This window comes from Mycobacterium sp. NGS41 (assembly GCF_059812725.1).
The window spans coordinates 1-113,792 of sequence record NZ_JCALDF010000015.1; the positions used below are offsets into that span (position 1 = coordinate 1).

Annotated in this window: 106 protein-coding genes and 3 pseudogenes; 70 read left to right on the forward strand and 39 right to left on the reverse strand. The window is 66.3% G+C overall.

Annotation, left to right across the window (positions count from 1 at the left end):
- Nucleotides 1-137: 137 nt before the first annotated feature.
- Nucleotides 138-1,685, reverse strand: coding sequence for a leucyl aminopeptidase (locus AC5Y21_RS15115; RefSeq protein WP_499913269.1), 1,548 nt, complete (start codon nucleotides 1,683-1,685; stop codon nucleotides 138-140).
- A gap of 20 nt (nucleotides 1,686-1,705) precedes the next feature.
- Nucleotides 1,706-2,821 (reverse strand): adenylate/guanylate cyclase domain-containing protein, encoded by a 1,116-nt coding sequence (locus AC5Y21_RS15120; RefSeq protein ID WP_499913270.1) that lies wholly within the window; start codon nucleotides 2,819-2,821, stop codon nucleotides 1,706-1,708.
- 44 nt (nucleotides 2,822-2,865) lie between these two features.
- On the opposite strand from AC5Y21_RS15120, the gene gcvT reads away from it, so the two are divergent.
- Together gcvT and AC5Y21_RS15130 are read left to right on the forward strand one after the other, a co-directional pair.
- A complete protein-coding gene (gcvT, locus tag AC5Y21_RS15125) occupies nucleotides 2,866-3,969 on the forward strand; it encodes a glycine cleavage system aminomethyltransferase GcvT (protein WP_499913271.1) in 1,104 nt (367 codons plus the stop codon).
- Nucleotides 3,970-4,025: 56 nt separating this feature from the next.
- Nucleotides 4,026-5,132 (forward strand): branched-chain amino acid aminotransferase, encoded by a 1,107-nt coding sequence (locus AC5Y21_RS15130; RefSeq protein WP_499913272.1) that lies wholly within the window; start codon nucleotides 4,026-4,028, stop codon nucleotides 5,130-5,132.
- Nucleotides 5,133-5,141: 9 nt separating this feature from the next.
- Here the strand turns inward: AC5Y21_RS15130 and AC5Y21_RS15135 are convergent, their stop codons facing one another.
- On the reverse strand, nucleotides 5,142-6,671 hold the full coding sequence (locus AC5Y21_RS15135; protein ID WP_499913273.1) for a flavin-containing monooxygenase: 1,530 nt from the start codon (nucleotides 6,669-6,671) through the stop codon (nucleotides 5,142-5,144).
- 140 nt (nucleotides 6,672-6,811) lie between these two features.
- On the opposite strand from AC5Y21_RS15135, the gene AC5Y21_RS15140 reads away from it, so the two are divergent.
- Nucleotides 6,812-8,050 (forward strand): Rv1453 family transcriptional regulator, encoded by a 1,239-nt coding sequence (locus AC5Y21_RS15140; protein WP_499913274.1) that lies wholly within the window; start codon nucleotides 6,812-6,814, stop codon nucleotides 8,048-8,050.
- A 5-nt stretch (nucleotides 8,051-8,055) separates the two neighbouring features.
- Here the strand turns inward: AC5Y21_RS15140 and AC5Y21_RS15145 are convergent, their stop codons facing one another.
- From AC5Y21_RS15145 to AC5Y21_RS15160, 4 genes are read right to left on the reverse strand one after another with little or no spacing between them, the layout of a single operon-like run.
- Nucleotides 8,056-8,802, reverse strand: coding sequence for an adenosylcobinamide-GDP ribazoletransferase (locus AC5Y21_RS15145; RefSeq protein WP_499913275.1), 747 nt, complete (start codon nucleotides 8,800-8,802; stop codon nucleotides 8,056-8,058).
- Nucleotides 8,799-9,884 carry a nicotinate-nucleotide--dimethylbenzimidazole phosphoribosyltransferase gene (gene cobT / locus AC5Y21_RS15150; protein WP_499913408.1) on the reverse strand — a complete coding sequence of 362 codons (1,086 nt, stop codon included), beginning with the start codon at nucleotides 9,882-9,884 and terminating at the stop codon, nucleotides 8,799-8,801. The genes AC5Y21_RS15145 and cobT overlap by 4 nt, the downstream gene beginning before the upstream one ends.
- Nucleotides 9,881-10,429 carry a bifunctional adenosylcobinamide kinase/adenosylcobinamide-phosphate guanylyltransferase gene (locus tag AC5Y21_RS15155; RefSeq protein ID WP_499913276.1) on the reverse strand — a complete coding sequence of 183 codons (549 nt, stop codon included), beginning with the start codon at nucleotides 10,427-10,429 and terminating at the stop codon, nucleotides 9,881-9,883. Before AC5Y21_RS15155 ends, cobT begins: the two co-directional genes overlap by 4 nt.
- A 27-nt stretch (nucleotides 10,430-10,456) precedes the next feature.
- The gene (locus tag AC5Y21_RS15160; protein WP_499913277.1) at nucleotides 10,457-11,143 is read right to left on the reverse strand and encodes a DUF3043 domain-containing protein; all 687 of its coding nucleotides are present in this window, start codon (nucleotides 11,141-11,143) and stop codon (nucleotides 10,457-10,459) included.
- Between the two features lie 193 nt (nucleotides 11,144-11,336).
- Between AC5Y21_RS15160 and AC5Y21_RS15165 the strand changes: the two genes are divergently transcribed.
- Both AC5Y21_RS15165 and AC5Y21_RS15170 read left to right on the forward strand, forming a co-directional pair.
- Nucleotides 11,337-12,413: a glycerate kinase family protein gene (locus tag AC5Y21_RS15165; RefSeq protein ID WP_499913410.1), complete on the forward strand. Its 1,077-nt coding sequence runs from the start codon at nucleotides 11,337-11,339 to the stop codon at nucleotides 12,411-12,413.
- An 88-nt stretch (nucleotides 12,414-12,501) separates the two neighbouring features.
- Nucleotides 12,502-12,858, forward strand: coding sequence for an iron-sulfur cluster assembly accessory protein (locus AC5Y21_RS15170; protein WP_499913278.1), 357 nt, complete (start codon nucleotides 12,502-12,504; stop codon nucleotides 12,856-12,858).
- Nucleotides 12,859-12,877: 19 nt separating this feature from the next.
- On the opposite strand, the gene AC5Y21_RS15175 is transcribed toward AC5Y21_RS15170, so the two are convergent.
- Entirely contained in the window at nucleotides 12,878-13,555 is a 678-nt protein-coding gene (locus AC5Y21_RS15175; RefSeq protein ID WP_499913279.1) for an Rv0361 family membrane protein, read from the reverse strand.
- A gap of 203 nt (nucleotides 13,556-13,758) precedes the next feature.
- Here AC5Y21_RS15175 and AC5Y21_RS15180 point away from each other — a divergent pair, with 203 nt between their 5' ends.
- Nucleotides 13,759-14,733: a carbohydrate kinase family protein gene (locus AC5Y21_RS15180; RefSeq protein ID WP_499913280.1), complete on the forward strand. Its 975-nt coding sequence runs from the start codon at nucleotides 13,759-13,761 to the stop codon at nucleotides 14,731-14,733.
- Nucleotides 14,734-15,084: 351 nt separating this feature from the next.
- Here AC5Y21_RS15180 and asnB read toward each other — a convergent pair whose 3' ends face one another.
- A complete protein-coding gene (gene asnB / locus AC5Y21_RS15185; protein WP_499913281.1) occupies nucleotides 15,085-17,052 on the reverse strand; it encodes an asparagine synthase (glutamine-hydrolyzing) in 1,968 nt (655 codons plus the stop codon).
- Nucleotides 17,053-17,270: 218 nt separating this feature from the next.
- On the opposite strand from asnB, the pseudogene ctaC reads away from it, so the two are divergent.
- The 4 genes and pseudogenes from ctaC to AC5Y21_RS15205 all read left to right on the forward strand — a co-directional run bounded on the left by ctaC (nucleotide 17,271) and on the right by AC5Y21_RS15205 (nucleotide 20,504).
- Nucleotides 17,271-18,367: pseudogene (gene ctaC / locus AC5Y21_RS15190) on the forward strand (aa3-type cytochrome oxidase subunit II).
- Nucleotides 18,368-18,375: 8 nt separating this feature from the next.
- Entirely contained in the window at nucleotides 18,376-18,795 is a 420-nt protein-coding gene (locus AC5Y21_RS15195) for a cytochrome c oxidase subunit 4 (protein WP_499913282.1), read from the forward strand.
- Nucleotides 18,796-18,972: 177 nt separating this feature from the next.
- Nucleotides 18,973-19,878: an MmpS family transport accessory protein gene (locus AC5Y21_RS15200; protein WP_499913283.1), complete on the forward strand. Its 906-nt coding sequence runs from the start codon at nucleotides 18,973-18,975 to the stop codon at nucleotides 19,876-19,878.
- Nucleotides 19,878-20,504 (forward strand): DUF2561 family protein, encoded by a 627-nt coding sequence (locus AC5Y21_RS15205; RefSeq protein ID WP_499913412.1) that lies wholly within the window; start codon nucleotides 19,878-19,880, stop codon nucleotides 20,502-20,504. Before AC5Y21_RS15200 ends, AC5Y21_RS15205 begins: the two co-directional genes overlap by 1 nt.
- Before the next feature lie 299 nt (nucleotides 20,505-20,803).
- On the opposite strand, the gene qcrB is transcribed toward AC5Y21_RS15205, so the two are convergent.
- The 4 genes from qcrB to ctaE are packed head-to-tail and all read right to left on the reverse strand — an operon-like array spanning nucleotide 20,804 to nucleotide 25,194.
- Complete coding sequence (gene qcrB, locus AC5Y21_RS15210; RefSeq protein ID WP_499913284.1) at nucleotides 20,804-22,462, reverse strand: cytochrome bc1 complex cytochrome b subunit; 1,659 nt, start codon at nucleotides 22,460-22,462, stop codon at nucleotides 20,804-20,806.
- Nucleotides 22,459-23,667: a cytochrome bc1 complex Rieske iron-sulfur subunit gene (qcrA, locus tag AC5Y21_RS15215; RefSeq protein ID WP_499913285.1), complete on the reverse strand. Its 1,209-nt coding sequence runs from the start codon at nucleotides 23,665-23,667 to the stop codon at nucleotides 22,459-22,461. The genes qcrB and qcrA overlap by 4 nt, the downstream gene beginning before the upstream one ends.
- The gene (gene qcrC / locus AC5Y21_RS15220) at nucleotides 23,664-24,524 is read right to left on the reverse strand and encodes a cytochrome bc1 complex diheme cytochrome c subunit (protein ID WP_499913286.1); all 861 of its coding nucleotides are present in this window, start codon (nucleotides 24,522-24,524) and stop codon (nucleotides 23,664-23,666) included. Before qcrC ends, qcrA begins: the two co-directional genes overlap by 4 nt.
- A 58-nt stretch (nucleotides 24,525-24,582) precedes the next feature.
- Nucleotides 24,583-25,194 (reverse strand): aa3-type cytochrome oxidase subunit III, encoded by a 612-nt coding sequence (gene ctaE / locus AC5Y21_RS15225; RefSeq protein WP_499913287.1) that lies wholly within the window; start codon nucleotides 25,192-25,194, stop codon nucleotides 24,583-24,585.
- Nucleotides 25,195-25,368: 174 nt separating this feature from the next.
- Here ctaE and trpD point away from each other — a divergent pair, with 174 nt between their 5' ends.
- Nucleotides 25,369-26,457, forward strand: a complete 1,089-nt coding sequence (gene trpD, locus AC5Y21_RS15230) for an anthranilate phosphoribosyltransferase (protein ID WP_499913414.1) — start codon at nucleotides 25,369-25,371, stop codon at nucleotides 26,455-26,457.
- Here the strand turns inward: trpD and AC5Y21_RS15235 are convergent.
- Nucleotides 26,395-28,353: pseudogene (locus AC5Y21_RS15235) on the reverse strand (DEDD exonuclease domain-containing protein); the annotation flags it as partial. The gene trpD and the pseudogene AC5Y21_RS15235 overlap by 63 nt on opposite strands.
- On the opposite strand from AC5Y21_RS15235, the gene AC5Y21_RS15240 reads away from it, so the two are divergent.
- The 4 genes from AC5Y21_RS15240 to pimB all read left to right on the forward strand — a co-directional run bounded on the left by AC5Y21_RS15240 (nucleotide 28,338) and on the right by pimB (nucleotide 32,037).
- Nucleotides 28,338-28,589, forward strand: a complete 252-nt coding sequence (locus tag AC5Y21_RS15240; protein ID WP_499913288.1) for a hypothetical protein — start codon at nucleotides 28,338-28,340, stop codon at nucleotides 28,587-28,589. The pseudogene AC5Y21_RS15235 and the gene AC5Y21_RS15240 sit on opposite strands and share 16 nt — an antisense overlap.
- 236 nt (nucleotides 28,590-28,825) lie before the next feature.
- Nucleotides 28,826-29,956, forward strand: a complete 1,131-nt coding sequence (gene ripC, locus AC5Y21_RS15245; protein WP_499913289.1) for a peptidoglycan hydrolase RipC — start codon at nucleotides 28,826-28,828, stop codon at nucleotides 29,954-29,956.
- A gap of 40 nt (nucleotides 29,957-29,996) precedes the next feature.
- Nucleotides 29,997-30,797 carry a hypothetical protein gene (locus AC5Y21_RS15250; protein WP_499913416.1) on the forward strand — a complete coding sequence of 267 codons (801 nt, stop codon included), beginning with the start codon at nucleotides 29,997-29,999 and terminating at the stop codon, nucleotides 30,795-30,797.
- 97 nt (nucleotides 30,798-30,894) lie between these two features.
- Nucleotides 30,895-32,037 carry a GDP-mannose-dependent alpha-(1-6)-phosphatidylinositol monomannoside mannosyltransferase gene (gene pimB, locus AC5Y21_RS15255; RefSeq protein ID WP_499913290.1) on the forward strand — a complete coding sequence of 381 codons (1,143 nt, stop codon included), beginning with the start codon at nucleotides 30,895-30,897 and terminating at the stop codon, nucleotides 32,035-32,037.
- 68 nt (nucleotides 32,038-32,105) lie between these two features.
- Here pimB and AC5Y21_RS15260 read toward each other — a convergent pair whose 3' ends face one another.
- Complete coding sequence (locus tag AC5Y21_RS15260; RefSeq protein WP_499913291.1) at nucleotides 32,106-33,911, reverse strand: AMP-dependent synthetase/ligase; 1,806 nt, start codon at nucleotides 33,909-33,911, stop codon at nucleotides 32,106-32,108.
- A 129-nt stretch (nucleotides 33,912-34,040) separates the two neighbouring features.
- Between AC5Y21_RS15260 and AC5Y21_RS15265 the strand changes: the two genes are divergently transcribed.
- From AC5Y21_RS15265 to AC5Y21_RS15285, 5 genes are all read left to right on the forward strand, one after another.
- Nucleotides 34,041-34,430 (forward strand): polyketide cyclase / dehydrase and lipid transport, encoded by a 390-nt coding sequence (locus tag AC5Y21_RS15265; RefSeq protein ID WP_499913292.1) that lies wholly within the window; start codon nucleotides 34,041-34,043, stop codon nucleotides 34,428-34,430.
- A gap of 65 nt (nucleotides 34,431-34,495) precedes the next feature.
- A complete protein-coding gene (locus tag AC5Y21_RS15270; RefSeq protein WP_499913293.1) occupies nucleotides 34,496-34,930 on the forward strand; it encodes an SRPBCC family protein in 435 nt (144 codons plus the stop codon).
- The gene (locus AC5Y21_RS15275; protein ID WP_499913418.1) at nucleotides 34,927-36,195 is read left to right on the forward strand and encodes an ArsA family ATPase; all 1,269 of its coding nucleotides are present in this window, start codon (nucleotides 34,927-34,929) and stop codon (nucleotides 36,193-36,195) included. Before AC5Y21_RS15270 ends, AC5Y21_RS15275 begins: the two co-directional genes overlap by 4 nt.
- Nucleotides 36,192-36,581, forward strand: coding sequence for a hypothetical protein (locus AC5Y21_RS15280; RefSeq protein WP_499913294.1), 390 nt, complete (start codon nucleotides 36,192-36,194; stop codon nucleotides 36,579-36,581). The genes AC5Y21_RS15275 and AC5Y21_RS15280 overlap by 4 nt, the downstream gene beginning before the upstream one ends.
- A gap of 81 nt (nucleotides 36,582-36,662) precedes the next feature.
- The gene (locus AC5Y21_RS15285) at nucleotides 36,663-37,406 is read left to right on the forward strand and encodes a lysophospholipid acyltransferase family protein (protein ID WP_499913295.1); all 744 of its coding nucleotides are present in this window, start codon (nucleotides 36,663-36,665) and stop codon (nucleotides 37,404-37,406) included.
- A gap of 10 nt (nucleotides 37,407-37,416) precedes the next feature.
- Here the strand turns inward: AC5Y21_RS15285 and AC5Y21_RS15290 are convergent, their stop codons facing one another.
- Nucleotides 37,417-38,706, reverse strand: coding sequence for a glycosyltransferase 87 family protein (locus AC5Y21_RS15290; RefSeq protein ID WP_499913296.1), 1,290 nt, complete (start codon nucleotides 38,704-38,706; stop codon nucleotides 37,417-37,419).
- Nucleotides 38,707-38,798: 92 nt separating this feature from the next.
- Between AC5Y21_RS15290 and AC5Y21_RS15295 the strand changes: the two genes are divergently transcribed.
- The 3 genes from AC5Y21_RS15295 (at nucleotide 38,799) to AC5Y21_RS15305 (ending at nucleotide 41,637) form a co-directional block, all read left to right on the forward strand.
- Nucleotides 38,799-39,662 (forward strand): hypothetical protein, encoded by an 864-nt coding sequence (locus AC5Y21_RS15295; protein WP_499913297.1) that lies wholly within the window; start codon nucleotides 38,799-38,801, stop codon nucleotides 39,660-39,662.
- Nucleotides 39,663-39,671: 9 nt separating this feature from the next.
- Complete coding sequence (locus AC5Y21_RS15300) at nucleotides 39,672-40,181, forward strand: polyadenylate-specific 3'-exoribonuclease AS (protein WP_499913298.1); 510 nt, start codon at nucleotides 39,672-39,674, stop codon at nucleotides 40,179-40,181.
- 67 nt (nucleotides 40,182-40,248) lie between these two features.
- Nucleotides 40,249-41,637, forward strand: coding sequence for a class II 3-deoxy-7-phosphoheptulonate synthase (locus AC5Y21_RS15305; RefSeq protein ID WP_499913299.1), 1,389 nt, complete (start codon nucleotides 40,249-40,251; stop codon nucleotides 41,635-41,637).
- Nucleotides 41,638-41,657: 20 nt separating this feature from the next.
- On the opposite strand, the gene AC5Y21_RS15310 is transcribed toward AC5Y21_RS15305, so the two are convergent.
- Nucleotides 41,658-42,890: a protein kinase domain-containing protein gene (locus AC5Y21_RS15310; RefSeq protein WP_499913300.1), complete on the reverse strand. Its 1,233-nt coding sequence runs from the start codon at nucleotides 42,888-42,890 to the stop codon at nucleotides 41,658-41,660.
- A gap of 82 nt (nucleotides 42,891-42,972) precedes the next feature.
- Here AC5Y21_RS15310 and AC5Y21_RS15315 point away from each other — a divergent pair, with 82 nt between their 5' ends.
- Nucleotides 42,973-43,377 (forward strand): Rv2175c family DNA-binding protein, encoded by a 405-nt coding sequence (locus AC5Y21_RS15315; protein ID WP_499913301.1) that lies wholly within the window; start codon nucleotides 42,973-42,975, stop codon nucleotides 43,375-43,377.
- On the opposite strand, the gene AC5Y21_RS15320 is transcribed toward AC5Y21_RS15315, so the two are convergent.
- Both AC5Y21_RS15320 and idsA2 read right to left on the reverse strand, forming a co-directional pair.
- Nucleotides 43,374-44,933: an alpha-(1->6)-mannopyranosyltransferase A gene (locus AC5Y21_RS15320; RefSeq protein WP_499913302.1), complete on the reverse strand. Its 1,560-nt coding sequence runs from the start codon at nucleotides 44,931-44,933 to the stop codon at nucleotides 43,374-43,376. The genes AC5Y21_RS15315 and AC5Y21_RS15320 overlap by 4 nt on opposite strands.
- 4 nt (nucleotides 44,934-44,937) lie before the next feature.
- Complete coding sequence (idsA2, locus tag AC5Y21_RS15325; protein ID WP_499913420.1) at nucleotides 44,938-46,008, reverse strand: bifunctional (2E,6E)-farnesyl/geranyl diphosphate synthase; 1,071 nt, start codon at nucleotides 46,006-46,008, stop codon at nucleotides 44,938-44,940.
- Between the two features lie 179 nt (nucleotides 46,009-46,187).
- Between idsA2 and AC5Y21_RS15330 the strand changes: the two genes are divergently transcribed.
- Nucleotides 46,188-47,084, forward strand: coding sequence for a mycobacterial-type methylenetetrahydrofolate reductase (locus tag AC5Y21_RS15330; protein ID WP_499913303.1), 897 nt, complete (start codon nucleotides 46,188-46,190; stop codon nucleotides 47,082-47,084).
- Here the strand turns inward: AC5Y21_RS15330 and lppM are convergent.
- Both lppM and AC5Y21_RS15340 read right to left on the reverse strand, forming a co-directional pair.
- Complete coding sequence (lppM, locus tag AC5Y21_RS15335) at nucleotides 47,081-47,728, reverse strand: lipoprotein LppM (protein WP_499913422.1); 648 nt, start codon at nucleotides 47,726-47,728, stop codon at nucleotides 47,081-47,083. The two genes, AC5Y21_RS15330 and lppM, sit on opposite strands and share 4 nt — an antisense overlap.
- Before the next feature lie 111 nt (nucleotides 47,729-47,839).
- Nucleotides 47,840-48,481: a GNAT family N-acetyltransferase gene (locus tag AC5Y21_RS15340; protein WP_499913305.1), complete on the reverse strand. Its 642-nt coding sequence runs from the start codon at nucleotides 48,479-48,481 to the stop codon at nucleotides 47,840-47,842.
- A 282-nt stretch (nucleotides 48,482-48,763) separates the two neighbouring features.
- Here AC5Y21_RS15340 and AC5Y21_RS15345 point away from each other — a divergent pair, with 282 nt between their 5' ends.
- The 20 genes from AC5Y21_RS15345 (at nucleotide 48,764) to AC5Y21_RS15440 (ending at nucleotide 71,253) form a co-directional block, all read left to right on the forward strand.
- Nucleotides 48,764-49,168 carry an SCO2097 family morphological protein gene (locus AC5Y21_RS15345; RefSeq protein ID WP_499913306.1) on the forward strand — a complete coding sequence of 135 codons (405 nt, stop codon included), beginning with the start codon at nucleotides 48,764-48,766 and terminating at the stop codon, nucleotides 49,166-49,168.
- 461 nt (nucleotides 49,169-49,629) lie between these two features.
- Nucleotides 49,630-50,061, forward strand: a complete 432-nt coding sequence (gene mraZ / locus AC5Y21_RS15350; RefSeq protein WP_499913309.1) for a division/cell wall cluster transcriptional repressor MraZ — start codon at nucleotides 49,630-49,632, stop codon at nucleotides 50,059-50,061.
- Nucleotides 50,036-51,199 (forward strand): 16S rRNA (cytosine(1402)-N(4))-methyltransferase RsmH, encoded by a 1,164-nt coding sequence (gene rsmH / locus AC5Y21_RS15355; protein ID WP_499913311.1) that lies wholly within the window; start codon nucleotides 50,036-50,038, stop codon nucleotides 51,197-51,199. The genes mraZ and rsmH overlap by 26 nt, the downstream gene beginning before the upstream one ends.
- A complete protein-coding gene (gene ftsL / locus AC5Y21_RS15360) occupies nucleotides 51,196-52,263 on the forward strand; it encodes a cell division protein FtsL (RefSeq protein ID WP_499913313.1) in 1,068 nt (355 codons plus the stop codon). The genes rsmH and ftsL overlap by 4 nt, the downstream gene beginning before the upstream one ends.
- Entirely contained in the window at nucleotides 52,260-54,251 is a 1,992-nt protein-coding gene (locus AC5Y21_RS15365; RefSeq protein WP_499913315.1) for a peptidoglycan D,D-transpeptidase FtsI family protein, read from the forward strand. Before ftsL ends, AC5Y21_RS15365 begins: the two co-directional genes overlap by 4 nt.
- A gap of 400 nt (nucleotides 54,252-54,651) precedes the next feature.
- On the forward strand, nucleotides 54,652-56,196 hold the full coding sequence (locus tag AC5Y21_RS15370) for a UDP-N-acetylmuramoyl-L-alanyl-D-glutamate--2,6-diaminopimelate ligase (RefSeq protein ID WP_499913317.1): 1,545 nt from the start codon (nucleotides 54,652-54,654) through the stop codon (nucleotides 56,194-56,196).
- A complete protein-coding gene (locus AC5Y21_RS15375; protein WP_499913319.1) occupies nucleotides 56,193-57,722 on the forward strand; it encodes a UDP-N-acetylmuramoyl-tripeptide--D-alanyl-D-alanine ligase in 1,530 nt (509 codons plus the stop codon). Before AC5Y21_RS15370 ends, AC5Y21_RS15375 begins: the two co-directional genes overlap by 4 nt.
- Nucleotides 57,719-58,798 (forward strand): phospho-N-acetylmuramoyl-pentapeptide-transferase, encoded by a 1,080-nt coding sequence (gene mraY, locus AC5Y21_RS15380; protein ID WP_499913321.1) that lies wholly within the window; start codon nucleotides 57,719-57,721, stop codon nucleotides 58,796-58,798. The genes AC5Y21_RS15375 and mraY overlap by 4 nt, the downstream gene beginning before the upstream one ends.
- Before the next feature lies 1 nt (nucleotide 58,799).
- Nucleotides 58,800-60,275, forward strand: a complete 1,476-nt coding sequence (gene murD, locus AC5Y21_RS15385; RefSeq protein WP_499913323.1) for a UDP-N-acetylmuramoyl-L-alanine--D-glutamate ligase — start codon at nucleotides 58,800-58,802, stop codon at nucleotides 60,273-60,275.
- A gap of 6 nt (nucleotides 60,276-60,281) precedes the next feature.
- A complete protein-coding gene (gene ftsW, locus AC5Y21_RS15390) occupies nucleotides 60,282-61,877 on the forward strand; it encodes a putative lipid II flippase FtsW (protein ID WP_499913324.1) in 1,596 nt (531 codons plus the stop codon).
- Complete coding sequence (gene murG, locus AC5Y21_RS15395; protein WP_499913326.1) at nucleotides 61,874-63,112, forward strand: undecaprenyldiphospho-muramoylpentapeptide beta-N-acetylglucosaminyltransferase; 1,239 nt, start codon at nucleotides 61,874-61,876, stop codon at nucleotides 63,110-63,112. The genes ftsW and murG overlap by 4 nt, the downstream gene beginning before the upstream one ends.
- Nucleotides 63,109-64,587 carry a UDP-N-acetylmuramate--L-alanine ligase gene (gene murC, locus AC5Y21_RS15400; RefSeq protein ID WP_499913328.1) on the forward strand — a complete coding sequence of 493 codons (1,479 nt, stop codon included), beginning with the start codon at nucleotides 63,109-63,111 and terminating at the stop codon, nucleotides 64,585-64,587. Before murG ends, murC begins: the two co-directional genes overlap by 4 nt.
- Nucleotides 64,584-65,549, forward strand: a complete 966-nt coding sequence (locus AC5Y21_RS15405; protein WP_499913330.1) for a cell division protein FtsQ/DivIB — start codon at nucleotides 64,584-64,586, stop codon at nucleotides 65,547-65,549. Before murC ends, AC5Y21_RS15405 begins: the two co-directional genes overlap by 4 nt.
- A gap of 341 nt (nucleotides 65,550-65,890) precedes the next feature.
- Nucleotides 65,891-67,045, forward strand: a complete 1,155-nt coding sequence (ftsZ, locus tag AC5Y21_RS15410; protein ID WP_499913332.1) for a cell division protein FtsZ — start codon at nucleotides 65,891-65,893, stop codon at nucleotides 67,043-67,045.
- Nucleotides 67,046-67,100: 55 nt separating this feature from the next.
- Nucleotides 67,101-67,808, forward strand: coding sequence for a peptidoglycan editing factor PgeF (gene pgeF / locus AC5Y21_RS15415; RefSeq protein ID WP_499913334.1), 708 nt, complete (start codon nucleotides 67,101-67,103; stop codon nucleotides 67,806-67,808).
- Nucleotides 67,805-68,617, forward strand: a complete 813-nt coding sequence (locus tag AC5Y21_RS15420; RefSeq protein ID WP_499913336.1) for a YggS family pyridoxal phosphate-dependent enzyme — start codon at nucleotides 67,805-67,807, stop codon at nucleotides 68,615-68,617. Before pgeF ends, AC5Y21_RS15420 begins: the two co-directional genes overlap by 4 nt.
- A gap of 66 nt (nucleotides 68,618-68,683) precedes the next feature.
- Nucleotides 68,684-69,343 (forward strand): cell division protein SepF, encoded by a 660-nt coding sequence (locus AC5Y21_RS15425; RefSeq protein ID WP_499913338.1) that lies wholly within the window; start codon nucleotides 68,684-68,686, stop codon nucleotides 69,341-69,343.
- A 150-nt stretch (nucleotides 69,344-69,493) separates the two neighbouring features.
- Entirely contained in the window at nucleotides 69,494-69,778 is a 285-nt protein-coding gene (locus AC5Y21_RS15430) for a YggT family protein (protein WP_067228903.1), read from the forward strand.
- A 232-nt stretch (nucleotides 69,779-70,010) separates the two neighbouring features.
- Nucleotides 70,011-70,817 carry a DivIVA-like cell division protein Wag31 gene (wag31, locus tag AC5Y21_RS15435; protein WP_499913341.1) on the forward strand — a complete coding sequence of 269 codons (807 nt, stop codon included), beginning with the start codon at nucleotides 70,011-70,013 and terminating at the stop codon, nucleotides 70,815-70,817.
- Nucleotides 70,818-70,908: 91 nt separating this feature from the next.
- Nucleotides 70,909-71,253 (forward strand): hypothetical protein, encoded by a 345-nt coding sequence (locus AC5Y21_RS15440; protein ID WP_499913343.1) that lies wholly within the window; start codon nucleotides 70,909-70,911, stop codon nucleotides 71,251-71,253.
- A gap of 7 nt (nucleotides 71,254-71,260) precedes the next feature.
- Here AC5Y21_RS15440 and AC5Y21_RS15445 read toward each other — a convergent pair.
- The 5 genes and pseudogenes from AC5Y21_RS15445 to AC5Y21_RS15465 all read right to left on the reverse strand — a co-directional run.
- Nucleotides 71,261-71,959 (reverse strand): annotated as a pseudogene (locus AC5Y21_RS15445) (phosphoribosyltransferase); the annotation flags it as partial.
- A gap of 122 nt (nucleotides 71,960-72,081) precedes the next feature.
- Complete coding sequence (locus tag AC5Y21_RS15450) at nucleotides 72,082-72,516, reverse strand: type II toxin-antitoxin system VapC family toxin (RefSeq protein WP_499913345.1); 435 nt, start codon at nucleotides 72,514-72,516, stop codon at nucleotides 72,082-72,084.
- 3 nt (nucleotides 72,517-72,519) lie between these two features.
- Nucleotides 72,520-72,768: a type II toxin-antitoxin system Phd/YefM family antitoxin gene (locus tag AC5Y21_RS15455; RefSeq protein WP_499913424.1), complete on the reverse strand. Its 249-nt coding sequence runs from the start codon at nucleotides 72,766-72,768 to the stop codon at nucleotides 72,520-72,522.
- A 418-nt stretch (nucleotides 72,769-73,186) separates the two neighbouring features.
- Complete coding sequence (locus AC5Y21_RS15460) at nucleotides 73,187-73,945, reverse strand: prevent-host-death protein (protein ID WP_499913347.1); 759 nt, start codon at nucleotides 73,943-73,945, stop codon at nucleotides 73,187-73,189.
- Nucleotides 73,935-74,993, reverse strand: a complete 1,059-nt coding sequence (locus AC5Y21_RS15465) for a transcriptional regulator (protein WP_499913349.1) — start codon at nucleotides 74,991-74,993, stop codon at nucleotides 73,935-73,937. Before AC5Y21_RS15465 ends, AC5Y21_RS15460 begins: the two co-directional genes overlap by 11 nt.
- A 311-nt stretch (nucleotides 74,994-75,304) precedes the next feature.
- On the opposite strand from AC5Y21_RS15465, the gene AC5Y21_RS15470 reads away from it, so the two are divergent.
- Genes AC5Y21_RS15470 through AC5Y21_RS15480 form a run of 3 tightly spaced genes read left to right on the forward strand, consistent with a single transcriptional unit; the run spans nucleotide 75,305 to nucleotide 79,192 of the window.
- Nucleotides 75,305-76,420, forward strand: coding sequence for a CBASS cGAMP-activated phospholipase (locus AC5Y21_RS15470; protein ID WP_499913351.1), 1,116 nt, complete (start codon nucleotides 75,305-75,307; stop codon nucleotides 76,418-76,420).
- Nucleotides 76,407-77,420: an SMODS domain-containing nucleotidyltransferase gene (locus AC5Y21_RS15475; protein ID WP_499913353.1), complete on the forward strand. Its 1,014-nt coding sequence runs from the start codon at nucleotides 76,407-76,409 to the stop codon at nucleotides 77,418-77,420. The genes AC5Y21_RS15470 and AC5Y21_RS15475 overlap by 14 nt, the downstream gene beginning before the upstream one ends.
- Nucleotides 77,417-79,192 (forward strand): ThiF family adenylyltransferase, encoded by a 1,776-nt coding sequence (locus AC5Y21_RS15480; protein WP_499913355.1) that lies wholly within the window; start codon nucleotides 77,417-77,419, stop codon nucleotides 79,190-79,192. Before AC5Y21_RS15475 ends, AC5Y21_RS15480 begins: the two co-directional genes overlap by 4 nt.
- A 185-nt stretch (nucleotides 79,193-79,377) precedes the next feature.
- On the opposite strand, the gene AC5Y21_RS15485 is transcribed toward AC5Y21_RS15480, so the two are convergent.
- The 3 genes from AC5Y21_RS15485 to AC5Y21_RS15495 are packed head-to-tail and all read right to left on the reverse strand — an operon-like array spanning nucleotide 79,378 to nucleotide 82,579.
- Nucleotides 79,378-79,956: a carboxymuconolactone decarboxylase family protein gene (locus tag AC5Y21_RS15485; protein WP_499913357.1), complete on the reverse strand. Its 579-nt coding sequence runs from the start codon at nucleotides 79,954-79,956 to the stop codon at nucleotides 79,378-79,380.
- Nucleotides 79,957-79,988: 32 nt separating this feature from the next.
- Entirely contained in the window at nucleotides 79,989-81,089 is a 1,101-nt protein-coding gene (locus AC5Y21_RS15490; RefSeq protein WP_499913359.1) for a zinc-dependent alcohol dehydrogenase, read from the reverse strand.
- The gene (locus tag AC5Y21_RS15495; protein WP_499913426.1) at nucleotides 81,086-82,579 is read right to left on the reverse strand and encodes an acetyl-CoA acetyltransferase; all 1,494 of its coding nucleotides are present in this window, start codon (nucleotides 82,577-82,579) and stop codon (nucleotides 81,086-81,088) included. Before AC5Y21_RS15495 ends, AC5Y21_RS15490 begins: the two co-directional genes overlap by 4 nt.
- Before the next feature lie 214 nt (nucleotides 82,580-82,793).
- On the opposite strand from AC5Y21_RS15495, the gene AC5Y21_RS15500 reads away from it, so the two are divergent.
- The 4 genes from AC5Y21_RS15500 (at nucleotide 82,794) to AC5Y21_RS15515 (ending at nucleotide 85,392) form a co-directional block, all read left to right on the forward strand.
- On the forward strand, nucleotides 82,794-83,318 hold the full coding sequence (locus tag AC5Y21_RS15500; protein WP_499913360.1) for a TetR/AcrR family transcriptional regulator: 525 nt from the start codon (nucleotides 82,794-82,796) through the stop codon (nucleotides 83,316-83,318).
- 53 nt (nucleotides 83,319-83,371) lie between these two features.
- Nucleotides 83,372-83,809, forward strand: coding sequence for a PaaI family thioesterase (locus AC5Y21_RS15505; RefSeq protein ID WP_499913429.1), 438 nt, complete (start codon nucleotides 83,372-83,374; stop codon nucleotides 83,807-83,809).
- Nucleotides 83,809-84,720, forward strand: a complete 912-nt coding sequence (locus AC5Y21_RS15510; RefSeq protein ID WP_499913364.1) for an alpha/beta fold hydrolase — start codon at nucleotides 83,809-83,811, stop codon at nucleotides 84,718-84,720. Before AC5Y21_RS15505 ends, AC5Y21_RS15510 begins: the two co-directional genes overlap by 1 nt.
- A 90-nt stretch (nucleotides 84,721-84,810) precedes the next feature.
- A complete protein-coding gene (locus AC5Y21_RS15515) occupies nucleotides 84,811-85,392 on the forward strand; it encodes a TetR/AcrR family transcriptional regulator (RefSeq protein WP_499913431.1) in 582 nt (193 codons plus the stop codon).
- A gap of 81 nt (nucleotides 85,393-85,473) precedes the next feature.
- Here AC5Y21_RS15515 and AC5Y21_RS15520 read toward each other — a convergent pair whose 3' ends face one another.
- The 3 genes from AC5Y21_RS15520 to AC5Y21_RS15530 are packed head-to-tail and all read right to left on the reverse strand — an operon-like array spanning nucleotide 85,474 to nucleotide 88,409.
- Nucleotides 85,474-86,673 carry an NAD(P)/FAD-dependent oxidoreductase gene (locus AC5Y21_RS15520; protein ID WP_499913366.1) on the reverse strand — a complete coding sequence of 400 codons (1,200 nt, stop codon included), beginning with the start codon at nucleotides 86,671-86,673 and terminating at the stop codon, nucleotides 85,474-85,476.
- Entirely contained in the window at nucleotides 86,670-88,058 is a 1,389-nt protein-coding gene (locus AC5Y21_RS15525; RefSeq protein WP_499913433.1) for a cytochrome P450, read from the reverse strand. Before AC5Y21_RS15525 ends, AC5Y21_RS15520 begins: the two co-directional genes overlap by 4 nt.
- Nucleotides 88,059-88,088: 30 nt before the next feature.
- Nucleotides 88,089-88,409, reverse strand: coding sequence for a 2Fe-2S iron-sulfur cluster-binding protein (locus tag AC5Y21_RS15530; protein WP_085149393.1), 321 nt, complete (start codon nucleotides 88,407-88,409; stop codon nucleotides 88,089-88,091).
- 115 nt (nucleotides 88,410-88,524) lie between these two features.
- Here AC5Y21_RS15530 and AC5Y21_RS15535 point away from each other — a divergent pair, with 115 nt between their 5' ends.
- From AC5Y21_RS15535 to AC5Y21_RS15585, 11 genes are all read left to right on the forward strand, one after another.
- A complete protein-coding gene (locus tag AC5Y21_RS15535; RefSeq protein ID WP_499913368.1) occupies nucleotides 88,525-89,529 on the forward strand; it encodes a helix-turn-helix domain-containing protein in 1,005 nt (334 codons plus the stop codon).
- A gap of 283 nt (nucleotides 89,530-89,812) precedes the next feature.
- Nucleotides 89,813-90,979, forward strand: a complete 1,167-nt coding sequence (locus tag AC5Y21_RS15540; protein WP_499913370.1) for a thiolase family protein — start codon at nucleotides 89,813-89,815, stop codon at nucleotides 90,977-90,979.
- Nucleotides 90,976-91,413: a Zn-ribbon domain-containing OB-fold protein gene (locus AC5Y21_RS15545; RefSeq protein ID WP_499913372.1), complete on the forward strand. Its 438-nt coding sequence runs from the start codon at nucleotides 90,976-90,978 to the stop codon at nucleotides 91,411-91,413. The genes AC5Y21_RS15540 and AC5Y21_RS15545 overlap by 4 nt, the downstream gene beginning before the upstream one ends.
- The gene (locus tag AC5Y21_RS15550; protein WP_499913374.1) at nucleotides 91,410-92,453 is read left to right on the forward strand and encodes an LLM class flavin-dependent oxidoreductase; all 1,044 of its coding nucleotides are present in this window, start codon (nucleotides 91,410-91,412) and stop codon (nucleotides 92,451-92,453) included. The genes AC5Y21_RS15545 and AC5Y21_RS15550 overlap by 4 nt, the downstream gene beginning before the upstream one ends.
- Nucleotides 92,446-92,904 carry an FAS1-like dehydratase domain-containing protein gene (locus AC5Y21_RS15555; RefSeq protein WP_005086612.1) on the forward strand — a complete coding sequence of 153 codons (459 nt, stop codon included), beginning with the start codon at nucleotides 92,446-92,448 and terminating at the stop codon, nucleotides 92,902-92,904. Before AC5Y21_RS15550 ends, AC5Y21_RS15555 begins: the two co-directional genes overlap by 8 nt.
- A complete protein-coding gene (locus AC5Y21_RS15560; RefSeq protein ID WP_005086611.1) occupies nucleotides 92,901-93,326 on the forward strand; it encodes a dihydroxy-acid dehydratase in 426 nt (141 codons plus the stop codon). The genes AC5Y21_RS15555 and AC5Y21_RS15560 overlap by 4 nt, the downstream gene beginning before the upstream one ends.
- Before the next feature lie 32 nt (nucleotides 93,327-93,358).
- A complete protein-coding gene (locus AC5Y21_RS15565; RefSeq protein ID WP_179967660.1) occupies nucleotides 93,359-93,850 on the forward strand; it encodes an FAS1-like dehydratase domain-containing protein in 492 nt (163 codons plus the stop codon).
- Nucleotides 93,847-94,317: a hotdog family protein gene (locus tag AC5Y21_RS15570; protein WP_499913376.1), complete on the forward strand. Its 471-nt coding sequence runs from the start codon at nucleotides 93,847-93,849 to the stop codon at nucleotides 94,315-94,317. Before AC5Y21_RS15565 ends, AC5Y21_RS15570 begins: the two co-directional genes overlap by 4 nt.
- Before the next feature lie 43 nt (nucleotides 94,318-94,360).
- The gene (locus tag AC5Y21_RS15575) at nucleotides 94,361-95,128 is read left to right on the forward strand and encodes an enoyl-CoA hydratase/isomerase family protein (protein ID WP_499913378.1); all 768 of its coding nucleotides are present in this window, start codon (nucleotides 94,361-94,363) and stop codon (nucleotides 95,126-95,128) included.
- A 1-nt stretch (nucleotide 95,129) separates the two neighbouring features.
- Nucleotides 95,130-95,942, forward strand: a complete 813-nt coding sequence (locus AC5Y21_RS15580) for a TIGR03084 family metal-binding protein (protein ID WP_499913380.1) — start codon at nucleotides 95,130-95,132, stop codon at nucleotides 95,940-95,942.
- The gene (locus tag AC5Y21_RS15585; RefSeq protein ID WP_499913382.1) at nucleotides 95,939-97,663 is read left to right on the forward strand and encodes an acyclic terpene utilization AtuA family protein; all 1,725 of its coding nucleotides are present in this window, start codon (nucleotides 95,939-95,941) and stop codon (nucleotides 97,661-97,663) included. The genes AC5Y21_RS15580 and AC5Y21_RS15585 overlap by 4 nt, the downstream gene beginning before the upstream one ends.
- Here AC5Y21_RS15585 and AC5Y21_RS15590 read toward each other — a convergent pair.
- The 6 genes from AC5Y21_RS15590 to AC5Y21_RS15615 all read right to left on the reverse strand — a co-directional run bounded on the left by AC5Y21_RS15590 (nucleotide 97,660) and on the right by AC5Y21_RS15615 (nucleotide 105,907).
- Nucleotides 97,660-98,253, reverse strand: coding sequence for a TetR/AcrR family transcriptional regulator (locus AC5Y21_RS15590; RefSeq protein WP_005086604.1), 594 nt, complete (start codon nucleotides 98,251-98,253; stop codon nucleotides 97,660-97,662). The genes AC5Y21_RS15585 and AC5Y21_RS15590 overlap by 4 nt on opposite strands.
- 213 nt (nucleotides 98,254-98,466) lie before the next feature.
- On the reverse strand, nucleotides 98,467-100,020 hold the full coding sequence (locus AC5Y21_RS15595; RefSeq protein WP_499913384.1) for an acyl-CoA synthetase: 1,554 nt from the start codon (nucleotides 100,018-100,020) through the stop codon (nucleotides 98,467-98,469).
- Nucleotides 100,021-100,046: 26 nt separating this feature from the next.
- The gene (locus AC5Y21_RS15600; protein ID WP_499913386.1) at nucleotides 100,047-101,201 is read right to left on the reverse strand and encodes an acyl-CoA dehydrogenase family protein; all 1,155 of its coding nucleotides are present in this window, start codon (nucleotides 101,199-101,201) and stop codon (nucleotides 100,047-100,049) included.
- Nucleotides 101,202-101,255: 54 nt separating this feature from the next.
- Nucleotides 101,256-103,289 (reverse strand): acetyl/propionyl/methylcrotonyl-CoA carboxylase subunit alpha, encoded by a 2,034-nt coding sequence (locus AC5Y21_RS15605; protein ID WP_499913388.1) that lies wholly within the window; start codon nucleotides 103,287-103,289, stop codon nucleotides 101,256-101,258.
- Nucleotides 103,290-103,294: 5 nt separating this feature from the next.
- Nucleotides 103,295-104,896, reverse strand: coding sequence for an acyl-CoA carboxylase subunit beta (locus AC5Y21_RS15610; RefSeq protein WP_067330721.1), 1,602 nt, complete (start codon nucleotides 104,894-104,896; stop codon nucleotides 103,295-103,297).
- Nucleotides 104,897-105,199: 303 nt separating this feature from the next.
- Nucleotides 105,200-105,907 carry a TetR/AcrR family transcriptional regulator gene (locus AC5Y21_RS15615; protein WP_499913391.1) on the reverse strand — a complete coding sequence of 236 codons (708 nt, stop codon included), beginning with the start codon at nucleotides 105,905-105,907 and terminating at the stop codon, nucleotides 105,200-105,202.
- A gap of 67 nt (nucleotides 105,908-105,974) precedes the next feature.
- Between AC5Y21_RS15615 and AC5Y21_RS15620 the strand changes: the two genes are divergently transcribed.
- On the forward strand, nucleotides 105,975-106,844 hold the full coding sequence (locus AC5Y21_RS15620) for a metal-dependent hydrolase (protein ID WP_499913393.1): 870 nt from the start codon (nucleotides 105,975-105,977) through the stop codon (nucleotides 106,842-106,844).
- A 169-nt stretch (nucleotides 106,845-107,013) separates the two neighbouring features.
- On the opposite strand, the gene AC5Y21_RS15625 is transcribed toward AC5Y21_RS15620, so the two are convergent.
- Nucleotides 107,014-107,646 (reverse strand): TetR/AcrR family transcriptional regulator, encoded by a 633-nt coding sequence (locus tag AC5Y21_RS15625; RefSeq protein ID WP_499913435.1) that lies wholly within the window; start codon nucleotides 107,644-107,646, stop codon nucleotides 107,014-107,016.
- A 128-nt stretch (nucleotides 107,647-107,774) separates the two neighbouring features.
- Here AC5Y21_RS15625 and AC5Y21_RS15630 point away from each other — a divergent pair, with 128 nt between their 5' ends.
- The 6 genes from AC5Y21_RS15630 to AC5Y21_RS15655 form a co-directional block, all read left to right on the forward strand.
- Entirely contained in the window at nucleotides 107,775-108,629 is an 855-nt protein-coding gene (locus AC5Y21_RS15630) for an SDR family NAD(P)-dependent oxidoreductase (protein WP_499913395.1), read from the forward strand.
- Nucleotides 108,630-108,642: 13 nt separating this feature from the next.
- Nucleotides 108,643-109,566: a ferritin-like domain-containing protein gene (locus tag AC5Y21_RS15635; RefSeq protein WP_499913397.1), complete on the forward strand. Its 924-nt coding sequence runs from the start codon at nucleotides 108,643-108,645 to the stop codon at nucleotides 109,564-109,566.
- Nucleotides 109,563-111,056, forward strand: a complete 1,494-nt coding sequence (locus AC5Y21_RS15640) for a flavin-containing monooxygenase (RefSeq protein WP_499913399.1) — start codon at nucleotides 109,563-109,565, stop codon at nucleotides 111,054-111,056. Before AC5Y21_RS15635 ends, AC5Y21_RS15640 begins: the two co-directional genes overlap by 4 nt.
- A 44-nt stretch (nucleotides 111,057-111,100) precedes the next feature.
- Nucleotides 111,101-112,618: a flavin-containing monooxygenase gene (locus AC5Y21_RS15645; RefSeq protein ID WP_499913401.1), complete on the forward strand. Its 1,518-nt coding sequence runs from the start codon at nucleotides 111,101-111,103 to the stop codon at nucleotides 112,616-112,618.
- Nucleotides 112,619-112,623: 5 nt separating this feature from the next.
- Nucleotides 112,624-113,580, forward strand: coding sequence for an alpha/beta hydrolase (locus AC5Y21_RS15650; protein ID WP_499913404.1), 957 nt, complete (start codon nucleotides 112,624-112,626; stop codon nucleotides 113,578-113,580).
- On the forward strand, nucleotides 113,489-113,792 hold a 304-nt coding region (locus AC5Y21_RS15655), incomplete at its 3' end, for an NAD(P)-binding protein (protein ID WP_499913406.1). The genes AC5Y21_RS15650 and AC5Y21_RS15655, both read left to right, overlap by 92 nt.

Genomic DNA, 113,792 nt, shown 5'->3' on the forward strand with positions numbered 1-113,792 from the left:
GGCGCCGATTCCCACCCGGGGTTCACAACGAAAGCCGTAGGTTCACAACGAAAGCCGCAGGTTCACAACGAAAGCCGTAGGTTCACGCCAGAAGCCCTGATTTCACGCTCAACGCCCGGAGCCCGAGGCGCGAGGCTTCAGCCGTTGCGCACGATGTCGTCGAGCACCGCGAACATCGTCCGGGCCGGCACGCCGGTGGCCCCCTTAGGGGTGTAACCCCATGCGCTGCCGGTGTTGTATGCCGGCCCTGCCACGTCGATGTGTGCCCAGGCGACTCCGTCGGCGACGAATTCGCGCAGGTACACCCCGGCGACCAGCATCCCTGCGAAGCGCTGACCGCTGACGTTGGCCAGGTCGGCCACCGTGGACTTCAGGTCGTCTTTGAGTTCGTCGGGCAGCGGCATCGCCCACCCGTTTTCGCCGACCCGCTGCGAGATCGCGGCGACGCGGTCGCGGAACTCGTCGCTGCCCATCACCCCGGGAATCCGGGCGCCCAACGCGACGGTCTGCGCCCCGGTCAGCGTGGATGTCTCGATGAGGTAGTCAGGGCGGTCCTCGCAAGCCCGAACGATCGCGTCGGCCAGGATCAGCCGGCCCTCCGCGTCGGTGTTGAGCACCTCGACCGTGGTCCCGCCGTACTGTGTCAGCACGTCGCCGGGACGTTGCGCGGCGGCCGAGGGCATGTTCTCCGCCATCGGCACGGTCGCGATCACGTCGATCGGGAGCTCCAGTTGCGCGGCCAGTGCCACGGTCGCGATGACGGCGGCGGCCCCGCCCATATCCGAGGTCATGTGGTGCATCGACGCGGCCGGTTTGATCGAGATGCCGCCGGTGTCAAAGGTGATGCCCTTTCCGACCAGCGCCACTTTCTTCGCCTGCTTGGGGCTCTTGGCCAGCCGCGAACCGCGGTGGATCAGCCGCACCAGCCGCGGCGGCCGCGACGAGCCCTGCCCGACGCCGATGACCCCGCCATAGCCGGCTTTGCGCAGCGCCTTGTCGTCGAGCACCTCCACGTCAAGGCCGACGGCTTCACCTAAAGCCTTTGCCCGCTTTGCGAATTCGGCAGGAAACAGATGGCTGGGCGGTGTGTTCACCAAGTCGCGGGCGGTGGCGACCGCGGTCGCGACGGCCGCGCCGTGCTCGCTCTGTTTCTTGGCGTCCTTGGCGGTGGACAACACCGTGATGCTGCGCAGCCCGTTTTCTTTCGGCGCGGTCTTGGCGCTGCGGAACGAGCTGAACCGGTAGGCGCCCAGGATCAGCCCTTCGACGACGGCCGAGCAGACGTGTTCGCCGGGCAGCTCGCCCAGCGTGGTGAGCACCGTCTCGGCGTTGCCGAGTGACCGCGCGGCCACACCGGCGGCGCGGCGGATGGTGTCCGACGGCCACTCGTAGCGAGGCTTACCCAGGCCGACCGTCAGCACGCTGCCCACCGGCAGCGACGGCACCACCAGCCGGTGCACCTGCTCGTTGGCGCCGGTGGCGTCCAGCGCTCGCAGGCCGGCTTCGATCTCGGCCACCACATCGGCGGTCAGGAACGGCTCAGCCGAGGCGACGACCGCGCCCGGCCGGTCGTCTTCGCCGGTCGAGACGACCGGCACTAGCAAGACCGAAGAACCCACACCGCGCTTGGGCAGCGATGTGGCGACGGTAACGGTGGGTGATCGGTAGCCCGCTTCGGTGGTCACGTCGAATCACCCTAGCCACTTCAGCCGGGCTCGGCGTCGACAGCGTCCCCGCTGTGCAGCTCGAAGGCGGTCACTGGGGCGTCAAAACCCTTGAGGGTCAACGGGCCATGCGCTTTGGCGGGCCATTCGGGCAATTGATCGCGCAACTTCGACGAGGCGAGGATCTGACACGGCGCCGCTGCCGCCACCAGACGCGCAGCCAGGTTGACCGGGCTGCCGAAGTAGTCGCCATTGATGGCCAGCACCGTGCCGTAGGCAAGGCCGGCCCGGACTTGCAGACCCTCCTCGCGTCCCCGCGGATGGTCCACGAGATCGACCGCCGCCTGCGCAAGGCGCTCCGGCGACCCGCATACCCACATCACCTCGTCGCCGATGAACTTGACCACCCGGCCACCGTCGGCATGCACCACCTCTGAGACGGTGCCGGCGAATTCGTTGAGTAGGTACGACAATTCCGCGGGGGCAAGCGCCTGAGTGAGCGCAGTGAAGCCGGACAGATCCGCAAAACCGACGCCACACACCACGCTTGCCGTCGTGTCGCGAAGGACGCCCTCGAAGTGGGTGCGTGCGCTGATCAGGTGGTGACGGTGGACAACGTCAATCAATGCCCCGATTCGCGGGACGAACTCCGCGACGGCGCGGTAGGCCTGTGCCGTGGCGAGCTCGTCGTGGGTGTATGTCATCTGGATGTCCGGCGTCCCGGCGCGGATCACTGTCGACTCGGCCTCCGCGAGCCGGGACATCGTGGCACCGAGCACCCGCAGCATGCCGAACGCGCCGTCCTCGCCCACCACCGATTTGATCGCGACCCAGGTCGCCAGGGCGTCGACGTCGGCCTGGCTGAGCACCGGGATGTCGGGACCGGCAGCCGTCAAGCCGAGCAGAGTCCACACGTGCGCGACCTCCTCGGGCGTCACTCCGAGTTGTTCGGCCGCGGCCTCAAAGGTGTAGATCGGCCGTCCCGACCACGACAGGACATCCCCGGCGAGCCCGAACAGCCGTCCGCGCTGTTCGGCTTCGGCCATCTCTTCGACGGTGAAGCCGAGGTCGTCCAGGTACTTGATCAGGTCGGTACGTTCGCGCGGATTCGCGATTCCGGCCGCCTCGAGCGCGTCGAAGTCCAAGTGGTCGGACATCTGCCTAAGTCTGCCAGCATTGCCGCTCGATTAGGGTGGGCGCGGTGAGCGACCACCCGCAGCACGGACCGCTGGAAGAGCGTCATCGAGAGCTGGGCGCGAGTTTCGCCGAGTTCGGCGGCTGGCTGATGCCGGTGTCGTATGCCGGTACCGTCAGCGAGCACAATGCCACCCGCAACGCCGTCGGCCTGTTCGACGTCAGCCACCTCGGCAAGGCTTCGGTACGCGGGCCTGGTGCGGCGCGGTTCGTCAACTCCGCGCTCACCAACGACCTGGGCCGCATCGGGCCGGGCAAGGCTCAATACACACTGTGCTGCACCGAATCCGGCGGCGTCATCGACGACCTGATCGCCTACTACGTCGACGACGACGAGATCTTTCTGGTCCCCAACGCCGCCAACACCGCCGCCGTGGTCGACGCGCTGCAGGCCGCCGCTGAAGCCGGGTCTGAATTGACCATCACCAATCAGCACCGCGACTACGCGGTACTGGCTGTGCAGGGCCCACGATCAACCGACGTGCTGGACGCGCTGGGTTTGCCGACCGAGATGGACTACATGGGTTACGCCGACGCCTCCTACTCGGGAGTGCCGGTACGCGTCTGCCGCACCGGCTACACCGGCGAACACGGCTACGAGCTGCTGCCGCCATGGGAAACCGCGGGTGTGGTGTTCGACGCGCTGGTGGGCGCGGTATCCGACGCCGGCGGCGAGCCGGCCGGCCTGGGTGCCCGCGACACGCTGCGCACCGAGATGGGCTATCCGCTGCACGGGCACGAGCTTTCGCTGGACATCTCGCCACTGCAGGCCCGTTGCGGGTGGGCGGTCGGCTGGAAGAAGGACGCGTTCTTCGGCCGCGACGCGCTGCTGGCCGAGAAGGAGGCGGGGCCGCGGCGGCTGCTGCGGGGGCTGCGCATGGCCGGTCGCGGCGTGTTGCGGCAGGGGCTGACGGTGTTGGCCGGCGACGTGCCGGTCGGGGTCACCACGTCGGGGACGTTCTCGCCGACCCTGCAGGCCGGGATCGGGCTGGCGCTGATCGACACCGAAGCCGGCGTCGAGGACGGCCAGCAAATCATCGTCGACGTGCGCGGCCGTCCCGTCGAGTGCGAAGTGGTGCGCCCACCTTTCGTCGCCGTGAAGACCCGATAGCGGTCCGCAATTTGCACCGCAAAAACCCATTGGCACGCGGAGATACAATCAGCGCCATGACCAGCGGCTCCCTAGAGTTCACGGTTTTGCCCGCCGCAAATCCGGCGACCGACGCCGAACGTGAATCGATCCTGGCCGACCCTGGATTCGGCAAATACCACACCGACCACATGGTTTCGATCGACTACCTGGAGGGACCAGGCTGGCACAACGCGCAAATCGTCGGCTACGGCCCGATCCAGCTGGATCCGTCGGCGATCGTGCTGCACTACGCCCAGGAAGTGTTCGAGGGACTCAAGGCCTACCGCTGGGCGGACGGGTCGATCGTGTCGTTTCGTCCGGACGCCAACGCCGCCAGATTGCGGTCGTCGGCCCGCCGGCTGGCGATTCCCGAACTGCCCGACGAGGTCTTCATCGAAGCGCTGCGCCAGCTCGTCGCCGTCGACAACGCCTGGGTGCCCCCGGCCGGCGGCGAGGAGGCGTTGTATCTGCGGCCATTCGTCTTCGCCACCGAGCCGGGGCTGGGGGTACGGCCGTCCAAGCAGTACCGGTACCTGCTGATCGGCTCGCCGGCCGGGGCATATTTCAAGGGAGGCATCAACCCGGTCACCGTCTGGGTGTCGACGGAGTATGTGCGGGCCAGCCCAGGGGGCACCGGCGCGGCCAAGTTCGGCGGCAACTACGCCGCATCGCTGATCGCTCAGGCCGAAGCCACCGAACACGGATGCGACCAGGTGGTGTGGCTGGACGCCGTCGAGCGCCGTTTCGTCGAAGAGATGGGCGGGATGAACATCTTCTTCGTGTTCGGCAGCGGCGGGTCGGCGCGGCTGGTCACGCCCGAGCTGTCCGGCTCGCTACTGCCCGGCATTACCCGGGATTCGTTGCTGCAGTTGGCCACTGACGCCGGATTCGCCATCGAGGAACGCAAGATCGACATCGACGAGTGGCAGAAGAAGACCGCGGCCGGGGAGATCACCGAGGTGTTCGCCTGCGGTACCGCCGCGGTCATCACGCCGATCGGGCAGGTGAAGTACGGCGACAGCGAGTTCACCATCGCCGACGGCCAATCCGGCGAAGTGACGATGGCGCTGCGCGACACCCTGACCGGTATCCAGCGGGGCACCTTCGCCGACACCCACGGCTGGATGACGCGGCTGGGCTAGCACCCTCGGTTAGGCCGGCACCGTCTCGGCGCGGGCGGCCACAGTGGCGGTGGCGGTCGCTGTGGCGGCGGCCAGCCTCAGGTGAGGATCGACGACGGAGCCGTTGCGCAGCAGCTGTACGTCGGTGTGGTAGCCCATCGACGTCAGCCAGGGTTGCCCGGCGCCCTGACGCGGCAGGTCGTTCACGGCGCGCTGGACGTATCCGGCGGCGAAGTCCATCAACGGCCGCGTCTCCATGTTCGGATCGTCGAGCTCGGGGCGAGCGATGTCGTATCGGTTGGCATCCATGTGGGTCAGCAGCCGGCAGAAAAGCTCGCACAGCAGGCCGATCTTGAGCGTCCACGACGAGTTGGTGTAGCCGATGGCGTAGGCGAAGTTCGGTACGCCGCTGAGCATCATGCCCTTGTAGGCCACGGTGTCGGGCAGATTGATCGGTTGACCGTCGACGGTCAGCGACATGCCGCCGAAGGCCTGCATGTTCAATCCCGTGGCGGTCACGATGATGTCGGCGTCGAGCACGCGTCCGGATTCCAGCCGGATACCCGTCTTGGTGAACGTCGCAATCCGGTCGGTGACCACCGAGGCACTGCCATTGCTGATCGCCGCGAACAGGTCGGAGTCGGGCACCGCGCACAGCCGCTGGTCCCACGGGTTGTACGCCGGGCTGAAGTGCTCGTCTACCGGATATCCCTTCGGTAGTTGTCTGGCGTTGAACCGACGGATCAGCCGCCGTGCCATGCCCGGGTACTTCTGGCAGAAGTCGTATACGAACCGCTGTTTGGCAATGTTCTTGCGACGGGCCAGCGCGTAGCCACGCCTGTCGCCGAGCACCTTCTTGGCGGTATTGGCGAAGACGTCCTTGGACGGCACCGGCATGATGTAGCTCGGCGAGCGCTGCAGCATGGTGACGTGCCCGGCGCGCTCGGCCATCGCGGGCACCAGCGTGACGGCCGTGGCGCCGCTGCCGATGATGACAACCTTCTTGCCGGTGTAGTCGAGGTCCTCGGGCCAGTGCTGCGGGTGCACGATCTGACCGGCGAAGTCGTCGCGGCCCTCGAAGTGCGGGGTGTAGCCCTGGTCGTAGCGGTAGTAGCCGCCGGCGCAGAAGATCCAGTTGGCTGTGATTTGACTCAGTTCTGCACCGCCTCTGTCGGTCCGCTCGATGTCGATGACCCAGCGCGCGTCGGCGCTCGACCAGGCCGCGCCCAGGACCTTGTGGTGGAACCGGACCTTGTCGTCGATGCGATTCTCGGCGGCGGTTTCCCGCAGATAGGCCAGGATTTTGTCGGCGGTGGCGATGGCGTGGTCGTCGCGCCACGGCTTGAACTCGTAGCCGAAGGTGTGCAGGTCGGAGTCGGAGCGAATGCCGGGATAGCGGAACAGGTCCCAGGTGCCGCCGGTGGCACCACGCGCCTCCAGGATCGCGTAGCTGCGGCCCGGATGCTGCTGCTGCAGGTAGTAGGCAGCGCCGATGCCGGAGATCCCGGCGCCGATGATCACTACGTCAAGGTATTCGGCGTGGCTGGCTGGGTGGCCCATGAGTGTCTCCTGCGGTGGTGGGGGAAGCTTCAACGAGGTTGAATAGATCGTCTCGTTTCAGACCGCGCCAACCAAGGGCGAATCAACTCAATTCACTCGAAGTAGTAGTGCATATTGCACCACAGTCCTAACGTGGGGAGATGCCAGCGAACGCTCCCCACAAAGCTCCATCCGCGCCGGTCAGGGAGCTGATCCGGCGGTGCGCCCAAATCACCGTCAACGCGCGCCCGGAATGGCTCGAAGAACTCGACACGGCCGTGCTCGCGGCCACCCCGGCAATCGCCGCCGACCCTGAGCTCGCAGCGGCAGTGGGTCGCAGCAATCGCGCCAACTTGTACTTCTGGGCAACCGCCAACGTGCGCGATCCCGGGGCGCCCGTGCCGGCGAACACCGGGACCGAACCGATGGCCATCGCGCGCGAACTGGTCCGGCGCGGACTCGACGCGTTTTCGCTCGACGCGTACCGCGTCGGCGAAGGAGTGGCCTGGCGGCGGCTGATGGAGATCGCGTTCGAACTGACCTCCGACCCGATCGAACTGCACGAACTGCTCGACGTGTGCTCGCGCTCGATCAGCTCGTTCATCGATGCCACCCTGGCGGGCATCGCGGCGCAGATCGACGTGGAACGCGACGAGCTCACCCGCGGTACACATGCCGCACGGCGTCAAACCGTCGCGCTACTGCTCGACGGCGCCCCCATTCCGCTCCGCCGCGCCGAGACCCGGCTCGGTTATGCGTTGACCGGCACCCACACCGCGGCGGTCATTTGGAGCGACGACCCCGACGGGGACGCGAAGTGGCTCGACCGCGCCGTCGAGGCCGTCACGCGGGCGGCCGGCGCGGGTCGATCGCTGAGCGTGCAGGCCAGCACAGCGACGCGGTGGGTGTGGGCGCCCGGTACGGTGGCCAACACCCAGCGCCTCACCGACGCGGTATCGCAGTTGACCAGCCCTGCCCGCGATGTCCGCATCGCCGTCGGTTCGACTGCCGACGGTGTCGAGGGGTTCCGGCGCAGTCACTTTGACGCCCTCACCACCCAGCAGATGATGGCCCGACTGCATTCGTCGCAACAGCTCGCGTTCTTCGCAGACATCCAGCTGGTCTCGCTCGTCACCGCCGACGCCGACCGAGCCGCGGGGTTCGTCAAACACGTGCTCGGGGACTTCGAATTCGCCGGCCCTGAATTGCATTCCGCGGTAAGGACGTTCATTGCCGAGCAGTGCAACGCGTCGCGGGCCGCGGCCCGTCTCTACACCCACCGCAACACGTTGCTGCGCCGGTTGGCGCGAGCCGACGAACTCCTTCCCAGGCCATTGGCCGAACGCACGGTAGACGTCGCCGTGGCGCTCGACGTGCTGCGCTGGCGCGGTAGCCGCTGATCGGCTCAGTGCACGGTGAGGGCCGCCAACCCCAGCGCACTCACCGTCGTGGTGAGCTCGATTGCGGCGCCCAGCACGTCGCCGGTGATACCGCCGAACCGTCGCACGCAGTGCGCGACCAAACCTGCGCCGCAGCAGAGCGCCACCAGCACCGCAACCGGCCCCTGCCACGGTCGCGGGCCGACCAGCACCGCAACGGCCAGCAGCACCGCGAGCCAACCCACCACCGCCGGCGCGGACTGGGTGCCGGCGACCCGGCCACCCAGGGCGCTGCCGTCGGCCGCCGGCACCGACCGCCGGCACGCCAGCACCGCGGCCACCCGTCCGGCGAACACCGACAGAAAGATTTCAGGGATTCCCGTCGCGGCCAACCTGGAGAACGCCAATCCCTGCAGCACGATCACCAACACGACCGCCGCTACCCCGAACGGGCCGGTAGACCCGTCGCGCATCACGGCCAGCGCCGGCTGTGGCGGCCCGTAGCAGCCCAGCCCGTCGGCTGTATCGGCGACGCCGTCGATGTGCAGGCCCCGGGTGACGAGCAGCAGCACCGTCACCGCAAGCAAGCCGGAAAGCGGGCTGGAGCCAAACGCATGCACCCCGGCCCACGACACGCCAGCAGCCAGACCGCCCAGTGCGGCGCCGACCACCGGCAGCGCGGTCATGCCGCCGCGGCCCATCTGGCTGTCCGCGGCACGCGGCACCGGCAGCACCGTTGCGAAAGCGAAAGCCGCTGCCAGCGAACGCATCACGACGGATGCGCGTCCGAAGCAGCGTCTCCAGCAGGGGAAGAGACCCCCGCCTCCTGGAAGGTCGCCATCCCCGACAGCGCGGCCACCGCGCCGCGCAGCACCGGCAGCGCCACCGCGGCGCCGGTGCCCTCGCCCAGCCGCATGCGCAGGTCCACGATCGGGTCCAGCGCGATCGACGCAAGCGCCAGGCTGTGCCCCGGCTCGGTGGACCGGTGACCAGCCTGCCACCACAGCCGGGCGCCCGGCGCGAGCCGCTCGGCGACCAGCGCGGCGGCCGTCACCGCCATGCCGTCCAGCAGCAGGGGGGTACGCCGAACGGCGGCCTGGGCGCAGAAACCCGCCATCGCGGCCAGGTCCGCCCCGCCGCAGCAGCGCAGCAACCCGATCGGGTCGTGCAACAGCGGTCGCGCCCGGAACAGCGCATCGCGCACGGCCGCCGTTTTTCGTGCCCAGCCGGCGTCGTCGATCCCAGTCCCCAAGCCGACCACCGCGACCGGCTCGGAGTTCGTCAGCGCCGCCACCAGAACCGCCGCGGGAGTGGTGTTGCCGATCCCCATGTCGCCGGCGATCAGCAGGTCGGCTCCGCCGTCGACCTCCTCGTCGGCGATCCGCTGGCCGGCCTCGATCGCGCGGATGGTCTCGTCGTCGGTCAGTGCGTCCTCGACGGCGATATCGCCGCTGCTGCGCCGCACCTTGTGGGCGGCGATCTGTTCCGACACTGCCTCCCAGTCCGACGGGACGTCCACGGCCAGGTCCGCGACCCGCACCGTCGCGCCGGCGACACCCGCCAGGGCGTTGATCGCCGCCCCGCCGCCGTCGATGTTGGCGACCATCTGGGCGGTCACTTCCGGCGGATAGGCCGACACCCCGGACCGGGCGACACCGTGGTCGCCGGCGAACACCACTACCCGCGCCCGCTGGAAATCCCGCGGCGGGCACTGGCCCTGACACGACGCCACCCAGATCGCCAGTTCCTCCAGGCGGCCCAGCGCGCCCTTCGGCTTGGTCAGCCTGTCCTGGCGGGCGCGGGCGGCTGCGGCGGCGTCCGTATCCGGGGGCTCTACCGGCGGGAATTCCATCAGGCTCCCGGCGGCTTGATCGGCACAGCCTGCCCGGCCACCACCAACACCACGCGGTCGCACGACGCTGCCATGCGCTGGTTAAGACTGCCCAGTTCGTCGGCGAACCGGCGCCCGGAGGCGGTGGCCGGAACCACGGTCAAGCCGACTTCCGGGCTGACCACCATCAGCGTCGAACCGAACGTGCTGACCGCGGCAATCATGTCGTCGATCGTCTGATGGACCGGAACAGCCGCCGAGCTGTCCTCCCAGGCGTGGTGGCGGTCCAGCACGCTGGTCAGCCAGGCGCCGAGATCGTCGACCAGCGTCGGGATGCCCGGTGATTGCCGCAATTGTGTTGCGATGTCGTCGGTTTCGACCGTCGACCAATGCGCGGGCCGGCGGTCGCGGTGCTTGGCGACCCGCTGCGCCCACTCCGCGTCAGCCGGGCCACCCAGCCGCGAGGCGAGGTAACAGACCGGCTGGTCGGGTGCCAGTGATTCGGCGATGGCTTCTTCTGCCCACCGGGATTTGCCCGACCTGATCCCACCGAGCACCAGGGTGCGCACTGGGGTCAGACGGCTTTCGCCGCGCTTTTAACCGACATCGGCGCCGCGCTTGACTTGGGGCTTGGGTGCGCGCGTCCGGCGCAGCTGGGAAGCCCGGCTGGCGGCGTAAATACCCAGCTTCCAATGGCTTTCGGTGTTGGTCGGGAACTTCTCGTCGACCATCCTGTTGACTTTGCGGCCCAGGATGAACCCGTCGATACCCATCAGGGCCATCAGAACCAGCATCGCCGGGGACATGTAGAGCTGCAGCTGCGGGACCGCGAACATGATGAACAACAAGGCCAGGGCCGACGGCATGAACAGGCCCAGCACGTTGCGACGGGAATCGACGATGTCGCGTACGTAGCGGCGAATCGGGCCCTGGTCGCGCGGCAGCAGGTAGGCCTCTTCGCCGGCCATCATGCGCTCCCGGCGATCGCTGATCCGGGCCCGGCTGGCGGCCTTTTCCGCACGACGTTCCTCGCGGCTGAGCTTGGGGCCGGCCAGCGATTTGCGCCGCGCTCGCGCCTCGGCCGCTGTCATGGGCGCCGGTGCGACCGGGCCCTTTTTGGCGCCGCGCCTGGCGGCGTCGCGCTTGGGGGTGGGCCGGCCCTTGGGACCGGTGGTGCGCGACCCGCGCGCTGGAGCGACGACGGAACCGGCCGCAACGTCCTCGGACGGGAACGTTGCGTCCTGCCCCTCGTCTCGGTCCTTCTTGCGGCCCAGCAGCTTCACAGTCGCCAGGTTACTTCGCGGGTGGGCGAGCCCCAAATAGCCGTGGAGAGAGCCGGTATCGCGCATCGCCAGTGCGCCGTGTCGCTTGGCCCTAGTCTTACGGAGTAATGAACGGCTGCCCGTGAGCGACGACTCGATAGCGTCGGATCCTGCCGGTGCTGACCTTGCGCCGGGCCGCATCCAGCTGCCCGCAATGCGCGTCCTGGTGGCTCCCGACTGCTACGGCAACAGCCTGTCGGCGGTGCAGGCCGCCGCGGCCATCGCGACCGGGTGGAACCGGTCACGCCCGCGAGATCGGTTCATCGTCGCCCCGCAGTCCGACGGCGGACCGGGTTTCGTCGAGGTACTGGCCAGCCGGTTGGGGAAGGCGCGGCGACTGCGGGTATCAGGGCCGCAGGACAGGCCGGTGGACGCCAAATGGGTGTTCGACAAGGCTTCGTCGACCGCGTACCTGGAATGTGCGCAGGCCTGCGGTCTGACGCTGCTTGACGGGCCGCCGACGCCGAGGACCGCGCTGGCCACCCACAGCAGGGGAGTCGGGCAGCTCGTCGACGAGGCGCTGCGCGCCGGCGCGATCCGGATCGTGGTCGGGCTGGGCGGTAGCGCCTGCACCGACGGCGGACGGGGCATGATCGCCGAGCTCGGGGGTTTGGAGGCGGCCCGCGCGAAGCTGAGCAACGTCGAGCTGATCGCCGCGTCGGACGTCGAATACCCGCTGTTGGGGCCGTGGGGTGCGGCGCGGGTGTTCGCGCCGCAGAAGGGTGCCGACACCGCTGCCGTGGCGGCGCTCGAAGTCCGACTCGAGGGGTGGGCGCTGGAACTGGAAGACGTGGCCGGACGCGACGTGAGCGCCGAACCCGGCGCCGGTGCCGCCGGCGGCATCGGGGCCGGGCTGCTGGCGCTCGGTGGTCACGTCGCCTCCGGCGCGGCGATCATCGCCGAGCACACCAAACTGGGCGACGACCTGGTCGACGCGGACATGATCGTCACCGGTGAGGGCAGGTTCGACGAGCAGTCCCTGCACGGCAAGGTGGTCGGCTCGCTGGCCGACGCCGCCATTCCGCTCGGAATTCCGGTGATCGTGCTGGCCGGACAGGTGAGTGTGGGCAAATCCACATCGCGAGCGGCGGGCATCATGTCTGCCCTGTCGATCGCCGAATACGCCGGTTCAGTGGGATTGGCGCAGGCCGATGCGGCCAACCAGCTGATGGGATTGGCGTCCGAGGTAGCGGCGCGACTCGGGAATAGCGGTTCAGCAGGGTACCGTTGAGGAAGTGGGCCGCGCCCAGTGCGCAAGCTATGAACGCCGCGCGGACCCGCCCACACTGGGACCCACCCAAGAGCATGTAGGAGAAGCAATGACGGTGCAGAACGAGACCAGCGCCAAGACCCACGGCGTGCTTCTGACCGAGGCCGCCGCTGCCAAGGCGAAGTCCCTGCTGGATCAGGAAGGCCGAGACGACCTGGCGCTGCGTATCGCGGTTCAACCGGGCGGGTGCGCCGGGCTGCGCTACAACCTCTTCTTCGACGACCGGACGCTGGACGGCGATCTGACCGCGGAGTTCGGTGGGGTGACCTTGACGGTCGACCGGATGAGTGCGCCTTACGTGGAAGGCGCGTCCATCGACTTCGTGGACACCATCGAAAAGCAGGGCTTCACTATCGACAACCCCAACGCCGGCGGCTCCTGCGCCTGCGGGGACTCGTTCAACTGACCTGCCGGCCTAACCGGGGCTAGTAGGAGCCCGCACCGCGCGGTATGTAGGAACACACCGAGATCTGGCCGCGCTGGAAAAGCAACTGCGCAAGGCCTTGCGTCTCCGGGCGCGTCGGGCCGCCGATCGCCGGCGCTGCCCGCATGCTGAACAACACCTGGGCCTGATACTGCGACAGGTAGACGATCTTGTCGATCGAGGTGACCTCGATATGGGAGAACTGCTTGCGGAATGCGTCGCTGGTCGCCTTGGCCAGGGCCTGGTCGGACCGGCGGTCGCGCACGCCGTCGTAAATGCCGCACAGCGCGTTGCGGGAGATGGTCTCGATGTCGCGGTGCTCGAGTGCGTCCAGGTAGCCCTGGATCGCCGTTTTGACCGTTGCTTCGGAGAAGGTGGAGCCGGTGTTGGCGCCGTTGGTGCGGACGCCGTAGACGATCGCCGCCGTCATGACCGCCACCAGCGCCGCGATCACCAGCAACCCGATGATCAGCCGCTTGGGCCGACGGCTCGGATAGGCCACCGCGGGTGGCAGCTGCTCGGGATAGGCGAGCGGAGGTGGCGCAGCGCCGTTGGGCGGGTTGGTCGCGAATGTCGGCTCGGTCGCGATGAACTCGGTGCGCGCGGGGCCCGGGGAGTCGGGCTTGGGGTAGCGGGGTCCGTCAGCGCCGATTGGGTTCGGCGGGTGCGGACCTGCCATTGTGATTCTCCTACGGTGGGGGATGGGGCATGAGTGGTTGCCGCCCAAAGGATGGAGTTCCGGCAACCAGGTGAGCTCTGTAGGCAGGCTAGCGCACGACCCGCCGCCGGCCTTCGAGGCAGCCTCAGACGCAGCCGGGCGAACCGCGCGGTTGAGATCCGTAGGTAGGCTAGACGGCCTTACTAACGAAGGGTGGATTTTTCGTGACGATCGCGGTGACTGGTTCGATTGCGACCGACCATCTGATGCGGTTTCCCGGCCGTTTCTCCGAGCAGCTGCTGGCCGATCACCTGCAGAAGGTCTCACTCAGCTTCCTGGTCGATGACCTGGTGATTCATCGCGGTGGGGTGGGCGGCAACATCGCCTTCGCCATCGGCGTGCTGGGCGGGGACGTCGCGCTGGTCGGTGCGGCAGGCGACGACTTCGGCGACTACCGCAGCTGGCTGGAAGCGCACCACGTCAACTGCGACAACGTGCTGGTCTCCAAGACCGCGCACACAGCACGTTTCGTCTGCACCACCGACGTGGACATGGCCCAGATCGCGTCGTTCTATCCGGGCGCCATGTCGGAGGCCCGCGACATCTCCCTGGCCGACGTGGTGTCCTCCATCGGCAAGCCCGAGCTGGTCATTATCGGGGCCAACGACCCGGAGGCGATGGTGGTGCACACCGAAGAGTGCCGCAAGCTCGGATTGCCGTTCGCCGCCGACCCGTCCCAGCAGTTGGCGCGTCTGTCCGGCGAGGAGATCCGCAAGCTCATCGACGGCGCCACCTACCTGTTCACCAACGACTACGAATGGGACCTGCTGCTGTCCAAGACCGGGTGGTCGGAGGCCGACGTGATGGCTCAGGTCGACCTGCGGGTGACGACATTGGGCGCCAAGGGCGTGGACATCGTCGAGCGCGACGGCAGCAGCGTCCACGTCGGTGTGGTGCCCGAGACCAGCCAGACCGACCCCACCGGTGTAGGCGACGCGTTCCGCGCGGGGTTCCTGACTGGACGAAGCGCCGGTCTGAGCCTGGAGCGTTCGGCGCAGCTCGGCTCGCTGGTGGCGGTGCTGGTGCTGGAATCGACCGGAACGCAGGAGTGGGAGTGGGACCGTGAGGTCGCGACTCCTCGGCTGGCGGGCGCGTTCGGCGATGACGCTGCCGCCGAGATCGCCGCGGCGCTGGCTTAGCTTTGCGTCTGCTCGGGCAGTCGCGCGTGTGCGCGCGCGTCGACTCGGGCCGTCGCCCGCCTGCGCGCGCCGTCGCCCGCGTCGACTCGGCATCGAGCGTGAGCCCAGGGCGTTGGTTGTGAGCCCACGGCGTTGACTGTGAACTGAGGGCTTCCGCTGTGCGTCCAGGGCGCGAAAATCGCGCAGATTCAACCGCGAGTTCACGCGCGAAGCCCTGAGTTCACGCGCAACGCCCTGGGCTCACGCGCGACGCCCAGAGTTCACGCGCAACGCCCTGGACTCACCCGCAAAGCCCTGTACTCACGCGCAACGCCCTGAGTTCACGCGCAAACCCTGCGCTACACCCCGGACCTACAACTCGACCGGGTACTCCGGCTCGCTGATCTGCGGAACCACACTGTGCTCGACGAAAATCGCGTACCACAGCATGAAAATCAGCAGCGTCCACAGTCGGCGGCTGTGATCGGTGGTGCCGCATCGGTGTTCGTCGAGCATCCGGCGCACCGCGGCGATGTCGACCAGGTTGACCACATCACTGCCCTGCGACCCGTCCACCATCGCGTACGCCCACTCCAGCAGTTCGCCGGTGCGCAGCCAATGCCGAATCGGCACTGGGAACCCCAGCTTGGGCCGCTGCAGCACATGCGCCGGCACGATCGGCTCCAAGGCCCGTCGCAGCGCGTACTTGGTGGTGGTGCGGGTGATCTTGGCCGCTACCGGCAACCGCGACGCCACAGCGAACACCTCGGGATCCAAAAATGGCACCCGCAGTTCCAGGGAGTTGGCCATCGTCATCTTGTCGGCCTTGACCAGGATGTCGCCGCGCAGCCAGGTGAACAGGTCGATGTGCTGCATGCGGGCCACCGGATCCCAGCCGGCCGACGCGGCGTACACCGACGCTGTCACATCGGTGTGGGTCCAGTCCGCCCGGAATCCGGGCAGCACGTCGCGCAACTGCAGGTCCGAGAAGCTGCGGGCATTGCCGTAGTAGCGCTCCTCGAGCGTCTGTGATCCGCGGTGCAGCAGGCTCTTGCCGCGCATGCCCTCGGGCAGCGGCTTGGACACCCTGCCCATCGAGCGTCGCAGCGACGCCGGCAGATAGTCGAAAGGTTTCAACGACAGCGGCTCGCGGTAAATCGTGTAGCCGCCAAACAACTCGTCGGCGCCTTCGCCGGAAAGCACCACTTTGACGTGCTTACGCGCCTCGCGGGCCACGAAGAACAGCGGGACCAGCGCCGGGTCGGCGACGGGCTCGTCGAGGTACCAGACGATCTCGGGCAGGGCGGCGACGAACTCGTCGGGCTTCACCACCTTGGCGATGTGGCGGGCGCCGATCGCCTCCGCCGAAGCCACCGCGACGTCGATCTCGGAGAATCCCTCACGCTCGAAACCGGTGGTGAAGGTGATCAGCCGCGGGTTGTGCCGGATGGCCAGGGCCGCGATCGCCGTGGAGTCGATCCCGCCGGACAAAAATGCGCCGACGGTGACGTCAGCACGCATGTGCTTGGCGACGGAGTCTTCCAGCACCGCGGTGATCTCGTCGTAGCGCGCCTGCTCGGTGTCGCGGGTGATCGGCACCGCGGCGAATCGCGGCCTGAAGTACCGGGTGATTTCGGGGGCCAGCCCGGGCCGGATCCGCGCATAGCACCCTGACTCCAGCCGGCGCACCCCGCGATGCAGCGTTTCGGGCTCCGGCACGTACTGCAAAACGGTGTAGTGCTGCACGGCCCGCAGGTCGATGTCGGTGTCGAATCCCACCAACTCGGCCAGATCCAGCAGACACTTCTTCTCGCTGGCCACCGCCGTGCCCCCGCTGCCGGTCGCCATAAACAGCGGCTTGATGCCGAACGGGTCGCGGGCACAAAACAGTTCGCGGTTGACGGTGTCCCACAGCGCGAACGCGAACATGCCGCGTAGCCGCGTCAGGACATCGGTGCCCCAATAGTGATAGCCGGCGACGATGGCCTCACCGTCGCCGTCGGTGGCGAAAACTGCGCCGTGGCGGGTGCGCAGCTCGTCGCGCAGCTCGAGGTAGTTGTAGATCTCGCCGTTGAACACCAGGACGTAGCGGTCGGGCTTCTCCGGCGGCCCCCAGCGCAGCGGCTGGTGGGAGTGTGCGATGTCGATGAATGAGAGCCTGTTGAAGCCGAATACGACGGCCCCGTCAGCGTCGGGGTCGAACAACCCGCCGGGCTCGTCGGGCCCGCGGTGACGCATCAGGCGCAACGCGTGGACGATGGCCCCGTCGGCACCGTCGGCGGGGACCGGCCCGGCAGCCTCGGCGGCCGGAGCCGCCAGGAAGGCCAGCAGTCCACACACGGCGCCCCAGTATGCCGCATTCGGGGTGCTAGTCGCCCTTCGAGTGCCCTTCGGCTGGCCTGCACTCGAGGCATCAGCGCGTCGTTGGGGCACACATCGTCGCCCTCCGAGACGGCGTGGTCTACGCTGCGTAGTATTCGCATCCGAGTTAGCCGACGGTTCCCGCCGCAGCCGGGCCAGCTCCCGTCGACCCAGCTTGTGATACAGGAGGCGCCAACGTGACACGTCGCGAGCTAGGCCGTTCGCAATGCTTGTCGCAGGGTAGGTTTCAGCGCCTTTCGGGCGGCGCGGCAGGCGCGAGAGTCCGCCGGCTGGCGCTTGTCGCCACACTGGGTGTGCTGGCTATCACCCTGAGCGGGTGCAGCTGGGAGGACGCGCTGGCGATGGGTTGGCCGAGGGGCATCACCCCGGAGGCCCACCTGAACCGCGAGCTGTGGATCGGCGCGGTGATCGCCTCCCTGGTCGTCGGCGTCATCGTGTGGGGCCTGATCTTCTGGGCGGCCGCCTTCCACCGTAAGAAGGCCGACAGCCCCGACTTTCCGCGCCAGTTCGGCTACAACATGCCGTTGGAGCTGACGCTCACCGTGTTGCCGTTCATCGTCATTTCGGTGTTGTTCCTCTACACCGTGATCGTGCAGGAGAAAATCCTGCATCTGGCCAAGGACCCCGAAGTCGTCATCGACGTCACGTCCTTCCAGTGGAACTGGAAGTTCGGTTATCAGCGGGTGCATTTCAAGGACGGCCAGGACTACAACGGCGCCGACGAGGCCAAGAAGAAGGCTATGACGTCCAAGCCGGACGGCAAGGACGAGCACGGCGAGGAGCGCGTCGGGCCGGTGCGCGGGCTCAACACCGAGGACCGGACCTACCTGAACTTCGACGAGGTCGAAACGCTGGGAACCAGCACCGAGATTCCGGTGCTGGTGCTGCCCTCCGACACGCGCATCGAGTTCCAGCTGAATTCGACGGACGTCGTCCACGCGTTCTGGGTGCCGGAATTCCTGTTCAAGCGCGACGTGATGCCCAACCCCGAGGCGAACAACTCCATCAACCGCTTCCAGGTCGAGCGGATCACCAAGACCGGGCCATTCGTCGGTCACTGCGCCGAGATGTGCGGCACGTACCACTCGATGATGAACTTCGAGGTCCGCGTGGTGACGCCGGACAAGTTCAAGACCTACCTGCAGCAACGGATCAAGAACAAGGCCATGACCAACGCCGAGGCCCTGCAGGCGATCGGCGAACCACCACTCGCGCAGACCACCCACCCGTTCGAAACTCGCCGCGGCGAACTGACCCGGAGCCAGTAGGTTAGGACACGCAATGCATATCGAAGCGAGGCTGTTCGAGTTCATCGCCGCGTTCTTCGTCATCTCGGCGGTGTTGTACGGGGTGCTGACTTCGATGTTCGCCACCGGCGGCGTGGAGTGGGCGGGCACCACCGCACTGGCGCTCACCGGCGGCATGGCGTTGATCGTGGCCACCTTCTTCCGATTCGTCGCGCGCCGCCTGGACACCAGGCCTGAGGACTACGAGGGTGCTGAGATCAGCGACGGCGCAGGGGACTTGGGGTTCTTCGCGCCACACAGCTGGTGGCCGATTCTCATCGCGCTGTCCGGCTCGGTGGCGGCGACCGGCATCGCGCTGTGGCTGCCCTGGCTCATTGTCGCCGGCGTGGTGTTCATCCTCGCCTCGGCGGCCGGGCTGGTGTTCGAGTACTACGTCGGGCCGGAGAAGCACTGATCGGCGTCCCGAAGGTCACAATCAGGACATCAGTTGATCAGTGGCCAGTTTGCCCAGACTTAATTGCCCTGGCCGGTTCGGTAGGGTTTGCCGAAGGACAATGAGAATCTCCCGAGCACGTGCGCACCGATGCCGCCGCGAAGCCCCGGGTGATGCAGTTGGACAGGGCAGACGAACATGAGCGGGCCGAATCCTCCCGGGCGGGATCTTGACGAACCCGATGCCGTCGGCAAACACAGCGCCGAAGTGGACTCCGGCAGCAGCGAGCCCGAAGGCGAGCTGGAGCCCATAGACGAGGCCGACGACGATGCGGCCGATCACACCGGTCAGACCGACATTCACTCGCGGGCCTACTCGGCCCCGGAGTCCGAGCAATTCATCAGTGGCCCGTACGTACCGGCTGACCTCAAGCTCTACGACTACGACGACTACGACGGCTCGTCCGACCTGATCGACGAACGCGCCGCGCCGCGCTGGCCGTGGGTGGTCGGCGTCGCGGCTATTCTGGCCGCGATCGCACTCGTGGTCTCGGTGTCGCTGCTGGTCACGCGGACCGACACCAGCCAAGTCGCCACCCCAGGTACATCGTCGACGTCCGTGGTGCCCCCTCAGGACGAAATAACCACCTCCAAACCGCCGTCGCCGTCGTCGACGCCGCCTTCTACCGAAATCTCGACGTCAACGGAGACCCAGACAGTGACGGTGACGCCGTCGCCATCGGCGGCCCCGCCGCCAACGAGCGCCGCACCGCCGCCGGCGAGCACACCAGCGGCGGTGGTCCCACCGGTCCCCCCGACCACCACGCCGACCGGTCCGCGGCAAGTCACGTACTCGGTGACCGGCACCAAGGCGCCGGGCGACATCATCACGGTGACCTATGTGGACGCGTCGGGTCGGCGGCGGACCCAGCACAACGTGTACATCCCGTGGTCGATGACGGTGACGCCGATCTCGCAATCCGATGTCGGCTCGCTCGAGGCGTCCAGTCTTTTCCGGGTCAGCAAGCTCAACTGCACGATCACCACGAGCGAGGGAACGGTGTTGTCAGCCAACGCCAACGACGCATGGCAGACGAGCTGCTGATGGTCAGTAGGTACTCCGCATACCGGCAAGGGTCGGACAGCATTCCGCCGGACGTAGTCGATCGCATTCTGATCGGGGCGTGCGCAGCGGTCTGGCTGCTCTTGGTGGGCGTGAGCGTCGCCGCCATCGTCGCGCTGACCGATCTGGGTCGCGGCTTTCACAAAGCGGCGAGGGCCACCCACACCCCATGGATCCTGTACGTCGTCATCGTCGTCTCCGCGCTGATCATCGCGGGTGCGATCCCGATATTGTTGCGGGCGCGCCGGATGGCCCACGACGAGCCGGTCGCCGGGCCGACAGCCGCGTCGGCACGCACGACGGTGGTCAGGCAGCCGGCCAGTTCCGGGTACCCGACCGCACGCAGCGCGGCAGATCGGGGGCGCCACGTCGTCGACGGATGGTCAGGCGCGGCCGTGGACCGCATCTGGATGCGTGGCGCGGTCGCGCTGACGGGCACGATGGGAGTAGCGCTGATAGCGGTGGGGGTGGCCACCTACCTGATGGCCGTCGGTCACAACGGCGCGTCCTGGGTCGGCTACACGTTGGCCGGCCTGATCACCGCGGGAATGCCGGCGCTCGAGTGGATACACGTTCGCCAGCTGCGTCGCGTCGTCACCGTGCACTAGCCGCGCAGTCCGTCGACACCCACCGTGAGGCGGGCCGCATTCATGGTTTCGAGCATTGGGTGTGAAGCCTGGGCCTTGCGCGTGAATCGTTGGCTTTGGGTGTGCAACGTGGGCGGAAAAATCGCCCGACTGGCACCAGGATTTCACAGCGGACGCCCTGGCTTCACGCTCAACGCCGACGATTCACGCTCAACGCCGACGATTCACGCTGGAAACCAACGATTCACGCTCAACGCCAACGATTCACGCTCAACGCCGTCAGCACCGACTGGACGCGCAAGTACGCGTGAAAACCAGGTCTAGTGCTCGCCGTGCTCGCCGTTGGGCGAGCCGTTGATGCTCTCCTGGTGATCGCGCAGTGCGGTGAGCGCACGATGCTCGGCGGCGTGTGCCGCCTCGCGCAGCGCTGCGTCCTCGGACGCCGGGTCGGCGAACATGAAGCTGCCGCTGCCGGGCGACCCGCCCGACCCCAGCTTGTTCATGCGCTTGGGAACCGGAGCGCCCTGGTATTCCAGCGGCAGCGGGTGACCGTGGCCGTCGACCGGGCCGAGCGGCTGGTGCAGCTCGATGTAGGCCCCGTGCGGCAGCCGCTTGATGATGCCCGTCTCCACCCCGTGCTCGAGCACCGAGCGGTCGCTGCGCTGCAGCCCGATGCACCACCGATAAGTGATGAAGTAAACGAACGGCGGCAGGATCACCATGCCGATGCGCCCGATCCACGTCGTCGCGTTCAGCGAGATGTGGAACTTCAGCGCGATGATGTCGTTCATCGCGGCCAGCGTGAGCACCATGTAGAAGCTGATCGCCATGGCGCCCACGGAGGTGCGGACCGGGGCATCGCGGGGGCGCTGCAGCAGATTGTGGTGCGCATAGTCACCGGTGAACCGCTTCTCCAGGAACGGATAGACGATCAGCAGGATGAAAATCAGCCCCATGAGCAACGCGACCCAGACCGGGGCGGGAATGGTGTGGTGCCAGAAGTAGAACTCCCACGGCGGCCAGATACGGGCCAGGCCCTCGGTCCACATCATGTAGAAGTCGGGCTGCGAACCGGCCGACACCTGAGATGGCTTGTAGGGGCCCAGGTTCCAGATGGGGTTGATCTGCAGCAGGCCGCCCATCAGGCCCAGCACGCCCACGATCGTGGCGAAGAAGGCACCGGATTTGACCGCGAACACCGGCATCACCCGCACGCCGATCACGTTGTGCTCGGTGCGTCCCGGCCCTGGGAACTGGGTGTGCTTCTGGAACCACACCAACGCTAGGTGCATCCCGATCAGCGCCAGAATGATCGCCGGCAACAGCAGAATGTGCAGCGCATACAGCCGCGGGATCAAGATGTTGCCGGGGAAGTCGCCGCCGAACAGGAACCAGTGCAGCCAGGTGCCGATCACCGGCATGCCCAGCGTGATCGACGACAACGCGGCCCGCAGGCCGATACCTGAGAGCAGGTCGTCGGGCAGTGAATAGCCGAAGTAGCCCTCGAACATCGACAGGATCAGCAGCAGCGAGCCGATGACCCAGTTGATCTCGCGGGGTCTGCGGAATGCGCCGGTGAAGAAGATGCGTGCCAGGTGCACCATGATCGCCGCGGAGAACATCAAGGCGGCCCAGTGGTGAATCTGGCGTACGAACAGCCCGCCGCGGATTTCGAAGGAAATGTTGAGCGCCGACTCGTAGGCGCGCGACATCTCCACACCGCGCAGCGGTTGGTACACGCCGTTGTAGGTGACATCGACCATGGAGGGGTCGAAGAACAGCGTCAGGTACACGCCGGTGATCAGCAGCACGATGAAGCTGTACAGCGCGATCTCGCCCAGCAGGAACGACCAGTGGGTCGGGAAGACCTTGTTGAGCTGTCTGCGGACGGCCGCCGAGGGGTGGTAGCGCGTGTCGATGTCCTCGCCTTGGCGGGCCAGAACATCACCGATCTTCGGAGGACTGAGTTTTGGACTCATGTTGTTGTGCGCTCCCAAAATGCGGGTCCGACGGGCTCGGCAAAGTCACCGTTGGCGACCAGATACCCCTCGGTGTCGATGGTGATGGGCAGTTGCGCCAGTGCGCGGGCCGCGGGGCCGAATATCGGCCTGGCGTAGTGCAGTGCGTCGAACTGCGACTGGTGACACGGGCACAAGATCCGGTAGGACTGCTGCTCGTACAGCGACGACGGGCAACCCAGGTGCGAGCAGACCTTGGTGAAGGCGAAGAACTCGCCGAAGTTGAAGCTCTCCTGACCCTGGCGCTTGACCACCCTGGGCATGTCGCTGGGCCGGATCCGGATGAGCATCACAGGATTTCGGATACCCAACTTGATCCCGATCAGCTTTTCGTGGGATTCCGCGGTGGTGCCGTCGCCGTCAGATTTCCGCCACGGGAACACCGTCTCCATGCCGCCGGCGTCGATGTCCTCCGGGCGCATCGGGATGAACGGGGCCGAATCGTGGGAGCCGGTAGCCCGTGCCAGGTAGATGGTCTCGCCCTTGTAGCGCGGGGTCCAACCCGACGTCCACAGCACCGCTTTCTTGCCCTCGGCGGTGTCGACGACCGGCTTCCACGGGTTTTTGATCATGCCGCCGGCAAACGCCACCAGGGTGCCGAGGCCGAATGCGCCCAAGCCCATGCCCAGCGACAGTCCGACCAGCTTGCGCCGTCTGATCGTGGAGCCTTCGAGGGCGTTGGTCAGGTTCGCTACCACCGTCTTGCGATCGATCTCGCGGGACGCGCCGTCATGCCGTTCCTGGATCGAAATCTCTTCCGGGATAAACCGTTTCTGGTACAGGACGGCGCCGATGCCGATTGCCAGAATGGACAGCCCGAAAGTCAATCCGTACAGCGGAGTGGCCAGCGTGTAGAGGATGCTGCCGTGCTCCTCCTTCGGCTTGTACTCCCACGGCCAGAACAAGAAGACCACCAGCAGCGCCAGCCCGGCCGCACCGCCCAGCAAAAGCCATAGCGCCACGCCGCGCTCGGCGCGCTTCTCGGCCTTGGTGCCCTCGACGGGCCAGCGAGGGTCCTTGTAGACGGTCTCGACACCGTCGAGCTTGCCGCCCAGCGCCAGCAGTTCCTCGTTCGACATCGTGGCCAGCGCGGCTTCGTCGGGTTCCTGCGTCGAGCCGGCGTCCTTGTCGGTGTCCGAACCTTTCACCTCATCAACGTCGCTCACGAGCGCGCCCCAATCCACAACGTCAACCCAATGGCGGCGACCATGCCGATGATCCACATCGCCATGCCCTCCGGGGCCGGTCCGAAGCCACCGAGGCCGTAGCCACCCGGCTGACGCTCCTCGACGACCGTCCTGACGTAACCGATGATGTCCTTCTTGGCGTCCATCGACAGCTGGCGGTCGGAGAACTTGGGCATGTTTTGCGGGCCGGTCAGCATCGCGGTCAGGATCTGCTGTTCGTTGGCCGGTCCCAGGTCGGGTGCGTACTTGCCCGACGACAGCGCCCCGCCCTTTCCGGTGAAGTTGTGGCAGGACGCGCAGTTGAGCCGGAACAGGTCGCCGCCGCGGCCCAGGTCTTCGCCGCGCAGCGAACGCATCGCGAGGCTGCCGTCGGGGTTGCGCACTACCGAGGGCCCGCCGCCCTTGGACTGCACGTAGGCGCCGATCGCCTCGGTCTGCTCCTCGTCGAAGATCGGGTCCTTGCGCGCCGCCTGGGCCTCGCCGCGCATGGCGGGCATCCGGCCGGTGGACACCTGGAAGTAGACCGCGGCATCGCCGACGCCGATCAGGCTCGGCCCGTGGTCGGGCACGCCCTGCAGGTTGGCGCCGTGGCAAGACACGCAGGAGGTGTCGAACAGCTGTCGGCCTTTACGGATCGCGGCCTCGTTGTTCTCATCGGCGACGGCCACTTGCGGAGTGGGGGTAAGGACCGCCGCCAATCCCCCAGAAAAGGTCAGCGCTATCAGCAGCAGCAGGCCGCCGGACAGTCGGCGCTGCAGACGCCGACGAGAGCGGTCACTACGCCGCTGGTTTTGCGGTTTACGGCCACCGGCTCGGGTGAACCCCAGTTTCTTCAACCGAGAACTCCTGTTCATTCCTGTTCGGGCCTGTTCGGGGCTGTACCGGGTGGTCGGCTTACCGGATGAAATAGATCACGGTGAACAGCGCGATCCATACGATGTCGACGAAATGCCAGTAGTAAGAGACGACGATGCTGGCGGTCGCCTGCGCCGGCGTGAACTTGGTCATCGCGGTGCGGGCGAGCAGGAAGATGAACGCGATCAGGCCGCCAGTGACGTGCAGGCCGTGAAAGCCGGTGGCCAGATAGAACACGCTGCCGTAGGCGCTGCTGGGGATCGTGGTGCCGTGCGTCACGAGATGGAAGTACTCGTAGCCCTGGCCGAGGACGAAGAACAAGCCCATCAGGAAGGTGATCACATACCAGCGGCGCAGCCCGAAGACGTCGCCGCGCTCGGCCGCGAACACGCCCATCTGGCAGGTGAACGACGACGCGATCAGAACCAGGGTCACCGGGACGGCCTGGTAGAGATTCAGCTCGGTCGGTGGCGGCGGCCATTTTCCGCCGGCCTGAGCACGGGCCGTGAAGTACATCGCGAACAGCCCAGCAAAGAACATCAACTCGCTGGAAAGCCAGACTATGGTGCCAACACTGACCATGTTGGGCCGATTCAGCGAATGAATGCGCGACGTGATCGCAGTACCCGAGGTCCCCACAGCGCTGGTCACATCCGCAAGTATGACGCTTTGTAGTTGTTGAGCACTACCCGGGGCGGCAAATCAATGGGACGCGTCGCGCCGTCGCTGTGCCGGGTCGACGCTCGGCGGCGGTTGGGTGGCGGTTGCCCCTCGTGGGACCATCGGCGCGTGGCTGAGTCATCCGGGGCGTCATTCGAGCCCCCGTTGCCAGGGGAGTCCGCCGCGGTTGCGGCCGGGCCGGCGCCGTCATGGCCGCAGGTCCTGAGCCAATTGACCGCCGGGCAGAACCTGCACCGCGGCCTGGCGGCCTGGGCCATGGACCAGATCATGACGGGCAACGCCAGGCCGGCCCAGATCGCCGCCTTCGCCGTCGCGATGAAGATGAAGCGTCCCACCGCGGCCGAGGTCGGTGAACTGGCTGATGTGATGCTCAGCCATGCGCGGCCGATGCCCTCCGGCGCGACCCGCCGGGATATCGGAGACGCCGTCGACATAGTCGGCACCGGTGGCGACGGCGTCAACACGGTCAACCTATCCACGATGGCGGCGATCGTTGTTGCCGCCGCGGGTGTGCCGGTGGTCAAACACGGCAATCGGGCGGCGACCTCGCTGTCCGGCGGCGCCGACACGCTGGAGGCGCTCGGGGTTCGCATCGACCTGGGACCCGAGCAGGTCGCGCGCTCCCTCGACGAAGTCGGGATCGGGTTCTGTTTCGCGCCGGTGTTCCATCCGTCCTACCGGCACGCGGCCACGGTTCGTCGTGAGATCGGCGTGCCCACGGTATTCAATCTGCTTGGGCCGCTTACCAATCCGGCTTCGCCGCGGGCCGGGCTGATCGGCTGCGCGTTCGGCGACCTCGCCGAGGTGATGGCCGGGGTGTTCGCCGCGCGCCGATCCAGCGTGCTGGTTGTGCACGGCGACGACGGCCTCGACGAGCTGACCACGACCACCACGAGCACGATCTGGCGCGTGCAGGCGGGCACGGTGGACAATCTGACCTTCGATCCCGCCGGCTTCGGGTTTGCGCGCGCCGAACTCGGCGAGCTGTTGGGTGGCGACGCGCAGACCAATGCGGCCGAAGCGCGAGCGGTGCTGGGCGGCGCCAAGGGCGCGGTCCGGGATGCGGTGGTGCTCAATGCCGCCGGGGCGATCGTGGCTCACGCCGGGCTATCCAGCCGCGCTGAATGGCTGCCGGCGTGGGAGGACGGACTGCAGCGGGCCGGCGCCGCCATCGACACCGGTGCGGCCGAACAGCTGCTCGCGCGATGGGTGCGGTTCAGTCAGCAGGTCTGAATCGGGGCCTGCCTGCTCGGCCGCCAGCCGTGCGGAGCGCGCCGCCGCCGCCCACTGGGCCCAGGCGCCCGCCGCCCGCAGGGGAGTAGTCCATCCGGCGTCGTCCACGCCGGCCACCCGGACGACGCGTACCCCTGGGGCCGCCAGCCAGCGTGCGATCAGCGCGGTCTCCTCGACCAGAGCGCCGCCGAGCGGGGCCGGCGACGGAATGACCGTCTGCGCACCGGCCAGGATCGCCTCGACGACGGGCATCGGCGGTACCCCGCGGCCGGCGGCACCGGCCGCCGCGAGCTGGCCGTGGCGGATCACGCAGAGGTGGTAGCCGCCCTGACCGTCCGGCGCGGCGGCGATCAGCTCGGGCAGCGCGGCCAACGCGCGCAAACGCTGTCCGCGCCACAGGGTTTCGACAGCGCTGGCGGTGAGATCGCGGAGTCGGGCGGCGCTTTCGTAGCGGTGCAGCTCGGCCAGCCGGGTGACTTCTTGGACGGCGGCGGCGAGCGCGGTGTTGTCCTGGCCGTCGATCAATCCCGCCGCCCGTGCCACCGCGGCCGCATATTGGGTGGCGGTCACCCCGCGGGCGGCGGGACAGGGCGACACCTCGACCTCGGGACAGGCCGGCCCGTGCAGCGAAGAACGTCCCAGGCGCGTGGTGCAGGTCCGGACCCCGGTGAACCGCGCCAGCAGGGCCGCCGTCTGCGCGGCCCCGGCGCGGGACCGAAACGGTCCGACCGCGCGATCGTGCCGGGGGGCGCGGACCACCGAGAGGCGCGGGAACGCCTCGTCGGTGAGCACCACCCACCACCACCGCTGCGGGAACCTTGACCGGCGGTTGTACGGCGGGGAGTGTGCGGCCAGCAGCCGAAGTTCCCGCACGCCGGCCTCCAGCGCGTGCGCGCACTCGACGTGGTCGATGCTGCCGGCCAGCGCAACCATCTCCTTCATCCGGCCGCGCGGGTCGGCGCCGCTGAAGTACTGGCTTACCCGGCGTCGCAGGTCGACGGCAGTGCCGACGTAGAGCACCTCACCCGACGGTCCGCGGAACAGGTAGACCCCGGGCCGGTGCGGCAGGCCGTCGGCGAGGACCCGCTTGCGGCGCTGCGTTGGTGTCACGTCGGGCAGATACGAACGCAGATCGGCGTAGGTGTGCACGCCCTGGTTGCCCACTCGTTCGATGAGGGCGTGCAACACGTCGACGGTGGCTCGGGCGTCGTCCAGGGCACGGTGGGTGGGCTGGGCGGCGGCGGCGAACAGCCGCGCCAGGGCGGCCAGCCGCACGCTGGGGGCTTCCTCGCGGCTGAGCACCCGGCGGGCCAGCCGAACCGTGCACAACACCTGTGGCCGGGGCCAGGTGATATCGCAGCGCTGCGCGGCGGCCCGCAGGAACCCGATGTCGAACCCGGCATTGTGGGCGACAAGCACCGAACCGCCGGCGAACTCCAGGAACATCGGCAGCACCGCGTCGATGGTCGGGGCGTCATACACCATCGCCGAGGTGATGCCGGTGAGCTGCACGATCTGGGGCGGGATGCTGCGCTGCGGGTCCACCAGGGTGGCGAATTCGCCGAGCACGACGCCGCCGCGGACCTTCACCGCGCCGATTTCGGTGATGGCGTCGGGCGGCGCTGCCGGTGTTGCCGGGTTGCTCGTCGCGCGTCCGCCGGTGGTCTCCAGGTCCACCACGACGAAAGTGGTCTCGCGCAACGGCATTTCGTCGGCGCGGACGGCCGGGCACAGGCCGGGGAAGCTCAGCTGGGCCGCACCGGTCACTCCCACAGCCGTGACGTTAGGCACCCCCACCGACACCTTGGCGGAAAACATGTCGGTGGCCGCGGTTAGCGTGCGAGAGAACTCGACGGAGGCCGACCGAGAGGACCCGACCAATGGCCCAAACTGCATCTGACAGCGACGGCGGCGCGGCGCCCGGACCGGGTGCGCCGATGGTGATCGACTGCGACGACTGCGCGGCGCGCGGTGCGGGGTGCCGCGACTGCGTCGTCAGCGTGATACTCGGGGTCCCGGAAACTTTGTTGTGCGACGAGCGTGCCGCTTTGGAAGTACTCGCCGATGCCGGATTGGCCCCAAGGCTGCGTCTGGTGCCGATCCGGGGCAATCGCGGTTCCGGCGTCGCCTAATTGCCCTGTGCGCCATAACTCCTGGACAGCGCTGGTTTGCAGGAGGCCACTCATAAAGTAATGACAGAATTCTTTCTAATTTCTTAACGATCTGCTTTGGACAAACGCCGATATCGTTTCGTAACCTGTTTGAGACCTAAAACCAGCTCGATGACCACGCGTCGACGGTCGTTTAAGGAAGCAACACTTTGAGGCTCAACTGTAAGCATCCGCGTGCGCGTGTCATCGTGCGTTCTATGGTCGGTACGCTTGCTGGCTTCACTGTCCTCTCCGGTGCCTTTGGCACCACTGCGTTCGCCGACCCCGCCGGCGATGCGGTGGCGAAACTCAACGAGTTATCCCGCCAGGCAGAGCAGACAACCGAAGCCATGCACACCGCCCAGATCGACCTGAGCAAGAAACTGGCCGTGCAGCAGGCGGCGGACAAGAAGCACCTGGACGACCAGGCTGCCGCGCAGGCCGCCAAGGACCGGCTGGCCAGCTACCAGGGCGCCGTCAACAAGATTGCCGCCGCCACCTACATGGGCGGCCGGACCGACGGCATGCACGCCATCCTGACGGCGAAGTCTCCGCAGCAGCTGATCGACGGATTGTCGGTGCAGCGGGTGCTGTCGGCCGAAATGGCCACCCAGATGCGCAATTACCGCGCCGCCGGCGAGCAGGCGGCCAAGGCCGAGCAGGCATCCGCCCAGTCGGCCGCCGACGCCAAGCGCGCCGCCGAACAGGCCGCGGCGGTACGGGCCAGCCTGCAGTCCAAGCAGAGTCAGCTGCAGGTACAGATCGCCGTGGTCAAGTCGCAATATCTCGCCCTGTCGCCCGGACAGCGCACCGCCCTTGCCGACCCGGGCCCGGTTCCCGCGGCGGCTCCCAGAGGCCCCGCGCCCGCTCCCGATGCGTTACCGCCAGGTGCGGCACCGGGTGCCTTACCGCCGGGTGCGCCACCGGCCGAAGGGCAATCCCCAGCCGAAGCACCAGCGCCGGGCGGCCTTCCCGATGGAGCGCCCGGGCTGGTTCCCAGCGGGGACCGCGCCACCGTCGTGCAGGCCGCGTTGAGCCAGGTCGGATCGTCGTACGTGTGGGGCGGCGCCGCGCCGGGCGGGTTTGACTGCTCGGGATTGGTGATGTGGGCCTACCAGCAGGCCGGCATTTCGCTGCCGCACTCCAGCCAGGCGCTGGCCCACGGCGGCCAACCGGTGGCACTGTCGGATCTGCAGCCCGGCGACGTCCTGACGTTCTACTCGGATGCCTCACATGCCGGCATCTATGTCGGCGACGGGATGATGATCCACTCCTCTACCTACGGTGTGCCGGTGCGGGTGGTGCCGATGAACTCCTCCGGCCCGATCTACGACGCGCGCCGCTACTAGAAATCTCGCCGCACGGCGGCTTCGGCGGTGGCCGTCGCTACTGCTGGCGGGTGTATTGGTCGGGGAGCTGATCGCGGCCCTGGCCGTAGCGGTTCATCCAGCACAGCGGACGGATGCCGCGCACGGTCCGCTGGTGGTCGGCGATCGCATCGTGCGGCTGATCGATCTCGGCGGGCCGGATGGCGAACGCCTGCTGTCCCGGATCGCGTCGAACGTCGGCGCTGCCGTCGATCAGGTGGAAGCCTTCTGGGGGCCCGACTGGTCCCGCGATATCTCGGTGGTGGCCGCAGGCTCAGACGAACAGTTTCGCGCTGCCGCCGGCGGAGGTTCACCGTCGCAGTGGGCTGATATCGCTGCGGTGACAGTCGCTGACCGCGTCGATTCCGCTCACCGGGTGGCGGTCAACCAGCGGACGGTGTTCGCGCCCGGCGCGGTTCGGATGAGTGAAAGCGCACTGCGAATAGTATTGGCGCACGAGCTTTTTCACTATGCGGCCCGGGTGGACACCGCCGTGGACGCACCGCGTTGGCTGACCGAAGGGGTCGCCGACTTCGTGGCCCGGCCGCATACGCCGACGCCCGTCGACGCCGTGTCGATGGCGCAGGCGCTGCCCTCGGACGCCGACCTGGACGCGCCGGGGCCGCAGCGCTCGCTGGCCTATGACCGCGCGTGGTGGTTCGCGCGGTTCGTCGCCGACAGCTACGGCCCGGCGAAGTTGCGTGCGCTCTACCTGGCATCCTGCGGCGTGGGGCACGCCGATCTGTCCACCGCCGTTCGCGACATCTTCGGCATCGATGAGGCGGGGCTGCTCACGGGCTGGCGTCAGTGGCTGGCCCGGTAGCGGCGAGCTTCAACAGCGCCCAGCAAAAGCCCCCCATTTCGTGCGGAAATGAGGGGCTTTTGCGTCTGCTCGTGCAGGGGAAGCTAGCCTCACCCGGGTGAGTCGGGTCCTGCTGGTAACCAACGACTTTCCACCCCGGCGCGGCGGCATCCAGTCGTACCTAGGGGACTTCGTCAGTCGGCTCGTCGCCACCAGGTCGCATGCCGTGACCGTGTATGCACCGCAGTGGAAAGGCGCCGAGGCGTTCGACGACACGGCGAGCGAGACCGGCTATCGGGTCGTCCGCCATCCCGGCACGCTGATGCTGCCCGGCCCGACGGTCGACGCTCGGATGCGCCGGCTGATCGCCGACGAAGCAATCGACACCGTCTGGTTCGGCGCGGCCGCGCCGTTGGCCTTGCTGGCCCAGCGTGCCCGCCACGCGGGCGCGACCCGGGTGCTGGCCAGCACCCACGGCCACGAAGTTGGTTGGTCCATGCTGCCCGTCGCCCGGTCGGTGCTGCGCCGCATCGGTGACGAGACGGACGTCGTGACGTTCGTCAGCCGCTACACGCGGTCCCGATTCGCGCCGGCTTTCGGGCCCGCGGCGTCATTGGAATACCTGCCGCCCGGAGTGGACACCGACCGGTTTCGGCCCGATCCGGCCGCCCGCGCCGAGCTGCGCGATCGCTACGGTCTGGGGGAGCGGCCCACAGTGGTGTGCCTGTCGCGGTTGGTGCCACGCAAAGGCCAGGACGTACTGATCAAGGCGCTGCCGTCGATCCGCCGGCGCGTCGACGGGGCCGCACTGGTGATCGTCGGCGGCGGTCCGTATCTGGACACGCTGCGCAAGCTGGCTCGGGAATGTGGAGCGGCCGACCACGTGACGTTCACCGGCGGTGTGGCGGCCCCCGAGCTACCCGCCCACCACGCGCTGGCCGACGTGTTCGCGATGCCGTGCCGTACCCGCGGTGCGGGCATGGACGTCGAGGGGTTGGGCATCGTCTTCCTGGAGGCCTCGGCCACCGGTGTGCCGGTGATCGCCGGCCAGTCGGGTGGGGCCCCGGAAGCGGTGCAACACAACAAGACCGGGCTGGTGGTCGATGGCCGCTCGGTGGAAAAGGTCGCCGACGCCGTCGCCGGATTACTCGCCGACCGCGACCGGGCCACCGCCATGGGCGCCGCCGGGCGGGAATGGGTGACGTCCCAGTGGCGCTGGGACACGCTGGCCGCCCGGCTGGCCGACCTGCTGCGCGGCTAGGTGTGGCGAGCAGACGCAAAAGCCCCTAAATCAGGCCTGATTCAGGGGCTTTTGCGTCTTCTCGGCGCTTAGTCCTTGGTGTAGATCGCCTCGATGTCGGAGGCGAACTTCTCGGCCACCACGTTGCGCTTGACCTTCATCGTCGGCGTCAGCTCACCGGTGTCCTCGGTGAAGTCGACCGGCAGAATCCGGAACTTGCGGATCGACTCGGCGTGCGACACCTGCTGGTTGGCCTGCTTGACGGCCGCATCCACCTCGGCCACCAGGTCGGGATCGGTGGCCAGATCGCCCACCGACGCGCCGGCGGACTTGCTGTTGCGCTGCTTCCAGCCCTCGAACGCCTCGGGATCGATGGTGATCAGCGCGCCGATGAACGGCTTGTTGTCCCCGACCACCATCGCCTGGCTGATCAGCGGGTGGCCCCGAAGCTGATCCTCCAGCACGGCAGGGGCGACATTCTTACCCCCGGCCGTCACGATCAGCTCCTTCTTTCGGCCGGTGATGGTCAGGAAGCCGTCCTCGTCGACGGCGCCCAGATCGCCGGTCCGGAACCAGCCGTCGGTGAATGCCTCCTCGGTGGCCTGCTCATTGCGCCAGTAGCCGCTGAAGACCACGCCGCCGCGCACCAACAGCTCCTTGTCGTCGTCGGCGATGCGCAAGCTGTTGCCGGGTACCAGCTTCCCCACGGTCCCGATCTTCAGCGCGCTGATCTGGTTGACGGTGATCGCCGCACTGGTCTCGGTCAGGCCGTAACCCTCGTAGATGGTCACGCCCACGCCGCGGAAGAAGTGGCCCAGCCGCGCACCCAGCGGCGCGCCGCCCGAGACCGCGGCGTGGCAGTCGCCGCCCAGCGCCTCACGCAGTTTGTGGTAGACCAGCCGGTCGAACAACGCATGCTTGGCGCGCAGCACCAACCCCGGCCGGCCTCCGTCATGCGCGCGGCTCCAGTCGACCGCGGCCTGCGCGGCTCTCTTGAAAATCGGGCCCTTGCCCTCGTTGGAGGCCTTCTGCTCGGCCGTGTTGTACACCTTCTCGAAAACCCGCGGCACCGACACCACCACCGTGGGTTTGAAGATCGCGAACTGCGGCAGCAGATTCTTGATGTCGCTGGTGAATCCGGCGGTCACCTTGCTGGCGAACGCGGAGAGGGTGAGCGCCCGAGCCAGCACATGGGCCAGCGGCAGGAAGATCAGCAGTCGCTCACCCTCACGCAGCAGCGTCGGCAGGCACTCCTGGGTGCCGCGGATCTCGTAGAGCAGGTTGGCATGGGTGAGCTGGCAGCCTTTGGGGCGCCCGGTGGTGCCCGACGTATAGATCAGCGTCGCCGCGTCCTCGGAACGCAGCCCCTCCAGCCGAGCGGTCAGCTCGGCCTTGTCGACCGACGCGCCCTCCTCGGCGAGCTGGTCGAGCGCCTTCGGGCCCGAGCCGTTGATGTGCAGCACCCGGCGCAGCTCAGGCAGCTCGCCGCTGAGCTCGGCGATCGTCGCGGCGTGCGCATCGGTTTCGGCGAAGGCCACGACGGCTTCTGAGTTCTGCAGCACCCAGCGCACCTGCTCCGCCGACGAAGTCTCATAGATCGGCACGGTGACCCCACCCACGGCAAGGATCGCGAGGTCGAGGATCGCCCATTCGTAGCAGGTGGCCGAAAAGATGCTCACCCGGTCGCCGGCCTGTACCCCGAGCGCAATCAAACCCAGTGCCGCGGAACGAATTTGGTCGGCCGCCTCGGCGCACGTGACGTCGGTCCACTCGCCGTCGACCAGGCGCTGGTAGATGACGAACTTCGGATCGTCGCGCTCGTGCTCAAAGACCATGGCCGCGACGTTGTCGTGCTCGTCGACCGAAAAGCGGGCAGGGGCACTTAACTCAGGCACTGGAATGACCTCGCTTGACCTCGTGTGATGTTGCCGGTTGCCGGCTTGCTGCCGCCAGCCTAATCCGAGTATTCGCAGAGTACGGAGGCAGCGGCCGCATCGGACGAATTGGTGTGCAAAGCTGAAACGATGAGCAGCATCCAGGTCGCGGACGAAACATTTGTCGCCGCCGACGGCGCGCAGGTCGGTGCCGCGATCGCCGATCGGTCGAGCTGGCGGCGGTGGTGGCCCGACCTGCGGCTACAGGTTGTCGAGGACCGTGCCGAAAAAGGGATTCGCTGGCTGGTGACCGGCGCCTTGACCGGCACCATGGAGGTCTGGCTGGAACCGTCGCTGGACGGAGTGGTGCTGCACTATTTCCTGCACGCCGAACCGTCCGGCGCGGCGGCCTGGCAGCTGGCCAAGATGAATTTGGCCAAGATGACACACCGTCGCCGAGTGGCCGGGAAAAAAATGGCGTTCGAGGTGAAGACAACCCTCGAACGCTCGCGTCCGGTGGGGGTTTCTCCGGTAGTTTAGCCGGGTCGGCGTGTGGCACACGCGACGCTCGGGATCGACCCGCGTGCAGGAGAGAGGGAAGCCAGGTGGCGGAGAAGACGACGCAGAAGATCTTCATCGATGCCGATCCGGCCACCGTGTTGGAAGTGATCGCCGACATCGATACCTATCCGGACTGGATCTCGGAGTACAAAGAAGCCGAAGTGCAACAACGCGGCGAGGACGGCTACCCGAAAGTCGTGAAGTTCGTGATGGACGCCGGCATCATCAAAGACACCATGGTCATGTCCTACACCTGGCCGGCGGACCGCAAATCGCTGAGCTGGACTCTGGTGTCCAGCTCGCTGCTGAAGTCCCTTGAGGGCTCGTATCGCTTGGCGCCCAAAGACTCTGGCACCGAGGTCACCTATGAACTCGCGGTAGACCTGGCGATCCCGATGATCGGGATGCTCAAGCGCAAGGCCGAACGCCGGCTGACCGACACCGCGTTGAAGGATCTGAAGAAACGAGTCGAGGGCTGACTAAGGCCGCCGCGTCCCAGGCGCGGATCAGTCTCTTCGTTGGCAAGGGCGGGGTAGGAAAGTCCACCCTGGCGTCGGCCACCGCCGTCCGTGACGCGAGCGGTGGGCGCCGGGTGCTGCTGGTGTCCACCGACCAGGCCCACTCGCTGGGCGACGTGCTGGGTGTCGCGGTGCCGCCCACCGGCTCGGGTGAACCCGTTCGGGTACTTGCCGATTTCGAAACCGGCCACGCCGACGCGGGCGGCTTTCTCGACGCGCTGGCGCTGGACACCCTGGCCCTGCTCGAGACTCATTGGCGCGATGTGGTCGACACCCTGGACCGCCCATTCCCCGAGTCCGAGTTGAGCAGCATTGCCCCGGAAGAGCTTTCGGCGCTGCCGGGTGTCCAGGAGGTGCTCGGCCTGCACGCGGTGGGTGAACTCGCGGCGGCCGGGCGATGGGATCGCATCGTGGTCGACTGCGCGTCGACCGCGGACGCGTTGCGGATGCTGACCCTGCCGGCCACCTTCGCGCTGTACGTGGAGCGTGCCTGGCCGCGCCATCGCAGGCTCAGCGTCGGCGCCGACGACGCCCGATCGGCCGCGATCGTGCAGCTGCTGGAGCGCACCAGCGCCAGCGTCGAGCGGCTGAGCGCTTTGCTTACCGACGGGGACATGGTCACCGCACATCTGGTGCTGACCCCCGAGCGGGTGGTCGCGGCCGAGGCGACCCGCACGCTGGGCTCGCTGGCGCTGATGGGCGTTCGGGTCGAGGAACTGATCGTGAATCAGGTTCTGGTGCGCGACGAGTCCTACGAGTACCGCAACCTGCCCGACCACCCGGCGTTCTACTGGTACGCCGAACGCATCTCCGAACAACGGTCGGTGCTCGCCGAACTCGACGCCACCATCGGTGACGTGGCGCTGGTGCTGACTCCACACCTGGCCGGTGAGCCGATCGGCCCCAAGGCGCTGGGTGAGCTGCTCGACAGTGCCCGTCGGCGTGGCGGAGCTGCGCCGCCGGGCCCATTGCGTCCTATTGTGGACTTGGAATCCGGGTCGGGGCTTTCGTCCGTGTACCGCATGCGGGTCGCGTTGCCCCAACTGGATTCTGGCGCGCTGACACTGGGCCGGGTCGACGACGACCTGATCATCAGTTCGGGCGGGCTGCGGCGCAGGGTTCGTTTGGCGTCCGTACTTCGGCGATGTACGGTGCTGGACGCGCATCTGCGGGGCAGTGAGCTCACAATTCGTTTTCAACCAGATCCGGAGGTGTGGCCGAAGTGAGTGGGGCACATCCCGACATCGGTCCCGAGCTGCGCAGGCTTGCCCAAGCGCTGCTGAACGGGATCGACCCCGCGCTGCGTTCGGCAGCCGCGCTGGCATCGGGCGTGGGCGCGGCCGGCGACAAGGAGCCAGGCAAGTGCCAGCAGGTGTGGTGCCCGGTGTGCGCCCTTGCGGCGATGGTCAACGGCGAACAGCATCCGTTGCTGACGGTCATCGCCGACCACAGCGTCGCGCTGCTGGACGTGATCCGATCAATAGTCGACGACATCGACAAGAACCCACCGCCAGACGACCCGTCCGGGGGTGTCGTCACCAACGGAAGCGGCCCGGAGGAGCCCGCCGTTAAGACTCGTTACCAGCCGATCCCCGTCACCGTCGAGGAGTGATCGGCCCCGGCGCCGAGGTGGTCGGAGTCGTCACACATGGGTACAGTTGGACACCATCGGGTGCGGGCAGAGAGGGAGGCCATGTGGTACTGGCTATTCAAGTACATCTTCATGGGCCCGTTGCTCTCTCTGCTCGGTCGGCCGAAAGTTGAAGGCCTGGAACATGTTCCGAATTCCGGGCCGGCGATACTGGCCAGTAACCACCTAGCCGTCGCGGACAGTTTCTTTCTTCCCCTGGTCGTTCGTCGCCGTATCACCTTTTTGGCGAAGGCCGAATACTTCACCGGCACCGGCCTGAAAGGCTGGTTCACCCGCTGGTTCTACACCGTCGCCGGCCAGGTGCCGATCGACCGCAGCGACGCCGACACCGCACAGGCCGCTCTGGACACCGCCAAGCGGTTGCTGGAGCAGGGCAAGTTGCTCGGCATGTACCCCGAGGGCACCCGTTCGCCGGACGGCCGGCTGTACAAGGGCAAGACCGGGCTGGCGCGGCTGGCCCTGGAAACCGGCGTTCCGGTGATTCCGGTGGCGATGATCGGCACCGACGTCGTCAACCCGCCCGGCAGCAAGATGTGGCGGTTCGGGCGGGTCACTGTCCGCTTCGGCAAGCCGATGGACTTCTCCCGCTTCGAGGGCCTGGCCGGCAACCGCTTCATCGAGCGGGCCGTGACCGACGAAGTGATCTACGAACTGATGGGACTCTCCGGTCAGGAGTACGTCGACATCTACGCCGCGACCGTCAAGGACGTCGGCAACGGCAAGGCGTCCAACGGCGACGAGCCGAACAGCGAAGCGGCGCGGATTCCGGAGACAGCCGCGGGTTAGCGGCACAAGGTCAGCCGACAGCCGGCACGGGTGTCAGCTCGGGAGTCGTCTCGTCCTGCCGAGCTACGCGGGCGCTGACCGTCAGCCCGGCAGCGACGATGAGCGCCAACGCCCACCACACATAGGACATCCCCATCAGCTGACGCCACCAGTTCGCGGCCGCCTCATGGTGTTTGGGCAGCAAATCGATTGGCGTCCACCTCATCAGCGCCACGCCGACAACGCTGAGCAGGCCCAGTGCGAGGTTGCGGCGCCGCCACGCCGATATCCCCGTCACCAGCACGGCCGGCAGCGCCCACACCCAGTGGTGCGACCACGACACCGGCGAAACCACCAACCCGAACAAGGCGACGCAGATCAGCGCCAGGGCCGGCTCGCCGGCCCGTAACACCCGCTGCATGGCCCATACCGTCAGGCCGAGCACCAGGACGCACGCGCCCGCCCACAGCAGGAAGCGTTCCTGCTCGCCGAGCCCGAGCCGGGCGAGCGCACCCGCGATGTTCTGGTCGGTGTTCAACGCCGCGTCGCCGATCCGGGCCGTGTTGTGCACCGCGTGCGTCCAGTACTCCCACGAGTCACGCCAGGCCAGCGCGAAGCCGACCACCGTCGCCGCGGTGAAAGACGCCAGCGTGGTCAGTGCCGCCCGACTGTCGCGACGCAGCAAAAAATACAGCAGGAACACCGCCGGGGTGAGTTTCAGCGCTATTCCAAAGCCCAGCAGCAGTCCGCGGGGCCACGGCGTGTGGCGGGGCAGGCAGTCGGCGATCACCAGGGTCATCAGCACGACGTTGATCTGACCGAACGCAAAGTTCGAGCTGATCGGCTCGAGCCAGAGCGTCGCCGGCGCCGCAATCATCACCGCCAGCCACAACCGACGCACCCAGGCGGGCCCGGGCAGCACGTTTGAGCTGGTCCAGACATCGAGACGGGTCAACACCATCGTCGTCGAGACGATCAGCAGCACCAAGGTCACCAGCGTGATCGCGACGCTGGCGGCCGGCATGTGCAACCACGCGAATGGGCAGAAGACGATGGCCGCCAGCGGGGGATAGGTGAACGGGAGCTTCACGATGGGTGTGGGGAACAGCACATCGCCCTTGTACAGCGGATGGCCGTCCAACCAGGCTCGACCGCCCATCTGGTAGACGTCGATATCGATGCGGTACGGCGTGTGCCCGAACAATGTCCAGGCCACATATCCCAGCGCCGCCGCGGCCAGCAGCCAGAGCAGGCAAAATAACCAGACTCGCCCGCGGCCGCTACCAGAAGAGCCCGCGTCGGGCGCCTGCCAGTTACTCATGTCGCAGCCAAGCCTAATGGTTATCGTGCGCAGTCTGGACCGAGCAGCGCGGCTCCCACCCCGTCGCGACATCTGGGCGTAGGTTTTTTGGGGTGTTCCGTTGGTTGCAGCATGACATCGTCGACCGTGGCCGGCTTCCGCTGCTGTGCTGCCTGATCGCGTTCATCCTGACCTTCTTCGTCACGCGAACTTTCGTGCGGTTCATCCGCAGTCGGGCCAACACCGGAGTGCCGCCGCGATGGTGGCAGCCGCGGAACATTCACATCGGGTCCATACACATCCACCACGTGGCGTTCGGGGTGGTGTTGGTGATGATTTCCGGGCTGACGCTGGTGTCGTTGTCCGTCGACGGGCAGGAACCCGAGTTCACCGCGGCAGCGATCCTGTTCGGAATAGGCGCCGCATTGGTGCTCGACGAGTACGCGTTGATCCTGCATTTGTCCGACGTGTACTGGGAGGAAGACGGGCGGAGCTCGGTGGACGCCGTATTCGCCGCGGTCGCGGTGGCCGGGCTGTTGATCCTGGGCCTGCATCCGCTGATGTTCTTGCTGCCGATCTGGAATGACATTCATTCAATGTGGCTGCACGCCGCGCTGCTCGGCGGGCTGGCGCTGACGCTGCCGCTGGCCCTGGTGGTGCTGTCCAAGGGGAAGGTGTGGACCGGCCTACTGGGCATGTTCCTGGTGGTGCTGCTGGTCATCGGTGCGATCCGGCTGTCGCGTCCGCACGCCCCGTGGGCCCGGTGGCGGTACACGGGTCAGCCGGACAAGATGCGGCGCGCCCTGGACCGGGAACGGAAATGGCGTCGGCCCGTGGTGCGCGCGAAGCTGTGGGTCCAGTGCCTGATCGCCGGAACGCCCGGCTTGCCCGACGAGCGCATAGTGGACGCCCAGCTGGATCACGACGTGCGCCCCGCGCCAGCGCCCGAGCCCGTTGGCGTCGGCTCGCCAGACTAGGTTGCGGGCGTGCGGTACTTCTACGACACCGAGTTCATCGAGGACGGCCGCATTATCGACCTGATCTCCATCGGCGTAGTCGCCGAGGATGGCCGCGAGTACTACGCCGTATCCACCGAATTCGATCCCGAGCGTGCCGGCAACTGGGTGCGCGCGCACGTGCTGCCCAAGCTGCCACCTCCGGCGTCGCAGTCGTGGCGCTCGCGCCGGCAGATCCGCGAGGAGCTGGAAGAGTTCCTGGGCGTCGACGGCCCGGAGCCGATCGAGCTCTGGGCCTGGGTCGGTGCCTACGACCACGTCGCGCTGTGTCAGCTGTGGGGGACGATGCCCGAGCTACCGCGGGCAATCCCTCGCTTCACCCGTGAACTGCGGCAGCTGTGGGAGGACAGGGGATGCCCCCGGATGCCGCCGCGACCGCGCGACGTCCATGACGCGCTGGTGGACGCTCGGGATCAGCTGCGCCGATTCCGCATCATCACCTCGTTGGACCAAGCGGAGCCGACGGGCGATCGCCGGTGACGTCGATGCGACGTTCGCCCTGATCAACCCGCAGTCCCGTTTATCGGGTGCCGGTTACCATAGACCGATGAACTGGACAGTCGACATACCGATCGACCAGCTGCCGCCGCTGCCGCCGCTGCCGGCCGACCTGCGTGCCCGGCTGGACGCCGCGCTGGCCAAGCCGGCCGCGCAACAACCGTCATGGGACCTCGACCAGGCCATGGCGATGCGCACTGTGCTGGAAAGTGTGCCGCCGGTGACCGTGCCGTCCGAAATCGTCCGGCTGCAGCAACAGCTGGCGCTGGTCGCCCAGGGCGAGGCATTCCTGCTGCAGGGCGGCGACTGCGCCGAGACGTTCACCGATAACACCGAGCCGCATATTCGGGGCAATATCCGCACCCTGTTGCAGATGGCTGTGGTGCTGACCTACGGCTCCAGCCTGCCGGTGGTCAAAGTGGCCCGGATTGCGGGCCAGTACGCCAAGCCACGGTCGGCGGACGTCGACGCGCTGGGCCTGAAGTCCTACCGGGGCGACATGATCAACGGCTTTGCCCCGGACGCCAAGGCCCGCCAGCACGATCCGTCCCGGTTGGTACGCGCCTACGCCAACGCCAGCGCCGCGATGAACCTGGTGCGTGCGCTGACGTCGTCGGGCTTTTCCTCGCTGCACCTGGTCCACGACTGGAACCGGGAATTCGTGCGGACCTCACCGGCCGGTGCGCGGTATGAGGCGCTGGCCACCGAGATCGACCGAGGGCTGCGTTTCATGAGCGCCTGCGGGGTGGCCGACCGCAATCTGCAAACCGCCGAAATCTACGCCAGCCATGAGGCTTTGGTGCTCGACTACGAGCGTTCCATGTTGCGGTTGTCGGATGTCGAGGACGGGGAGCCGCAGCTGTATGACCTGTCGGCGCATACCGTGTGGATCGGCGAGCGGACCCGTCAGCTCGACGGCGCGCACGTCGCATTCGCCGAGGTGATCGCCAACCCGATCGGCGTCAAGATCGGCCCGACCATGACCCCGGAGCTCGCCGTCGAGTACGTCGAGCGGCTCGATCCGCAGAACAAGCCGGGTCGTCTGACCTTGGTGAGCAGGCTGGGCAACAACAAGGTGCGCGACGTGCTGCCGCCGATCATCGAGAAGGTCCAGGCCACCGGCCACCAAGTGATCTGGCAGTGCGACCCCATGCACGGCAACACCCACGAGGCGTCCAACGGCTACAAGACGCGGCATTTCGACCGCATCGTCGACGAAGTGCAGGGGTTCTTCGAGGTGCACCGCGCGCTGGGTACTCATCCGGGCGGCATCCACGTCGAGATCACCGGCGAGAACGTCACCGAATGTCTCGGTGGCGCGCAGGACATTTCGGACACCGACCTGGTTGGCCGCTATGAGACGGCGTGTGACCCGCGGCTGAACACCCAGCAGTCGCTCGAGTTGGCATTCCTGGTCGCGGAGATGCTGCGCGACTAAGGCCTGGCGTCTGCTCGCCGTTATAGAAGGCCGCTCAGGTTGCTTCCGATTGTCCAGGCCGCCGTCGCAACCAGCCCGGTGATCGCCACGACGACCGCCACCCAGATCAGCACCATGCGCCGGGCATGCTCTCGCATCCCGATGAAATCGCTCAGCGCGATACCGGCGAATTGGCCGGAGAGCGGTTCGAATTCGTCGTCGTCGGGTCGTGGCTCGGGCTCGGCGGGCTCGGACCACTCTCCGGGTCCGCGGGTCAAGTGGCGAGTGGCATGCAGCGGCGCCTGGCCGGGCGGCGCGGGGGGCGGCTGGGTGCTGTCCTGACGCGCGGTCATTCGGCTGTGGTGCAGCGCCGCCGACCGGTGCTGAGCTGAGTTGCGCGGTGCCGGCACCCGGAATACCGGCAGCGCCAATGCCGCCGCGATTTCCTGCACTTCGGCCGCCATGTCGATCGCGTCGGCGTACCGGTCGGCGGGGTCGCGGGCGGTCGCACGCGCCACCAGCTCGTCGAACTCCGGCGGAACCCCGTCGATCACCGCGCTGGCGGCCGGCACATCGTTGTCCAGTCGCTGATAGGCGATCGACAACGCGGTGTCACCGGTGAACGGCGTGCGCCCGGTCAGCAATTCATAGGTGAGGATCCCGACGGAGTAGACGTCGCTGCGCAGACCGGCGCTGCCGTCGCGAACCTGCTCGGGGGATAGGTAGGCCGCGGTACCCAGGATGACGCTGGCGGAGGTGATGCCCGCGGCTGCGACGGCGCGGACCAGCCCGAAATCGGCGATCTTGATCTCGCCGTCGTCGGAGATCAGCACGTTTTCCGGCTTGACGTCGCGATGCACCAGGCCGGCCTGGTGCGCGGCGGCCAGCCCGCCCAGCACCGAGCGAAGCACCGATGCCACCGCGTGCGGCGGCATCGGACCGCGTTCATTCAGCAGCTCCCGCAGGGTCCCGCCCTCGACGAGCTCCATCACCAGAAACGGGTGCCGGCCGTCCAGGCCTTGGTCGTAGACCGCGACCACCCCGGGATGCTTCAGTCGAGCTACCGTGCGGGCCTCGAGCTGGAAGCGGGTGAGGAATTGCTCGTCGCCCGCGTACCGGAAGTCCATCACCTTCAGTGCGACGGGCCGATCGAGGCGAACGTCGACGCCGCGGTACACCGTCGACATGCCGCCGCTGGCGATCTTGGCTTGCACGAGGTAGCGACCGTCCAGATAGGTGTCTTCCAACGGGTCCACCGTGCCAGCTTGAGCCACGGGGTCATCGTAGGTGCTTGCGTCGACAACCTACTGTCGAAAAGCCGCGTCCTGGCCGCGTACCGGGTCTTACACTGGCGAAGTGGGCAGTATTCCCGCCGGCGACGATGTGTTGGACCCCGACGAGCCAACCTACGACCTGCCCGGAGTCGCTCAGCTGCTCGGCGTGCCGGTCAGCAAGGTGCAACAACAACTACGGGAAGGCCATCTGGTCGCGGTGCGGCGCTGCGGTGGTGTGGTAGTGCCGCAAGTGTTCTTCACCAACTCCGGTCACGTGGTGAAGAGCCTGCCTGGGCTGTTGACCATCCTGCACGACGGCGGTTACCGCGACACCGAGATCGTGCGCTGGCTGTTTACCCCCGACCCGTCGTTGACCGTCACCCGCGACGGCAGCCGAGACGCCATCAGCAACGCCCGTCCGGTCGACGCGCTGCATGCGCACCAGGCTCGGGAAGTCGTGCGTCGCGCTCAGGCCATGGCCTATTAGGGCGAACTGCTCGCAGGTTCGGCTTCTTCTGCGGATTTTGCCGTACGCCGGTCCGCGGTCCGATGCAGCGCGTACCAGGCAGCCAGCGCGCAGGCAGTGGCCAGCGAGAAGTGCAGCCAGGAATACATTCCGTGCGATCCGTCCGGTTTGAAGATCACCATCACCCACGATGAGACCCCGGCGATCGCGGCGACCGCCCGCTGCGACTGGGCCACCGGGGCGGCTATCGCCAGCGGCCAGGAGTAGTACCACGGCAGGGCGGCCGGGACGAACAGCACCACGATCAGCATCGACCACGCGATGCCGGTTAGCGCGGCCCGGTCGTCGCGCCGGAATCGCCACCACAACAGCGGCAGCGACACCCCGATGATGGCGATGCCGACGAGCCGGGTGATTCGCAGCGTGGTGTAGAAGTCGACCGCGAAGAATCCGCTGAAGAGAGCGTGGATGACGTTCGCGACCGCGGTCGGCACCGTCAGCCAGTTGATGATCTTCACCGAGCCGGCCAGCGCGGTCAGCCACCCCAGGCCGACCCCGGCCACGGCGGACAACACCGCGAACACCACGGCGAAGATCAGCAGCGAAACCGCGGCGGCCGCCAAAAACGCCTGGACCGGCCGGTATCCGCGGCTTTTACCCAGGTGACGGGCCCATACCCAGACCAGGAAAGGCAGCGCAATGCCGGCAGTCGCCTTGACGGCGATGGCGACCGTGATCAGCACGATGCCCGCGACGTTGCGGCCGGCGAACGTCATCGCGATACCGGCCGTCATCAACCCGACCATCAGCATCTCGTTGTGCACCCCGCCCATCAAATGGATGAGCACCAGCGGGTTGAGAACGCAGATCCACATGGCGGTCGGCCCGTCGGCGCCGATATGGTGGGCCAGCCGGGGAGTGGCCCAGATCAGCAGCGCCAGCCCCGGCAGCATGCACAGGCGCAGCAGCATGGTTCCGGCCACCACGTTGTTGCCGACGATGATCGTGACGAACTTGGCAACCAGAATGAACGCCGGACCGTAGGGCGCGGTGGTGATCGTCCAGATGGGACTTACGTCGTCCAGCAACGGATTCGGGTTGCCGACCGGACCAACCGCATAGGGATCCAGGCCGTCGCGCAGCAGCGCGCCCTGGGCCAGATACGAGTAGGTGTCGCGGCTGAAGACGGGGACCGAAAGCAGCAGCGGCGCCAACCAGAAGGCGGTGCTGGCCCGCATCACGAACTCGCTGGCCGCGCCGGCGAGGACCAGCCGCCCCAGCCGCACCCAGGCGATCAGCATCAGCCCTACGCCGGCCCACAACAGGATCGACGACATCACCAACCCGTGGCCGAAGCGCAGCCAGGACATGTGAATCGACTCCAGCAGCGGGTCGTGCTGGCGGGTGCTGCCCGCTCCCAGCCCGCCTACGGTGATCAGCGCCGAGCCCAGAAAGCCCAGCTTCGCCGGCCCGGCCTCCGGCGTGCCGGCAAACCTGCATAAACGCGAAAAGTATTGGGCAAGAAAATGTTTGGATGCCGAAGAATCGGCCGCCGAGGTGTCCGTGTCCGTGGCCATCGGTTCAGGCGGACCGGTTGGTGGCCAGGTTGGCCAGTTGAGAAAGCCCCACCTTGGCCGCCTCGTTGACAGGTGCGGCAGTCAGTGTGGTCAGCGCGCGTTCGGTCAGCATGGAAATGCGGCGCTCCGCGGCGTCCAGCGCCCCTACCGTCTTGATGACCTCCCGCAATTCCCGCACCTGCGTGTCGGTCAGCTCGGTGCCGATCGAGGCGCGTAACAGCTTGGCCGCCAAAGGATCTGACTGATCCGCCAACTCCAGTGCCTCGGCCACCAATACGGTGCGCTTGCCCGACCTCAGGTCGTCACCGGACGGTTTGCCCGTCACCGCGGGGTCGCCGAAGACGCCGAGGACGTCGTCGCGCAGTTGGAACGCCACACCCAGGTCTGCGCCGAACTGGCCGAACGCGTCCGCGACGTCGGGTCTGTCGGCGGCGGCTGCCACGCCCAGCTGCAGGGGTCGCGTCACCGTGTAGCAGGCGGTCTTGAAAGTGGCGACGGTCATCGCCGACGCGATCGACTCGGCGGGTGAGGCCGGTATCGAAGCCTCGGCGACGATGTCGAGGTACTGACCGCCCAGCACCTCGGTGCGGATATCGGCCCAGACCCGCTGAACGCGCTGTCGGGCGTCGGGGGACAGGGCACGCGCGCGGACGCCCAAAACCAAATCGTCGGCCCATGCATGCGCCAAATCACCGACCAGGATGGCCGCCGACGTCCCGAACTGCTCCGGCGAGCCGCGCCAGTCGCGGTCGCGGTGCAGGGCCGCGAACTGCATGTGGGTCGTCGGCCGGCCGCGACGGGTAGCCGAACAGTCGATCACGTCGTCGTGTACCAGCGCCGACGCGTGCAGCAGCTCCAACGCGGAAAACAGCAGCAGCACACCGGGATCGGGGTCGTGGGCGGCCACGGCACGCCAGCCCCAGTAGGCGAAGACCGGCCGCAGCCGCTTGCCGCCGCTCAGCACGAAATCCTCGAGCCCGCTGACCAGAACTCCGTAGTCGCTACCCAGGTAGGCGGTTTCGGTGCGACGCTCGCGCAAATACTGCCGCAGTTGGTCGGTGACGGCGCCGGCCAACTCGACGGTTGCCGCTGCTTCTGCAGCATTAAGGCTCAGCGCGGCGCCCCTTTCTGCTCGGCTCTGCTCGTCCTGCCCCTGGCCCGACAAGTGTATTCGCCGCGGGGCCGCACCCTATGCTGTCGGTTGGACTTGGGCCGGATGGCCACAACCCGACACCGCCGAGAAAGAGGAGCCGTGTGACGCTCAACACCATCGCGCTCGAGCTGGTGCCACCGAACGTCGACGGCGGTCGCGAGCGGGCGACCGAAGATGCGCGCAAAGTGGTGCAGTTCTCGGCCGATTCGGGGCTCGACGGCCGGATTCGGCACGTGATGATCCCGGGGATGATCGCGGAGGAGGACGACCGGCCGGTACCGATGCGGCCCAAGCTGGATGTGCTGGACTTCTGGTCGATCATCAGGCCGCAGCTGTCCGGGGTCAGCGGCCTGTGCACGCAGGTCACCGCGTTCATGGACGAGGAGTCGCTGCGCGGACGGCTCACCGATCTGTCCGCGGCCGGGATGGAGGGCGTGGTCTTCGTCGGCGTGCCGCGCACGATGAACGACGGTGAGGGCTCCGGCGTCGCCCCGACCGACGCCCTGTCGATCTATCGCGACCTGGTGGCCAACCGCGGCGTGATCGTGATTCCGACCCGGGAGGGCGAACAGGGCCGACTCAATTTCAAGTGCGACCAGGGCGCGACGTACGGCATGACCCAGCTGTTGTATTCCGACGCGATCGTCGGTTTCCTGGACGACTTCGCCAAGAACACCGATCATCGTCCCGAGATCCTGCTGTCGTTCGGCTTCGTGCCCAAGGTCGAGGACCGCATCGGCCTGATCAACTGGCTGATCCAGGACCCCGGAAATGCGGCGGTGGCCGACGAGCAGGCTTTCGTCAAAAAGCTGGCCACTGTCGAAGCGGCGGAGAAGCGCCGGCTGATGGTCGACCTGTACAAGCGCGTCATCGACGGTGTCGCCGAACTCGGCTTCCCGCTCAGCATCCATCTGGAGGCCACGTACGGCGTTTCCGCGCCGGCTTTCCAGACTTTCGCGGAAATGCTCGAGTACTGGTCGCCCGCTCCGCGAATCTAACTGCTGGGGGTCTGGTCGCGCGGAGCGGTGAACCGCTCGGAACGGTCCCGGCTGACCCAAGCCAGCAGGGCCACCACACCTGCCACCGCGAACGACGCGACGCCCAGCCATACCCCGGCCCCGGTGAAGGACCGCGTGTTGGGGTCGGTGTAACGGGCTTGGGCGCTCATCGTGCTCACCACGCCCGGCTTGAGCTTCCACTGCACGACTTCGGGCTCGATGCGTTCACCGTTGGTGGAGGTCACCACGCCGGGGAACGCGACGGTCAGCTGGACTTCAGCCTCGGCATCGGTTACCGATGTCAGGTCGGCCCGGCCTTCCAGCAGCACCAGGTTGCCGTTTCGCCGCAGCGAGAGATTCACCCCGGCGGCGTCGCGATTCATGTGGGCGAGCTGCGGCACCTCGGCGAAGGTCAGATCGGAGAACACCGCCTGTGATCCCACGTAGCCGTCGCTGTCGTAGTTCGAGACCGCCACCTTCTGGCTGAACGGCAGATTGGTGTCGAGCTGGGGACCGGTGTCTTTGGGGTTTTTCGGCTTGGCCGCGGCGATGATCTCCCCGGACACCAGGTCATCCGGAGAGATCGTGATCGAGGCCCGGACCCGCAGGCATCCGGTGGCCAGCGGCACCAGCATCAGCAGCATCGCGATGGCCAGCAGCCGGCGGCGCCGAGCCCAGGATGCTTGGGATCCTCGGGCAAGGAGCGGGAAGGAGCCGGGGCGCACCAGGTCATCGTGCCAGACCCGACGTCGGCACTAAAGCGGCAGAGCGCGACCCAGGATCGCGAAGGCGCGCGGGTCGCCCGCGAAGTGGTACCGGCGGATGATGTCCGTGAAGCCCAACCGCCGGTACAACCGCCAGGCACGGTTCGCCTCACCGTTCGTCTCCGGCGTCGAAAGCAGCACGTTGCGTTCGCCGCGGTTGGCCAGCAGCCGCCGCGCCAGTGCCTCGCCCAGGCCGTGACCCTGGGCGCGCGGATGAATGTGCAGTTCGGTCAACTCGAAATAACTGGTCATCAGCCGGGTGATCTCCTGGGCGGGCAGGCCGCCGCGCTCCAAGCCCAGGACGACCTGCTGCTGCCACCACTGACCGGGTGCCCCCGGATAGCCGTATGCCACGCCGAGCAACGGCGCGCCGCCCAATTCCGCGGCCGACGGCACTTTGCCACGGTGTGCGTCCGTTTCGACGACAGGGTTCGCAGTGTTCTCTAGGGGGTCCGGGACTTCTAGGGCGGCCACTGCCTTCCAGCCGGGTCGCCGCATGTGCTCCAGCCACATAGCCGCGCGCTGATTCTCGGTGCCGCGCGGGTATCGCATCGCGTCGACATACACACCCAGTGCGTCATTGAGACGACGCTCCATATCGTGCGGCGACAGATCGATGAGGAATATCGCCAACTCGCGCTGTCCTCCTCATGCGGCGATGTGGTGCGGTGCCTGCCTACCAGTATCAAGGCGACCAACGCGGCCATTATCGGACGGGACGTCCAGCGATCGAAGAGCGGCTGCGACGAGAGGCCCCTCCCCGCCCGCGTCTGTGCTGCGGTGCAACCAGATAGAATCGCCTGCGAACCAGTGGTACGGCACAGATTGACCTCGTATCATCTGTGTTAGTTGCCCTCGTAACGGGCATCCGCGTGCTATCGATATACGTGTCAGCCTGTCGGCAAGGAGGGACGAATGCCACTCTCCGATCATGAGCAACGGATGCTCGATCAGATCGAGAGCGCTCTCTATGCCGAGGACCCCAAATTCGCGTCGAGTGTCCGTGGCAGTGGGTTCCGCGCACCGAGCGCGCGACGACGGCTGCAGGGGTCGGCGCTGTTCGTCGTCGGTCTGGCGATGCTGGTTTCGGGCGTCGCGTTCAAGGCCACGATGATCGGCACCTTTCCGATTCTGAGTGTCTTCGGCTTCATCGTGATGTTCGGCGGCGTGGTGTTTGCCATCACCGCTCCGCGGTTGTCCGGACGGGCGGATCGTCCCGGATCGGCACCTGGGGCCTCGCGCCAGCGTCGCAACAAGGGCGGCGGGGGCTCGTTCACGAGTCGTATGGAGGATCGCTTCCGCCGTCGCTTCGACGACTAGTCACGAAGAGTCACACATAGCGGGGAAGCCGATGGCTTCCCCGTTTTGCATCCGGCGTCGCGTTGTGTCGCGTCGATTCTGCGCTGAGGGCGCCGTTCGGCGCGCGGGGGGCGCGCTACGCGCAGGCTCGGCGCCGCCAGCGCAGGTTCGGCTGTCGTCGGCTGCCTCCACATTGCCGTAATCCGTATCGAGCCCCACTTGTGTCCGACTTGTGCCCCAAACATCCCCCACTCGGCCCCACTTCAGCCACACTGGCGCGTTTACGCCGTTGAAATGCACTTTCGCGGCGCCGGTGACAACCGCGCGGCGGCCGGCAATTGCCATGCCCCGGCCGCGAGTGGTGGATGGCGAAGAAAACGCCACGACGACACAGCGCTAATGGGGAAGAGTGGGGGATTGTGGGGTATGGTGGCTGAAGTATTCGGGAGGCCGGGAATCGGGTCCGGGCTGGAGGTGAGCTGGTGTTTCTCGGCACCTACACGCCCAAACTCGACGACAAGGGGCGGCTGACGCTGCCCGCCAAGTTCCGCGACGCACTGGCAGGGGGGTTGATGGTCACCAAGAGCCAAGATCACAGCCTGGCGGTGTACCCGCGGGCGGAGTTCGAGGAATTGGCGCGCCGGGCTAGCAAGGCACCGCGAAGCAACCCCGGTGCCAGGGCGTTCCTGCGCAATCTGGCGGCCGGCACCGACGAGCAGCATCCCGACGCGCAGGGCCGGGTCACGTTGTCAGCCGACCACCGCCGCTACGCCAACCTCTCGAAGGACTGTGTGGTGATCGGAGCGGTCGACTACCTCGAGATCTGGGACGCGCAGGCGTGGCACGACTACCAACAGACCCACGAAGAGAACTTCTCCGCGGCCAGCGATGAAGCACTCGGCGACATCATCTGAGGCGCATGCCCGTGCATCGTGGCCTCTGCCCGAACCGACCCTGGCGTACTTCCCCAACGCCAGGTTCACACGTTCGGACAGAGACCCGGGTGCAGGGGTCGCCTCAGCAGCCCGGACCCCGGCAGTCCGTCCGACCCGGGGAGGTGTTGCGTTGGCTGACGCAGATTTCGGTCACGTGCCCGTGCTGGCCGATCGTTGCCTCGAACTGCTCAGACCCGCACTGACCCGCCACCACCCAGACGGGTCGAACGCGGTACTCGCCGACGCGACCCTCGGAGCGGGCGGTCACGCCGAGCGGTTGCTGTCCGAGTTTGCGGGCCTGCGGCTGATCGGGCTCGACCGCGACCCCAGCGCGCTGGGCATCGCCGCCGACCGGCTAGACCGCTTCGCCGATCGCCTCACGCTGGCACACACCCGGTATGACGGTCTGGCGGCTGTGCTGGCCGAATCCGGTTATGCCGCTACGGAATCCGTCGACGGGGTGCTGTTCGATCTCGGCGTCTCGTCGATGCAGCTCGACCAGATCGAGCGGGGCTTCGCCTACGCCCAGGACGCGCCGCTGGACATGCGGATGGATCCCGAGTCCCCGCTGACGGCGGCCGACATCGTCAACACCTACGACGAGGCCGCACTGGCCGACATCCTGCATCGATACGGCGAGGAACGATTCGCCCGCCGCATCGCCGCGCACATCGTCCGCCAGCGGTCCCGCGCACCGTTCGCCTCTACCGCCGAGTTGGTCGCCCTGCTCTACCAGGCGATTCCGGCTCCCGCCCGACGCACCGGCGGACACCCGGCCAAGCGCACCTTCCAGGCGCTGCGCATCGCAGTCAACGACGAGCTGGACACGTTGCGAACCGCCCTTCCCGCCGCGCTGGACGCGCTGGCCGTCGGCGGTCGCATCGTGGTGCTGGCCTACCAATCGCTGGAAGACCGCATCGTCAAGCGCGTGTTCGCCGACGCGGTCGCCTCGCGTACACCGGCGGGTCTGCCGGTCGAACTCCCCGGCCATGAACCACGATTCCGGTCGTTGACCCGCGGTGCCGAACGGGCCGACGCCGCTGAGATCGAACGCAACCCCCGCAGCGCCCCGGTGCGGCTGCGATCCCTGCAACGAGTTGGGAAGGGCAATTCATGAAGGCGAAACGTGAGGCCCGGGCAGCTGGGAAACGCGCCAGCAGCGATCGCCGGCGCGCGCGCGACGGCGCCGTCCGCACCAGCGGACGGCCTGCCGCGGACTCGACCGCCGCACGTCGCACCCGTACACGGGCGAGCAAGGCCTCCGCGCCCGCTCGCGAGGCCCGGTCGTCGAGATCCGGACCGCAAACCAACCCGATCGCCCGGCCCGTCGAGCGGCCGGCCCGGGCCAAGAACACCAACCAGGCCAAGGCGCGGGCCAAGGCGCGGAAGGCCAAGGCGCCCAAGGTCGTCCGGCCCAAGTTGAGTGAGCGGCTGGCTACCCGGCTGGCCGACATGGATCTGCGGCCACGCACGCTGGCCAGCAAAGTCCCGTTTGTGGTGCTGGTCATCGGCTCGCTGGGGCTGGGACTGGCCCTGACCCTATGGCTGTCCACCGACTCCGCCGAGCGCTCTTATCAATTGAGCCACGCCCGCGAGAAGACCCGGATGCTGCAGCAGCAGAAGGAGGCGCTGGAACGCGACGTGCGTGAGGCCGAGGCCGCACCTGCGCTGGCCGAGGCGGCCCGCAAGCAGGGCATGATCCCGACGCGGGATACCGCCCATCTGGTCCAGGCCCCGGACGGCAGCTGGGTGGTCGTGGGAACACCTAAGCCGGCCGACGGCGTCCCGCCGCCGCCGCTGAACACCAAACTTCCCGAAGAGGGCCCTCCGCCACCACCGCAACCGTCGGCGGTTCCCGCGGAAGTCCCGGTCCTGGTGTTACCGGCGCCCGGTGACGCGCTACCGCCGAGGTCGGGACCGGAGGCGCTGCTGCGCGCTCCCGACGGCGCGTCGACCATTGGCGGTCAGCACCTGTCTCCGCCGGCCGGCCCGCGGCCGCCGGGGGCCCTGCCGGGTCAGCTGCCCGGCTTGCCCGGCGGCGCGGTCCCCGGGGCGTTGCCCGCGCCGGGCCCGGCCCCAGCCCAGTTCCCAGCCCCAGCCCCAGCCCCGGCACTCGCGCCGACGCCGCCCAACGGTGAACCGTTCGGTCCGGTGCCAGCGGCGCCAGGGGCGCCACGGTGAGGCGCGGCGACTCGAGGCGGACGGGCCCGTCGCAGCCGGCGCGGGGCCGCCGCAGCAAGCCGGTAGCCGGGAAGCCGGAGAAAGCGCGAAAGGCCAAGGAAGCGAAGAAAACACGTGGAGCGGCGGAGGCAATCGGTCGCTCGGCGCGTGAGCGGCGCACCCGCCAGGTGGTGGAAGCGGGGACGCGCGGCGCGTCGTTCGTCTTCCGGCACCGGGCCGGCAACGTCGTCATCCTGGCATTGCTGCTGGTGGCGGCGACCCAGCTGTTCCTGCTGCAGGTCTCCAACGCCGCGGGCCTGCGCGCGCAGGCGGCCGGCCAGCTCAAGGTCACCGATGTCAGGAAAGCGGTCCGCGGCAGCATCGTCGACCGCAACAAGGACCAGCTCGCGTTCACCATCGAATCGCGTGCGCTAACCTTCCAGCCCAAGCGAATTCGCCACCAGCTGGAGGAGGCCAGGAAGAAGAACCCCGCCGCCCCCGACCCGCAGCAGCGGCTGGCCGACATCGCCAAGGAGGTTGCGAGCCGGCTCAACAACAAGCCGGACGTTGCGACCCTATTGAAGAAGCTGCAAACCGACGAGAACTTCGTCTATCTGGCCCGCGCGGTCGACCCCGCCGTCGCCAGCGCGATTTCCGACAAATTCCCCGAGGTGGGTTCCGAGCGGCAGGATTTGCGCCAGTACCCCGGTGGCTCGCTGGCGGCCAACATCGTCGGCGGCATCGACTGGGACGGCCACGGGCTGCTCGGGCTGGAAGAGTCTTTGGACTCCGTGCTGGCCGGAACAGACGGATCGGTCACCTATGACCGCGGCTCCGACGGCGTGGTGATCCCGGGCAGCTACCGTAACCAGCACCGCGCGGTCAACGGTTCGACCGTCCAGTTGACCCTCGACGACGACATCCAGTTCTACGTGCAGCAGCAGGTGCAGCAGGCAAAGAACCTGTCCGGGGCGCACACCGTCTCGGCCGTCGTGCTCGACGCCAAGACCGGTGAAGTGCTGGCCATGGCCAACGACAACACCTTCGACCCGTCCCAAGACATCGGCCGTCAGGCCGAGAGGCAACTGGGCAACCTGCCCGTGACGTCGCCATTCGAACCGGGCTCGGTCAACAAGGTCATCGCCGCGTCCTCGGTCATCGAGTACGGACTGTCCAACCCCGACGAGGTGTTGCAGGTGCCCGGCTCGATCCAAATGGGCGGCGTCACCGTGCACGACGCCTGGGAGCACGGTGTCATGCCGTACACCACCACCGGCATATTCGGGAAGTCATCCAACGTCGGCACGCTGATGCTGTCGCAGCGCATCGGCCCGGAGCGCTATTACGACATGGTCCGCAAGTTCGGACTGGGTCAGCGCACCGGCGTCGGGCTGCCCGGTGAGAGCGCCGGGCTGGTGCCGCCGATCGACCAGTGGTCGGGCAGCACATTCTCGAACCTGCCTATCGGCCAAGGCCTTTCGATGACCTTGCTGCAGATGACCGGCATGTACCAGGCGATCGCCAACGACGGGGTGCGGATACCGCCGCGGATTATCAAGGCCACGATCGCGCCCGACGGCACCCGGACCGAAGAACCGCGTCCGGACGGTGTTCAGGTGGTGTCCGCGCAGACCGCGCAGACCGTGCGGCAGATGCTGCGCGCTGTCGTGCAGCACGACCCGATGGGCTACCAGCAGGGCACCGGTCCGGCGGCTGCGGTGCCGGGTTACCAGATGGCCGGCAAGACCGGCACCGCACAGCAGATCAACCCCGGCTGCGGGTGCTACTTCGACGACGTTTACTGGATCACCTTCGCCGGAATGGCCACCGCCGACAATCCCCGCTACGTCATCGGGCTGATGATGGACAACCCGCAGCGCAACGCGGACGGTTCACCGGGCCACTCGGCCGCCGCGCTGTACCACAACATCGCGGGCTGGCTGATGCAGCGCGGAAATGTCCCGCTGTCACCCGATCCCGGGCCGCCGCTGGTTTTGCAGGCCACGTAGCGATTCGCGTCGTGGTTGCGGTCGGATCCTGCGAAAATGCGCGGTGTGCCTTATGGGCTGCTGTGCCTTGTCGGCCGCTAGGGACGCGGGTTGTAGGCAGGCCGTTCAGGGAGCCTTCGGCGTGAGTCCAGGGTTTTGAGCGTGAAATCAGGGCTTTGGGCGTGAGTCCAGGGCGGAATCCAGGCTCGTTCAACGCCGTAGGTTCACTTTCAACGCCATGGCATCACACTCAACGCCTTGGACGCACAGCCGACGCCCCACGGCAAATTCGACACCGAATCGAACGCCCTGCCGCATGCTGAAGCGCGGGAATGCCTCGTGACCGCCGCGTCTAGGTAGGGTGTCAGGGCTGATTATGGCCGATCATCGTTAAGGCAGCGTCGGACGGAGGTGATGAGAGGTGCCCACTGGGCGCACGTCGGGCGTGCCGCTGCCCGTACTCGCGGCCCAGGTCGGCGCGGTACTGGCCGACGGCCCAGATCGACGCGCCGTCGTCCCGGACCTGACGGTCACCGGTGTGACACTTCGTGCCCAGGACGCGCGACCGGGTGACCTGTTTGCCGCCCTGCCCGGCGCCTCCACGCACGGCGCGCGGTATGCCCCCGAAGCGATCGAACGCGGCGCGGTTGCCGTGCTCACCGACGCCGCCGGGGTCGCCGAGCTGGCCGCCCAAGCCCAGGCGCGGGCCGAAACCGAAACCGTCCCGGTCCTGGTCCATCCCGCGCCGCGCAGCGTGCTCGGCGACCTGGCCGCCACTGTGTATGGTCGCCCCTCCGACCGGGTGACGGTCATCGGGATCACCGGAACGTCGGGCAAGACCACCACGACTTACCTGGTCGAGGCCGGCCTGCGGGCCGGCGGGCGAATGGCCGGACTGATCGGCACCATCGGCATCCGCATCGACGGCGCCGACATCCCCAGCGCGCTGACCACTCCCGAGGCGCCGGCGCTGCAGGCGATGCTCGCGCAGATGGCCGAGCGCGGGGTGGACACCGTGGTGATGGAGGTGTCCAGTCACGCCCTGACGCTGGGCCGGGTGGACGGCACCCAATTCGCGGTCGGCGCATTCACCAATCTGTCGCGCGACCACCTCGACTTTCATCCCACTATGGCCGACTATTTCGAGGCCAAGGCATCGCTGTTCGACCCGGCCTCGCCGCTGCGGGCTCGCACCGCGGTGGTGTGCGTCGACGACGACGCCGGGCGCGCGATGGCCGCCCGGGCCGACGCCGCGATCACCGTCAGCACCACCGACCAACCCGCGCACTGGCGCGCCATAGATGTGGCTCCGATGGGCGCCGGGAAACAGGAATTCACCGCCGTGGACCCCGCCGGGGTGCAGCACCGGATCGGCATCCGGTTACCGGGCCGCTATAACGTCGCGAATTGCCTTGTCGCACTGGCTATTCTGGACGCCGTTGGGGTGTCACCGGCGCAGGCGTCGCCAGGTCTGCGGGAAGCACGGGTCCCCGGCAGATTGGAAGAGGTCGACTGCGGCCAGGATTTTCTCGCGCTGGTCGACTACGCCCACAAGCCAGGCGCGTTGCGCGCCGTGCTGACCACGCTGCTGCAGCCGGGCCGCCGGCTGGCGGTGGTGTTCGGCGCCGGCGGCGAACGCGACCCCGGCAAGCGGGCTCCGATGGGCGAGGTCGCCGCCGAGCTCGCCGATTTGGTCGTCGTCACCGACGACAACCCGCGGGGCGAGGATCCGGCCGCAATCCGCCGTCATATCCTGGCTGGGGCCGCCAAGGGCGGCGCTAAAGCGCAGGTGGTCGAGATCGCCGACCGACGAGCGGCGATCAGGCATGCGGTCGCCTGGGCGGGCCGCGGCGACGTGGTGGTGGTCGCCGGAAAAGGCCACGAAACCGGGCAGCGCGGGGCCGGGGAGGTGCGGCCGTTCGATGACCGGGTGGAGCTGGCTGGGGCTTTGGAGGCCCGCCGGTGATCGACCTGACCGTTGCCCAGATCGCCGAGATCGTCGGCGGCACACTGGCCGACATCGCACCGGATGCCGCCGCGGCGACCCGTGTGACCGGAACCGTCGAGTTCGACTCGCGTGCCGTCGGCCCTGGCGGGCTTTTCCTGGCGCTGCCCGGGGCGCGTTCCGACGGGCACGACCATGCGGCCTCGGCCGTGGCCGCCGGCGCCGTCGCGGTGCTCGCCGCGCGCCCGGTCGGCGTGCCCGCCATCGTGGTAAGCCCAGCCGCGCCGCAGCCGGGTGCCGCCGTGGGCGGGCTGGCCGGGGTGCTGGAACACGACGCCGACGGATCGGGTGCGGCGGTGCTGGCCGCGCTGGCGAAGCTGGCGAAAGCGGTGGCCGCCGAGCTGGTGACCGGCGGGCTGACGATCGTCGGGATCACCGGCTCGTCGGGAAAGACTTCGACCAAAGACCTGGTGGCGGCCGTGCTCGAGCCGCTGGGTCAGGTGGTGGCCCCGCCCGGGTCGTTCAACAACGAGCTGGGTCATCCGTGGACGGTGCTGCGCGCGACCCGCGACACCGACTATTTGGTCCTCGAAATGTCAGCCCGCCACCCCGGCAATATCGCCGCGCTGGCCGAGATCGCCCCGCCGTCGATTGGCGTGGTTCTCAACGTCGGCACCGCGCATCTGGGCGAGTTCGGCTCGCGGGATGCCATTGCCCGAACCAAAGCCGAACTGCCGCAAGCTGTCCCGGCATCCGGTGTCGTCATCCTGAACGTGGACGACCCCGCGGTGGCGGCGATGGCCGGGGTGACCGCGGCCCGGGTGGTCAGGGTCAGCCGCGACGGCATCGCCGGTGACGTCTGGGCCGGCCCCGTCACGCTGGACGACCTGGCCCGCCCGCGTTTCACGATGCACACCGAAACCGCGGCCGCCGAGGTGCAACTGGGGGTCTACGGCGACCATCAGGTCAGCAACGCGATGTGCGCGGCTGCCGTCGCGCTGGAATGCGGCGCCGGCTTGGGCCAAGCAGCGGCCGCGCTGGCCGCGGCCGGGCCGGTGTCGCGGCACCGGATGCAGGTCAGCACCCGCGCCGACGGCGTCACCGTGATCGACGACGCCTACAACGCCAACCCCGATTCGATGCGGGCCGGGCTGCAGGCGCTGGCCTGGATCGCCCACGGCCGCGGGGCCGGCCCGGCCGAAAAGCGCAGGAGCTGGGCGGTGCTCGGCGAGATGGCTGAGCTCGGTGACGACGCCATTTCCGAGCATGATCGCGTCGGGCGGCTCGCGGTGCGATTAGATGTGTCTCGACTCGTTGTCGTGGGAACTGGGAGGTCGATGAGCGCCATGCACCACGGAGCGGTCATGGAGGGTTCGTGGGGCTCTGAGGCCGATAGAGGCGTCGTGACCGTCGCCGACGCGGACGCCGCCCTGGCGCTGCTGCGCGCCGAACTGCAACCCGGGGATGTGGTGCTGGTCAAGGCGTCGAACGCGGCCGGGCTGGGCGCGCTGGCCGACTCGCTGGTGAGCGAGGCCGCGCGGCCATGAGACAGATCCTCATCGCCGTCGCCGTCGCGCTGACCGCCTCGATCCTGTTGACTCCGGCGCTGATTCGGCTGTTCACCAAGCAGGGCTTCGGCCACCAGATCCGCGAGGACGGCCCGCCAACCCACCACAGCAAACGCGGCACGCCGTCGATGGGCGGGGTGGCGATTCTGGTTGGCATCTGGGCGGGCTACCTGGGCACCCACCTGGCCGGGCTGGCGTTCCACGGCGAAGGGATCTCCGCGTCGGGTCTGCTGGTGCTGGGTCTGGCCACCGTATTGGGCGGCGTCGGCTTCATCGACGACCTGATCAAAATCCGCCGGTCGCGCAACCTCGGGCTGAACAAAACCGCCAAGACGGTCGGGCAGATCACCGCCGCGGTGCTGTTCGGGGTACTGGTGTTGCAGTTCCGCAACGGCAGCGGCCTGACTCCGGCCAGCGCAAACCTGTCGTACGTGCGCGAAGTCGCCACTGTAACGCTGGCTCCGGCACTGTTCGTGTTGTTCTGCGTGATCATGGTCAGCGCCTGGTCGAACGCGGTCAACTTCACCGACGGGCTGGACGGGTTGGCCGCCGGCTGCATGGCGATGGTCACCGGCGCCTACGTGCTGATCACGTTCTGGCAGTACCGCAATGCCTGCGCGACCGCGCCGGGGCTGGGTTGCTACAACGTGCGCGATCCGCTGGATCTGGCGCTCATCGCGGCCGCGACCGCCGGTGCCTGCATCGGCTTTCTGTGGTGGAATGCCGCGCCGGCCAAGATCTTCATGGGCGACACCGGGTCGTTGGCGCTGGGCGGCATCATCGCCGGCTTGTCGGTGACCAGCCGCACCGAGCTGCTCGCGGTGGTGCTGGGTTCGCTGTTCGTCGCCGAGATCGTGTCCGTGGTGCTGCAGATCCTGGCTTTCCGCACCACCGGCCGCCGGGTGTTCCGGATGGCGCCGTTCCACCACCATTTCGAGTTGGTCGGCTGGGCCGAGACGACGGTGATCATCCGCTTCTGGCTGCTTACCGCGATCACCTGCGGTCTGGGTGTGGCGCTGTTCTACGGCGAGTGGCTAGCCACGATCGGAGCCTGACGTGGTTTCCCCCGGCGGGTCTGACGTCCTGACCCCCGGCGCGTCCGTGCTGGTGGCCGGTGCCCGGGTGACCGGGCGGGCGGTGGTGGCCGCACTGACCCGGTTCGGCGCGGTGCCGACAGTGTTCGACGACGACCCGGACATGCTGCGCTCCTACGCCAAGACCGGAGTCGCGACCCTGGACCCGTCGGCGGCGGCACAGCAGGTGTCCGAATATGCGCTGGTCGTCACCAGTCCCGGGTTCCAGCCGACGACGCCCGTGTTGGCCGCCGCGGCCGCGGCAAACATACCCATCTGGGGTGACGTGGAATTGGCCTGGCGGCTCGACGCCGCCGGCTGCTACGGGCCGCCGCGTCGCTGGCTGGTCGTGACCGGCACCAACGGCAAGACCACGACGACGTCGATGCTGCACGCCATGTTGACGGCCGCCGGCCTGCGCAGCGTGCTGTGCGGCAACATCGGCGCTCCCGTCCTGGATGTGCTCGAAGAGCCCGCCGAATTGCTGGCCGTGGAGTTGTCCAGCTTCCAGCTCTACTGGGCGCCCTCGCTGCGGCCAGAGGCCGGGGTAGTGCTCAACATCGCCGAAGATCACCTAGACTGGCATCACACGATGGACGCCTACACCGCGGCCAAGGCCCGGGTGCTGACCGGCCGGGTCGCGGTGGCGGGGCTGGACGACAGCCGCGCGGCCGCATTGCTGGACACCGCGCCGGCGCCCGTGCGGGTCGGCTTCCGGCTGGACGAGCCGGCTGCCGGCGAGCTCGGGGTGCGCGACGGTCAGCTGGTGGACCGCGCCTTCGCCGACGACCTGGCGCTGCTGCCGGCCGCCTCGATACCTGTCCCGGGCCCGGTCGGAGTGCTCGACACGCTTGCCGCGGCGGCGCTAGCCCGCAGCGTCGGCGCGCCACCCGAAGCGATCCGGGCCGCGATCTCGTCGTTCCAGGTGGGGCGCCACCGCTCGGAGTTGGTGGCCGTCGCCGACGGCATCCAGTACGTCGACGACTCCAAGGCCACCAACCCGCATGCCGCGCTGGCTTCGGTGCTGGCCTACCCGCGGGTGGTATGGGTGGCCGGTGGCCTGCTGAAAGGGGCGTCGGTGGAGGCCGAGGTGGCTCGGATGGCGCCGCGGCTGGTCGGGGCGATCCTTATCGGCCAAGATCGCGCGGTGGTTGCTGAGGCGTTATCACGACACGCGCCGGATGTTCCCGTCGTCCACGTTGTTACAGGCGAGGATGTTGAGATGCATGCGACTGCTGTGGCTTCTGGTGCTTCTGTTCTTGATGTGACAAAAGTTTACGATTCTGGCGGAACTGTCGGCTCGCATGTGATGGCCGGGGTGGTGGCCGCCGCCCGTGACCTGGCCCAACCCGGCGACACGGTGCTCTTGGCGCCGGCCGGCGCGTCGTTCGACCAGTTCACCAGCTACGCCGAACGTGGCGACGCATTTGCGGCCGCCGTGCGCGCGGCGGCCCGGTAGGCGGGCGTGGGTATCGCGCTGACCCGGTTGCTGCGCCGGGGCAAGAAAGACGCCAACATTCCGGACACCCCGACGGACGAGCCAGGGGAGACCGGCGAAACGGCCGGCACCCCAGCGGCCAAAGAAGCCGAGAAACCCGAAAAAATCGGCCCGCGTAGCCGGTTCGGCGCCTGGTTGGGCCGGCCGATGACGTCGTTCCATCTGATCATCGCGGTCGCTTCGCTGCTGACCACCCTCGGTCTGATCATGGTGCTCTCCGCGTCCGGCGTACGGTCCTACGGCGACGACGGGTCGGCGTGGGTGATCTTCGGCAAGCAGGTCCTGTGGACCATCATCGGGCTCATCGGGTGCTACGTCGCCCTGCGCATGTCGGTGCGGTTCCTCCGGCGGGTCGCCTTCTCCGGTTACGTCATCACCGTCATTTTGCTGGTGCTGGTACTGGTCCCGGGAATCGGCAACCTGGCCAACGGCTCCCGCAAATGGTTCGTGGTCGCGGGCCTTTCCATGCAGCCGTCCGAGTTGGCCAAGATCGCGTTCGCGATCTGGGGGGCGCATCTGCTGGCCGCGCGGCGAATGGAACGCGCGTCGCTGCGCGAGATGCTGATTCCCCTGGTGCCGGCGGCGGTGATAGCGCTGGCGCTGATCGTCGCCCAGCCCGACCTGGGGCAGACGGTGTCGCTTGGCATCATCCTGCTGGGGCTGTTGTGGTACGGCGGCCTGCCGCTGCGCGTGTTCGGCAGCTCGCTGGTCGCCGTCGTCATCGCCGGGGCCATCCTGGCGATGTCCGCCGGCTACCGCTCTGACCGGGTGCGGTCCTGGCTGGACCCCGAGATGGATCCGATGGACACCGGGTACCAGGCCCGTCAGGCGAAGTTCGCGCTGGCCCACGGCGGCATCTTCGGCGACGGCCTCGGTCAGGGCACCGCCAAGTGGAACTACCTGCCCAACGCCCACAACGACTTCATCTTCGCCATCATCGGCGAGGAACTCGGCCTGGTCGGCGCGCTCGGGCTGCTGGGGCTGTTCGGGTTGTTCGCCTACACGGGCATGCGGATCGCGCGACGATCGGCCGATCCGTTCCTGCGGCTGCTGACCGCCACCACCACGTTATGGGTGCTGGGCCAGGCGTTTATCAACATCGGCTACGTGATCGGGGTGCTGCCGGTCACCGGCCTGCAGCTACCACTCATTTCTGCTGGCGGAACATCCACGGCTACAACGCTTTTCATGATCGGCATCATGGCCAACGCGGCTCGCCACGAGCCGGAGGCGGTGGCCGCGCTGCGGGCCGGGCGCGACGACAAGATGAACCGGCTGCTGCGGCTGCCGCTGCCCGAGCCGTATACACCGAGTCGCCTCGAGGCGTTCCGCGACCGTAAGGGAAACCGCTCGCAACCGGCCCCGAAAACGGGCAAGGCGACGCCGCCCGGCAAGGCGCCGCGACAGCCCGCCCGGTCGCCGCGGCAGGCACTACCCCGCAGCGCTGATCGGCCGGTCCATCGATCAGGGCATCATGGATCTGGCCAGCGCCGTGTTAGTCAGGCGTCCGGCCAGCGTCATACACGGCGCGTTCGCGCACTGGAAGGTCAGCGTTACGGGTGAACGACACGGTCAGGGAGCCGGCCAACGGGCTGGGGACACCCAACCACGCGGGCCTTTCCGATGGCTCTTCGGGCTCTGCGGGCACTTTGAAGACACCTTTGTCGGTGGTGCTGGCCGGCGGCGGTACCGCCGGCCACGTGGAACCGGCGATGGCCGTCGCCGACGCCCTGAGCGCGCTGGACCCGCAGGTCCGCATCACCGCGCTCGGCACCGCGCGTGGGCTGGAGACCAGGCTGGTACCCGAACGCGGCTACCACCTGGAACTGATCACCCCGGTGCCGTTGCCGCGCAAACCCACCGGTGACCTGGCCCGGCTGCCGTCGCGGGTGTGGCGTGCGGTCCGGGAGACCCGGTCGGTGCTCGACGTCGTCGACGCCGACGTCGTCGTCGGCTTCGGCGGGTATGTGGCCCTGCCCGCGTACCTGGCTGCCCGGGGGATCCCCAGGGTGAGCCGCCGGGTGCCGGTGCTCATCCACGAGGCCAACGCCAGGGCCGGGATCGCCAACCGGGTCGGCGCCCGCACCGCCGATCGGATCCTTTCCGCGGTGCCCGGTTCCGGGCTGCGCCGAGCCGAGGTCGTCGGTGTGCCCGTCCGTGCGGCCATCACCGCGCTGGACCGTGCGGCGTTGCGCGCCGAGGCACGTACACACTTCGGCTTCGCCGAGGACGCGCGGGTGCTGCTGGTGTTCGGGGGATCGCAGGGCGCGGTCTCACTGAATCGGGCGGTGTCGGCCGCCGCGGCCGATCTGGCCGCCGCGGGGGTGGCCGTGCTGCACGCCCACGGACCCAAGAACACGCTGGAGCTCCGCACTCCGCAACCGGGTGATGCGCCCTACGTGGCAGTGACCTACCTGGACCGGATGGACCTGGCCTACGCCGCCGCCGACCTGGTGATCTGCCGATCCGGGGCGATGACGGTCGCCGAAGTCTCGGCCGTCGGCCTGCCGGCCATCTACGTCCCGCTGCCGATCGGCAACGGCGAACAGCGGCTCAACGCGCTGCCGGTGGTCAACGCCGGCGGCGGAATGGTGGTCGCCGACGCCGACCTGACGCCCGGCCTGGTGGCCCGGGAGGCCGCCGCGTTGCTCACCGACCCGCCCCGGCTGGCGGCCATGACGGCGGCCGCCGCGCAGGTGGGACATCGCGACGCCGCGCGCCAAGTGGCGCAGGCGGCCCTGGACATCGCCCGTCAAGGCCGGCGGCACGCGGTGCGCCTGACTCGGAGGCCGCAGTGAACGCGGGGCAGTTGCCACCCGAGCTGCAGCGGGTGCACATGGTGGGCATCGGCGGCGCGGGCATGTCGGGCATCGCCCGAATCCTGCTGGACCGCGGCGGCCTGGTGTCCGGGTCAGATGCCAAGGAGTCGCGCGGTGTGCACGCGCTGCGGGCGCGGGGCGCGCTCATCCGGATCGGGCACGACGCGTCGTCGCTGGACATGCTGCCCGGCAGCCCCACCGCCGTCGTCACCACCCACGCCGCCATACCAAAGACCAACCCCGAGCTCGTCGAAGCCCGGCGCCGCGGCATTCCGGTGCTGCTGCGGCCCGCGGTGCTGGCCAAGCTGATGGACGGTCGCACGACGCTGATGGTCACCGGCACGCACGGCAAGACGACGACGACGTCGATGCTCATCGTCGCCCTGCAGCACTGCGGGCGTGACCCGTCCTTCGCGGTCGGCGGTGAGCTGGGGGAGGCCGGTACCAACGCTCACCACGGCAGCGGCAGCTGCTTCGTCGCCGAGGCCGACGAAAGCGACGGTTCGCTACTGGAGTACACGCCGCACGTCGCGGTGGTGACCAATATCGAGTCCGACCACCTCGACTTCTACGGCAGCACCGACGCCTATGTCGGAGTATTCGACGCCTTCGTGGAACGGCTCGCCCCAGGCGGAGCGCTCGTGGTCTGCACCGACGACCCGGGGGCCGCCGCGCTGGCCCAACGCTCGGCCGAACTGGGCGTACGGGTCCTGCGCTACGGCTCGTCACCCTCTCCAGGGCGGGAGCCCTTGAGCTGCACCCTGTTGTCGTGGGAGCAACAAGGCACCGAGGCCGTCGCGCATATCCAACTGGCCGGCGAGCCGGTCCGCGCGATGCGGCTGTCGGTGCCCGGCCGCCACATGGCCCTCAATGCGCTGGGCGCGCTGCTGGCCGCGCTCGAAGTCGGAGCGGCGGCCGACGAGGTGCTCGACGGGCTGGCCGGGTTCGAGGGCGTGCGACGCCGATTCGAACTGGTCGGCAGCTCGGGAGACGGCAAGGCCTCGGTGCGGGTGTTCGACGACTACGCCCATCACCCGACGGAGATCAGCGCGACGCTCGCCGCCGTCCGCACCGTGCTCGAGCAGAGCGGCGGGGGCCGTTCAATCGTGGTCTTTCAGCCTCACTTATATTCGCGGACAAAGGCTTTCGCGGCGGAGTTCGGTCGGGCGCTGGGCGCCGCCGACCAGGTGTTCGTTCTGGACGTCTTCGGCGCACGCGAACAACCGCTCGCCGGCGTCAGCGGAGCCAGCGTCGCCGAGCACGTCAGCGCGCCGGTGCGCTACCTGCCGGACTTCTCGGCGGTCGCCGAAGAGGTGGCCGCAGCCGCCGGCCCGGCCGACGTCATCGTCACGATGGGCGCCGGCGACGTGACCATGCTGGGGCCGGAAATCGTGACCGCACTGCGGGTGCGGGCCAATCGCAGCGCGCCCGGCCGGCCCGGGGTGTTGCGATGAGCGAGCCCACCGACCATATCGACCCGGTCGGCGGCGACACCACCGACGATTCCGAGCCGCAGGACGACGCCGAACCGCAGGACGCCGAGCCGCGGGACGAGGACCCTGCCGACCAAACACCGGCGGACCAAGAGGCGGAAGACGAAATCGAGGGGCCCCGACGGCGGGCCCGACGGGAACGAGCCGAGCGTCGCGCCGCGCAGGCTCGCGCCACCGCCATCGAGCAAGCCCGCCGCGAGGCCAAGCGGCGGGCGCGGGTGCATCTGGTCAATGAGCCGAAACCTGTTGCGCGAGGCGTGGTTCGGGGCCTCAAGATGTTGCTGTGGACGGTGCTGCTGGTCGTCGTCGGAGTCGGGCTGGCCCTAATCCTCTACTTCACGCCGGCGATGTCGGCGCGCTCCATCATCGTCACCGGGACCGGGGCGGTAACCCGCGAGGAGGTTCTCGACGCGGCACAGGTGCGTACCGGGACGCCGCTACTGCAGGTCAACACCAGCCAGGTCGCCGACCGGGTGGCCGCGATCCGGCGGGTGGCCAGCGCTCGAGTGCAGCGTCAATACCCCTCCGCGCTGCGGATCACCATCGTCGAACGGGTCGCGGTGGCGGTGAAGGATTTCGCCGACGGTCCCCACCTGTTCGACCGCGACGGTGTCGACTTTGCGACCGCTGCGCCGCCCGGCGCGCTGCCCTACCTAGAGGTCGACAACCCCGGGCCGAACGATCCGGCGACCAAGGCGGCGCTACAGGTGTTGACCACGCTGCGTCCCGAGGTGGCGGGTCAGGTGGGCAAGATCGCGGCGCCGTCACTGTCGTCGATCACTCTCACGTTGTCCGACGGGCGGGTGGTGATCTGGGGGAGCACCGACCGTGCCGAAGAGAAGGCCGAGAAGCTTGCGGCCCTGCTGACGCAACCGGGGCGCACCTACGATGTTTCCAGCCCCGACCTGCCGACCGTCAAGTAATGGCCCTCGGCGCCGTTTCGGACTGTCACCTTCATCGAGACTTCACCCACTGCGACCCATCCGGGCGTGTCGTGTGCGTAATGAAAGTGTCGCGCGGCAGGCGGATGCCACTGACGCCCGAAAAATTTGCGTGTCGCCCGTCGGCGCGCCTTCGGGGTTAGCGCGCGTCGTGCCAATACCGTTCTGGTTGCGCGGAACTACTTGACATAACTCTAACTCTATGGTTGAGGTTGAGGGTTTGCCAAGCGGACACACCGCAAACAATTGCAGAGAACACCCAACGGGAGAAGCCCCGGGCAGAGACCGGGAGAGACACGCCCCACCAGGGAGGAAGACACATGATGACCCCCCCGCATAACTATTTGGCCGTCATCAAGGTCGTGGGCATCGGTGGAGGCGGCGTCAACGCCGTCAACCGGATGATCGAACAGGGCCTCAAGGGCGTGGAATTCATCGCGATCAACACCGACGCGCAGGCACTATTGATGAGCGACGCCGACGTCAAGCTCGACGTCGGGCGCGACTCCACCCGTGGACTGGGTGCCGGCGCTGACCCCGAGGTGGGGCGCAAGGCTGCCGAAGACGCCAAAGACGAGATCGAAGAGCTGCTGCGCGGCGCCGACATGGTGTTCGTCACCGCCGGCGAAGGGGGCGGAACCGGCACCGGCGGAGCACCCGTCGTCGCCAGCATCGCCCGCAAACTGGGCGCGCTGACCGTCGGCGTCGTCACCCGGCCGTTCTCCTTCGAGGGCAAGCGGCGCAGCAACCAGGCCGAAAACGGCATCAACTCTCTGCGAGAGAGTTGCGACACCCTCATCGTGATCCCCAACGACCGGCTGTTGCAGATGGGCGACGCCGCGGTCTCCCTGATGGACGCCTTCCGCAGCGCCGACGAGGTGCTGCTCAACGGTGTGCAGGGCATCACGGACCTGATCACCACGCCCGGGCTGATCAACGTCGACTTCGCCGACGTCAAGGGCATCATGTCCGGCGCCGGCACCGCGTTGATGGGCATCGGCTCGGCCCGGGGCGAAGGACGCTCACTCAAAGCGGCCGAGATCGCCATCAACTCGCCCCTGCTGGAGGCGTCAATGGAGGGCGCGCAGGGCGTGCTGATGTCGATCGCCGGCGGCAGCGACCTGGGTCTGTTCGAAATCAACGAAGCGGCCTCGCTGGTCCAGGACGCCGCCCACCAGGACGCCAACATCATTTTCGGTACCGTCATCGACGACTCGCTGGGCGACGAGGTGCGCGTCACGGTGATCGCAGCGGGCTTCGACGCCGGCCCTGGCCGCAAGCCCGTCGTAGGCGCCGCTGCGGGAAGCGGCTCCGGTGGCGGGGCGCACCGGATCGAGACCGCGAAGGCCGGCAAGCTCACCTCGACATTGTTCGAGCCGGTCGACGCCGTGAGCGTGCCCGTGCACACCAATGGCGCGACGTTGAGTATCGGCGGCGATGACGACGACGTCGACGTGCCTCCGTTCATGCGTCGCTGAGGCCCCTCGGACCTGCTGGAGCCCTTGATGTGCGCCGAATCCGGATACTGGGCACGTGAGCGTTCGCATCCGGCGGGTGACGACCACCCGAGCGGGCGGCGTGTCGAAGCCGCCCTTCGACACCTTCAACCTCGGTGATCACGTCGGCGACGACCCGGCGGCCGTTGCGGCCAACCGGGCCCGGCTGGCCGCCGCGATCGGTTTGGCCGCCCACCGGGTGGTGTGGATGAACCAGGTCCACGGTGATCGGGTCGAGGTGGTCGACGGACCACGGGACGGCGCCGTCGACAACGCCGACGCGTTGGTGACCAACACGGCCCGACTGGCGCTCGCGGTGGTGACCGCCGACTGTGTGCCGGTGTTGATGGCCGACGCGCGTGCCGGTGTGGCCGCAGCCGTTCATGCCGGCCGCGTCGGCGCCCAGCGAGGCGTCGTGGTGCGCGCGGTCGAGGCGATGCTGGGCCTGGGCGCGCAGGTCGACGACATTTCGGTGCTGCTCGGACCGGCGGTCAGCGGCCCCAACTACGAAGTGCCCGCGGCGATGGCCGCGGAGGTCGAGGCGGCGTTGCCGGGCAGCCGCACCACGACCGCGGCCGGAACTCCCGGACTTGACCTGCGGGCCGGAATCGCTTGCCAACTAGGCCATTTGGGTGTGCAGGCGATCGACATCGATCCGCGCTGCACGCTGGCCGACCCGACCTTGTTCAGCCATCGCCGCGGCGCGCCAACGGGGCGGCTGGCATCGCTCGTCTGGATGGAATGACCGTTATGGCGGTGGAGATGTCGGCCCGGGGAACGGATGGAAATGAGGGTGACCGCGAATCGGAATTGACGCATGCGCTGGCGGGAGTGCGATCCAGACTGGCGGCGGCCGCGCAAGCGGCAGGGCGCAATGTCAGCGAAATTGAACTTCTACCTATTACCAAATTCTTTCCAGCAAGCGATGTGGCGATTTTGTCCAGATTGGGCTGTCGCGCCGTCGGCGAATCGCGGGAGCAGGAAGCCAAGGCGAAGGTGGCCGAACTTGCCCGGCTCGCGAAGTACCCCGGGCTGTCGCCGCGCGCCGACGCGCGGGATATGCACTGGCACATGGTCGGCCGGATACAGCGGAATAAGGCGCGGTCGCTGGCCGGCTGGGCGCACACCGCGCACTCGGTCGACAGCCGGCAGGTGGTTGCCACGCTGGACCGGGCGGTCGCCGCGGCGATGTCCGACAGCCGCCGCGAGCACCCGCTGCGGGTCTACGTTCAGGCCAGCCTCGACGGCGACGTCTCCCGCGGCGGCGTCGACATCACCGCACCTGGTGCGCTCGACGAGGTCTGCGCGCAGGTGCAGGACTCACGCTGCCTGGAATTAATCGGGCTGATGGGCATTCCGCCGCTGGACTGGGACCCCGAACGGGCCTTTGACCGGCTCCAATCGGAGCACCACCGGGTGCTCGAGTCACACCCGAATGCGGTGGGATTGTCCGCCGGCATGTCCAACGATCTGGAAATCGCCGTCAAACATGGTTCGACATGTGTGCGTGTCGGTACCGCGCTATTGGGTCCGAGGCGGTTACGGTCACCGTAATTAGTCACTGTAGTCACACCTTCATCACAGACACCAATACTCCCAGGGGCTAGAAGGGGTCACGCAATGAGCACACTGCATAAGGTCAAGGCCTACTTCGGTATGGCGCCGATGGACGACTACGACGACGAGTATTACGACGACCGCGCCCCCTCCCGCGGCTATTCCCGGCCGCGATTCGACGACGACTACGGACGCTATGAAGGGCGCGAATACGAGGACCTTCGCCGCGACCCGCGCGCCGACATGCGCGGCGAGCCAGCTGACTATCCACCGCCGAGCAGCTACCGAGGCGGCTACGGGGAGGACGCCCCGTTTCGGCCACGCGAATTCGACCGCACAGACATGAGCCGGCCCCGCTTCGGGTCCTGGCTGCGCAACTCCACTCGCGGCGCGCTGGCCATGGACCCGCGCCGCATGGCGATGATGTTCGAGGAAGGTCACCCACTGTCGAAGATCACCACGCTGCGGCCCAAGGACTACAGCGAGGCGCGCACCATCGGTGAGCGGTTCCGTGACGGCACCCCGGTCATCATGGACCTGGTCTCCATGGACAATGCCGACGCCAAACGATTGGTCGACTTCGCGGCGGGCCTGGCCTTCGCGTTGCGTGGCTCATTCGACAAGGTGGCGACCAAGGTGTTCTTGCTCTCACCTGCCGACGTCGACGTTTCCCCCGAGGAGCGGCGCCGGATTGCCGAAACCGGTTTCTACGCTTACCAATAGACGCAGATCCCCGGCCCGTGCCAGGAGGGCACCCCGGCCAGGCGCTCCTCCTGCCCGACGGTTGAGATGTGTGTCGGTCCCCTGAGTCGGTACGCTGAAATTCGTCGCGAGCGCGGCTATTGACATCTCATCGTTAAGGTCGGGTCATCGGTGCTGTTCGTTAAGATCCTTGGGTTTGCGCTGTTCTTTTTCTGGGTGCTGCTCATCTTCCGGATTGTCATCGAGTTCATCCGCTCATTCAGCCGCGACTGGCGCCCGACCGGTATCACTGTGGTGATCTTGGAGATCATCATGTCGATCACCGATCCGCCGGTGAAACTGCTGCGCAGGCTGATCCCGCAACTGACCATCGGCGCGGTCCGCTTTGACCTGTCCATCATGGTGCTGCTGCTCGTCGTCTTCATCGGCTGGCAAGTCGCGCTGGGCCGAACATGAGCTTTCGAGGCGCTGTCGGGGGCGTCGTTTCGGGCACGGTTCGGCGACAGTTCGGGGCGCTCGATTTCAAATCTAAGAACACGGAATTTAGAGTTTGAAATTCGTCCTTATTTATTGGTCCAATCAGCAACCGGCGGGTCTGGTGTGACAGGATGGGCGGCAGTTGCACGACGGCTGCCACTGCGTTCTACACTTTCCAGAGCGTTTGGCAGGAACTCGAGGGGAACGAACAATGCCGCTTACACCAGCTGACGTCCACAATGTGGCGTTTAGCAAGCCGCCAATCGGCAAGCGCGGTTACAACGAAGACGAGGTCGACGCCTTCCTCGACTTGGTGGAGAACGAGCTGACGCGGCTTATCGAAGAAAATTCAGATCTACGTCAGCGAATCGCAGAACTGGACCAAGAGCTCGCCGGGGGGGCGGGCGCTGGCGCAGCTTCTCTTTCCGCGCAGCCGACCCAGGCGATACCCATCCCCGAGCCCGAGCCCGAGCCGACCCCGGCGCCGGTGGCCGCTCCGGTCGCGGCGCAGGCCAGCAGCAACGAGGAACAGGCCATGAAGGCCGCTCGGGTGCTGAGTCTGGCGCAAGACACCGCCGACCGGCTCACCAGCACCGCCAAGGCCGAGTCCGACAAGATGCTGGCCGATGCCCGTGCCAATGCCGACCAGATTCTCAGCGAAGCGCGCCACACCGCGGAAACCACGGTCGCCGAGGCCCGGCAGCGCGCCGAGGCGATGCTCGCCGACGCCCAGACCCGCTCCGAGAGTCAGTTGCGTCAAGCCCAGGAGAAAGCCGACGCACTGCAAGCCGACGCAGAACGCAAGCACTCCGAGATCATGGGGACCATCAACCAGCAGCGCACGGTGCTGGAAGGCCGTCTCGAGCAGCTGCGCACGTTCGAACGCGAGTACCGCACCCGACTCAAGACCTACCTGGAATCGCAGCTCGAGGAACTCGGTCAGCGCGGATCGGCGGCACCGGTCGACTCCACCGCGGACGGCGGCGGATTCGACCAGTTCAGCCGGGGGAACAACTAAGCCACTAGGGCCCACACGTGCCGGACTGCGGTCGGCACCTCAGAGCTGTCCTGAACGCGGGCAGTCCCGCTCGTCGGCCGGAGGGTAATCGATGTTGATCATTGCGCTGGTGCTGGCCCTGATTGGGCTCGTCGCTCTGGTTTTCGCGGTCGTCACCAGCAACGAGCTGGTGGCCTGGGTATGCATTATTGCCAGCGTTATCGGCGTGGTGCTGTTGATCATCGACGCAGTGCGGGAACGCCGGGCGCGCGCCGCGGGTGAGGGCGACGAAGACGAAGCTGATCAGGCCGGCGAGGACGAGGACGCCTACGTCGACTATCCGGAGGAACTCACCAACGAAGCCGACGAGGAAGCTGCTCGCGGCAAATCGGATGAGGAAGCCGACGCCGATGCGACCCAGCAATCGGCGATCAGCCGCGACGAGAAGTCAACGTAGGAGTTCTCTAGCGCCCGTCGGTCGGGGTGGCCAGAAAGTCGCGTACCTCGTCGTCGGTGACCTGATGAAAGTCACGGTAGACCTGCCCGACCGCCTCGAACGCCGGCGGCATGGTGGCGCACACCACGTCATCGGCTTCGCGCGCGAGTTCTTGACAGGCTGACTGCGGCCCGACCGGCACCGCGACCGTTATCGATTCGGGGGCCGCGTCGGGCTTGGCACCCCGCAACGCCCGCACCGCCGCCAGCATGCTCGCGCCGGTAGCGATCCCGTCGTCGACGAGGATCATGGTCTTGCCATGCAGGTCGGCGACCGGTCGCCCGCCGCGATAAGCCTGCTCACGCCGCTGCAGCTCCGTCGTCTCGCGATCGATCACCGCGCGCACCTGCTCGTCGCTGACGTGCAAACTGGACACCACGTTGTCGTTCATCACGACCCCGCCGCCGCTGGCCAACGCGCCCATCGCGAGCTCCGCCCATCCGGGCACACCGAGCTTGCGGACCAGGAACACATCCAGCGGGGCCCGCAACGTGGCGGCTACTTCCCAGCCGACGGGAACACCACCGCGAGCCAAACCCAAGACCAGCAAGCCGTTCCGGCCCCGGTACGACGCCAGTTCCTCGGCCAGCACGCGGCCGGCTTCGCGGCGGTCGCGAAAGGTGCGCGCCGACGTCCGCCGCAGAAAGCCGCTCGGTCGGTTCATGGGGACTCCTAGCCACCAAGCCTACGTCGGGTGCCACTGTTGCGAGAGGGCTTCTGCCGGGGTTGTCGTCGGGCTTGAGTCACGAACTCGGATCGGACGCGATGTCCGGGGGTGGTGTCCGAGGGCTACGGGTCGAGTTGGGCAGGGGCGACTCGGCACCCGGCGGCTTGGGCTCCGGCGTGCAGGCGTCGGTCCCAGACGGCGACGATCAACCCGGGTTCGCCGACAGCCAACGCGCTGGCCAGATGGACTGCGTCGGCCCCGCGCAAGGCGTGGGCGCGGGCGAGGTAGCCGGCGTGCTGTTCAACCGTCGCGGTGAGTTCGACTGGGCGGGTGGCGGCCCAGAAGTCCTCCCAGTCACGTTCGGCGTCGGCGAGCTCGGATTCGGTGAGGTCGCGATTGCGGGCAGCCGCAGCGAGTGCGGCGCGGACTTCGGGGTAGGCCAGGCGGCTGGACAACGCGGCATCGCAGCCATCCCATAGCGCGGCCGCGAGCGAGCTCCCCGTCTCAGTTGTGAGAAGTTTGACGAAGGCGCTGGCGTCGAAGTAGGCGAGCGGCACCGCTCAGCGCCGCTGATCGCTGACCCGGTCAGACACCGGCCGTCGCGGTCGGGGCCTGGGCCGTCCCGCAGCGACGGGGCGCTTTGCGGTGGCCTTACCAATCACGCCTTCGGCAGTGAGACGTTCCAAGGTGCCTGGGTTGTCCAGCGCAGCGAGTCGCGCGACCGGAATCCCGCGGTCGGTGATGACGACCTCACCACCGGCCCGAGCTCGATCGAGCCAGTCGCTGAGGTGTGCGCGCAACTCGGTCACGGATACATCCACACCGTGAACTGTACATTCATTGAACCGTGAATTTGTACATCTTACGGTTACTGAGTATGCCAACGACGGCCTGAGGGACAGACCCGCGCAAGCCGGAGGCGAGGTGACAACGGGCCGACATACCGATCGACCGCGGTGCTGGCGGCCGACTTGAGTCGTGTCGCCGGATGTGTGATCGCGGCTTCGCCGCTCAACACACTCCATCGGCTTGGAAATGAATGCGAGCATTCATTTCGCTCGCCTCAGTCGTGTGTCCGAGGGGGGACTTGGCCACCTGCGACACGAGTTGAGGTCTTCCAGCTGAGCCGTTGATCCTGACGAGTCATTATTCTGCCGCCCGCCGCGCTGGCAACTACTGACGAAGGAATAGCGCAAGCTTGTGCTGCTCCAAAGGGAGGTTCAGCGGTCAGTGGGCTAGCGCTCCGCTGAGTAGCTCGGCGGCGAGGTGGATGTCATCGAGACGTAAGTCGGCGCCTTCGGGGAGTGCGTTGATCAGTGATAGCGATCGGTCGGCGCGCGCGTTGAGGCAGAACTGCACGTGTTGTGCGATGTCCTGCGCGAGCTGGGACCCAGTCAGTGAAAGCTGCTCTCGCACTGTGGGTCCCGATTGTTGATCCAAAGTGAGGCGGACGATGTCAAGCAAGTCCGTGCCTTCCTTCGCTTTGCCGCGATCGAAGGTCGCTTGAAGTTTCATGGCGATCAGCGGGCCGGGCTCGGCAACTGCAACCGCGATATCAGGCTGTCCGTGCACACCAATGATGATCGGAGTCGCGGTGGCAGCAGCCCAGGCGTGCGACAGCACGAAGAGCCGGCCGGTGGGATCGTCGGGCAGCGGGTGCAAATCGGCGTCGGCCACTTCCAAGACGTCGACGATCACTTTTCCGGCCGCAGTCGTGACCAGCGCCGCGTTGCGTCCTTCGACCGGCTCGCTCTTCGCTATCAGCAGTTCGAGCTGAGGGGCTTGATGGTCGCTGCGGCGGTTGACGATGTCGAGGTCGCTGGTGGCACGATGCGGGCTGCTGAGGCGGCAAATCACGGCCAGGCCTCCGATCACCGTCACAGGCTGACCAGTCAGGGTCTCGGTAGTGCGGATTGCGTCCGCCAGTGCCGACATTTGGGCGCCCAGCAGCTCTACCCGCGGGGTCTGAAGCTGTTTACCAGACACGAGACCACGGCTCTGGGGGAGTCCAGCTATCCAGCATCTCGCGCCCTCGACCTGGGTCCTGGGCCAGGTCGAGAGCCACGAATAGGGGGCGGGTCATGGGCCAGTACTCGTTGTTCCCGTTGCCGGGAAAATCCACTGGATCTTGCCGGTACATGCAAACCAGTGGCGTGGGTGCAACACGCAAGACGGCTGTGGGCGTGGTGTGCTCGCGCGCGGGTGCGAGCAGTTTGGCTGCGCGGCGCATCACCTGCTGGTCGGGAACGTAGAGCACCGGTGGATGGTTTGATCTGATCGCGATCGGCGCGCCGTATACGGCGGCCGCGCGCGAATCGCCGAGCGCCCATCCCGGCTTGTCGAAGTCGTCGAGGTTCACCCGCAGGGCATTAAGCAGGCCACCGTCACGCGGCTCATTTGCGACGGCGAGTTCGGTAGGCTTCCACCGTGACGCTAACTCCCAGAAGAGCTCTGGTGTTCTGGGGTGTCCGTCCGGAGTGATCAGGTTGGCGTCGCGGAACGCGGCAATCGTGTCGGATACCGAGCTGGGGGCGCGGCCGACCTGCGCGGCGAGGGGACGAATGGAAACCACGCGGTCGGGTGTGAGCAGCATGGCTGACGCTAATTCGATGCCAACTTGACCGGCGAACGGTTCGCGCCGGCGTGGCGCGTGCATCGCAGCCGGCACGTTCGCGTCTACCAGCAGTCCATTGGCGGCGAGCCGTAGGTGGCCGCGAGTGTCCAACCAGCTCCAGCCGGCAGCGCGGAGCTCTTCGCGCGCATCGGCGGTAATGCGGTTGGCTACGACCACGCCGACGGTGTTCTCTCGCAGTTGGTGACTCCACAGTTGCAGCTGGTCTCGCAGGCCCTTTGCGGTCATTAGTGACGAGGTTTTGACCTCGACGAGCAGCTGGCGGTTGTCGGGCAAGACGAGGACCCCGTCCGCGTGCAGATCGTTTGCTTCGTCCTCGCGCATGAACTTGAGCCCCACCGCGGCCACGGCATCGGCGAGTTCGTCGACGGCGTTCATTTCGGTGCGGAGCGATCCAGTCATGGGTCGATCGTCGCACGCTTTCGGCGTTCGGTCTATACCGAACACCGAACGCTTGCTCGTCGGTTGCTGTCGTGCGGGATGCCAGTTCGCTCAGTTAACGCGGGCTTGCTGTACGTAGGAGCGGCACGCTGCGGGTCTTCGCACGTCGGGTCGATATCGGTCGCCCAGTGCCATTGTGAATGGCGTGAGACAATGGGAGCCAAAAAGAGTCCTGAGCAGGAGCATTGAAGCGTCCGCCGGGTGTTGCGCAGGTTTATGCCGATGTCAAAAACGGCTAGGGTGTTGTCGGCCGCGCGGCGTAGCCTAGTTACATGGATGTAGTTCCTGCACCGTCTGCCGGCCTCGGCGGCAGTACGTCGTTGGGAAGGACCGGCGAATCCGACGCGCAGGTCCATCCGGCAACTGAACACGAGCCGCCCGGGTCGTGCCCCGACCGCTTCCAGATCCTCGCCCTCGACGGAGGGGGCGCCAAGGCGCTGTTCACCGCACATGTGCTTGCGCGTCTGGAGCAGGACTTGGATGTCACAATCGCCGATTCCTTCGATCTCATCGCTGGGACTTCGGCGGGTGGCATCGTCGCACTAGGTCTCGGTGCGGGCCTCAGGCCGAGCGAGATCGTTTCCCATTACGAAGAACTGGTAAAAAAGGTCTTTCCGGCATCCAGGCGGCGAGTATGGCGTCGGCCACGCCAACTGCGATCGCCCATCTATGACGCGAAAGCGCTGCGGCAGGCATTGACCGGCGTCCTCGGCACGCGACTGCTCGGCGACAGCACGAAACGACTCGTCATCCCTGCTTGGGATGTGCAACGCGGGGCCGTACATATCTTCAAGACACCGCACCACACACGGCTGAGGCGCGACTGGCGGATACCGATGGTAGACGTAGCAATGGCAACGTCGGCGGCGCCGCTGTATTTCCCTGCGGCGCATATCGACGGACACCGGCTCATTGACGGTGGAGTATGGGCCAACAACCCGGCCGTCGTGGCGATTGCCGAGGCCGTCAGCATGCTCCATGTTCCCCTTGAGGCGATCACAGTCCTCAACGTCGGCACCATGGATCAGCTCACCGATCATCCAAAACGCTTGGATCGGGGCGGAGTACTTCACTGGGCCAAACCGATCGCCCCGCTGATCCTCAGCGCCAGCAGCCGCGGCGGCCAGGGCCTCGCCGAACACCTGATCGGCAAATCGAACTACACCCGCTTCGATGCCCTGGTGCCCGGCGGGCTCTACGCACTCGACTCGGCGGACCCGAGGGACGTGGCCGGACTTGCGGCCTCAGTCAGTCGAGAACTCAGCCCCACCTATACCGCGAAATTCGCTAACCACCGGGCGCGCGCATACACGCCTGCGGACGGACGCCGACACCGCCGCGATCCGAGCAGCACTTCACACACGGAGGCCCCCCATGCAGCTCGCTGACCATTTCAACGTCTTGCTGAAGGACACGGTCAACCTCAGCCAGTTCAAGCTGGACTTACTCGGCGATCGTGTCGATGCAATCTTTAAGGCGCTCAAAGCCGACGACCAAATCGGCGCGCTGATTACCGGCAAGAGGCCGCAAGGTTCGTGGGCGCATCGCACCATTATCGACCCCGTCGGCAACAACGAGTTTGACGCCGACTTCATGCTCGATATGAGCGAGAACCCGGACTGGGCCGACAATCCCAAGGCCTACATCGATGAGGTCTACGCCGCCCTTCACCGGCACAGCACCTACGCCACCATGCCGCACTCGCGGAAATGCCGCTGCGTGCGGCTCGTCTACGCCAACTCCATGCACGTCGATATCGTCCCCCACCTCAACCTTGCCGACGGTCGCGAGGTCATCGTTAACCGTGACCATAACCAATGGGAGCTGACCAACCCGCAGGGCTTCACCGACTGGATGAAGAACAAGGACTCCCTCGCTAATGGAAACCTGCGCAAAGTGATCCGACTGATGAAATACCTTCGCGACCACAAGAATTCGTTCACTGGCACCCGCTCAGTCCTTTTGACGACCATGCTCGGTGAGCAGGTAACGGAATTGCGCAAGCTGCTCGACCCGGGTTACTACAGCAACGTCCCCACGACACTTCTTCATGTCGTGCAAGACCTCGACACCTGGCTGCAAGCGAACCCAATCAAGCCTTCTATCGCCGACCCGTCCGGCTCCGGTGTGACATTCGATCACCGGTGGGGACCAGACTCCGAGAGCGCCCAGGCGACCTACAGCTACTTCCGTGACCGAATCCACGTGCACGCCGGCGAGATCACGGCGGCCTATGAGGAGAAAGACAAAGGTCGCAGCGTCCAGCTGTGGCAGAACATCTTTGGCGATGGATTCAAGGCGCCGGCCAGTGCCTCGGCTAGCGCGAAGTTTCCGTCCGCCGCCTCCGCCGCGGCCTCAACTGTGGGGCGCTCTGGTCGCGCCGGATGACCAGACGTCACCAGCCCGCGCTGACGGACTGGCAGAAACATCTTCTCGCCGAACTTAAATCGCTAGCCCAACAACGCCCCGACGACATCCAGGTTAGAGGACGGCCGAAGCTTGACCCTGATGGTGAGGCGGTGCTCCGCATCGCGCTGCGCACGGCCGACATCCCACATCATTCGGGCGGCCTGCAATTACAGGAGACGGAGGAGTTCATTCTTCGGCTTCGCCGGGCCCCGTATTCGCTACCGGCGGTCGACGTCGATCACATCCGATTCCTCGGCTACCCCCATGTGCTTGCAGGCCAACAACTATGCATCTACCTAGACCCCTCACGCGAATGGCAGCCTACGCTTGGTATGGCAGGCCTGCTCAACCGACTCTGGGAGTGGCTCGTCGACGCCGCGGCCGGGAACTTCGACGCCTCCACCGCCATGTACCACGCCGTCGGCGGCATGCTCCACCAAGCAGCCGATATACCCACCATCGTCATCCGAGAACCCGGACCGGCAACGCGCCATCAAACGGCTCGTCTGATCGTCCGATCAACCCACCGATACGACCTGACGTACTCGCCTGGAGCCGGGTATCGCACACCGGTGTTCACCCTGGCCACCGCGCTGCCATTCGGCGCCGCGTCCACATTCGCGCTGTTGCTCGCTCTCCTCGACGACCCTTACATGGACCGCCTCGACGGAGGGGCTCCTCAGACCGCACCGCAGTCGCCCGCGTTCCTCACTGCGCTCCTGGCGAGCGCGGTGCGAAATCACGACGACACCGAGCAATACTTCGTCCTCGCCGTGCCGCACCCCGCCGGCGGCCCGCCCCACCTCTTGGGTGGACGGCTTCCCGTTCCGACAGCGAATGCTCTCCGCGCCGTCGCCCAGCAATACGGCGTGGGCGTCGTACTCGACCCCGCGAATATCAATACCGAAATCCCGATTGAGTGGTGCAGGATGTCTGATGAACGACCCGAAGTGACAACCCGTCGCGACGCTGGCCGACCCATCAACGGATTCCAAGGAAGGACTGTCCACATCTGGGGCTGCGGCGGACTCGGATCATGGATCGCCGAATTCATCGCCCGCGCCGGAGCGTCGGAGATCGTCGTATGTGACCCCGGGGTCATCACCGGCGGTCTGCTAGTGCGACAGAACTACGTTGAAGACGACATTGGCCGTTCCAAAGCCGAGGCACTCGCTAGCCGCCTCCGCGCTATCCGTGATGACCTGACCGTGACCGTCGCGGAAGGACACCTGCCCGGGGATACCACCCCATGCCTCGCAGCGGATGTCATCATTGACGCCACGGTGAACAACGGCATCACAAGTTATCTGGATGCATTGACTACTGCGCCCGACCGCAGAGCGTTGATCGCTCAGGTCGCCACCGATGCTCGCTCCGGCACGCTCGGCCTGGCCGTGCTGTGCGCTGCAAACGCAGGAGTGACAGTATCCGGCATCGATCGAGACGCTGGCCGAACAATCCAGTGCGACAGTGAATTTGAGCTCTACCACACGCTGTGGCAGGAACCCAGCGATGACGACGAACTCATACCAACCAGGGGCTGCTCGGTCCCCACATTCCACGGGTCGGCAGCCGATCTCGCGGCGGTCGCAGCCACCCTCGTCAACCTGATAGGAAGCCATCTCCAACAAGCGGATCCCGCGATTTCAGGCACACACCTCATCGCTTTGCCACACGCGGCCATCGGCCCACGACACCACTTCCTCCCCGCCGGACTCCAAGCCACGGATCACCCTGCAGGGACAGCGTGAGGGCAACGGAGCGTCAAGTCAGCAAACACTAGGAATCTGCTTAGTCCAAGCGCACAGCAGATCTTCAGATGCCCGTAGCTAACAAAATGCGTGTCCGAGGGGGGACTTGTCCGTCTACGACACGGGTCGTGGTCTGGCGATTGGGGCGCTGACCGCTTCGGTCAAGCACCGGTCCACGTTTTTGCTCAATCGCGACGCTGAGGAGCTCGCCCATCGGGCGGCCAGCCGTCGGTACCGGACTCAAGCGGAATATTCAGAGATCGAAGTAGGATCGAAAAGAGCCGCCAATTGGCGATTGCTCCGACAAGTTCGACCAGAACCGCGTGGTCGCTATTGAATGCCTTCTGGCACGCAGCCCAGTTGTCCTCAGAGATTACCCCGTCACGTACCACATCATCAGTCGCTGCGAGGACCGCACGCTCGACTGGCCCGAGGCTTTCGGAAATCTGCCAGTCGCGCACCGCCAGGAGATCATGCTCAGGCACGCCGAGCGATGTGGCGATTCGCCAATGTTGGGTCCATTCGTATTCGGAGCCAGTGATCCAGCCGATGCGCATGATGACCAGCTCGCGGAGCCGCGCGTCAAGGGAACCGCGGAACAGTAACGAGTCCAGCAGCCCATACAGCGCAACCGCCACACCCGGCTGATGAAGTGCCACGCGGAATACCGACAGGTCTGCCAACTCTTCGGGCAACCCACATTCGGCGGCCCGCAGCCGGGCCTGCTCGCGGTCGAGCATCGGTACGCGTTCTGCCATTGTCACGGAAGGCCCTCTCTGTTGAACCTGTGCTGCCGTCAGGGCGTGGGCAAGAAGACGTTGTGCAGCGCTGCACTTGATTGGGCATTTTCATCTGCAAGCGAAGTGAGCAGTGGCGCGAGCCCGGCGAATCCGGTGGATTCTCTGGTGATGCGGTCGAACGGCCAGCGGCCCTCAGCGAGAATGTCTAGGGCTGCCCAGTAAGCGGGATACTGCACGCCGAGTGCGCCTACAACATGTAATTCCTTGTACACCAGTGAGTCTGGTTCAAAACGGGGCGCACCGCCTCCTCCGCGGGTGCCGGCCACCACGACTGTGCCGCCCGGTCTGGCCAGGTCGACGGCGTCGGCGAACGCGGAGGGTGCTTTGGCGGTGACGTCGAGGACCACATCGGCTAGCCGCCCGCCTGTTTCGCGCTGGAGCGCTGTCACTGCGTTGTCCTGCGAGACATCGATGGGCAGGTCGACACCGAATGATCTGGCGATGGCCAGTCGTTGTTCGTCACGTGGGCCGACGCCGGTCATCGCGACGAACGCGGCTCCCGCCTCTTTGGCCGCCACCGCTGCGCAGATTCCGCGAATGCCGGGCCCCAGGATCGCTACGACGTCCCCCGCCTTGGTGTCGGGAAAAGTTGCCCCCCATTGGATTCCGGCCCCAAGAGGGTTGAACAGCGTGGCAAGAACAGGATCCATGTTTTCGGCAATCGGGAGTAGCATCGCGTCCCACGGAAGCTCCACATGGGTGGCGTAGCCGCCCCATAAGCCCGAGCCGATCTGCACGTCGACGAACCCGAACATGGTGGCGATGCCGTTCACCGCACACCGCCGGTATTCGCCGCTACGGCACTCGGGGCAGTCTCGGCAGGACCGGAACACCTCGACGGCCACGCGCTGGCCGGCTTGTACACCCCAGCGTTGGCGGGCCGCAGCGCCGACGTGTTCGACGATGCCGACGATTTCATGCCCTGGAACGAATGAGAAGCCGGCACGCAGGTGTCCGGTGAATTGTTCGTGATCGGTTCCGCATAGACCGCATGCTTCAACCCGCAGTATCGCACCTCGGTCACCGACGTCTGGGATGGTCATCCGGCGTCGCTCCAGGTTCCGCGGTCCGGTCAGCACCATTGCCTCGGCGATCATGGAAGCTCGAATTCGGTGAACGCCCCTGCGTTTCGCAGGCTAACCGTTTTGCCGACGTACATTTCCGCGCCGATCGCCTCGGCGATCTGCGGATCGTCGCTGCGTGCGACGACTCTTCGCCCGTCGGACAGGTGCGCGATGATCGGCGTCCATCGAGGTTGCCCGTCTCGGTCGTAGACGACGGTGTATCCGTCCACTGTCGCGCAACCGGTCGCCTCGTCGACGCCTGCGACACCCAACCTCGATGAATCGATCTGAGCTTGCTCGACCGCCGTGTCGAGCAGTCGCCACCCGATTGGTGGCGGGGTGGCCGACCACAGACCGACCGAATGCTTCGTCGAATACCACCCGAGGCCGGTGACGAGTCCGGCGTCGGTTGGGTCGCGTCTACACCGTCGGACCATCTCAACGATCGAGTGGCTGACGTAATTGTTTCCGGGACCGCCGTGATAAGGCAGGCCTCCGGTTACTGTGAGGCCTCTGTCGTCGAGGGGGTCTAAGTCGAGAGCCTCGGCAGCCATCTCAATTGCCGACGGGAAGCAGGAGTAGAGGTCGAACCACCGGATGTCGTCGGTGGTCAGCCGGCCCGCATTGAGAGCCTTCCGTGCTGCTACCTCGATACCCGATGAGCGGCTGATGTCCGGCCGTTCCACGGGGAAGTACACGTCGTTGCAAGTCGCTGCTGACCAGGGAAAGACCCAACGATCGCGCGCGACGCCCAATTCGTCCGCCACCTCGGCCGCCATGAGAATGAAGGCGGCAGCCATGTCGACGGACATGATGCTGTTGAGCAGCTTGGGATAGGGCAAGCAGACCATGCGGTTTTCCGCGGTGACTTCGCTGAGTTCGGTGGCACTTCGTGCGCGTGGAAACCAGGCCTGTTCCGGATGGCGTGCCGCCTCGGCTGTGAACGGTGCCATCAGCGTGCCCAGCCACTCCCGTTGAGCATCGAAGTCGCGGCCGTGGCGCGCGGCGATTGCGGACTCGAAGATGGGATACACCTCGTGCGGCCAACTCAGACCCACCGACAATTCGGCTTGACTCAGCCCGGGGCGGGCGTCGCCCAGGGATTCGTCGCCGGAGCGGGGTGGGGGCGGCGAGTCGAGAAGTGCCCTGCCCTGAAGCTTGCGTGCGGAATGCCCGCTCTCAGCCCCGACGACCAGGACGACATCTGCACGGCCTTCGCGTATTTCGCCACCCAACACTTCGACGAGATACTGCGGGGTGTTTCCGCCGACGGGACAGCTGATGCGGCGGGCGGGACTGATGTGTATCGCTTCGGCGATCCTGCTGGCGGGATTGTCGCGCGGTATGACCAGGATGCCGGGAGTCGCGACGGTGTCGATGCGCCGCTCGACCGGGCGACCTGCGTCTTTGACCGCGCGGCGTGCTGCTTCTACCGCCAAGTCGATCGGGTCCACGAAGTCGTTCCCGCGATGGGTAACTTCGCCCACGCCGACGACAACCGGGGTACGCGCTTCTACCAACATCGGCATCGGCATCCGCTCAGGGCCACGGGGCTGACTTGAGACATAACTGCGATGGTGTCATGTGCGTGGGCAAGTCACAATGGTGTGCGCTCGCGGCATACTGGCGTGTGTGTCGACGAGGTTGTTGAGATGGGGTGCCGCCGCGCCGACAGATCGTGGGTCCGCTCGCGACCGGTTGCTCGATGCTGCCGAGAGGTGCCTCGAGAGTTGCGGTGTGGTGGGCACGACCATGGAGGACATCGGCAGAACAGCGGGTGTGTCCAGGGCAACGGTGTATCGCTACTTCCCCAGTCGGGAGGCGGTGATGTCGGGTGTCATCATTCGCGCCGCCGAGCGCTATCTTGACCGCATCAGCCCGCGGATCGCGGCGCACGCCGACCTCGGCTCTGCGCTGGTCGATTTCGTGGAATGCACTGTTGAGGCCGCGCGCCGCGAAGAGATCATCGGATTGTTGTTCGGCAGCGACGAGGAACTCGCCGGCGTGGGTCTCGCGGCGGGGACCTCGACGTCCCTCTTCGAAATCGTCACCGAATTTCTGCGTCCCATCTTCACCAGACACTGGAGTTGCGTGGAACCGGGCGTCTCCGTCGACGACGCCGCCGAGTGGGTTGTCCGCACGATATTGAGCCAGCTGACTGTTCGAGGGCCGCGGGAGCGCAGTCGTGACGGACTCCGGGCGTTTCTGTCGAGGTTTCTCCTTCCTGCGATCCTGGCGGGTGACCACGCTCGACCGATGTGACAACTACGGCGTAATGTCTCAACCGCAGCTGAGGTAGGAGGCCGGAGGTGTCTGTGCAATTCACCACATTCAACGAAGAGGTCGCTGAGCAATTGAAGAGCGCAGCAGAATCCACGGGCGGGTTGGCCGGTTACCTCGGCTTCCGCCACACGGAATTCACTGCGGGACGGCTCGTCGCGGAGATGGACGCACGCGACGACTTGAAGACGCCTTTCGGCAACTTGCATGGGGGATGCTTATCAGCCATGGTCGACCACTGCCTCGGAGTGGTGTTCTATCCCGTGATTCCGATGGGATCCTGGGTCGCGACGACGGAATTCAAACTGAATTTGCTTCGTCCGGTCTCCAGCGGCACCTGTGTCGCCACAACCGGGATCATCTCGCTGGGCAGAACCAGCGGTGTGGCGCGGATCGACATCAGCAACGACGGCCGAGCCGTGTGTGCGGCCCAGGGAACAGTCACCGTCGTCGCACCCAAGACGAACTCTTGATGCCCGCACAGCGAGTGAGTGATTCGTCGGCTCCCGCCGTCGAGCGCGTACCCACGGCCGACGGGCTGTCGCTGGCGGTAGACCTCTACCGCTGTGACGCGCCGCGGGCAGTTGTGCTGCTCCTTCACGGCGGTGGTCAAAGCCGGCATGCCTGGGATGTCACCGCCCAACGCCTGCACCAGCGGGCCTACACGGTTGTCGCGTACGACACCAGGGGGCACGGGGACAGCGACTGGGATCCGGACGGACGCTACGACATGGACCGACTCGGGTCCGACCTGTTGGCCGTGCGCTCGTACGCCGATTCCGGCCGCCCAGTTGCCGCGATCGGCGCCTCTCTGGGCGGATTGACCATTCTCGGCACACACTTACTCGCCCCGCCGGAGCTATGGCAGGCTGTCGTTCTGGTTGACGTCACTCCGCGAATGGAGGTGGACGGCGCCCGACGAGTCGTAGCGTTCATGTCGGCACACCCCGAAGGTTTCGACAGCCTAGAGTCGGCAGCAGACGTGATCGCCGCCTACAACCCGCACCGCCCCCGCCCGGAGAACCTCGACGGCCTACGGAAAGTCCTCAAACGTCGCGAAGACGGTCGCTGGGCCTGGCGATGGGATCCAGCCTTCGTGTCGTCGAATTTCCGTTTCCTGCAAGGTGATCCGGGCGAGGGCACTGAGGATTTCGAGATGATGAGCGCATTACTTCTCGCTGGTGCGCGGCAGGTGTCTGCGCCGACACTGCTGGTCCGGGGCCTGCTGTCTGACATCGTCTCCGAAGAGACAGTGAAGCATTTCCTCACCATCGTTCCGCACGCGCAAACCGTTGACGTGTCGGGTGCGGGCCACATGATCGCTGGTGACAGCAATGACGCATTCTCGAACGCGGTCACCGAATTCCTCGACAGGACCATATGAACTCTGCAGTCGGTTCACTTCCTCTTTAGGGCTGGCGCCTATCCTGCTTCTATGCCAACTGAACCCTTGCGGATATCTTTCCGCCGGCATGTGCGCGAACAGGTTCTGAGGGTGACACGAGAACTCACCATCGAGAAGGGCTGGGATCAGGTCCGGATGAGCGACGTTGCCGAATCGGTTGGCGTCTCCCGCCCGACGTTGTACAAAGAATTCGGTGACAAACAGGGTCTCGGTGACGCGCTCGTAGTGTCAGAGGGCCAGCGCTTCTTGGAAGGCATTCATGGCGTCCTTGCCCAACATGCGGGCGACGTGCGGGGTGGCATCACCGCAGCGGTGCAGTTCACCCTCTGCGAAGCAGAAGAGAGTCCGCTCCTCAAGGCAGTTCTGACGTCCAACCCCTCGGGAAATGATCACAGTGCCTCGTCGTCTACTGGAGTCCTGCCACTTCTGCCGACATCGGCTTCCCTGCTTCAGCTCTGCACCGGGGCTTTGACCACGTGGTTCAACGACCACTTCGCCGATCTCGACGCCGAAGACGTCGAGGACGTCGCAGATGTTCTGGTGCGACTGACAGTGAGTCATGTTGTACTTCCCGCCGCGGACATCGCCACCACTGGTGAGCGGATCTCCCGCGTAGCACTCAGGTATCTGGGCGTTGTTCACAGTTTGTGACCAGCAGACTTTCGCATTTTCGCATCCGAGCAGACGACAGAGTCGCGGTGTTTCGAGCGCGTGGAATTGCCGTCGGAGCTGTCAGATCGAGCCGGCGAGGAGGGCTGAGCGGTCAACCCGAAGTTGCTGGCTGATGACCCGCTTACTGCACATGAAATCGCGAGGACGGTTGACGCAGTCGGCGGCGATGAGTTCGCCCTCGCGGAAGTAGAAGCAGCTGAAATCACGGTCACGCGACGGGTCACCACTGAGCAACATTTCGTCGTATCCGGCGTTGAGACCGGCAATTTTGAGTTTGACATCGTACTGGTCCGACCAGAACCACGGAAGCGCAGCGATTGTGCTGTGCTTACCGCAGATTGTCGCCGCGGCGACCTTGGCCTGCTCGCCGGCGCCCGGCACGCACTCCAACCGAATACGCGAGTTGTATCGGGCCATGGTGTGGCTGGTGCAGTCGCCGGCGGCAACGATGTCCGGGTCGCTGGTGCAGGCGTGGTCGTCGATCACGATGCCGTTGTCGACGAATAATCCCGCTTCCGAGGCGATTTCGGTGTTCGGCACCACGCCGACGCCCACGATCACCAGGTCGGCGGGGATCGATTCGCCGCCGGCCAGCACGACCTCCTGCACTCTGCCGTTGCCGGAGAAGGTCTCGACGAGAGCGTGTGTCCGGATGTTCACTCCCTCGCCGCGGTGGATTCGCGTGTAAAACGCGGAAACCTCCGGCGCGGTGACCCGTTCGAGTACACGCTCGGTTGCCTCGAGGACAGTGACGTTCAAGCCGAGTGAACGCAGCGAGGCCGCCGTTTCCAACCCGATATAGCCTCCGCCCACGATCACGACCCTACGACCCGATGCGGCGGCGGCACGGATCAACTGGACGTCTGCAGCAGTGCGCAGGTAGTAGATTCCGGGAAGGTCCACCCCTGGCGTCGGCAGTCGTCTCGCCCTTGCGCCGACGCACAGCGCGAGCTTGGTGTAATCCAGCGTGTCGCCGCTGCTCAGAGACACGCACTTGGCACTCCGGTCGACCGCCTCTACGGTCGCATCAAGGAGTCGAATGTTCTGTTTCTTGTAAAAATCGGCACCGCGGATGAGGAGGTCGTCGAGGCCGCTCTTGCCGGCCAGGTAGGCCTTCGACAACGGAGGACGGTGGTACGGCAGGCGGTCCTCATCGCCGATCAGCACGACCTCCCCGGCCCACCGCTCCCTCCGAAGATTAGCCGCTAACTGCGCGCCGGCATGGCTGGCGCCGACGATGACCGCTCGTTCTGCAGTCATCCATTCTGCTTGGGAGTGAGGCGGACCATCAGCTTGCTGATGCCCCTGACGAAATTCGATTGCACATACTCGGGTTCGGCGACCACCTCGATGTTCTCGAAGCGAGGCAGCAATTCCTCCCATAGGATTCGAAGCTGCAACTCAGCAAGCCGGTTTCCCATGCACCTGTGCACACCGAACCCGAACGAGATGTGATTGCGCGCGTTGCTCCTGTCGATGATCAACTCATCGGCCCGCTCGAAGACACGCTCATCGCGGTTACCAGAGGCGTACCACATCACGACCTTGTCGCCCTTACGGATGAACTGCCCGTTCAACATGATGTCTTTTTTCGCGACTCGGCGCATGTACGCCAACGGGGTCTGCCAGCGAATGATCTCGGACACCATGTTGGGAATCAGGTCAGGGTTCGCCTTCAACTTCTCGAACTGATCGGGGAACTGGTTCAAGGCGAGAACCCCTCCGCTCATCGAGTTGCGAGTCGTGTCGTTTCCCCCGACGATCAGCAATACCAAATTGCCGAGGAATTCCATCGGGCGGTCGATGAGATCCTTAGTGTCCTCGTTGGCCTGCAGCATCGTGATCAGATCGAAGCCCGGTCGCTCCCCGTTGGCGGTACGGGCCGCCTTGTCATGCCAGAGAGCGCTGAGCCCCTTCGCCATGTCGACCATGCCACGAAACACTCTGTCGTTGTCGGAAGGACCACCATTGGCTTGCTCCATGGAGGTGGCGAGGTCCGACCATTCCACGAGCTTGTGCCGCTGCTCGTACGGGAAGTCCAGCAGGGTCGCGAGCATGCGCGCTGTCAGTTCGATGGAGACGTGGTGCACCCAATTGAACGGCTGATCCACCGGTAGATCGTCCAGCACTTCCTGGACACGCGAGCGGATCAGCCCCTCCATCTCGCGCAGGTTCTTCGGCGCGACAACCCCTTGGACGGAAGCGCGCTGCAAGTCGTGTTGTGGCGGATCCATCGCGATGAACATGGCGATGTCCATAAAACGAGGCGGTCTCCCGATGATGATGAACGGCTCTGCGGAGAAAGCCTCGTGGTTCTTGTCGACGGCGATGATGTCCGCGTGGCGGGTCACCGACCAGAACGGGCCGAACGGACTGCGAGCCTGGTAATGCACCGGCGCCTCGTTGCGCACGCGTTCGAAGTAGGACTTCCAGCGGCCTTGGCGGTAGAGGAACGGGTTGCTGAGATCGATGTCGGCGATGTCGACGTCCTCGACCGGAGGAATGGGCGTCTCGGTGAAGATCTTCTTACCATTGGTTCCGGTTACCCACCGACGTGTCTTGTCGTAGAGGTGTGCGCCGCGGATTTGCAGCTCCAGAGGCACGGCAGACTGGGCTTTGGCGGCCACTGCCGCGGGAATACTCATTATTGTTTCCTCCAAATCCATGACGTTGTTTCAGAGCTGGAACTCAGGTAGCTCGACCGTCAAGCCATCCCATGCCTCGGAGGCGGCCATCTGGCAGGACAGCCTCGACGTCCGCTGACGCTCGGGGTTCATCGCGAGCATCTCCTCTTCGTTGGCGCCGCAGAGTCCCACCGTGTCCGACCACTCGGGAGCGACGATCACGTGGCATGTTCCGCATGCGGCTTCCCCTCCGCAATCGCCGTCGATGCCGGGCACCGCGTTATTGACCGCGATCTGCATCAAGGACTGCCCTTCGGTCAAGGGGGCTTCGTACTTCTCGCCGTCATGAGAGACGAAGGTGACGACTGCCATGGTTAACTCTCCTCAATCTGGAACTTCTCCTAACGAGTGTTGTCGCGCGTGACCAGCGTCGCTAGGCTCGCAGGAGTCAAAGAGTTGTGTTTTTAGCTCACGCGCAGGGAGGCACGTGAAACTCGACGACTCGGGTATGCCAGCGCTGGCTTTCCTGCAGATGCTGGACAGTGAGGCGCTAGGGCATGACGCCAGCATTGCGCTGCGCAGCATCATGGTTCGCGAGCACGTCACCGAGTCGATGTTGGTGGGTCGCGACGCGCAGGTCCCCTTACGGTGGTTCAGGGAGATATATTCCGATTTTGATTGTGATCAGGGAACCCGTCTGGGTTTCGCGTTCGCCGAACACGCCAAACTGACGTCCTTTGGGGCACTCAGTGTTCCCTTGGTCAGCGCGGGCTCGGTAGCCGAGGTTGTCGAGTTGCTTGCTTATCTGCCGGTGATCACCACAGCCCTCAGCCCGACGTTCCATTCGACGGAACACGGCCTCACGATCGGGCTCACCGGTCGCACCGGTGACGCGGGCCTGAACTGCCTGGCCGTCACCTACGGTGGGCTGGCGCTGTTGCGTCTGCTCGACATGCTCGCGGGTGCCGTACCGAATATTGAACTGCATCTGAGTCATTCAGCGCCGGAGTCGTGGGTTCTTCATGACGAAGTGTTGGCGGGTCGGATCTTCTTCGACGCCCCCAGCTCGTTCGTCCACGTTCCCGCGGCTACGCTGGAGGAGGTCTGTCGATTCTCCGATCCTGTGGCGTACCGGATTGCCGTCACCGATTTGCAGCGAACTCTCGATCAACGACGTGACACGTCGGTCTCCGAAAAAGTAAGGGACCTGCTCGAGAAAGATCCCGGAAAAACGAACATCAGCCGGACGGCGGGCGAGCTCTCGATATCCCCGAGCACGTTGAAGCGGCGCCTGCGCGAAGAGGGGACCACCTTTCGAGAATTACGTCAGTCGTTCTTGCAGGAGCGAGCAATTCTGCGACTTCTCGACAGATCGGTGTCGGTAAGCGAGATCGCGGCAGAACTCGGGTACGCGGACCTCACGAACTTCACACATGCCTTCAAACGGTGGACCGGTCGGTCACCGCGCCACTTCAGAAAAACGCGCGACTGAGCGCGCGAAAGGTCCGCCCGAGCGCGTGCCGGGCGTCCACCGGAACCAGCGGGCTTCGCGATCGGCCTCATCTGTCACCTAGACATCGTCGAGAAACGACACGATCGGCGCGGGGTTCGGTCATCGCAGCACCCTCTTGGGAAGAGGCGCAACGACATCCAGAGAATCCATACCGCGCTGGCGGCGGGTGCGGGCCGGGGGTGACGCGGACCCCCTAGTCACGCTATGCTAACCGTCGTTCACGTCGGGACCGGCGTTGAACGCGTGGTCGGAAGGAGTCCGGATGCCACACGACCAGCCGGCCATCATCGGTGCCGCCGAACTCGCTCCAGGAAGAAACGTTCCGTACACCTCCACTGAATTGCATGTGCGCGCTGCGGTCGCGGCTCTCGCCGACGCAGGGGTGGTCCCAGACGAGGTCGACGGTCTCGTGTGCGCCGGGCCGATGACGAACGAGGGTTCGATCTTCCTGTCCGAGGACCTCATGGACTATCTCGGGCTGCACAACCTGAAACTTCAGATGACCTGTCAGCTTGGCGGCGGGACCCATCTGGCCATGACGCGCATGGCGAGTAACGTCATCGCCCGGGGCGAGGCCGAGACGGTGCTGGTCGTGTCGGCGGGCAAGTTTCCACCGATCCGCGATGGCGGGCGCGAACTGATGGCGCTGGTGTGTGACCACGCGTTCGAGATGCCCTACGGACCGTCCGTGCCGGCGCTGTACGGTTTGATCGCGCAGGCCTGGATGCACGAGACGGGACAGGGCAAGGCGGACATCGCCGAGGTCACCGCGTCGCAGGACCGGTGGGCCGCGCTGAATCCCGCGGCGATCGCGCACCGCTCACAACGCCTGACTGTGGAGGACGTGCTGGCGTCCCGCCCGATCGCCGGGCCGTTCCACTTCTACCACTGCTCGATTCCCTGCGAGGGCGGTGGCGCGCTCGTGCTGGGCTCGGCCCGCCGGGCTCGCGCGGGCAAGCACCGGCCGGTACACCTGCTCGGCTTCGGAGAGGGTCACACCCACGGTTTTCTGACCTCGCTGGCCCGCCCGGGTCGTACCGGGGCCGCCCGTTCGGGTCCGATGGCCTTCGAGCGCTCCGGACGGGCGCCGGCCGACATCGACATCGCCTTGCTCTACGACGCCTTCGCCTCGAACCCGGCGATGATCCTTGAGGAGGCGGGTTTCGTGAAGCCCGGCGGGGCAGGCGATTTCTACCGTGACGGCTGCGCCGATCCGGGGGGCGACCTTCCGGTGAACACCGACGGCGGCCTGATCCGGTTCGGGCACACCGGGACCTCCTCTGGCATTTCGCAGATCCTTGAGGGTTACTGGCAGTTGTCCGGTCGCGCCGAGGGCCGTCAGGTCTTCGGGGCGGATACCGCGTTCGTGCACAGCTACGGCTCGATGCTGTGCAGTCACGTCAGCATGGTGATGGAGGGAGCGTCATGACCGCAGCTTCGAGTTCTCTCGACGGTCTGCACGATCCTGAGGCGCTGCCGCCGCTGACCGACGTCAACCGTCCCTACTTCGCAGCAGCGGCCCGCGGCGTACTCGTCTTCCAGCGGTGCGCGAACGACCACCCGTTCCTCTACCCGCGGCTGGTGTGTCCCGTCTGCCATGACGGTGAGTTGGCCTGGGACACCGCGGCGGGTACTGGTGAGATCGTCAGTTTCGCGCCGGTGTACCGCCCCCCGTGGGACTCGTTCCCGCGCAGCGAGCCGTACGTCGTCGTGCTCGTTCGTCTGGACGAGGGGCCGCAGTTGTTGGCCAGTCTCGAGGGCGTGGCCCCCGATGAAGTTGCGATCGGCGCAACAGTGCGCGCAGTGTTCGAGCGGGTGAACGAGGACCTTGGGCTGGTCCGATTCAGGCTGGCGGCGTCGTGAGCACGTACGGGGTCTCGGTGCTCGGCGCGGACTTGGCCACCCTTGTCGATACGGCCGAGGCTACCGACCTCGCCGGCTTCGACGCCGCCTGGGCCTCGGAGTTCTACTCGCGCTCCGGCTCGATCTCGATGGCCGCGATGGCCGCGCGCACAAAGCGCTGCCGCATCGGGTCGTCGATCCTGTACGGCGTCGGGCGCAGCCCGCTCGTGCTCGCCACCGAGGCGCGTGACCTCGACGAGCTTTCAGGCGGGCGCGTCGTGCTCGGACTCGGCAACGGCACACGCCGCATGATGAGCGACTGGCACGGCGTCGAGGACACCTCCGCTCCCGCTCTGCGCATGGAGGAGCTGGTCCCGCTCGTGCGTCGGATCTGGAACCTGCACGAGGGCCCGGTGCGCCATGAGGGTCGCTTCTATCGGATGAATCTCGTCCCGACCGGCGACGTCGCGCCGCCGCAGCGGGCCATCCCGATCATCACCGCGGGCGTGCGTCCGCGGATGTGCGAGGTGGCAGGGCGCGTCGCCGACGGGTTGGCCGGTCATCCGCTATTCACCACGACCTACGTCGAGGAGGTCGCCCGCCCAGCCGTCGTGCGCGGTGCGGAGCGGGCCGGACGCGATCCCGCCGACATTGAGATCGTCTCGATGGTCATCTGCGCGGTGCACGACGACCCACAGATCGCACGCCGTGAGGCCGCGCAGCAGATCGCGTTCTACTCCTCGGTGAAGACCTACGAACACGTTCTCGATGTGAGCGGCTTCGCCAGGCAGGGGGCGGCGATTCGCGACGCGTTCGCGCGGCGTGACCTGCCGGCCATGTTCGCAGCCGTCACCGACGACATGATCGACGCGATGGCGGTGGCCGGCACCGCCGCCGAGGTCCGAGAAGGGCTGCGCCGCTACGAGGGCGTGCTGGACCACATCGTTCTCTACTCACCCTCGATCGGCCTCGCGCCCGAGCGCATCGCCGAGAACCTCGGCAGCCTCATTCGCGATTGTGCGCCGGCCTTCGCCGGCGGGAAAGGTGACCAGAGTGGCTGACGCATCGCTCATCGGGACGCAACTCGGGAGCACCACATTTCCCGTCGACCGGTCCAAAGTGCGCGAGTTCGCGCTGTCCCTCGACGACCACGACCCGATCTACCAGGACGCCGCAGCGGCCCGCGCCGCCGGCTTCGGCGCGATCCCCGCTCCGCCGACCTTCGTCGTCTCCTCGGCTCACTGGCGCGCCGACGACGACATGTTCGGCGCCCTCGGGCTCGACCTGCGACGCGTACTGCACGGTGAGTGCGGCTGGGAGTATTTCGCGCCGGTGGTCGTCGGCGACGAGCTCACCGAGACGCGTCGGGTGTCGAACGTGACCAGCCGCGAGGGCAAGCGCGGCGGCACCATGACAATCGTGACGATCGAGACCGACTTCACCAACCAGCGCGACGAACTCGTCGTGCGCCAGACCGACGTCTTGATCGAAACCGGAGGCTCCACCCAATGACGACATCCCCCGCGCCGGTGGCGTTGGCCGCCGGCGACGAGATGCCGAGCTCACAGTTCGGCCCGCTGACGCGCTCGCACATCGTCCGCTACGCCGGGTCCGGCGGCGACTTCAACCCGATCCACCATGACGAGGAGTTCGCCCGCGCGGCCGGCATGCCCGGTGTGTTCGGTATGGGACTGCTGCACGGCGGTGTGCTCGCCCAGCGGCTGACCGCCTGGGTGGGGCTGGCCAACATCCGCTCGTTCCGCATCCGGTTCACCGGTCAGGTATGGCCCGGTGACCTGCTCAGCTTCGGCGGCAGGGTCACCGGCGTGCGCGAGGCCGGAGGGCAGCAGGTGGCAGACCTCGAACTCGTGGTCACGCGCCAGTCCGGCGAACCCGCGATAAAGGGGAGCGCCGTCGTGCAGGTGGCCCGGTGAGCGCGCCAACGAGCGACGTCACCGGCCTCGGGATGACATTCGGGACCTTCGACGAGGGCCGGGCGTGGGTCGGCCATCGCACGGAACCGCGGCGTGCGTGGTTCCCGATCGACCGCTCGATGGTGTTGTACTACTGTTCGCTCGTCGAGGATGCCAATCCCAGCTACTGGGAGGGTGAGGACTGCCCGCCCGGGCTGTTGATGACCCTTGGCTTCGCGCCGCAGTGGGCGCCGGAGCACCTCACACGCACGGATATGCTGCTGGCCCTCAGCGTGCCGCTGCCGGGCCACCACATCATCAACGCCTCAACGACGACGGAGTTCGAACGCCGGCCCCGGGTAGGCGATCACGTGTCGATCGTGGAGGAGATCGCCTCGATCTCCGAGCCGAAGACGACGCGGGTGGGCACCGGCGTGTTCATCACCACGGTGAGTACGTTCTCCGACCAGCACGGTGAGGTCATCGGCCGCAACACCAACGTGCTCTTCCGATACGACACCGCCGATAGTGAAGGCGCATCATGAACGGATCCACCGAGCACAGCATGGTCCGCTTCCCCGTGCGGTTCGAGGACATCGCCGTCGGCGACACCCTGACGCCCGTCTCGATCGAGATCAGCTACAAGCGCATCTGCATGAACGCGGCTTCGACATGGGACTGGTTCCCCGGTCACCACGACCCCGACTACGCGCGCAGCCAGGGCCAGCGCACAATCTACCTGTCAACCCTCTTCTTCCATGGCTTCATCGACCGCGGCCTCAACGAATGGGCCGGACCCGGCGCGCTCATCCGGCGCCGCAGAATCTCAATGATCCGGTCGATCTACCCGGGCCAGACCGCGACCCTGAGCGGCAAGGTCGTGGCCAAACGCGACGATGGCGGACGGCGCCTCGTCGACCTCGAGTTGCTCGTCTCGAGCGAAGATGGTCCGTGCGTGCCGAGTGAAGCCACCGTTGAGCTGGCCGACCCGTTTGTCGAGGTGCCGGGGTGAACTGCCACTCACATGCGAGACGACGGTGAGGGACGGAGGCTCGGTGGCCGAGCAACCGATTCGCTACGAGGTCGTCGACAGCGTGGCCTGGCTGACGATCAACCGGCCCGAGGCGCGCAACGCGCTGAACAACGCTGTGCGCACGGGGCTATTCGACGCGGTACTCCGCTTCAATGACGACGACGCGGCGAAGGTGCTCGTCCTCACCGGCGTGGGCGATAAGGCGTTCTGCGCCGGCGGGGACTTGAAGGAGATGGCGCAGAACGCGCTCAAGGTGCCCCCGAAGGACTTCGCTCCGCAGTTCGGCCGCAACATCGATGTCGCGAAGCCGACGATCGCGGCCGTCAACGGTGTCGCGTTCGCCGGGGGCTTCCTGCTCGCGCAGCAGTGCGACCTGGTCGTGGCCGCCGAACACGCGACCTTCGCCGTCAGCGAGGTCAAGGTCGGCCGCGGTTCGCCGTGGGCGACACCCCTGTCGTGGCTGGTGCCCCCGCGCGTTGCCATGCAAATCCTGCTGACCGGCGACCCGATCACCGCGGAGCGCGCCCACCAGGTCGGCTTGGTCAATGAGGTGGTGCCGGCCGATCAGTTACGCGAGCGTACCCAGCAGTTGGCGCTCAGCATCGCCGCGAACGCACCGCTGTCCGTGCTCGCGTCCAAGCGCACCGTGTACCTCTCGGCGCAGCACCACCTCGCCGCCGCGTACGACCTGGCCGACGAGATATGGGAGCCGGTCTATCTGAGCGACGACGCGCAGGAAGGCCCGGCGGCGTTCCGCGAGAAGCGCGCGCCGCAGTGGAAGGGACACTGACATGGCGGTGAGCATGCAGTCGGTTATCACCGACATCGAAGCGGAGACGGCAGCCCTACGCGGATTGGTCGCGCCGCTGACCGAAGGTCCGCGCGGCTGGGACGCGCCGACTCCGGCCGTGGGCTGGACGATCCGCGACCAGATCAGCCATCTGGCGTTCTTCGACGACGTCGCGGTGCGCTCGGCCACCGACCCCGACGGGTTCAGCAGCGACTACCTGCCGATGATGGCCGACGGAAGCATCTCACCCGACGTCATCGCCGAGCGCTACCGTCAAATGCCGGCTGCCGACCTGCTCGCGTGGTTCGACACGTCGCGTGCCGCCCTCGTTGCGGCGTTCGCGGACATTGACCCGGCGACCCGCCTGCCGTGGTTCGGGCCGCCGATGAGCGCGGTCTCGTCGCTGACAGCGCGACTCATGGAGACCTGGGCGCACGGCCAGGACGTCGTCGACGCGCTCGGCGCGACCCGCGAGGCCACGGCACGGCTGCGTCACGTGGCCCACATCGGGGTGGGTGCACGCGCGTTCAGCTACCTGGCCAACGGTCTGGACCTGCCCGCGGACCCGGTACGCGTTGAGCTGACCGCTCCGGACGGCAGCGTCTGGACGTGGGGGCCAGCCGACGCGGCCAACCGCGTGAGCGGGCCGGCGCTCGACTTTTGCCTGTTGGTCACCCAACGCCGCCACCGCGACGACACCGCTTTGGTCGCCGACGGCCCGCTGGCCGACCAGTGGCTCGCGATCGCCCAGGCCTTCGCGGGGCCCCCTGGCGGCGGGCGCGTGGCGGGCCAGTTCGCAGGGCGTCAGCGGTGAGCGTCCCGGTCCGCATCGGCAACTGCTCCGGCTTTTACGGCGACCGCATCGCCGCAGCCCGCGAGATGGTCGAGGGCGGACCGATCGACGTCCTGTGCGGTGACTATCTGGCCGAGCTGACCATGCTCATCCTGGCCAAGGCCCAGGCCAAAGACCCGTCCGGCGGGTACGCGCGGACTTTCCTCACCCAAATGGAACAGGTGCTGGGCACCTGTCTCGATCATGGCATCAAGGTCGTCGCGAACGCGGGCGGGCTGAATCCCGCCGGCTTGGCCGCCGCGTTGCGCGAGCTGTCCGCCCGTCTCGGCCTCACCGCGCGCGTCGCTCACGTCGAGGGCGACGACCTACGTGGCGACCTCCACGCAATCACGCCGCCCGTCGGCGACATCAAACCGGTATCGGCCAACGCGTACCTCGGCGCCTGGGGCATCACCGAGGCGCTGCGTTCGGGCGCCGACGTCGTCGTGACCGGCCGGGTCACCGACGCATCCCTGGTCGTCGGTCCAGCCGCCTGGTGGCACGCCTGGGCACCCGCCGACTGGGATCGGCTCGCGGGCGCGGTCGTCGCCGGGCACGTGATCGAGTGCGGCCCTCAGGCGACGGGCGGCAACTACGCGTTCCTGGACGAGATCACGGACCGCCGCTACCCGGGGTTTCCGATCGCCGAGGTCGCCGAGGACGGCTCTTCGGTGATCACGAAGCATCCCGGCACCGGGGGACTGGTCTCAGTCGGCACGGTCACCGCCCAGCTGCTCTACGAGATCGCTGAACCTGCCTACCTCGGCCCCGACGTCGTCGCCCACTTCGACACCATCCGGCTGGCTCAACAGGGTGAGCACCGCGTCGCGATCAGCGGTACGAAAGGCAGTCCGCCGCCGGACACGTTGAAGGTGGCGTTGAATGAGGTGGGCGGCTTCCGTAACACAATGACCATGGTGCTCACCGGCCTCGACATCGGGGCCAAGGCGGCTTTCGCCGAACAGCAGCTCTTCGACGTTCTCGGCGGACGCGACGCCTTCGACGAAGTCGACGTGAGGCTGTTGCGTTTCGACGTCTCCGACGCACCGACGAACGAGCAAGCCTGCGCGCACCTGCGTGTGACGGTGAAGGACGCCGACCCGCGCAAGGTGGGCCGAGCCTTCTCCGGGGGGGTCATGGAGATCGCCCTGGCTGGTTTCGCCGGCTTCCACACCACCACGCCACCGTCCTCGGAGACCGCCTTCGGCGTCTACCGGCCGGCCTACGTAGCGCGGTCGGCCCTCACGCACGTACTCGTCGACGCCGACGGCACACGGCACGAGGTCCCCGACCCGCCGACCGGTGCCGTCCCGCCGGCTAGGATCGCCCCGCCCGCGAAGCTGCCAGTGCCGTCCGGGCCGACACGTCGCGCGCCGCTCGGGTCGGTACTCGGCGCGCGGTCCGGAGACAAGGGCGGCAACGCTAACCTCGGCCTGTGGGCACGGGATGACCCTGGGTACGCGTGGGCGCGTGACTACCTCAGCGTCGAGCGGCTGCGCACTCTGCTCGGGCCGGAGACGGCGCACCTGCCCATGGAGCGCTTCGAACTGCCGAACCTGCGCGCCCTCAACGTGGTGGTGCACGGCTTGCTCGGTGACGGGGTGGCCTCCTCGACCCGGCTGGACGCACAGGCCAAGGGGCTCGGGGAATACGTGCGGTCCCGCATGGTGGACATTCCCCAGTCGCTGCTCGACACACACTAAATCCGGTGCGGGGCGCCGTCTACCTGCTGTGTAACCGCGCGGCTGAACAGCGCCGCAACGGCCGCGGCGGCCAGCATCGCCTCAATCGTCGCGTCGTCCAGCGACGCCGGCATGTACGCGGACGCGTTGAGCAATGACAGCACGGCGGCGACCAGGCCCTGTGCGCGCTCACGGTCCAGATCGCCCCGTGCTCGTACGAGTGCCTCGACCCAAAAGGACTCGTAGCTGTGCTGTCGGCGTCGCAGGGCACGGGTCGCCAGCGGCGACAGCGAGCGGTGCTCGCGGGCGTAGACGGCCAACAGGCCGCGTCGTCGCGCGCCGAAGGCCGCGTGCAGGTCGACAAGGGCGTGCAGGACCTCCGTCGGTGTGCCGGCCGTGGTGGCGCGCCGGGCGCCGGCCAGCAGCTCAGTCATGGCGGCGTCGCATAACTCGCGAAGGATCGCGTCCTTGTTCTGAAAGTGCCGGTAGACGGCCGGCCCGCTCACCCCTGCTGCGGCACCGATGTCGTCGATGCCCACGGCGTGAAAGCCTTGCCGCGCGAACAGGTCGGCGGCGGCCTCGAGGAGCAGTTTGCGGCGCAAACCGGCCACTTTCAGGCCTCCTGTCGATTTGTGGTTACGTTGTTCGCCGTCCGATCCGCTGGGCTGGGATCCTACCGACGCTGGGGTTGCCTGCGTCGGCACCCGCCGCACCGAATCGAGGGAGGTGAACGAAACCGCTAGCCCCCGCCGATGCTGTCGATCCTCTTCTCAGTTCATGATTTAGGGGCCCTGCTCCGAACCCGCGATGTGCAGCGGCACGACTCAGCGCAAAACGACTCCGCCCTCGATGCCCGTGAACTGCGCGCGCAGCTCGGTCTTGAGCAGCTTGCCGGTGGCGTTGCGCGGCAGTTCGGCGACGAAGTGCACGTCACGCGGACACTTGAAGTGTGCCAGCCGCTCCCGGCACCACGCCACGATCTCCTCGGCGCTCGGCGCCTGCGTCGCCGGGTCGGCAACCACGACCGCGACGACGCGTTCGCCCCACTTCGCGTCCTTACCGCCGATCACGGCGGCGTCGAACACCGCCGGGTGGCGGAAGAGGACCTGCTCGACCTCGATCGGGTAGACGTTCTCGCCGCCGGAGATGATCATGTCCTTCTTGCGGTCGACGAGGGTGATGAAGCCCTCCGCGTCCATGCGCCCGAGATCGCCCGTGTGGAACCAGCCCCCGCGCAACGCCTCGGCGCTCGCCTCGGCCTTCATCCAGTAGCCGGTGAACACATTCGGACCGCGCACGATCAGTTCGCCCACGGTGTCGGTCGCGACGTCGCGGTCGTCGTCGTCGACGATGCGGGCGTCGACATGCATCGCGACGCGGCCGATCGACCCGGCCCGCGTGCTGATGTTCTCGGCGTCGAGGACGGTCACCAGGGGAGCGGTCTCGGTCATGCCGAAGCCCTCGGTGAAGGGCACGCCTCGCTCGCGCATGAAGTCGATGACCGTGAGGGGGACGGGCGACCCGCCGCCCATGGCGAAACGCAACGCAGACAGGTTGAAGGAGTCAAAGTCGGACACCTGTGTGAGAGCGGTCCACATGGCCGGCACCATGAACTGAACCGTGACGTGGTGGTCGGCCATCGCCTGCAGCGTCGCTCGCGGCTCGAAAGACGGCATGATGACGCTGGTGCCGCCGACGTAGAGCAGCGGCAGTGTGTGTACTCCCAGCCCGCCGATGTGGAACATCGGCGCCACCGCGACGGTGACGTCCTCGCCCCGCAGGCCGATGTCGGTGCCGAGGACGTTGATCGCGTTCCATAGCAGGTTGTCGTGGGTGAGGATCGCGCCCTTGGGTCGGCCCGTCGTCCCCGACGTGTACATGATGAACGCTGGGTCGCGGCCGTCGACGTCACCGTTGAGCGGTTCGGGCGCGGCGCCCGAGACGACGTCTTCATAGCCGAGCTCGCCCGGCGCCGGCGCCCCACCGGCGCGCACGACATGGCGCACGCGGACTCCGGACTCGGTGACGGCGCTCTTGGCCTGCGCGGCCAACGGCTCGTGGAAGACCAGAACATCGGCGCCTGAGTCGGCCAGAATGTAGCCGATCTCGGGTCCGGCAAGGCGCACGTTGAGCGGCACTGCAAGTGCGCCGATTTTGGCGCAGCCCAGCAGCACCTCGATGAACTCGGTCGAATTGACCAGCAGCACCGCGACCCGATCGCCCCTGCGCACGCCGAGGGCGATGAGTGCGGCGGCGACCTGGTTGGTGCGCCGATCGAGGTCGGCGTAGGAGATGTGCGCGCCGTTGCTGATCAACGCGGTGCGCCCGCCGTTGAGGAAGGCGCGCCGGGTCACCCACTGACCGATGCCGAGTTGCATGCGATTCCCTTTCCGTCCGCGGCGACTCAGTAGGACGCGGGCAGTTTCAGGCTGTGCTGCGCCACGAAATTGAGGATCATCTCGCGGCTGATCGGCGCGGTGCGCATGAGCCGGGCCGGACCCCACAACGTGGCGAGGCCGTACTCGGTGGCCATGCCGTTGCCGCCGTGGGTCTGAATCGCCTGGTCGAGCGCCAGGATGCCCGCCTCGGCTGCGGCATATTTCGCCATGTTCGACGCCTCACCCGACCCCGGATCGCCGGCGTCGTGCAGGGCGGCGGCACGCTGGGTCATCAACCGGGCCAGCTCGACCTGGATCTTGGCGTGGGCGAGGGGGTGCGATACGCCCTGGTGCGAGCCGATCGGCGCGCCCCACACGTGGCGCTCACGGGCGTAATCGGCCGCCTTGTCGAGCGCGTAACGGCCGATGCCGTTGCCGAGCGCTGCCCCCATGATTCGCTCCGGGTTCAGGCCCATGAAGACCTGGCGCAGGCCCTCGTTCTCCGTGCCGATCAGGTTGGCGGCCGGCACGCGGACGTCATCGAAGAACAGAGTGAATTGCTTCTCCGGAGTGACCGCCTGGACCGGGATGAGTGACTTGGTTAGCCCGGGGACATCGGTGGGCACGACGAGCAGGCTGAGTAGTCCGCGACCACGGTCGTTAGTCGACGTTCGGGTGACGACCAGGATCGCCTCGGCTTCGTCGACACCGGAGATGTAGTACTTGGTGCCGTTGATGACCCAGTCGTCACCGTCGCGTTTCGCGGTCGTGGCGATGTTGTGCGAGTTCGAGCCCGCGTCCGGCTCGGTGATCGCGAAGGCCATGATCGTCTCGCCGCTGGCGATGCCCGGCAGCCACTGCTGCTTGAGTTCCTCACTGCCGAATGCCTGGATGATCGTGCCGCAGATGGTTGGCGAGACGACGGTCATCAGCAGCGGGCAGCCCGCCGCGGCGAGCTCCTCACCGACGATCTGCATGTCGTAGATGCCGCCGCCGCCGCCGCCGTACTGCTCGGAAAGGTTCACCCCGAGGAAGCCCTGTTTGCCCACGGCCTGCCACAGCTCGGTGCTCTTCCCCCCGGCCAGCGACTTTTCCAGGTAGTACTCGTGTCCGAAATCCTTGGCAATCTCGGCGACCGCCTTGCGCAGGTCCTGACGTTCCGCTGTCTCGTGCAATTCCATGACACTCCTCACATCGGTATCGACGCGCCACCGATCGGGAGCGCGCCGGGTTCATTAAAGCTCCGTGGCGTCCGACGCCACTTCACCACCGTCCACCGCCTCGACCACGGCGAGGACGTCACCGCTCGAGACCTGATGGCCGACCTGGACCGGCAGGGCGCTCAGCACCCCGTCGATCGGGCTCGCGACGGTGTGCTCCATCTTCATCGCCTCCAGGACGACAAGGGTTTGACCGGCTGACACCGTCTCGCCCTCGGCGACCGGTAGTCGGATCACCGAGCCCGGCATCGGCGCGGTGAGCGACCCGGGCGGGTTGAGAGTGCTCGGGTCGACGAAGCGTGGCGCCAGCCGAAGGGCGGAGTAGCCGGCGACCGAGTCAACGTGGGCAAGATCGCCGTCGAGGACGACATCATAAGTGCGGCGCACCCCGTCGACGCGCAGCACCACCCGCTCGCTACTGCCCTCGACAACCTCGACGTCGGCCAACGCCTCGTCATCGACGCGCAGGCAGGTGTCCGTCAGACGTAACGTGTACCCGACGCGCACTTCGCGCCCGCCCTGGGTCTGCCAGGTTGTGGTCTGCGATTGCGACTGGTTGTTGCGCCAGCCAGCGGGCAACGTGGCCTGGACCGTCGCCGCAGCACGCCGCGCGGCCACGCTGGCCACGGTCGCCGCGACGGCGTGCAGGCGCTCGGCCTGCGTGTCAAGGAGGGCAGCGCCGAGTTCGGGGACGTCGTGTCGGTCAAGGAAACCAGTGTCGGTGCCCCGCCCGGCGAACTCGTCATGGCGCAGGACGCGCACAAGCAGGTTGCGGTTGGTGGTCACGCCGTGAATCCGGGCGCCGGCCAGCGCCGCCGAGAGGCTGGCAAGTGCCTCGTCGCGCGTTGGTGCCCACGCGATGACCTTGGCCAGCAGCGAATCGTAGTAATGACTGATGACCGAACCGGCCCGAAAACCCGAGTCAACCCGCACGCCGGCGATCGCCGGGACATCCATGGTGCGCAGGGTGCCGGTGTGGGGCCGGTAGTCGTCGGCCGGATCCTCGGCGCACAGACGGGCCTCGACCGCGTGACCGCGAATTCGCGGGTTGTGCATCTCCTCAGGCAGCGGGCGGCCCATGGCTATGAGCAGCTGGGCACGCACCAGGTCGAGGCCGGTGATCAGCTCGGTAACCGGGTGCTCGACCTGCAGCCGGGTGTTCATCTCGAGGAAGGCAAAGGAGCCGCCCTTGCCGTCCTGGCCGGCGTCGTAGACGAACTCGACCGTCCCGGCGCCCACGTAATCGACGGCGCGCGCGGCGGCGATGGCGGCGTCGCTCATCCGAGCGCGCAACGCGTCGTCGACGACCGGTGACGGCGCCTCCTCGATCACCTTCTGGTGTCGACGTTGCACGGAGCACTCGCGCTCGAACAGAGACACGACGTTTCCGTGCGTGTCGGCCATGACCTGGATCTCGACATGGCGTGGGCGCTGGACGTAACGCTCGAGGAAGACGGTGCCGTCGCCGAACGCGGCGGCGGCCTCACGCGAAGCGGAGGCGACCGCTTCGTCGAGCTCGTCCGGCGACGCGACAACGCGCATGCCTCGGCCACCCCCGCCGGCGCTCGCCTTGACCAGCAGCGGGTAGCCGACGTCGGCGGCCAGCTTCGCCAGCTGCTCGGCCGCCAGCCCCGTCGTGTCGCCACCGGGCAGCACAGGCACCCCCGCGTCGGACATCATCTTCTTGGCCTGCAGCTTCGAGCCCATCGCGTCGATCGCCTCGGGCGGCGGACCGATGAAGACGAGGTCGGCGGCGGCACAGGCACGCGCGAACCCGGCGTTTTCCGAAAGGAAGCCGTAGCCGGGGTGTACTGCATCCGCGCCGGTGAGCGTGGCAGCGGCGATGATCCGTTGGATGTCGAGGTAAGTCTCGGCGGCAGACGAGCCGGGAAGGTGCACGGCCTCGTCGGCGTCGGCGACGTGCCACGCGTCGGCGTCGGCGTCGGAATAGACCGCGACGGTGGCGATCCCGAGGTCGCGGCAACTGCGGAACACCCGCCGCGCGATCTCGCCACGGTTGGCGACCAGGACCTTGCGGATCTTGGGCATCGCCATCACATCCGGAACACGCCGTAGCCACGCTGGCCACGGACTTCGCCGTTGTGGATCACCGACAGGCAGAACCCGAGAACGGTCCGCGTGTCGCGGGGATCGATGATCCCGTCGTCGTACAGGCGGCCGCTGTTGGCCAGTGCGACGGATTCGCGCTCGATCTGTTCCTCGACGGCGGCGCGCATCTGGGCGTCGGCCTCCTCGTCGAAGGGCAGCCCGCGGTCGGCGGCGGACTCGCGCGCCACGATGGACAGCACTCCGGCCAGTTGCGCCGGACCCATCACGGCCGACTTCGAGTTAGGCCAAGCGAATAGGAAACGCGGCGAGTACGACCGCCCGCACATGCCGTAGTTCCCGGCGCCGTAGGACGCACCCATCGTGATGGTCACATGCGGAACTGTGCTGTTGGACACGGCGTTGATCATCTTGGCGCCGTCCTTGATGATGCCGCCCTGCTCGTACTCGGCACCGACCATGAAACCGGTGGTGTTCTGCAGGAAGATGAGGGGGGTGTCGATCTGATTCGCCAGTTGGATGAACTGCGAACCCTTCTCGGCCTCCTCACTGAACAGGATGCCCCGTGCGTTGGCGAGGATGCCGACCGGGAAGCCGTGGATCGCGGCCCAGCCGGTGACGAGTGACGTGCCGTAGAGAGGTTTGAACTCGTCGAAGGCCGAGCCGTCGACCACTCGGGCGATGACGTCGCGGGGGTCGAAGGGCACCTTCGGATCGACCGACGCGATGCCGAGCAGCTGATCGGGGTCGTGCACCGGCGGGTGCGGCGGCGTCGTGGGTCCGGGGCCGTTCTTCCGCCAGTTGAGCCGCGCCATGATGCGACGGCCGATGCGGATCGCATCCTGCTCGTCCTCGGCCATGTAATCGGCCAGCCCCGAGGTGCGGGCGTGCATCTCGGCGCCGCCGAGCGACTCGTCATCGGAGACCTCGCCCGTGGCCATCTTGACCAGCGGCGGACCCCCGAGGAACACCTTGGAACGGTTGCGAACCATCACGACGTAGTCGCACATGCCCGGGACGTACGCACCTCCCGCGGTCGAGTTGCCGAAGACCAAGGCCAGTGTCGGCAGCCCCGCTGCGCTGTGCTGTGTCAAGTCGTGGAACAGCTGTCCGCCGGGCACGAAGATCTCTGCCTGTGTGGGCAGGTCGGCGCCGCCAGACTCGACGATGTTGATGATGGGCAGTCGGTTCTCCCGCGCGATGGCCATGCCGCGGAACACCTTGCGGAAGGTATAGGGGTTCGATGCGCCGCCGCGGACGGTGGGGTCGTGGGCGATGATCATCGACTCGATGCCCTCGACCACGCCGATGCCTACCACCACGCTACCGCCGACGGGGAACTTACTGCCCCAGGCGGCAAAGGGGCATAGTTCGAGGAACGCCGTGTCGGGGTCGAGCATCAGCTCGATGCGCTCGCGGACAAGCAGCTTGCCCCGCTTACGGTGGCGCGCAACGTATTTCGCGCCGCCGCCGCCGTTGACCAGCGCCAGTTGCTCCGCGATGGTGTCGAGTTGCGCGCTCAGTCCTTCGCGGTTCTTGAGATAGCCGGGCGCGGTGTCGTCGACCCGATCGGGCAGGACCTGTACCAAAAGTTTTCCTTCCGAGCGAGCATCGACGTCGATCTACTAGGCGCTGATGTTAGCCGCAATTAACATCAGGTGACAACGGTGCGGGGCGGGCGTCGGATTTGTTCCGCGCCGTGGTTCCGTCGAATGGCGAGGGATCGAAGCGGTGCGTTTCGCTGCAGATCGAGATCGAAAGAATTGACCGGGGTGGGACGGCACACAGGGACCTTGCGAGGTCGTACCGAGTTCCTCGACTGGAGCGATGAGCCTCTACGGTCGCGATCTCAGATGAACGCTCGCAGTGATTGTCAGCGTGCGCCATGCCCTTCAGCCAACCGAGTCGCGCCTAACGCGGGGTCGGTCAGAATATTCCTCAGCTGCGGCCAGCCGCGGAACGGCCTGATCAGGCACCTGCCCGAGGGTATATAGGCCGAGAATGCCAAGAAAACCCGCACCGTGCTCGATAAGCATTTCAGTCGAGAGGTTCAGTTGTCCGTCTATCCAGCGACGGAGTATCTCGAACAGGCCTCCGACTCCATAGGTAGCGGCGAGATCTGCGACTTGGAGCACATCTTTGGGTATATCGAGGTGCGAGCGGGCCTCTCTGAGCACCAGCTCCGCAAAATCGGTAATCAGCTCGCTTCGCAGCTGCCGAAGGAGGGGTTCTGCGCCCGATTCGACAAACAATATGCGGGCCATGCTGGGATCGTTCTCAATCACCTGAACCAAAGCCTTGATCGGGGCGTAAGCGAGTTCTTGAGGAGCAACCGTGTCGTCCGGAATGGCGCTGGTTATCACCGCTTGGAAGGTAGTGGAAATCTTGGCAAATACCGCACGCAACAGCGCGTCTCGGTCGCGAAACTGTTGGTAGAAGTACCGGCTTGTCACTCCTGACTTCGCACACACGGCGGTCACGGTGCACGCGGCTGCTCCGTTGGTGCCCATGATTGAGACCGCGGCATCAATCAACATCACGCGGCGCTGCGCATCGCGTTGAGCTGCCGACAACCCGCCATAAACACGTGCTGGACTCATGTCCTACAGTCTGGCAGTCTTATCTGACAAGGTATAAAGTCAGATAAAACTTCGAGGAAGGACCGCAATGTCGGAAGATCAAGCCCCGACCAGGACCCGCGTGCTGCCAAAACCCAGGCGTGTTCGTTTTCCGATGCCGACCTCCACGAAGCGGCAACATTTTGTCGACGGCGACCTGGTGATGAGCCATTTCATCTCAGTGCTTTCTGCGACGTTCCCGGAAGGCGAGGATTTCTTCATCCGCTCGGTCAGGAACTTCCAGAGTTCCATCGACGATCCCCAACTAGAGACAGCGGTCAAGGGTTTCATCGGACAAGAGGCCACACATCGACACCAACATCGTCTCCTCAACGAGCGACTCCAGGTCATGGGATATCCGACGGCGCGAATCGACCGTCATATCGCACGCCTGATCAAGCGATTGGAACGGCGCTTTTCGCCGGAAATGCGGCTGTCCGTGACCTCCGCATTGGAGCACTACACCGCTACGCTGGCAGAAATCATTCTTACCAGTGAAGACGCCCAGAAGCTCATTGGACAGACAGAGGTTCGACCGATTCTGCTGTGGCATGCGTTCGAGGAGTCGGAGCACAAAGCGGTCGCTTTTGATGTCTATCAGTTGATTGGAGGAACCGAGCGCACCCGTGTACGGGGCATGCGGATCGCTTCAGCAATTTTGTTCGGCGAACTCATTCTGCAGACTGCCTTGTCCATGGCCGCCGACAAAGCTTCATGTAACCCGGTCACGTTGGTGCGCAGTCTGTACCGCTTCAGTCGCACCCCGATGTTCACCGCTGATGCGCTGCGGCGATTCCGTTCGTACAACCGCCCGGGTTTCCACCCTGATGATTGGGACAGTGCTGCGGTCCTGGAGCGTTGGAGCAAGGAACTGTTCGACCAAGACGGTTCACAGAGAGTTAGCGCTCAGCTGGGATAGCAAAGGTGCGGAAGTTTGGCGACGCAGGAGCACTGTTCCTGCGTCGCTCCTGCCGAACAGCGTGGGCGCCGGCGGCGTCACGGACGCGGTGCTCGGCCGCTGAAGGCGGTCGGACCAAGAATGCGTTCGGCAGCGATCGCCGCGGAGCTGGCTGGCCTGTGAGCCTGGGTCAGTCGCTGACGATATAGCGTTGAGCCAGGGTTTCAGCCACTCTGCTGGTGTGCGCGACCATTTCCTTCTCGGTGACCGCAAGCAGACCCGAGTGCCAGGCCGTCATGACTTCGACGAACCCCCCGACTGCGATCAGAGTGTCCATTCGAAGGGCTATCTCGTCGGCATCTTGTCGGAGGTGTGGCCGGCTTGCCTCAACGACCAACTGCGTTGCTTCCTGTAGCGCCACGGCGCGGCGGTCTTGCAGCGGTGAGCTACCAACATGCTGAGCGAGGAGGATGTGCGCCCGACCTGGATCGCGTGCAATCCGGTCGACCACGATGCCGATCACCGCGGTGATTGTTTCGATCGGCGGCCGATTCACACGCTCGTCGAAGAGCGCAGCGACCTCGCCGAGCATATCATTGCGGACGCCATCCCACGCTGCGACGAGCAGCTCATCGCGCGTCTTGAAGTCCTCGTAGAAGTATCGATCGTTCAGCCTCGTGCGGGCGCACACGCCTCGCATAGTCACTGCGGCCCAACCGCTCTCACTCCAAATCTCGGTTGCGGCCTCAATCAATTGTTGCCTTCGCTCGGCACGACGCTCCGCCCCGGTCCGACCACCCCAGCGCTTGTTTCTCGACCGCACCTCTCCATCTTGACAAAGCCCTCGGTCCACGACAAAACTGGTGGCATGCGACACCAATGGTGGCTGGTGCCCCCAGATGAGAGTTCCCCCACAGCAGACGTCAATGTCGCGACCCGAAAGGCAGACGAATGAGATTGCTGCCATTCGGCGGCGCACCAGGCAGAACGCACCGAGCCGATGCAGTCGTCACGGGCGCAGGAAGCGGTATCGGCCGCGCATTCGCCGTGGAGCTTGCACGCCGAGGCGGACGCGTGGTGTGCGCCGACAGAGATCCCGTCACTGCAAAAGAGTCGGCAGAGTTGGTGAGGCAGGCTGGCGGCGAGGGCTTCGACATCGCATGCGACGTCACCGATCTTGAGCAGATCCGCAACCTCGCTGATGTGAGCGAAGACTGGTTCGGGAAGGCTGCGAGCCTCGTCATCAACAACGCCGGAATCGGTGCGGGCGGCAACCGCATCGGCGCGACGTCGATCGAGGACTGGAACGCGGCGATTTCTGTCAACCTCTGGGGCGTTATCTACGGCTGCGAGACTTTCGTGCCTCGGCTCCGGAGCAATGGGCATGGCGGAGTCATCAATGTGGCGTCCGCAGCGAGCTTCGGCTCGGCCCCTCGGATGGCGGCTTACAACGTGAGCAAGGCCGGAGTGCTCGCTCTGTCGGAGACATTGGCGGCCGAACTGAGCGGTACTGACGTCAACGTCACAGTGCTTTGCCCTACCTTCGTGAAGACGAACATCGCCAACAATCCTCAAATCGATGAGGCGGCTGCACGACTCGCGACCAACTTGATGAAATGGACCGGCATTTCGCCACAGCACGTTGCTCGAACGACGTTGAACGCGCACGATCGCGGACAGATTTATGTAGTACCCCAACTCGATGCCAAGGTCTTGTGGCAACTCAAGAGGGCCCTGCCCGGTCCCTTTACACGCACGCTGGGCCTCGTGGAGCGCATTGCCTCATGGAACGATTCAGCCGAGTAAAGGAGCAGGGGAAATGGCTTTTGCATATAGCGATATGCTCGAGACAATCAAGAACAAGCAATGGGCTCTCGCCGATATTGATTGGGACGCTCCAGGCGCGGAACTGATCACCGATGAACAGCGTCCCAAACTCAAGCAATTCATGTCCGACGTGGTGTGGATTGAGCACGTTGGAGCACGTGCCTTCGCCGCGATGGCTCCGAAGGCACCATTCGAAGCGCTCGGAGACATTTACCGTTACTTTCACGCCGAGGAGCAGCGTCACGCCAATGCTGAACTTGCCCTGATGCGTCGCTGGGGCATGATCGAGGAAGGCGAGAAGCCGGTCCCGAACAAGAATATTCGGCTGGTCATCGAATGGTTGGACCGTTATGCCGAAGCCCTCCCCCTGACCGTGATCGGGGCCGCGATTCCGGCACTGGAGACTGCGCTCGATGGAGCGCTGCTGAAGTTTCTCCTCGAAGAGGTTGACGATCCCGTGTGCGGGCAGGTGTTCAACAAGGTCAACAGCGACGAATCGAGGCATCTCGCAGTTGGCTTCCAGGTCTTGAATGATCTGGGCGCCAGCCCCATGCGAATCCACGCCATTCAAACTGCGGGTGCTTTGGTCGACCCGCGCATTCTCACCGGCGCGTTGCTGTATATCCCGCTCCTGACGCGCATGTTGATGAATCTCAACGCTATGGGTCTGTCCGAGGAAAAGTTGTACAACGCGGTGACGCGGTATGCCAATGTCGGCGACCGGAGTGAGCACACGCGGAGGGTGCCCGGCTACCACATCTTGAAGGCGCACATGTCTTCTTCCATCAAGCGGTCCCAGCCGCTGCACTTCGTGTCTCAGCGCCTTGGCAATGCGATTGATGTGTTCCCTGTTCAGATCTTCGGCCGGCCGCCATCATGGACCGACGAACTGACCTACGAACCGGTGGCCAAATGACAGGCACGACGACGACCTTGATCGTCGGTGCCGGGTTCGCAGGTATCGGTACGGCGATCAGACTGCTTCAAGAGGGCACAGATGACTTCGTCATCGTGGAGCGGTCAAATCGCATCGGAGGGACCTGGCGCGACAATACCTATCCCGGTGCGGCCTGCGATATTCCCTCAGTTCTCTACTCCTACTCGTTCGAGCCGAACCCAGGCTGGACTCGTACCTACTCGGGGAGCGCGGAGATCCTCGAATATATCGACGAGATCGTCACCAAGTACGACCTTGCCCGGTTCATTCAGTTCGATACCGATGTAACCGCCTTGAAATTCGATGAGGGTGCCGGCATCTGGGTAGCCGACACGGCTGACGGAAAGCGGTATAAAGCCCGGTCAGTTGTGATGGCCAGTGGACCACTTGCCAACGCCAGCTTTCCCGATATTCGGGGTATTGACTCCTACGAGGGAAAGAAGATCCACAGCGCTCGATGGGACCACGGCTACGATCTCGGCGGTAAGAGGGTTGCTGTCATCGGGACGGGCGCCAGCGCGGTTCAGATCATTCCTGAGCTCGTGAAGTCGGCTGCCTCGGTCAAAGTATTCCAAAGAACGCCAGGCTGGGTTTTGCCTAAAGTGAACTTCGGGCGTCCGGCTTGGGCGCGCTCGACCTTCAAACAATTGCCGGTGAGCGAACAAGCGCTCCGTGACGCCTGGTTCTGGGCTCACGAAGTGATGGCAGTGGGCATGGTCTGGAACACCGCCGCGACGTCCGTGATACAGCTGGCGGCGAAGGCTCATCTTCGTCGACAGGTGAAAGACGCCTGGTTGAGACGTCAGTTGACGCCCCATTTCAGACCTGGATGCAAGCGCATGCTCATGACCAGTGATTATTACCCAGCACTACAGGCGGATAACTGCAGGCTGATCAGCTGGCCGATTGCCACATTGTCACCTAACGGTGTTCGGACCGCCGACGGTATTGAGCATGAGGTGGACTGTATCGTATTTGCCACTGGCTTCGATGTGGCCAAACGTGGCACCCCGTTCCCAATTAGCGGCCTCGGTGGTCGGAAGCTCGGCGATGAATGGTCTAAGGGGACATTCGCCTTCAAGAGCGTGAGCGTGGCCGGGTATCCGAATTTGTTCTTCACTTTCGGACCGAATTCCGGGCCAGGCCACAACTCGGCGCTCGTATATATGGAGGCAGCAATTGGCTATATAGTCCAGGCGATCCAGCTCCTTCAGCAAAATGACATCGGTACTTTGGATGTGAGGGAGGATCGCCAGGACTGCTATCACTCCGATATTCAGCGCCGCCTTCGACGAACGACATGGAATTCGGGGTGCAGCAGTTGGTATCTGACCGAGGACGGCTACAACGGCACGATGTACCCAGGTTTCGCGACCCAGTTTATGAGAGAACTTTCCCGCTTGGATCCTCATGATTACGTGATAACCCGGCGCGACGATACACACCTTGAGCTCACGCAATCACTCTGAATACAAGTTTGCAAGGCTGACCGTCAGAACGGTGAAATACAGCAATGGATCGCAAGTCTGAACGTAATTACGAGATAATTATCATAGGAGCTGGATTTTCCGGCATCGGGTCTGGCATTAGCTTGATGAAGGCGGGATTTACCGACTTCTTGATGGTTGATGACGCCGGTGGCGTAGGTGGTACGTGGCACTGGAACACCTACCCGGGTATCGCTGTCGATATACCGTCGTACAGTTATCAATTCTCATACGAAATGCGGCCCTCTTGGTCGCGCACGTACGCCCACGGCAATGAGCTCAAAGCCTATGCAGAGCGATGTGTTGAAAAGTATCGGCTCCGGGACCATATTCGTTTCAACACAACAATTACCGAGGCTTGTTTCGACGAGAACGCAACACGGTGGCATTTGACCAGCGCCAATGGTGAGGAGTTCACGGCACGCTTCGTGATAAATTGCTCTGGCGTTCTCAGTCGGCCAAAGTGGCCTGAAATCAAGGGGGTGCGAGATTTCGCCGGCGTTACGCTCCACACGGCTAGATGGGACGACACCAAAGATATCAGCGGGAAGAGGGTTGCAGTAATCGGTACCGGTGCATCGGCGGTGCAACTGATACCCGAAGTCGCAAAGAAAGCAGAGAGTCTGACGGTATTTCAGCGAACTCCAATTTATTGTCTGCCGAAGCCGGACTTCCCCATACCGACGTGGGGTGGAAGGCTTCTACATTACCTACCGGGGGCACAATTGGCGACCCGGACCGCGAGCCAGGCGTTCGTGGAAATCACTTTCCCAATCGCCGCTCACTTTCATACGGTGATACCGTTCGCCGATGTCATGGAGAGCGCCGCAAAGCGGTACATGCGGCGTGAGGTCCATGACCCGACGACGAGAGAACAACTCATTCCGCGCTACTCGTTGGGCTGTAAACGACCCAGCTTCCACAATTCCTATCTCGCAACGTACAACCGGTCCAACGTTTCGCTCGAGACGAGCGGCATAACCCATATCGACCATGCATCCGTCCATACTCGAGACGGCAAAGCTCATCCCATTGACGTCTTGATCCTGGCCACCGGCTTCAAAGTGATGGAGTCGGGCAACATGCCAACTTACGTGTTGAAGGGACGCGGCGGGCTGGAGCAGGCTACATGGTGGGACGAGCATCGACTGCAGGCCTTCGAAGGGGTGAGCGTCCCGGGATTCCCGAATCATTTCAACATCTTCGGCCCGTACGGCTACAACGGTTCCTCGTACTTCACGCTCATCGAGGCGCAGAGTCGGCACATCGTCCGGTGTCTTCGTCGCGCGCGGGCGCTGGGTGCTAACTGCGTGGAGGTCAAGAAGGAGGCGAACGACCGTTATTTCGCCGAAGTGCTAAAGCGGCGTCACAGACAGGTTTTCTGGCAGCCGAGCTGTTCCAATGCCAACAGCTACTACTTCGACAGGCACGGTGACGTTCCACTCCGTCCATCAACGACTCTGGAGACCTATTGGCGGAGCCGCACCTTTCGCCTCTCGGACTACCGATTCGAGAATCGGCCCGAGGAGGTGTGTCCTCGGTGACCAGAATGGATGCCCCCGACTGGCAGCCCAGTCTTGCCAGTCATCTCGTGGCGATGTCCTCGCGAACCACGCTGCGCCCACTGGCGCAGCTGATGCCATCAAACGCCTACGGACTTGCGGTGATGGATCGCGTGCTTCGAACAGCGCTCGTAGCCTCACGGCCTCGGCGCGGCGTCACAGTGCGCAAGGTTGACACTGTATTCGCCGGAGGCCCGGTTCGTGGGGACTGGATCACCACACCTGTGATTAATCCGCATGCGAACCCATTGCTGTACATACACGGCGGTGCATACTCTATGTGTTCGCCGGATACGCACCGCGGTCTTCTCGGCGAACTCGCCTCTGCAAGCGGACGCCCAATCTTCGCCGTCAAGTATCGACTTGCGCCACGATATCCCTATCCCGCAGCCGCGGACGATGCACTGAACGCGTATCGCTGGCTTACCAGCGGAGGGTCCCCGGGTTCTTGCCAGCGCACCGTCGCGGTTGCCGGAGATTCAGCGGGCGGTCAGCTCACGATGGCCACGGCCTTGGGCGCACGTGCAGGTGGATTGCCGCTCCCTGATGCGATGCTGCTGATGTCTCCCGTCCTGGATCTCAGGTGCGAACTCGCCAGGGCGCGTGAACTTCGCCGCCGGGATCCTTTTGCCTCCGCTCAATCAGCGGCGCGCGCTCTTGACCTCTACGTAGGGGGTGCAGATCGCGACGATCCGCGCCTCAGCGTGCTTGACGCGGACCTGACCTCGATGCCGCCGATCCTCATTCAGGTGGGCGGGAGGGAAATGTTGATCGATGACTCGCGGCGTCTCGCCGAGCGACTTCAATCGGCTGGATCCCACGTCGAGATCCAGGTATACCGGGGACAGATCCATGTATTCCAGGCTATGTTCCGGATTCTTCCCGAAGCCCGCGACGCGATTCATCGAGCGGGACGCTTCCTTGAAGCCTCGGGAGTCAGGTGAAAGTGTCCGAACAGGCAATGCTCCTACACCTACACCAGCTACACCGCCGCAGCGTGAAGTCAGTCGTCTCTGCCTCATGAGCAGCAACTTCGCGACGGCCTGTCGCGCATACGATCCGTCGATCGTGATCATCGGGGCCGGTTTCGCCGGGGTTGCGATGGCCCACCGGCTGAAGAAGGACGGTTTCACGAACTTCACGATCCTGGAAAAGG

Coding starts and splice junctions, on each gene's coding strand:
- ftsZ (WP_499913332.1), top strand. CDS start 65,891: ATGACCCCCCCGCATAACTATTTGGCCGTCATCAAGGTCGTGGGCATC.
- AC5Y21_RS15615 (WP_499913391.1), bottom strand. CDS start 105,907: ATGAGTCCAGCACGTGTTTATGGCGGGTTGTCGGCAGCTCAACGCGAT.
- AC5Y21_RS15620 (WP_499913393.1), top strand. CDS start 105,975: ATGTCGGAAGATCAAGCCCCGACCAGGACCCGCGTGCTGCCAAAACCC.
- AC5Y21_RS15565 (WP_179967660.1), top strand. CDS start 93,359: ATGACATTCGGGACCTTCGACGAGGGCCGGGCGTGGGTCGGCCATCGC.
- AC5Y21_RS15605 (WP_499913388.1), bottom strand. CDS start 103,289: ATGCCCAAGATCCGCAAGGTCCTGGTCGCCAACCGTGGCGAGATCGCG.
- AC5Y21_RS15640 (WP_499913399.1), top strand. CDS start 109,563: ATGACAGGCACGACGACGACCTTGATCGTCGGTGCCGGGTTCGCAGGT.
- AC5Y21_RS15530 (WP_085149393.1), bottom strand. CDS start 88,409: ATGGCAGTCGTCACCTTCGTCTCTCATGACGGCGAGAAGTACGAAGCC.
- rsmH (WP_499913311.1), top strand. CDS start 50,036: ATGAAGCACTCGGCGACATCATCTGAGGCGCATGCCCGTGCATCGTGG.
- AC5Y21_RS15165 (WP_499913410.1), top strand. CDS start 11,337: ATGCGCGTCCTGGTGGCTCCCGACTGCTACGGCAACAGCCTGTCGGCG.
- AC5Y21_RS15140 (WP_499913274.1), top strand. CDS start 6,812: ATGCCAGCGAACGCTCCCCACAAAGCTCCATCCGCGCCGGTCAGGGAG.
- AC5Y21_RS15130 (WP_499913272.1), top strand. CDS start 4,026: ATGACCAGCGGCTCCCTAGAGTTCACGGTTTTGCCCGCCGCAAATCCG.
- AC5Y21_RS15285 (WP_499913295.1), top strand. CDS start 36,663: ATGTGGTACTGGCTATTCAAGTACATCTTCATGGGCCCGTTGCTCTCT.
- AC5Y21_RS15290 (WP_499913296.1), bottom strand. CDS start 38,706: ATGAGTAACTGGCAGGCGCCCGACGCGGGCTCTTCTGGTAGCGGCCGC.
- AC5Y21_RS15570 (WP_499913376.1), top strand. CDS start 93,847: ATGAACGGATCCACCGAGCACAGCATGGTCCGCTTCCCCGTGCGGTTC.
- AC5Y21_RS15580 (WP_499913380.1), top strand. CDS start 95,130: ATGGCGGTGAGCATGCAGTCGGTTATCACCGACATCGAAGCGGAGACG.
- AC5Y21_RS15135 (WP_499913273.1), bottom strand. CDS start 6,671: ATGGGCCACCCAGCCAGCCACGCCGAATACCTTGACGTAGTGATCATC.
- AC5Y21_RS15520 (WP_499913366.1), bottom strand. CDS start 86,673: ATGACTGCAGAACGAGCGGTCATCGTCGGCGCCAGCCATGCCGGCGCG.
- AC5Y21_RS15425 (WP_499913338.1), top strand. CDS start 68,684: ATGAGCACACTGCATAAGGTCAAGGCCTACTTCGGTATGGCGCCGATG.
- AC5Y21_RS15265 (WP_499913292.1), top strand. CDS start 34,041: ATGAGCAGCATCCAGGTCGCGGACGAAACATTTGTCGCCGCCGACGGC.
- AC5Y21_RS15305 (WP_499913299.1), top strand. CDS start 40,249: ATGAACTGGACAGTCGACATACCGATCGACCAGCTGCCGCCGCTGCCG.
- AC5Y21_RS15495 (WP_499913426.1), bottom strand. CDS start 82,579: ATGTTGGTAGAAGCGCGTACCCCGGTTGTCGTCGGCGTGGGCGAAGTT.
- AC5Y21_RS15560 (WP_005086611.1), top strand. CDS start 92,901: ATGACGACATCCCCCGCGCCGGTGGCGTTGGCCGCCGGCGACGAGATG.
- ripC (WP_499913289.1), top strand. CDS start 28,826: ATGGTCGGTACGCTTGCTGGCTTCACTGTCCTCTCCGGTGCCTTTGGC.
- AC5Y21_RS15635 (WP_499913397.1), top strand. CDS start 108,643: ATGGCTTTTGCATATAGCGATATGCTCGAGACAATCAAGAACAAGCAA.
- lppM (WP_499913422.1), bottom strand. CDS start 47,728: ATGCTGCTGATGCTGGTGCCGCTGGCCACCGGATGCCTGCGGGTCCGG.
- AC5Y21_RS15600 (WP_499913386.1), bottom strand. CDS start 101,201: ATGGAATTGCACGAGACAGCGGAACGTCAGGACCTGCGCAAGGCGGTC.
- AC5Y21_RS15595 (WP_499913384.1), bottom strand. CDS start 100,020: ATGCAACTCGGCATCGGTCAGTGGGTGACCCGGCGCGCCTTCCTCAAC.
- AC5Y21_RS15470 (WP_499913351.1), top strand. CDS start 75,305: ATGGATGTAGTTCCTGCACCGTCTGCCGGCCTCGGCGGCAGTACGTCG.
- AC5Y21_RS15465 (WP_499913349.1), bottom strand. CDS start 74,993: ATGACTGGATCGCTCCGCACCGAAATGAACGCCGTCGACGAACTCGCC.
- AC5Y21_RS15420 (WP_499913336.1), top strand. CDS start 67,805: ATGACCGTTATGGCGGTGGAGATGTCGGCCCGGGGAACGGATGGAAAT.
- wag31 (WP_499913341.1), top strand. CDS start 70,011: ATGCCGCTTACACCAGCTGACGTCCACAATGTGGCGTTTAGCAAGCCG.
- AC5Y21_RS15475 (WP_499913353.1), top strand. CDS start 76,407: ATGCAGCTCGCTGACCATTTCAACGTCTTGCTGAAGGACACGGTCAAC.
- AC5Y21_RS15510 (WP_499913364.1), top strand. CDS start 83,809: ATGCCCGCACAGCGAGTGAGTGATTCGTCGGCTCCCGCCGTCGAGCGC.
- AC5Y21_RS15440 (WP_499913343.1), top strand. CDS start 70,909: ATGTTGATCATTGCGCTGGTGCTGGCCCTGATTGGGCTCGTCGCTCTG.
- AC5Y21_RS15545 (WP_499913372.1), top strand. CDS start 90,976: ATGACCGCAGCTTCGAGTTCTCTCGACGGTCTGCACGATCCTGAGGCG.
- qcrB (WP_499913284.1), bottom strand. CDS start 22,462: ATGAGTCCAAAACTCAGTCCTCCGAAGATCGGTGATGTTCTGGCCCGC.
- AC5Y21_RS15240 (WP_499913288.1), top strand. CDS start 28,338: ATGGCCCAAACTGCATCTGACAGCGACGGCGGCGCGGCGCCCGGACCG.
- mraY (WP_499913321.1), top strand. CDS start 57,719: ATGAGACAGATCCTCATCGCCGTCGCCGTCGCGCTGACCGCCTCGATC.
- AC5Y21_RS15345 (WP_499913306.1), top strand. CDS start 48,764: ATGCCACTCTCCGATCATGAGCAACGGATGCTCGATCAGATCGAGAGC.
- AC5Y21_RS15175 (WP_499913279.1), bottom strand. CDS start 13,555: ATGGCAGGTCCGCACCCGCCGAACCCAATCGGCGCTGACGGACCCCGC.
- AC5Y21_RS15320 (WP_499913302.1), bottom strand. CDS start 44,933: ATGGCCACGGACACGGACACCTCGGCGGCCGATTCTTCGGCATCCAAA.
- ftsL (WP_499913313.1), top strand. CDS start 51,196: ATGAAGGCGAAACGTGAGGCCCGGGCAGCTGGGAAACGCGCCAGCAGC.
- AC5Y21_RS15540 (WP_499913370.1), top strand. CDS start 89,813: ATGCCACACGACCAGCCGGCCATCATCGGTGCCGCCGAACTCGCTCCA.
- AC5Y21_RS15195 (WP_499913282.1), top strand. CDS start 18,376: ATGCATATCGAAGCGAGGCTGTTCGAGTTCATCGCCGCGTTCTTCGTC.
- AC5Y21_RS15480 (WP_499913355.1), top strand. CDS start 77,417: ATGACCAGACGTCACCAGCCCGCGCTGACGGACTGGCAGAAACATCTT.
- AC5Y21_RS15650 (WP_499913404.1), top strand. CDS start 112,624: ATGGATGCCCCCGACTGGCAGCCCAGTCTTGCCAGTCATCTCGTGGCG.
- AC5Y21_RS15525 (WP_499913433.1), bottom strand. CDS start 88,058: ATGAGTATTCCCGCGGCAGTGGCCGCCAAAGCCCAGTCTGCCGTGCCT.
- AC5Y21_RS15200 (WP_499913283.1), top strand. CDS start 18,973: ATGAGCGGGCCGAATCCTCCCGGGCGGGATCTTGACGAACCCGATGCC.
- AC5Y21_RS15120 (WP_499913270.1), bottom strand. CDS start 2,821: ATGTCCGACCACTTGGACTTCGACGCGCTCGAGGCGGCCGGAATCGCG.
- AC5Y21_RS15170 (WP_499913278.1), top strand. CDS start 12,502: ATGACGGTGCAGAACGAGACCAGCGCCAAGACCCACGGCGTGCTTCTG.
- AC5Y21_RS15205 (WP_499913412.1), top strand. CDS start 19,878: ATGGTCAGTAGGTACTCCGCATACCGGCAAGGGTCGGACAGCATTCCG.
- AC5Y21_RS15490 (WP_499913359.1), bottom strand. CDS start 81,089: ATGATCGCCGAGGCAATGGTGCTGACCGGACCGCGGAACCTGGAGCGA.
- AC5Y21_RS15645 (WP_499913401.1), top strand. CDS start 111,101: ATGGATCGCAAGTCTGAACGTAATTACGAGATAATTATCATAGGAGCT.
- AC5Y21_RS15630 (WP_499913395.1), top strand. CDS start 107,775: ATGAGATTGCTGCCATTCGGCGGCGCACCAGGCAGAACGCACCGAGCC.
- AC5Y21_RS15405 (WP_499913330.1), top strand. CDS start 64,584: ATGAGCGAGCCCACCGACCATATCGACCCGGTCGGCGGCGACACCACC.